Origin of the sequence: Paenibacillus thalictri (assembly GCF_004307995.1) — a bacterium.
In the GTDB taxonomy this organism is placed as follows: Bacteria; Bacillota; Bacilli; order Paenibacillales; family NBRC-103111; genus Paenibacillus_AF; species Paenibacillus_AF thalictri.
The window spans coordinates 1-115,343 of record NZ_SIRE01000014.1; the positions used below are offsets into that span (position 1 = coordinate 1).

68 protein-coding genes, 2 tRNA genes, 1 rRNA gene, 2 pseudogenes and 1 riboswitch (1 of these 74 running past the window's edge) are annotated in these 115,343 nt (G+C 50.1%); of the genes and pseudogenes, 54 read left to right on the forward strand and 19 right to left on the reverse strand.

From position 1 onward, the window contains the following. The 3 genes from EYB31_RS19730 to EYB31_RS19740 all read left to right on the forward strand — a co-directional run. A 23S ribosomal RNA gene (locus EYB31_RS19730) occupies positions 1 to 228 on the forward strand; the annotation flags it as partial. Positions 229 to 290: 62 nt separating this feature from the next. After that, positions 291 to 372 (forward strand) — tRNA-Leu (locus tag EYB31_RS19735). Between the two features lie 13 nt (positions 373 to 385). Then, positions 386 to 469: transfer RNA gene (locus EYB31_RS19740), tRNA-Leu, on the forward strand. Between the two features lie 367 nt (positions 470 to 836). On the opposite strand, the gene EYB31_RS19745 is transcribed toward EYB31_RS19740, so the two are convergent. Continuing rightward, entirely contained in the window at positions 837 to 3,386 is a 2,550-nt protein-coding gene (locus EYB31_RS19745) for a winged helix-turn-helix domain-containing protein (RefSeq protein ID WP_131015142.1), read from the reverse strand. Positions 3,387 to 3,653: 267 nt separating this feature from the next. Here EYB31_RS19745 and EYB31_RS19750 point away from each other — a divergent pair, with 267 nt between their 5' ends. Together EYB31_RS19750 and EYB31_RS19755 are read left to right on the forward strand one after the other, a co-directional pair. Beyond that, positions 3,654 to 8,816 carry a X2-like carbohydrate binding domain-containing protein gene (locus tag EYB31_RS19750; protein WP_131015143.1) on the forward strand — a complete coding sequence of 1,721 codons (5,163 nt, stop codon included), beginning with the start codon at positions 3,654 to 3,656 and terminating at the stop codon, positions 8,814 to 8,816. A gap of 252 nt (positions 8,817 to 9,068) precedes the next feature. Continuing rightward, positions 9,069 to 11,045: an AraC family transcriptional regulator gene (locus EYB31_RS19755; RefSeq protein WP_131015144.1), complete on the forward strand. Its 1,977-nt coding sequence runs from the start codon at positions 9,069 to 9,071 to the stop codon at positions 11,043 to 11,045. A 164-nt stretch (positions 11,046 to 11,209) separates the two neighbouring features. Here the strand turns inward: EYB31_RS19755 and EYB31_RS19760 are convergent, their stop codons facing one another. The 4 genes from EYB31_RS19760 to EYB31_RS19775 form a co-directional block, all read right to left on the reverse strand. Then, positions 11,210 to 13,210, reverse strand: a complete 2,001-nt coding sequence (locus tag EYB31_RS19760) for a rhamnogalacturonan lyase family protein (RefSeq protein ID WP_131015145.1) — start codon at positions 13,208 to 13,210, stop codon at positions 11,210 to 11,212. A gap of 323 nt (positions 13,211 to 13,533) precedes the next feature. Then, positions 13,534 to 14,919, reverse strand: coding sequence for a polysaccharide lyase 11 (locus EYB31_RS19765; protein WP_131015146.1), 1,386 nt, complete (start codon positions 14,917 to 14,919; stop codon positions 13,534 to 13,536). A 92-nt stretch (positions 14,920 to 15,011) separates the two neighbouring features. Next, on the reverse strand, positions 15,012 to 16,547 hold the full coding sequence (locus EYB31_RS19770) for an extracellular solute-binding protein (protein ID WP_131015147.1): 1,536 nt from the start codon (positions 16,545 to 16,547) through the stop codon (positions 15,012 to 15,014). Between the two features lie 173 nt (positions 16,548 to 16,720). Beyond that, the gene (locus EYB31_RS19775) at positions 16,721 to 18,865 is read right to left on the reverse strand and encodes a helix-turn-helix domain-containing protein (protein ID WP_131015148.1); all 2,145 of its coding nucleotides are present in this window, start codon (positions 18,863 to 18,865) and stop codon (positions 16,721 to 16,723) included. 220 nt (positions 18,866 to 19,085) lie between these two features. Here EYB31_RS19775 and EYB31_RS19780 point away from each other — a divergent pair, with 220 nt between their 5' ends. The 9 genes from EYB31_RS19780 to EYB31_RS19815 all read left to right on the forward strand — a co-directional run bounded on the left by EYB31_RS19780 (position 19,086) and on the right by EYB31_RS19815 (position 32,617). Next, entirely contained in the window at positions 19,086 to 20,048 is a 963-nt protein-coding gene (locus EYB31_RS19780; protein ID WP_131015149.1) for an ABC transporter permease, read from the forward strand. Positions 20,049 to 20,070: 22 nt separating this feature from the next. Beyond that, complete coding sequence (locus tag EYB31_RS19785) at positions 20,071 to 20,940, forward strand: carbohydrate ABC transporter permease (protein ID WP_240762621.1); 870 nt, start codon at positions 20,071 to 20,073, stop codon at positions 20,938 to 20,940. 284 nt (positions 20,941 to 21,224) lie between these two features. Continuing rightward, positions 21,225 to 21,944 (forward strand): hypothetical protein, encoded by a 720-nt coding sequence (locus EYB31_RS19790; RefSeq protein WP_240762623.1) that lies wholly within the window; start codon positions 21,225 to 21,227, stop codon positions 21,942 to 21,944. Between the two features lie 51 nt (positions 21,945 to 21,995). Further along, entirely contained in the window at positions 21,996 to 22,736 is a 741-nt protein-coding gene (locus tag EYB31_RS19795; protein ID WP_131015150.1) for a hypothetical protein, read from the forward strand. Positions 22,737 to 22,802: 66 nt separating this feature from the next. Then, complete coding sequence (locus EYB31_RS40275; protein WP_165452500.1) at positions 22,803 to 22,964, forward strand: hypothetical protein; 162 nt, start codon at positions 22,803 to 22,805, stop codon at positions 22,962 to 22,964. Positions 22,965 to 22,992: 28 nt separating this feature from the next. Beyond that, complete coding sequence (locus EYB31_RS19800) at positions 22,993 to 23,460, forward strand: hypothetical protein (RefSeq protein ID WP_131015151.1); 468 nt, start codon at positions 22,993 to 22,995, stop codon at positions 23,458 to 23,460. Positions 23,461 to 23,487: 27 nt separating this feature from the next. Then, positions 23,488 to 28,773: a phage tail tape measure protein gene (locus EYB31_RS19805; RefSeq protein WP_131015152.1), complete on the forward strand. Its 5,286-nt coding sequence runs from the start codon at positions 23,488 to 23,490 to the stop codon at positions 28,771 to 28,773. A gap of 18 nt (positions 28,774 to 28,791) precedes the next feature. Next, positions 28,792 to 29,568 (forward strand): phage distal tail protein, encoded by a 777-nt coding sequence (locus tag EYB31_RS19810; protein WP_131015153.1) that lies wholly within the window; start codon positions 28,792 to 28,794, stop codon positions 29,566 to 29,568. A gap of 19 nt (positions 29,569 to 29,587) precedes the next feature. Then, complete coding sequence (locus EYB31_RS19815; RefSeq protein ID WP_131015154.1) at positions 29,588 to 32,617, forward strand: phage tail spike protein; 3,030 nt, start codon at positions 29,588 to 29,590, stop codon at positions 32,615 to 32,617. A 16-nt stretch (positions 32,618 to 32,633) separates the two neighbouring features. On the opposite strand, the gene EYB31_RS19820 is transcribed toward EYB31_RS19815, so the two are convergent. Next, on the reverse strand, positions 32,634 to 33,290 hold the full coding sequence (locus tag EYB31_RS19820) for a stalk domain-containing protein (RefSeq protein WP_165452501.1): 657 nt from the start codon (positions 33,288 to 33,290) through the stop codon (positions 32,634 to 32,636). A 140-nt stretch (positions 33,291 to 33,430) separates the two neighbouring features. Between EYB31_RS19820 and EYB31_RS19825 the strand changes: the two genes are divergently transcribed. The 3 genes from EYB31_RS19825 to EYB31_RS19835 all read left to right on the forward strand — a co-directional run bounded on the left by EYB31_RS19825 (position 33,431) and on the right by EYB31_RS19835 (position 40,632). Continuing rightward, positions 33,431 to 38,389 carry a peptidase G2 autoproteolytic cleavage domain-containing protein gene (locus tag EYB31_RS19825; RefSeq protein ID WP_131015156.1) on the forward strand — a complete coding sequence of 1,653 codons (4,959 nt, stop codon included), beginning with the start codon at positions 33,431 to 33,433 and terminating at the stop codon, positions 38,387 to 38,389. Positions 38,390 to 38,452: 63 nt separating this feature from the next. Beyond that, positions 38,453 to 38,986, forward strand: coding sequence for a hypothetical protein (locus EYB31_RS19830; RefSeq protein WP_131015157.1), 534 nt, complete (start codon positions 38,453 to 38,455; stop codon positions 38,984 to 38,986). Between the two features lie 23 nt (positions 38,987 to 39,009). Continuing rightward, positions 39,010 to 40,632, forward strand: coding sequence for a fibronectin type III domain-containing protein (locus EYB31_RS19835; RefSeq protein WP_131015158.1), 1,623 nt, complete (start codon positions 39,010 to 39,012; stop codon positions 40,630 to 40,632). Between the two features lie 242 nt (positions 40,633 to 40,874). On the opposite strand, the pseudogene tnpC reads toward EYB31_RS19835, so the two are convergent. Beyond that, positions 40,875 to 41,576, reverse strand: a pseudogene (gene tnpC / locus EYB31_RS19840) (IS66 family transposase); the annotation flags it as partial. 179 nt (positions 41,577 to 41,755) lie between these two features. Between tnpC and EYB31_RS19845 the strand changes: the two are divergent. From EYB31_RS19845 to EYB31_RS19870, 6 genes are all read left to right on the forward strand, one after another. Continuing rightward, positions 41,756 to 42,025 (forward strand): hypothetical protein, encoded by a 270-nt coding sequence (locus tag EYB31_RS19845; RefSeq protein WP_131015160.1) that lies wholly within the window; start codon positions 41,756 to 41,758, stop codon positions 42,023 to 42,025. A gap of 71 nt (positions 42,026 to 42,096) precedes the next feature. Then, the gene (locus tag EYB31_RS19850) at positions 42,097 to 44,130 is read left to right on the forward strand and encodes a C1 family peptidase (RefSeq protein WP_131015161.1); all 2,034 of its coding nucleotides are present in this window, start codon (positions 42,097 to 42,099) and stop codon (positions 44,128 to 44,130) included. A 79-nt stretch (positions 44,131 to 44,209) separates the two neighbouring features. Further along, positions 44,210 to 44,407, forward strand: coding sequence for a hypothetical protein (locus EYB31_RS19855; protein WP_131015162.1), 198 nt, complete (start codon positions 44,210 to 44,212; stop codon positions 44,405 to 44,407). A gap of 28 nt (positions 44,408 to 44,435) precedes the next feature. Next, positions 44,436 to 44,699, forward strand: a complete 264-nt coding sequence (locus EYB31_RS19860; protein ID WP_131015163.1) for a hypothetical protein — start codon at positions 44,436 to 44,438, stop codon at positions 44,697 to 44,699. 25 nt (positions 44,700 to 44,724) lie between these two features. Continuing rightward, on the forward strand, positions 44,725 to 45,237 hold the full coding sequence (locus tag EYB31_RS19865) for a COG3415 family protein (protein ID WP_240762625.1): 513 nt from the start codon (positions 44,725 to 44,727) through the stop codon (positions 45,235 to 45,237). Positions 45,238 to 45,249: 12 nt separating this feature from the next. Further along, complete coding sequence (locus EYB31_RS19870; protein WP_206105472.1) at positions 45,250 to 45,900, forward strand: transposase; 651 nt, start codon at positions 45,250 to 45,252, stop codon at positions 45,898 to 45,900. Between the two features lie 36 nt (positions 45,901 to 45,936). Here EYB31_RS19870 and EYB31_RS19875 read toward each other — a convergent pair whose 3' ends face one another. Beyond that, positions 45,937 to 46,395: a Mu transposase domain-containing protein gene (locus tag EYB31_RS19875; RefSeq protein ID WP_131015164.1), complete on the reverse strand. Its 459-nt coding sequence runs from the start codon at positions 46,393 to 46,395 to the stop codon at positions 45,937 to 45,939. 338 nt (positions 46,396 to 46,733) lie between these two features. Between EYB31_RS19875 and EYB31_RS19880 the strand changes: the two are divergent. From EYB31_RS19880 to EYB31_RS19895, 3 genes and pseudogenes are all read left to right on the forward strand, one after another. Further along, positions 46,734 to 48,018: pseudogene (locus EYB31_RS19880) on the forward strand (cbb3-type cytochrome c oxidase subunit I); the annotation flags it as partial. A 126-nt stretch (positions 48,019 to 48,144) separates the two neighbouring features. Next, positions 48,145 to 49,092, forward strand: a complete 948-nt coding sequence (locus EYB31_RS41700) for a globin domain-containing protein (protein WP_338119958.1) — start codon at positions 48,145 to 48,147, stop codon at positions 49,090 to 49,092. 28 nt (positions 49,093 to 49,120) lie between these two features. Further along, positions 49,121 to 49,441 (forward strand): cupin domain-containing protein, encoded by a 321-nt coding sequence (locus EYB31_RS19895; RefSeq protein ID WP_131015165.1) that lies wholly within the window; start codon positions 49,121 to 49,123, stop codon positions 49,439 to 49,441. 71 nt (positions 49,442 to 49,512) lie between these two features. On the opposite strand, the gene EYB31_RS19900 is transcribed toward EYB31_RS19895, so the two are convergent. The 6 genes from EYB31_RS19900 to EYB31_RS19925 form a co-directional block, all read right to left on the reverse strand. After that, complete coding sequence (locus EYB31_RS19900; protein WP_131015166.1) at positions 49,513 to 50,205, reverse strand: Crp/Fnr family transcriptional regulator; 693 nt, start codon at positions 50,203 to 50,205, stop codon at positions 49,513 to 49,515. A gap of 210 nt (positions 50,206 to 50,415) precedes the next feature. Beyond that, the gene (locus EYB31_RS19905) at positions 50,416 to 52,689 is read right to left on the reverse strand and encodes a golvesin C-terminal-like domain-containing protein (RefSeq protein WP_131015167.1); all 2,274 of its coding nucleotides are present in this window, start codon (positions 52,687 to 52,689) and stop codon (positions 50,416 to 50,418) included. Between the two features lie 82 nt (positions 52,690 to 52,771). Continuing rightward, positions 52,772 to 54,151 (reverse strand): FAD-dependent oxidoreductase, encoded by a 1,380-nt coding sequence (locus tag EYB31_RS19910; RefSeq protein ID WP_131015168.1) that lies wholly within the window; start codon positions 54,149 to 54,151, stop codon positions 52,772 to 52,774. 111 nt (positions 54,152 to 54,262) lie between these two features. Next, positions 54,263 to 55,081 (reverse strand): carbohydrate ABC transporter permease, encoded by an 819-nt coding sequence (locus EYB31_RS19915; protein ID WP_131015169.1) that lies wholly within the window; start codon positions 55,079 to 55,081, stop codon positions 54,263 to 54,265. A 12-nt stretch (positions 55,082 to 55,093) separates the two neighbouring features. Then, positions 55,094 to 56,038, reverse strand: a complete 945-nt coding sequence (locus tag EYB31_RS19920; RefSeq protein ID WP_131015170.1) for a carbohydrate ABC transporter permease — start codon at positions 56,036 to 56,038, stop codon at positions 55,094 to 55,096. 36 nt (positions 56,039 to 56,074) lie between these two features. Further along, positions 56,075 to 57,487, reverse strand: coding sequence for an ABC transporter substrate-binding protein (locus EYB31_RS19925; protein WP_131015171.1), 1,413 nt, complete (start codon positions 57,485 to 57,487; stop codon positions 56,075 to 56,077). Between the two features lie 151 nt (positions 57,488 to 57,638). On the opposite strand from EYB31_RS19925, the gene EYB31_RS19930 reads away from it, so the two are divergent. The 3 genes from EYB31_RS19930 (at position 57,639) to EYB31_RS19940 (ending at position 61,379) form a co-directional block, all read left to right on the forward strand. Then, a complete protein-coding gene (locus EYB31_RS19930) occupies positions 57,639 to 59,459 on the forward strand; it encodes a cache domain-containing sensor histidine kinase (protein ID WP_131015172.1) in 1,821 nt (606 codons plus the stop codon). Beyond that, positions 59,440 to 60,222 (forward strand): response regulator transcription factor, encoded by a 783-nt coding sequence (locus tag EYB31_RS19935; RefSeq protein WP_131015173.1) that lies wholly within the window; start codon positions 59,440 to 59,442, stop codon positions 60,220 to 60,222. The genes EYB31_RS19930 and EYB31_RS19935 overlap by 20 nt, the downstream gene beginning before the upstream one ends. Positions 60,223 to 60,302: 80 nt before the next feature. After that, on the forward strand, positions 60,303 to 61,379 hold the full coding sequence (locus EYB31_RS19940) for a metallophosphoesterase family protein (protein WP_240762627.1): 1,077 nt from the start codon (positions 60,303 to 60,305) through the stop codon (positions 61,377 to 61,379). 206 nt (positions 61,380 to 61,585) lie between these two features. Here EYB31_RS19940 and EYB31_RS19945 read toward each other — a convergent pair whose 3' ends face one another. Further along, positions 61,586 to 62,455, reverse strand: a complete 870-nt coding sequence (locus EYB31_RS19945) for a metal-dependent hydrolase (RefSeq protein WP_131015174.1) — start codon at positions 62,453 to 62,455, stop codon at positions 61,586 to 61,588. Between the two features lie 269 nt (positions 62,456 to 62,724). Between EYB31_RS19945 and EYB31_RS19950 the strand changes: the two genes are divergently transcribed. From EYB31_RS19950 to EYB31_RS19985, 8 genes are all read left to right on the forward strand, one after another. Then, the gene (locus tag EYB31_RS19950; RefSeq protein WP_131015175.1) at positions 62,725 to 64,296 is read left to right on the forward strand and encodes a peptide chain release factor 3; all 1,572 of its coding nucleotides are present in this window, start codon (positions 62,725 to 62,727) and stop codon (positions 64,294 to 64,296) included. A 297-nt stretch (positions 64,297 to 64,593) separates the two neighbouring features. Further along, on the forward strand, positions 64,594 to 65,721 hold the full coding sequence (locus EYB31_RS19955) for a response regulator (RefSeq protein ID WP_131015176.1): 1,128 nt from the start codon (positions 64,594 to 64,596) through the stop codon (positions 65,719 to 65,721). Between the two features lie 10 nt (positions 65,722 to 65,731). Next, positions 65,732 to 68,773, forward strand: coding sequence for a hybrid sensor histidine kinase/response regulator (locus EYB31_RS19960; protein WP_131015177.1), 3,042 nt, complete (start codon positions 65,732 to 65,734; stop codon positions 68,771 to 68,773). 293 nt (positions 68,774 to 69,066) lie between these two features. Next, a complete protein-coding gene (locus EYB31_RS19965) occupies positions 69,067 to 74,658 on the forward strand; it encodes a hypothetical protein (protein ID WP_131015178.1) in 5,592 nt (1,863 codons plus the stop codon). 114 nt (positions 74,659 to 74,772) lie between these two features. Beyond that, positions 74,773 to 82,401 (forward strand): S-layer homology domain-containing protein, encoded by a 7,629-nt coding sequence (locus tag EYB31_RS19970; RefSeq protein ID WP_165452502.1) that lies wholly within the window; start codon positions 74,773 to 74,775, stop codon positions 82,399 to 82,401. A gap of 142 nt (positions 82,402 to 82,543) precedes the next feature. Next, a complete protein-coding gene (locus EYB31_RS19975) occupies positions 82,544 to 91,666 on the forward strand; it encodes a chitobiase/beta-hexosaminidase C-terminal domain-containing protein (RefSeq protein ID WP_131015180.1) in 9,123 nt (3,040 codons plus the stop codon). 46 nt (positions 91,667 to 91,712) lie between these two features. Then, positions 91,713 to 92,408 carry a S1C family serine protease gene (locus tag EYB31_RS19980; protein WP_165452503.1) on the forward strand — a complete coding sequence of 232 codons (696 nt, stop codon included), beginning with the start codon at positions 91,713 to 91,715 and terminating at the stop codon, positions 92,406 to 92,408. Between the two features lie 205 nt (positions 92,409 to 92,613). Then, the gene (locus EYB31_RS19985) at positions 92,614 to 93,408 is read left to right on the forward strand and encodes a YheC/YheD family protein (protein WP_131015182.1); all 795 of its coding nucleotides are present in this window, start codon (positions 92,614 to 92,616) and stop codon (positions 93,406 to 93,408) included. 106 nt (positions 93,409 to 93,514) lie between these two features. Here EYB31_RS19985 and EYB31_RS19990 read toward each other — a convergent pair whose 3' ends face one another. Then, entirely contained in the window at positions 93,515 to 94,987 is a 1,473-nt protein-coding gene (locus EYB31_RS19990) for a sensor histidine kinase (protein ID WP_240762629.1), read from the reverse strand. An 8-nt stretch (positions 94,988 to 94,995) separates the two neighbouring features. Next, complete coding sequence (locus EYB31_RS19995) at positions 94,996 to 95,712, reverse strand: response regulator transcription factor (protein ID WP_131015184.1); 717 nt, start codon at positions 95,710 to 95,712, stop codon at positions 94,996 to 94,998. A 506-nt stretch (positions 95,713 to 96,218) separates the two neighbouring features. Here EYB31_RS19995 and EYB31_RS20000 point away from each other — a divergent pair. The 15 genes from EYB31_RS20000 to EYB31_RS20070 all read left to right on the forward strand — a co-directional run bounded on the left by EYB31_RS20000 (position 96,219) and on the right by EYB31_RS20070 (position 113,186). After that, the gene (locus tag EYB31_RS20000) at positions 96,219 to 97,283 is read left to right on the forward strand and encodes a serine hydrolase domain-containing protein (RefSeq protein ID WP_131015185.1); all 1,065 of its coding nucleotides are present in this window, start codon (positions 96,219 to 96,221) and stop codon (positions 97,281 to 97,283) included. An 88-nt stretch (positions 97,284 to 97,371) separates the two neighbouring features. Beyond that, entirely contained in the window at positions 97,372 to 98,058 is a 687-nt protein-coding gene (locus tag EYB31_RS20005) for a response regulator transcription factor (protein WP_131015186.1), read from the forward strand. Further along, positions 98,051 to 99,286, forward strand: a complete 1,236-nt coding sequence (locus EYB31_RS20010; RefSeq protein WP_131015187.1) for a sensor histidine kinase — start codon at positions 98,051 to 98,053, stop codon at positions 99,284 to 99,286. Before EYB31_RS20005 ends, EYB31_RS20010 begins: the two co-directional genes overlap by 8 nt. Positions 99,287 to 99,587: 301 nt before the next feature. Further along, positions 99,588 to 101,267, forward strand: a complete 1,680-nt coding sequence (locus EYB31_RS20015; RefSeq protein ID WP_240762631.1) for an efflux RND transporter periplasmic adaptor subunit — start codon at positions 99,588 to 99,590, stop codon at positions 101,265 to 101,267. A gap of 35 nt (positions 101,268 to 101,302) precedes the next feature. Continuing rightward, positions 101,303 to 102,019: an ABC transporter ATP-binding protein gene (locus EYB31_RS20020; RefSeq protein WP_131015301.1), complete on the forward strand. Its 717-nt coding sequence runs from the start codon at positions 101,303 to 101,305 to the stop codon at positions 102,017 to 102,019. Continuing rightward, a complete protein-coding gene (locus tag EYB31_RS20025) occupies positions 102,016 to 103,191 on the forward strand; it encodes an ABC transporter permease (protein WP_131015189.1) in 1,176 nt (391 codons plus the stop codon). Before EYB31_RS20020 ends, EYB31_RS20025 begins: the two co-directional genes overlap by 4 nt. Before the next feature lie 89 nt (positions 103,192 to 103,280). Continuing rightward, positions 103,281 to 105,659: a hypothetical protein gene (locus EYB31_RS20030; protein WP_131015190.1), complete on the forward strand. Its 2,379-nt coding sequence runs from the start codon at positions 103,281 to 103,283 to the stop codon at positions 105,657 to 105,659. 263 nt (positions 105,660 to 105,922) lie between these two features. Then, a complete protein-coding gene (locus tag EYB31_RS20035) occupies positions 105,923 to 106,471 on the forward strand; it encodes a class I SAM-dependent methyltransferase (RefSeq protein ID WP_420819459.1) in 549 nt (182 codons plus the stop codon). After that, positions 106,468 to 107,067, forward strand: coding sequence for a DedA family protein (locus tag EYB31_RS20040; RefSeq protein ID WP_131015192.1), 600 nt, complete (start codon positions 106,468 to 106,470; stop codon positions 107,065 to 107,067). Before EYB31_RS20035 ends, EYB31_RS20040 begins: the two co-directional genes overlap by 4 nt. Continuing rightward, positions 107,064 to 107,747, forward strand: a complete 684-nt coding sequence (locus EYB31_RS20045) for a response regulator transcription factor (RefSeq protein ID WP_131015193.1) — start codon at positions 107,064 to 107,066, stop codon at positions 107,745 to 107,747. The genes EYB31_RS20040 and EYB31_RS20045 overlap by 4 nt, the downstream gene beginning before the upstream one ends. A 37-nt stretch (positions 107,748 to 107,784) precedes the next feature. After that, positions 107,785 to 108,822 (forward strand): sensor histidine kinase, encoded by a 1,038-nt coding sequence (locus EYB31_RS20050; RefSeq protein WP_131015194.1) that lies wholly within the window; start codon positions 107,785 to 107,787, stop codon positions 108,820 to 108,822. A 153-nt stretch (positions 108,823 to 108,975) separates the two neighbouring features. Further along, the gene (locus EYB31_RS20055) at positions 108,976 to 109,983 is read left to right on the forward strand and encodes a LacI family DNA-binding transcriptional regulator (protein WP_131015195.1); all 1,008 of its coding nucleotides are present in this window, start codon (positions 108,976 to 108,978) and stop codon (positions 109,981 to 109,983) included. A 32-nt stretch (positions 109,984 to 110,015) separates the two neighbouring features. Then, positions 110,016 to 111,176: a Gfo/Idh/MocA family protein gene (locus EYB31_RS20060; RefSeq protein WP_131015196.1), complete on the forward strand. Its 1,161-nt coding sequence runs from the start codon at positions 110,016 to 110,018 to the stop codon at positions 111,174 to 111,176. A 144-nt stretch (positions 111,177 to 111,320) separates the two neighbouring features. Beyond that, positions 111,321 to 112,055 carry a ThuA domain-containing protein gene (locus EYB31_RS20065; RefSeq protein ID WP_131015197.1) on the forward strand — a complete coding sequence of 245 codons (735 nt, stop codon included), beginning with the start codon at positions 111,321 to 111,323 and terminating at the stop codon, positions 112,053 to 112,055. Between the two features lie 27 nt (positions 112,056 to 112,082). Next, positions 112,083 to 113,186, forward strand: a complete 1,104-nt coding sequence (locus tag EYB31_RS20070) for a Gfo/Idh/MocA family protein (protein WP_131015198.1) — start codon at positions 112,083 to 112,085, stop codon at positions 113,184 to 113,186. A 173-nt stretch (positions 113,187 to 113,359) separates the two neighbouring features. Here EYB31_RS20070 and EYB31_RS20075 read toward each other — a convergent pair whose 3' ends face one another. Then, positions 113,360 to 113,689 (reverse strand): hypothetical protein, encoded by a 330-nt coding sequence (locus tag EYB31_RS20075; RefSeq protein WP_131015199.1) that lies wholly within the window; start codon positions 113,687 to 113,689, stop codon positions 113,360 to 113,362. Between the two features lie 121 nt (positions 113,690 to 113,810). Next, positions 113,811 to 113,946, reverse strand: a riboswitch (cyclic di-AMP (ydaO/yuaA leader). A gap of 187 nt (positions 113,947 to 114,133) precedes the next feature. Here EYB31_RS20075 and EYB31_RS20080 point away from each other — a divergent pair. Beyond that, entirely contained in the window at positions 114,134 to 114,850 is a 717-nt protein-coding gene (locus tag EYB31_RS20080; RefSeq protein WP_131015200.1) for an MtnX-like HAD-IB family phosphatase, read from the forward strand. Between the two features lie 59 nt (positions 114,851 to 114,909). Here EYB31_RS20080 and sspI read toward each other — a convergent pair whose 3' ends face one another. Further along, on the reverse strand, positions 114,910 to 115,182 hold the full coding sequence (gene sspI, locus EYB31_RS20085; protein WP_420819457.1) for a small acid-soluble spore protein SspI: 273 nt from the start codon (positions 115,180 to 115,182) through the stop codon (positions 114,910 to 114,912). Positions 115,183 to 115,298: 116 nt separating this feature from the next. On the opposite strand from sspI, the gene EYB31_RS20090 reads away from it, so the two are divergent. Continuing rightward, a protein-coding gene (locus tag EYB31_RS20090) for a potassium channel family protein (RefSeq protein ID WP_131015303.1) crosses the window boundary here: on the forward strand, positions 115,299 to 115,343 show its beginning. Its footprint extends 615 nt past the window's final position; 45 of the gene's 660 nt are visible here — the first part of the coding sequence; its start codon is at positions 115,299 to 115,301; its stop codon lies off the right edge, out of view.

Below are 115,343 nucleotides of genomic sequence, written 5' to 3' on the forward strand. Positions count from 1 at the left end.
GACCGGGATGGACGTACCGCTGGTGTACCAGTTGTCTCGCCAGAGGCACGGCTGGATAGCCAAGTACGGAAGGGATAAGCGCTGAAAGCATCTAAGCGTGAAGCCCCCCTCAAGATGAGATTTCCCAATTAGTAAGACCCCTTGTAGACGACGAGGTAGATAGGTTCGGGGTGGAAGCGCGGCAACGTGTGCAGCTGACGAATACTAATCGGTCGAGGGCTTAACCAATATTATGCTGAAGTTGATTCGCATCCGGTTTTCAGGGAACAACCATCCCTCGATTTCTTTATGCGGTTGTGGTGGAATGGCAGACACGCCATCTTGAGGGGGTGGTGGGCTTCGCCCGTGGAGGTTCGAGTCCTCTCAACCGCATCATTTATAATTTGCGTTCGTGGCGGAATTGGCAGACGCGCTAGATTCAGGTTCTAGTGGGGTAACAGCCGTGGAGGTTCGAGTCCTCTCGAGCGCATCAATAAAATCAAGGGTTTCATCCTTCGGGTTGAAGCCCTTGATTTATTTTTTGGACTGTTTTGCTAACATTTTACTAACATCGCATGAAAATTGGCGTATGAATTGATTTTTCGGTACTCTCAGGGTTGGATTATGACTAGCATGGGAGCAGATGGGATGTAGTCACGAAGGTGTTGCAACGAACATGCAAGTTGCGACAGTTCATCCGTATGCTGCGGCAACCTGGTATGATCGACTAAGACAACATATACTACCTATTTAAGTCAAGCCCACCGGTTCAACGGGCGGACTTGATTTAATCGTAGTACGTTTTCCAAAAACTGCTCTTCAAGGTGATTTCGTCGAAGCTTAATTGCAAATGGATTTTATTCCATAAGTCCAAGCTCTCGTGCTTTCAGCACGGCGTCCATGGAATTATTCACATCCAGTTTGCCGTAGGCAGCGGAGGCATGGGATTTGACCGTATGTATAGTAAGCCCGGTATACTCCACAATTTCTTTGTATTTATACCCCTTTGCAAGCAAACCCAGAATATGTTTTTGCTGCTTGGATAATCTCACTGCTTTTGGATTCAATTGGATAGCAAGTCCTTTTTTTCGTTTGGATTGTTCGTAAGCGGCAAAGGTGACCTCATGTATATATTTTGCTTTCAGCGTTCCTGTGTAGCTTTTCTTCTCTACTTTGAGGGATATTTTGCGAAGAATAGGCAAGACTGCCGCACCTTCCTCCGCAAATATCCGCACATAACCGTATTCTTGGGCGGCGGAAAGTGCAAACTCCAGCGTATGCTGCGCTTCCTGGCGTTTGCCCAGTGCCCATTCAAGGATTGCCTTCAAAACGTCGGCTTCTGCGATATCAAGCGGCCGTTGAAAATCTTCGCCCAGTTTTTTCAGCCTGATAATATAGCGCATGGCTTCGTCTGATTTTGCAAGCACCATATAGGCTCTGGCCGTCGTGAAATGCTGGGTGATTTTATACAGCTCCAAATCTTTGACGGGGGTCACAAAATACTGTTCGAACCATTCGGAGGCCGCATGCTTATCTCCGTCAGACAGGCGTACTCTGGTTTCATACGCCTTGAAATTCGGCAGCAGGTGGCTGTTGTTTTGCTCTAGAACCCCCGCTTGAACCTCAGCGAGCTTCTCCTCTGCCTCCGCCTTTTGGCCAAGAGCGGACAAAATAATTGCCTGCGTAAGGGCTGCGCTGAAGCTGGGCTCGCCCACAAACTCTCGCGGCAATATGGATACCGCAAGGTCACAGCAGGCTTTTGCCTCCTTCAACATATTCCTTTCATAATAAAGCATGGCGCGCAGCGCATGAGCCATGTACGTGTTGAGCCTACCGAGCAGGACGGTAAATACCGGCTCCGCTTTGCGCGTTTTTTCTTCAATGTCCGATGCAAAGTCCGAGTAATCCCGGTGACAGCGGTGAATAAAAGGCAGCGCATTCATCAGAGTGGTCGCTCTGGAGGTGCTTCGGACGACGACATCAATAATTTCGGAGGTTAGCAGATCGGACACACTGAAGATCGGGCGGCGAAAATCGATGGATCTCATAAACAGTCCATATCTGATGAATGTCTTATGTTGTTCCATGATTTCGGGCAGCTTGGCGTATAACTGATCCAGATAGGTGCAAAACCGCTGTGCATCGCCAAGCAGATAATAGTACCAGCACTGGCTAATTAAAAGATAAGATTCATTCTCCGTAAAATTCTCTGGAATGCTGTCTCCCAAAAGATGAAGGTCCTGCATGGCAACGCGGGCGGATACCGCACCGCCTTGGGTGCTGTATTCGGACATTTCCAGCATGTCGATGGTAAGGGCTTCGAAATCTTTCGCTTTCACCGCAAAACGTATGCTGCTGTAATACTCCCCTCTTTCCCGATAGTAGGCAGCGGTGGAGCTATAAAGCTCGTCCTTATCCAAGCTCGTATCTTCTTCCAGCACATTCCTCAAAAATTGTAAAAAGATATGGTAGTAACGATAGTGCTGCCCCCCATCTGTACGACTGACAAAGGAGTTGGCGGCACAGAGCCTGTCCAGATGAGCTTCGCTGTCCTCTCTGCCGGTCAGACGATTTGCAAGCGCTGCGGTCATTTCATCTACTACACAGGTCATCAGCATGAACTGCTGCAAGTCCCTGTCAAATGGATCCCAGATATGACGTCTCATATATGGGTATAAAGAATGATCAAGTTTTCCCCCTGGCTCCAACTGTCCGTTCCTGGCGACTACGTGCACGCCGATAGCCCAGCCGCCGGTGACGTCTTTGACTGCAAGGGCTTCCTCCGGTGTAATGTAATGGCCGTAGGCTTTGAAATATTTCTGTATTTCAAGCTCGGAGAAGATCAGCTCCCCGGAGGTAATCCGGGCGGCCCTTCCTTCGCTGATCGGGGACTCCATGTACTCGGTATGCTCCTCACGGGTCAGAAGCAATGTGACCAAGGAAAGGGGCAGACGTTTTAGGATATAAGGAAGGGATTTACGGATCTCCCTGTCCGTAATCAGGTGTGTGCCGTCAAGCACCAATGCGTAAGATGCGGAGCCAAAATCAAGGTGCGATAAAAAGTTGATGGTATGCTCTACCGGCGAGACGGTGAAGTCCGGATTTCTAAGCAGCTCCGCTATAACCTTGTTGTCAGGGGAAGCGGACAGCAGCCCGGTGCAAAGCAGCTTGTAGAAAACAATCGGAGAATTATCATATTCATCCAGACTGATCCAAATGCTTTTTCTTCCTGAAGCCGCAAGCCAAAGAAGGGTGGACACCGTTTTACCAAAACCGGCGGGTGCGGACACCAGGATGACTCTTTTTTGAGCATATTGATGGAATGTATTCAGAAGTGCAGGCCTTGGCACGCAAATATCAGGTAGTTTTTCCGGTATGAATTTTTCGTTTAACAAATGGCTGTTCATAACCCCCTCCTCCTACTCAGGATAATATATTTTTCTATAGATCATACGAAAGATTTAATTCTTGTATGAAGAAATTCAAATGAAAATCAGTATTCTTAAATGAATAGTATCATACTTATCGAGAAAATAAGCATTTTTATAAAAAGTTTTTTTGAAAAAGCTCATACAAGGCTGATTGTTGTTTTGGCTGATATAGCTATAATGAGAAACGTATTTTGGGATTTGCCAAACGCTTAAACATAGGTGGGAAAGCTGGAGGAAAAGGATATGAATCCATACAAACGAATTCCGCGATTGCTGGCGGCGCTCTTGTCCGTTGTCACGGTGCTGGGATGGATGTCGACTGCGGAGACGGCAAGAGCGGCAACGACTACGGTTAAAGTGACTCAGATCGCAGCGGCTCAGAATAATTCCATCGCCTTGAAGTCGGACGGCACCGTCATCGCATGGGGAGACCAGGTCGCCGGTTGGGCCAAGCCGCCCGAGGGGCTAACAGACGTGGTAGAGATTTACGCCAAAGACACCACCTTTCTGGCTCGCAAATCGAACGGCACGGTTGTTGCTTGGGGAAGTAATAACTTAGGCGAGACGAATATACCTAATGGCCTGAACAATGTCATCTCCATGGCAGCAGCAGGCAGCCACACCTTGATGGTATCGAAATCAAGCGTTATCAGCGGTACCGGTACGGTAATCGGATGGGGGCTCAACGGGGATGGACAATCGGCCGTGCCGACTGATGCGCAGGCTGCGGTCACCAAGGTGGCGGCAGGCACTTATTATTCGATGGCTTTAAAATTTAACGGCACGGTCGTCGATTGGGGGTCGAACGGGGGCGGCGCGACAAGCAAGCCCGCAAATTTGTCTAATGTGGTCGCTATTGATGCCGGATACATGTATGCACTGGCATTAAAGTCGGATGGTACGGTTGCTGCCTGGGGGCAAGAATATAACGGGAACGGTATCCTGGGTGTGTCGGGCCTGACGGGTATCACAGCCATATCGGCCAATAGTACGCACGCATTGGCGTTGAAGAATGATGGCACGGTTGTCGGCTGGGGGAATAATACGAATGGGAAAGCAACCCCGCCAGCCGGACTTACGGATGTTGTAGCGATAGCAGCGGGTGTCAACCACTCCCTGGCATTGAAACGTGATGGCACCGTCGTCAGTTGGGGATCGCAAACATCGGTGCCAGGTAACAATGAGTTGAGTAGTTTGACGATTACGGAGGGTGCCCCTTCCCCCGCGTTCTCTCCCTCCGGCACTTCGTATCAGTATGACATCGCCCCGGGGGCAACAAGCGTCCATATCAACGCAGTTTTGAAGGACTCTGCCTATTCCGCGCTGTATATCAATGATCAACCGCAAACAAGCGGCTCCACGGTCGCCGTGTCGGTTCCGGCTACCGGAGCTGTGATCAAGGTTCGAGTAGAACCTTATATGAAGGCACCCAAAACCTATATGCTAACGGTGTCGCGCGATCGGGTTCCTCCGTCTGTAACCTTCTCTCCCAATGGTAGTGGCAGTACAACACCATTAAGAACGATTACGACCGTCGTCCAGGTCACAGATGCGACGAGTGGTATTGATGGGTCTACATTGGAATATGCTTGGACACAAACGGCTTCTGCTCCCGCCAGCGGGTGGGCCAGCTTCTCTCTCCTTCCCTATACACAACTCGCGCAATTCACGTACGTCGGTGCAGATGGGAGCTGGTATTTGCACATCCGGGCTAAGGATTATGCAGGGAATGGGGTGAACGTGACGTCGGAACCGTTCTTGATTGATAACACGGCTCCGGTGTTAAGCGTGACGATGCAGAAGGAGACGGAGGGCGGGGATGACTATCTGGAAGATACCTGGTCAAACAAGGATGTCGTCATAACCGCCGCAGCGATTGATGCGCTAAGCGCTACTGTAACAGTTAAGTATACACTTGACGGCGGTAAGACATGGACGAATTATTCAGGTCCTATCACGATATCTGATCCGGGGATTCACACGGTTATCCTTCAGGCAAGCGATGCGATAGGCAATGTGCAAACCGTCAGTCGCACCGTAAAAATCTCCAAGAGTGATTTAAAGCTGACGATAACAAAGGTGAAGGTGACTGGCGGCGGCGATTATTCAAGCGGGGAATGGACGAACAGCTCTGTCCGGGTAACCGCTACGGCAGAAACCAAAGCAGGCGAGACGATTGCCTCCTTTACTTGGTCGTTGAACGGAGAAGATCAAGGGAATTATACTGCTGGGACTCTAATATTTTTCTTCACTGACGGTATGAACTCTGGCGAGTTTAAAGTGACCGATTCTCTTGGGAATAGCTTGATCGCTCCATATACGGTTAATATTGATAGGACGGCGCCAACGGTTTCCTTCAGTCCGAATGGCAACGAATCATCGGCACGGGAGGCTTCGGTAACGGCAACGGTTGCCGACAGCGGCGGCAGCGGGCTGGTAGACTCCACGCTGGAATATGTGTGGACGCAAAGTAAAACTACTAGACCAACAGAAGGCTGGCAACGGTTGAGTAATAGCCGTACATTGACGAAAGCAGGCGTAGATGGGGATTGGTACTTGCACGTTCAAGGAAAGGATACGGCAGGCAATGGGGTATACGCGGTATCCAACCGCTTCGTACTGGATAATTCAGCGCTGAACAGCACGATCAGCCCGAATACAGGCAGCTTCGATAAGAAGGTGTCTGCGCAAGCCGATGTAGACACGACGCTGATGCTGAACGGCAACACGTTGGAAGGAATCAGCAATGAAACGCACGAGCTCATATCCGGAACGGATTACGTGATTACGGGCAACACGGTGATTATCCAGATGAGCTATCTAGCCACACAGCCGGAAGGAACCGCAAGCCTGACGTTCGCGTTCAGCGGCGGAGCGGCTCAGACGCTGACGATTACGATCGACGACACAACACCGTCGAACAGCACGATCAGCCCGGATATAGTCAGCTTCGATAAGAAGACTTCCGCGCAGTCGGATGTGGTGACGACGCTGTCGCTAAACGGTAACACGTTGGCTGGTATCAGCAACGGAGGCACTGCGCTTGTGTCCAGCACCGACTACACGGTGACGGGCGCGGGCGATACAGTGACGATTCTGAAGAGTTATCTGGCTGCGCAGCTGCTAGGAATAACAAGCTTGACATTCACGTTTAGCGCGGGGGCGAATCAGACGTTGATCTTTATGATCAGCGACACGACACCGGGAGTGGAGGCTACGCCGACGATTGCGATCGATTACGTTAATGAAGAGCTTACAGGCTTCGAAGACGGCGGTGGCTACACGATCGGCGGTACTCCGGTATCTCCTGTCGGGGGCAAGCTGGATGTTGCGAGTTACCTTGGAGCGGCCATCGCTATCGTGAAGAAGGGCGACGGAACGACCACGGTCGATAGCGCCGCCCAAAACCTTGCCGTCCCTGCAAGACCGGCAACTCCGACTGCAACCGGCGTGAACCCGACAACCGTTGGCGGCACAGGTGAGCTTACAGGCGTTACAACCGCGATGGAATATAAGTCGGCAAGCGGTACATGGACAGATATAACGGGTACGGAAGTTACTGGCCTTTCGGCAGGCACCTATCAGATTCGCGTCAAAGCAACGGCATCCAGCTTCAAGAGTGCCGAGCAGATCGTTACGCTCACAGCACCGGGTGAGTACACCGTTACGATTGGGAACGGCGGGATCGGCTCAAACGGCAGCGGAAGTTACACAAGTGGCGTGACCGTCACCGTCTATGCCGGAAGCCGAAGCGGCTACAGCTTCACCGGCTGGACTTCGACAGACGGCGTAACCTTCACTAATGCAAGCAGCGCGACAACCAGCTTTATCATGCCAGGCCGAAACGTGACCGTCACAGCTATATTCGAGCCGATCCCCGTAACCGCCTACAACCTGACGGTAAGCGGCAGTTATGCGGAGATCCCCGGGGCTGGCAGTTATACGGAAGGTGTGACAGTCTCCGTCTATGCCGGGAGCCGAAGCGGCTATATCTTCACCGGTTGGACTACGACAGACGGCGTAACTTTCGCTAATGCAGGCAACGCGACAACCAGCTTTATTATGCCAGGCCGAAACGTGACCGTCACAGCCAACTGGAGCTATAACGGAGGCTCGTCTTCTGGTGGCGGTTCGAGAGCAAATAGTTCTTCGTCCGAAGCCGTACCAAGCATCACCATCGACAAAAGTCCCGGTCAGCCCACTGTGGTATCCGTAAACCTGACCGCAACGGCGGATCAGATCGGCGTTGCTTCTGTCATCATTAGGGAGGCGCAGATAAAAACATGGATTGATGCGGCAAAAAAAGAAGCGCAGAACAAAGGAAATATGGCTGACGGCATCGCTATTGTCTGTTATATCCAGTTCGGTGCGAACGGGAACAGCTTCAGCGTGAAGCTGGAGCAAGGTACCGTTGCTCTGCTGGAAAAGGAAGGTGTGAAACGTTTTGCTGTGAACACCTCGCTTGTCAGCTTTTCCTTTGACCCAGTAGTCATTCAGGAAATGAAGTCTCAAGCATCGGGCGATGTCACGATCGCAGCCAGTCCAGTCACTAAGCTGTCCAAAGCGGCAGGCGCGCTGATCGGCGTCCGCCCGGTGTACGAGCTCACCGTCAGCTATCAGAAGGACGGCCAGACTGCGTATGTAACCAAATTCGGAAAAGGCTCAGTTACATTGGGTATCTCTTACAAGGCTGCTTCGGGTGAAAGGACCGGCGACATCTATCCCGTCTATGTAAACAAAGACGGTAAGCCGCAGCTTTTGATCCGTTCCCGTTATGACAATGGCAAGCTGGTATTTAACAGGAGCAGCTTGTCCATTTACGGAGTGGGCGTTCTGGAACCGGCTCCGGCGTTTAACGATACGGCGGAGCATTGGGCGAAGGAAAAGATTGATTTTGTCGTCAGCCGGGGGCTAATTGCTGGCACAAGTGCGGCAAACTTCTCGCCGGGCACGGCGATCACTCGAGCGGACTTCCTTATGGCGTTGGGTAAACTCTCCGGTGGCGACATAAGTGACTACAAGCAAAGCAGCTTCACGGATGTTTCAAGCACTAACCCTGCCATGCCCTATATCGAATGGGCGGTGCAGAACAAGATCGTACAGGGCGTGGGCAATAACCGGTTCAGTCCCGACAGTCCGATTACGCGTGAACAGATGGCTGTGATGATGGCGGGATTCGCCCAAACTACCGGCTACAAGCTGCCTGTTTACCGGCAGGCCGTCACCTTTGCCGATGGTGCCGAAATCAGTTCATGGGCACAAGATGCGGTAAGAGCCATCCAGCAAACCGGTGTTGTGGAAGGAAAAGATAACAATCGGTTTGATCCTGCCGAAAACGCGACCCGCGCGGAAGCTTCAACTATCCTGCAACGATTCGTGGAGTATGTCATTGACGAGGGCAGGTAGCATGCCGACCTGAATCGGCTGACTGATTATCGTGTTGCCGCGCGTGGTTCCCCGACAGGAGACTGCGCGGTAACAGCCGTAGAGGTTCGAGTCCTCTCGAGCGCATCAGCAAAAACCTTTAATACCATCCGATAAAGATGGCGTTAAAGGTTTTTTTATGTTCAAATTACTCTCTTTGGTTGTTGTTGAGAATAGTTATCATTTATAATGGTTGTTATGTTATTGTTCTTCGGAAGGGAATGGAGTACAGCAATGAACCTCGATGACCATATCATGTTGTGGAATCATACTTTTATCAAATTAATGGATGTTCGTCATATGGTCATGGATCATAAGGGGGGGCTGTATTCCTACAGGCTGCCGGCCAGTGCGTTCATCTATGTTGCAAAAGGCCGGGGCATATTGCGGCTCGACGGTTCCGAATGCCAAGTCGAGAGGCATTATATCGCACATGGCGGCAAGGGGTTATATCTGGAGATTTGGCCGGATGAACATTTGGAATATTTCATCGTCATGTACAAGGCCACGTTGCCCGTGCCGCGGCGAAAGGATCTATTAAAGCTGATGGAAAGGCATGATCCGTTTCAAATGCAATACGGCTTTATACCACATACTCCTAGTCTTTTATACGATAGAATGGGAATGATGTACCAGAGTTGGCGTCAGCCCGATATGCTCGACAAACTGCAGGTTAAAGCGATATTTTATCAATTTGTATACGAACTGATGCGACAGATGCATGAACAAACCATTTCGGTCACCAAACCGGATCCTGTGGAGCAGGCTATTCGTTATATGCATGAACGATATAAAGATCCTGTCACTCTCGAATCTTTGGCGGAAATGCTGGATTGCAGCACACGGCAGCTGCTGCGAATGTTTAAAAACCGGGTGAGCGCAAGTCCAATCGATTATTTGATTCAGTTTCGAATGGATAAAGCCAAGGAGCGCTTATTACATACGGATCTTACTTTAAAGGAAATTGCCGATAGTGTCGGTTATGCCGACAGCTATTATTTCAGTCGTATTTTTAAAAAATACACAGGTTTTGCCCCCAAGGACTTTAAGTTATGGGCGCACCATATGGGTGTCGGTCGGAATAATCCATCCGTCTTGTCGATATATCCTATTGTTTCAAGAAAGCTCCGAAGGTATATTGATGACTATGAGAATCGTTATCAGTATATCGGAAAAGGAGACGTTACTATGTACGGTAAAACCGCAACATCTATGGCGGCCGTATTATTTATTTGTTTGACATTGCTGCTAAGCGCATGTTCCGGCAGTTCGGCTTCAATTCATACACCTACAAAAGAAGCGGCTGCGGCAAACAGCAAGGAGATGACAGCGGCATCGCCAACCGGACTATCTGCGGGAATCGACGCTCCTCGGCTCGTCAAACACGCAATGGGGGAGCAGACGATAATCGGTACCCCGAAACGTATTGTCGTTTTGACCAATGAAGGAACCGAAGCGCTGCTTGCTGTAGGCGTCAAGCCAATCGGTGCCGTACAATCCTGGATCGGAGATCCATGGTACAACCATATAAAGGCGGAGATGAACGATGTCACGGTTCTCGGCAATGAACTGCAGCCGAATATGGAACTCATCGCCACTTTGAAGCCGGATTTGATCATAGGCAATAAAGTGAGACAGGAAAAAATGTATGAGCAGTTAAAAAGAATTGCGCCAACTGTGTTTTCGGAGGACCTGGGAGAAGACTGGAAGACCAATTTCAAACTGTATATGGAAGCGATCAATAAAAAAGAGGAAGGCGACAAAGCGCTGGCCGCCTTTGAACAACGTGTTGCCGACGTCAAAGCTAAGCTGGGAAGCAAAACGTCAGCCCGCATCTCGGTTGTCCGATTCTCCGCTTCGCAGGTGCGTATTTATCAGAAGCTGACCTTTTCGGGTGCTTTGTTGAGCCAGCTGGGATTCGCCCGGCCGGCCGCTCAAGATAAAGACGGCAACATCGAAGTCGTTACCAAGGAAAGAATTCCCGATATGGACGGGGATGTGATGTTCTGTTTTGTTACGGAAACTCCGGGTAAAACCGATGCCTCCGACGTTGTCCAGCAGTGGATGAACGATCCGCTGTTCAAGGAGTTAAACGTGTATAAGACACAAAAAATAAAGCAGGTCGACGAAGCGATATGGAATTCGGCAGGGGGATATAAAGCGGCCAATTTGCTTTTGGATGAGCTTAGCGCATATTTTGAGGTGAAGTAATGAACGGTGATGCCTTAGTTTCGTTTCTCAAGGCATAATATCCCCTACACGAAGGCAGGTCCGTTAATGGACCTGCCTTCATAGCAGGAGGCATATCACAATCTGGCTGCCTATATGGCATTGTTTAACGATGGAACAATACGCTGTTGTTAGATGTTGGTTTCCTATTCCGTTTGTTTCAGAAGGAGATTCGGGTAATTAAACTCCCCGCGGTAATTCGAAGCATTGCAATGCGCGTATTTATCCGGCACAACGACAGGATTTGCGTCAGCGGGGCGGTCCTGCGTATAAATGTACATACATTGCGGGTCCCACAGTACGATTTCGTCGCGGCCGTCTCCGGTCAAATTAAGTACCTCCGCACACAATTCGGGATGTCCATCATCGGGGAACGTGACGACACGCCGCCCGCGTCCGTCGATCAGGCCGCCGTGCCGGACGCTGCCGTTCAGCAGCACCAAGTCGCGCCCGTCGCCGGTCCAGTTAACCGGCGTGATCAAGTTGCCGTTGCAGGTTGGTTCGAATTGATGGAGCAGCCGGCCGGAGCCGTCAAAGAAATAGACGATGCCTTGCTCGCCCCAGAAGGTAGATACGCATAGTTCCAAGCCGCCCAGATCGGGACGGTAGTTGCCTGCGCTGACGCGTTGGGCATGGCCGATCATGTGTTTATGGACCAGCTTGCCATTCATATCGGCGATCATAAATCCCTCCTCGCCGGAAGCGATGGCGATCAGCGGATCCGGGCGCTGCGGGTCCCAATGGCCGATCAATATTTCATCGGTGTGATCGGTCTCGACAGGCAGCGTCCAGAGCAGCTTGCCGTCATGATCGACTAAATGGTAGCCGATGAACATCTCCTCTTTGCCGTCCCCGTCGACATCCGCCGTATAAGGAAAATGCCCGGTAATTCCTTCATGAAACGACCAGAGCGGCTGCAGCTCGCTGTTGTATACCCAGACGCGGCTGTAACGGTCTTTGATCAAAATGTCTGTCGGCGACGTCTTGCCGGAGAAGTTCGCAATACGGATCGCGTCGACGTTGATCCGGTCGAACGCATACTCGCGATACGGCACGCTGTACAGTGGACTGGATGTTGAGGAGGAAAGCGGCGTCGGTGTAGATTTTTTGACCTTGCCGGTGCGGCCGTCCAGAATCATTAACTTAAAGTTGCGCGCGACGATCACTTCATCGAAACCGTCGCCGTCAATATCGCATACTTGGAACGGCAGATCGGCTGAGAGTAAGGCGTGGTCATCGATTGTACTCGGTTCGCCAAGCTGCCACAGCACTTCGCCTTCCAGCGTAATGGCGGTTAGACAGCTGATGTGAGCGTAAGCATCCTTGTGGCCGCGCTTTTGATGTTGAGCCAGCACGATGTGCAGTTTGCTGCCGCCTGTCAGATGGCCGAAGCGGATTTGCCTTGCCGTGCCGAAGTTTTTGAAATCGATCGTCTTCCACAAGCGGGGCTGCGGATATTCGCTGCGAAGCTGTGCCAGCTCCAAGGAAGCGGCGCGTACCGCATCGATCCACTGCCTATGGTGTTCATCCTCCATGGCGACGTGAATGTCAGCGTATTGGGCGGGCATACGCGAGGACAGCCCGATTTTGCCGTGCGTGTAGGAGGTGTCTTCAATGCGCAACAGCTCGTTGCCATCTACAGAGGCAATGAGGGCGGAGCCGGAGCAGACAACCTGCAGCCTGTAAAAGCTGTCGCAATCATAAGCGAACGGCAAGGACGCCAATTCGGCGATTTCGGCTTGATCTCGTTTCAGCAGCACGAGTTTCCTATCCTCAAAACCCAGAAAGTAGTAACGCCGGCCATGCTGGTACCGAAACAGAATGCCGGTGTGCGAACGTGTCGAGAGCGGCCGAACTGTCGCTTCCAGTGTGTAGTCCCGCCAGCTGTCTTCACCTTTGACAAGCAGCGGCCAATGCGCGGTAATCGCCGCTTGCGGGCGCGTTTGCTCCATGTATTTCACGCCGTCGTCTTCCGTAACAATCCAGGTCGGACCGGTCCAGCCGTAATAGACGACAGGGTCGTGCCAACCGCCGTGGTTGCCCTCCGACGGATAATAGTGATATTCCCCAATGGCGGAATGTTTCGGATCGTAGGGAAAAGGCCCGATGGCAAATTGACTGAAGTTATCCTGCAAAACGGTGATCATAGGTGTTATCCTCCAAACATTGGTGATTTAAATGCGTGATAAGCTTTACGGTAGCGACGCCCCCGTAAGAAGCCCCGCCAACACCGCAACGCGCGCCAGTAGGGCGCGCGTCGGGTAAGCGATCAGCTGCGTAATGAGATGTGAACCGTTACAGCCCGGCCACGCAGGGGCTCCGAGCGAACCGTTAACCAGCCGCATAGGGGATGTGAATTCAACAGCCCGGCACGCACAGGCTATGAGCAAATAACAGACCCTTCAGCATGGACGATCCGTTCTATGCGGCGGGTATGGTTATCGGTTATTTGACGGCCTCGCTACAGCCGTTACAATCCGGCCACGATGTACAAGTTATAGCCGATCGCGTACAGCCGTTGGCACGCTTTATAATACGGGTGGCTGTAGCGGGCTTGCGCCTCCGGCGAGTCGACGGCATTTTTGTCGGCCCACATCATTACCGTGCCGTCGAGGCGGAAGGAGAGGATTTGCTCGCCCGGCAGGTCGAGAAACTTCGAAGCCATGGCCACCGTACCGCCGACGTTGCCGAAGCTGACTCCATGCCGGTCGAACACCTCGCCGTCGCCAGCCGGCATTCCCCTCACGAGCTCGTGGTAGCCGTCGCCGTTCAGGTCGACCGGGATCGTCCGGTATACGCTGAACGGCAGCGTATACGGGGTTCCCGTTGCCGCGTCATAGACAAATTCGTCCATGTTTTGATGGAAGCGGCCGTCGGGGCCGCAAGTCTTGGCGCCGATGCGAATGGCCATCATCACATGACTGCGGTCGTCCTGCAGCCGCGCCGCCCAGCCGATATCCATATGCCCGTGGTCGACGTCGCCCCATAGACGTTCGCCCTGGTCGTCGAACATCACGACCCGCGGCGTGGCGTCAGGATCCGATTCGCGGACCGTGAATACCGACCATTTGCCGGTCCGGTTGTCGAGCACCGGCTGAATGACGTCCGAGTGTCCGCGGTACACGTCGCGGTCTGCGCAAAACAGCTCTTTGCCTGTATCCAGGGAGATGCAGCGTTCACCCCACAGCAGCTCATCGACACCGTCGCCGTTCAAATCGATGACCGGCGTAATATGACTGCCCCGCGCGCCGGGATCGTCTTTGCCGATGTAATGCTCCCAGCGGAGCGTCATATCCGGCTTCCAGCCTTGAAGCCGCAAGTTCTGATACGTCCCTTGCGCGGTCACAAGCACCGGTTCGCCATGGGCGTAACCGCCGACGATAAAATGACGGAACGAGCAGCTGAGCGGCTCCGCTTTACCGCCATCGTTAGGCCACTCCCATTGGCCGGTCGTTAGTCCCGTTTGCGCGTCAAGCCGCTCCAGCCGATAAAACGGCAAAGCAAACGGATGCTGTTCATTGAGGTTGTTGACGTACCAGATTTCGTCAACGCCGTCTCCATCGAGATCAAAAGCATACACCGGGCAAAACCAGATGCCGGGTACGACCGTTTTGCCAAGCTCGCGTTTCCAGAGGATTTCTCCGGAGGCGTTAAATAAAGCCATTTTCAGCGTATCGGTTGGATAAAAAAACATGTTCACCGACGGGTCGACATCAAAATCGGCGGCGTACACGGCAAGAAACGTAGGTTCTGATCTTCCGGCACGAACGGGAATCGCTCTGAGCTGCCCAAGCTGCTGTTCGAGCGAAAACTCTAACACCTTCTCCAATTGAATTGATTGAACCGAATTTGTCATAAAAACAGCTCCTCTTGTACATGAAAGTTATAAAGCGGAGGCCGCCGCAATCCGCATTCAGACGGGACTACATAGCCTCGGAACGTTGTGACTCACTTCACGATATTTTTGCCTTCCGTGTTATACCAGTTGCTCCAGAACTGGATGGCCTTCTCTCCGCCTGCGGACATAAAGCGGCTTACGTAGTCGTCCCACGTTTTATCCACGTCGGCGTTGCCGAGAATTGCTTTGGTTGTATATTCGCTTGTAATTTTGCTCAGATTGAATCCGGCCAGCTCGGGATAATACGGCAGCGCCGCGCGCAGCATGTCGGGTTTGCCGATTTTCACGGCCAGATCGAGATTGTCGACGGCTTCCTTCGGATAGACGACGCCGATATATTTTTTGACATCGTCGGTGAGCTGCCCCGTTCTGACAAGGGAGAACGACCAGTGGATCGGCGCCAGCTGCTGAGCCAGCTCGATTTTGCCGCCCGTCTCCTTGTAATTGAAATCCGGTACGCCGAGGAACGAATATTTCATGCCCTCAGGAGATACAGCCCAGTCCATAAACTTCATCAGCTGATCGATGTTTTTGGTTGTTTTCGGGATCGCGATATAATGCCGGTTCAGGCTCGGGTACGAGAAATAAGAAGGTTTGCCGTCCTGCTGCACCGGAAGCTGCAAGGCAATGTATTGGCTCATCACTTCTTTGGGAATTTCCAGCCCCGACGGGTAATGCCAGAAGCCGGAGATGACGCCGTATTTGAGCGATTTGAACTTTTGCTGAAAAATCGGTGTGGTGACGGTAGGAAACTCGGGATCGAGAATTTTTTCGTTCACCAGCTTGTTCATAAATTTCAAAAAGGTTTTGTACTCCGGGGTGATTTCCGGCGGAGTCACTTTGCCGTCACGGATCGAATAAGCCTCCGCATTAAACGCCGCTTTAAAAATACGCGCACCGTTATCGACATTGTTGGAAGTCAGCAGGCCAAACGTGTCATTTTTGCCGTTGCCGTCAGGATCGTCCAAGGTGAACGCTTTCATCACATTGTAAAAATCGTCGATTGTTTTCGGAATGGGCAGCTTCAGCTTGTCGAGCCATACCTTGTTGATGTACACCACTTGGCTGAGACCGTCCGGGCGGCTGTACGGGAAGGCAAACACTTTGCCTTTTTCCGTTACCGGCAGCCATGAGTCGGCAGGCATCACCTTTTTGATGTTAGGGTACTTGGCCGTGTCGTTAATGTAAGGGGTGAGATCGGCCAGCAGATCGTCCTTTGCATATTTCATGATCAGGTCGCGGTCGCCTACGGCAAAAGCATCAGGATAGCTGCCCGACGCCATCAGCACGTTCAGCTTGTCGGTGTATCCTGCCGTACCGGGGGAATCCAGCACAACTTCCACCCCGGTTTTCTCCTTCAAATAGCGGATGTACTCATTGTCCGTGAGCGACATTCCCTTCGGGTCCACATTGTAATCGAACATAACCTTGAATTTGAACGGACCGGCGTTTTTGGCCGGACTGTCCGCGGCCGCGCCGGTTCCGCCGGCTTGCGGTTTTTCGCCGCCGCTGCAGCCGGCTATAACGGTGACCGCACCAACCGCAACAACAGCGAATGTCTTCAGCTTGCGAGAGCCCCTTTTCATGCGATGTTCCTCCTCTTGGGAAAAATGGCTTGATCCGAACGCCGAACGTAAACTTTCACACAATCAAGCGAACGGTTAGGTCCATTGTGGCTTCGGGAACCCCATCTGACAATTTATAAAATTTCTGTTTGTGTAAATTCTTTTCGAAAATGGCATGTTCATTTTTTTGTACATTACCGTTTGGCGAGTATTTTACTGCGGTATTCGCTGGGAGTGAACAAATGCAGCTTCTTGAAGTTGCGGATGAACGAGTGGACCGTATCGTAGCCGCACATCTCGGAAACCGTCTTGATCGCCAAATTCGGATTTTCCAGAAGTTCCAGCGCTTTCTTGATGCGCAGCTGGTTTAAATGCTCGACAAAACCGTGTCCAAGCTCCTGTTTCATCAGCGTGCTGATATAGGAAGAATTTATGCCAAGCGTTTCGGAGATCGTCGTCAGCGAGATCGGCTCGTCGAAATGGGCGTCGATATAATCGAGCACAAGCCGGACCGTTTTATTATGGGAACTGCGAGTTGTCATAATATGCGTGGATACGGCGCTTGCAGTCCGGATCACATATTCGGTTTTGTCCTGAACAAATTCATGGCTGTACATCTTCATAAAGACGTCCTCATGCAAAATGTCGGCAAGCTCGAGACGGTGCTCCAGCGTAACCTTGACGATGCCGTACAACACATTGGAGAAAAAGGCGTTGACCCGGTCGATCGAGAACCGTTCCTCTCTCAGCAGCCCTTGCAGCATGGAGCGGAGATTGGCTTCGAATTCGATGTGTTTGCCTTCCTTGAGCGGGCTGCACAACTTGTCGATATCGGCGCTCTGAGGCGTGATTTCGTCGGTTTTGCCGGCAGCGGCGACGTCGACGTAACGGATGATGCTTCGTTTGCCGTAAATGGCCTTAAACGACACGGCCTTAAGGGCCTCATGGTAGGCGGTATGCGCGTGATTCAAGCTTTCGTGAACGCGGCTGATGCCGGCGCATACGGTCAAGCTGCAATTGTCTTCGATTTCTTTCTGCAGGTAACAAATCGTTTGTTCCAGCTTTTGCAGCATGGTGCTTTCATCCGTGCCTTCGGGCACCGAAATGAGGATGGACACTTTTTCGAGTTCAGTTTTGGCCGGATAGCTGGAATAAGTGGTCATAAACGTCCACTTGATTGCGTTGTAGATCGTTTTATCCATGAAAAACCGGTCGTCCTGCTTCATGCTGAGCAAGTAATTGTAGAAGTTGTCGATTTGGAATAAGACGACGATCCAGCGGTCGGAAGGAAAACGGAAGGAAAGCTCCGCCAGCTTGTCGCGAATGTCAGATTCCTTGAGTTTGCCAGTGAGCACGTTTAATGTAAAGTGGTGTTTCAAATCCTCGAGGTTCTTATTATAATGCGTCTCCAATTTGCGGATAGGCTGAAAATAAATCCGCCTCGCCAATGCGTAAATCCATACGGCCAGACCGGCAAGCAGGGCGGAGGCGCAGACAAGCTCGATTTGGCGCTGCTTCCACGCTGGAGAAAGCTTGATTTGCGGGGTAACGGAGATGAAAGTCCATTCTCCGCTTGTATGGTCGGAAACGAGCACATATTGGTTGGCAGCTTCGATAGGCTGGTTTGACGAATCTTTTGCATCCAACAGGCGTTCTGGCTGGAGCGTGTCCATATTCACCTCCGCTCCCTCACGGGTTGTCAGCACGCCGCCGTTCTTGCCCACCAGCATCATGCCGTAGCTGGCGTCGGGTGTTGCGGCAAACAGCTTGCGTTCGTCGACATTGATTGCGACAAGGCCGTTGTCGCCCAGCGGGGCGACAAATGTGAGAATATCCTTCGGATTGCCGTAGCCGGCTTTCTCCGGTCGTTTGCCGATCCAGTGGCCGTTTTTTTCATTAAATTGGGTAAATAGCTCTTTGTCCGGGAACTGTTCAAGCGATGTGAATTCATGGTTGGTGGCCAGCACGGTCGAGCTGCCTTTGCTGTAAATATAAACGGAAAGCACAAGCGGGTTGCTGCTGATGATTTTCAGCGAGTTGTTCTGGATTTCTCCGAGCATCGCCATGTTGGAAATGGTGGGCTTCGGCTGAACAAGCCACTCCTTGAGCGTATAATCCAAGGTCAGCTGGTAATACACGGTGTTGATCTGGTTCTCGAGCATCATCGAGACCGATACCAGATTGTCATGCGTTTGGCGAAACGATTCAATAAACCGTTCTTCCGCAGCGGACTGGTTTTTCAGCAGACTCACGGCAAATGCCAGCACCGCGATAAATAAAAAAATGAGCAGCATCAGCACGAGGTTACCGATCGAAAACCTGGTTTTGGCGAAATTCAATCTTATCTCCCCCCGGCAGCGTCATCGCTACTTCTATAGTAAGCGCTATCAAAGCAATTATAAACATTTTATACATGCCGGTTAAAGGTATATTTCTTTGGCACTAAAAATGGAAAGCCGGCGTCCAAAAATTTATACACGATCCGGGATAATGTAAATTTCCGGCGGCGCATGCCTCTTCTATAATGAGAGTCAACATTCGTGAGGGAGGCGAGCAAAAATGAAAGCGTTGACGGAATCGCAAGGCGAAGTATGGCAGCGGGCGCACCGAAAGCCTCTCGCGGCAGCATGGTCTGCGATCAATAAGCACAAATATTTGTATGTGTTGTTATTGCCGGGAGTGCTGTGGTATCTGATCTTCCGTTATTTGCCGATGTACGGCGTCATTATTGCTTTTAAGGATTACAATTTTTCGAAAGGGATTTGGGGGAGTCCATGGGTCGGACTGAAGCATTTTGAGTTTTTGCTGCATAACCGCGATTTTTACCAGATTGTCCGCAATACACTTGTTATTAACGTGTACGAGCTGATTTTCGCTTTTCCCGTGCCGGTCATTTTGGCGCTGCTGCTCAATGAAATGAGGAGCGTGCTGTTCAAGCGCTCGATTCAAACCGTCGTTTATTTCCCGCACTTTTTATCGTGGGTTGTGTTCGGGGGCATTATTATTCAACTGCTGTCGCCCAATGAGGGCCTTGTCAATAATTTGCTGCGTCATCTTGGGCTGGAACCGGTGTTTTTCATGAGCAAGTCCGAGTATTTCCGGCCGATCGTCGTTTTTTCTTCGATTCTGAAGGAGTCGGGTTGGGGGGCGATTATTTATTTGGCGGCGCTTAGCTCGATTGATCCGGAGCAATATGAGGCGGCGACCATCGACGGCGCGAACCGTTGGCAGAAGCTGGCTTACATTACGCTGCCGGGTATCCGCAATACGGTGATCATCATGCTGATTTTAAAAGTGGGCTATTTGCTGGACGTCGGTTTCGAGCAAATTTATATCCTGTACAATGCGTCCGTCTATGACGTTGGGGATGTGCTCAGCACGTACATCTACCGGATTGGGCTGCAGAGCGCGCAGTTCAGCGTGACCGCAGCGATCGGGCTGTTCCAGTCTATTATTGGCTTCTTCCTGATCTGGAGCACCAATCGGCTGGCCCGTAAATTCAGTGAGGTTTCGTTATGGTAGCATCTAGAGAGGAGCGATGGTTGTGTCTGTAAAATCGATGCGGTTTTCCGCCAACTTGTGGATCGGCGCGGTGCTGCTGGCGTTTGCCCTGCTGACTTTCCTGCCGTTTTATTACGTGATGCTTGCTTCTGTCAGCGATTCGAACCTGATCAAGGAAGGCGAGCTGATGTTGTGGCCGAAAGGGTTTAACCTGAAGGCGTACGGGCTTATTTTCGATAATGCGCTGTTTCTGCACTCATTTATGGTCACGGTATTGCGGACTGTGCTCGGACTTGCGGTCAATCTGCTGCTGCAGCTGACGATCGCTTATGCGCTTTCCCGCAGTTATTTGCCTGGCCGCAAAATGTTCATGCTCTACATCATCATTACGATGATGTTTAACGGCGGTATCGTGCCCACATTTCTGATCGTAAAAGCGACAGGGCTGATCGACACGATCTGGGCGCTGGTCATCCCGTCGGCGATCAGTACGTGGAACGTCATTTTGCTGCGTACCTTTTTTGAAAATGTGCCGGTCAGCCTCGAGGAATCGGCCAAGATGGACGGAGCCAACGACATCTACATTTTCGCCAAAATTTATTTGCCGCTGTCGCTGCCTGCGATTATGACGATTGGGCTGTTTATCGCCGTACACCATTGGAACGCCTTTATGGACGCGGTCATTTATACGAATTCGGCGGATCTTAAGGTGCTGCAGCTGTTTCTGCGGGATATGGTGATCCAGATGGAAATGGCTGCGCTAATGGGCGATATGACGGCGATGAGCGAGGTATCTTCGTTATCGATCCGTACGGCGTCGATTTTCCTCGCTTCGCTGCCGATTATCGCGGTGTATCCGTTTATTCAGCGGTTTTTCGTGAAAGGCGTTATGGTTGGGGCTGTGAAGGGGTAGGAGTGTGAAGTAACCATCAGCGATGCCTTGGACTGATCCGGGGTGTCGCTTTACTTATTTTGTGGGGAACGAGAGTATCATATGGATTGACAAATTGGACAATATGGAAATAAAATACATAAATTGTTAGAACATATGTTCTTATTTTATAATCAAGTCAGAAACAAACGTTACCTACTGCAGAGGTAATCGATCAATGAGCAGCCGGACAGGCGCTTATTTTGTTTCTGCAAGATTGGCGAGGATCGGTCTCCCCGCCTAGATTGAGGCGGCAAGGAGGGCCGATGATGCAATCCCTAAAGTTCATTTTTGCTAGACCGGAATGGGTGGCTGGCGCGGGCGATGTATACCCGATAAAACTAAAGGATTATGACAGCTTTCTAGAATGCAATCAAATCCTTTATTTTTCCAAAGCTCATTTCGGTGAACATTTTCAATCGTTCGCATTGCTGGATCTGCTTATGTATGCAATACCTGACGACGAATTGGCAGTAACGATGGTCAAGTTATTATCTTTGGTTTTCAGAAAAGAGGTCATATTTCAGTCTCAAGAAAATGAATATTACTTTCGCATCGACGAAAAAGGCAGGGTCGACCATTCCAACTATGAACAGGTTAGAATGGTGATCATGCAGCAAAACCTCATGTTTGAGCAAAAGATTTTTAAAAATAAGCTGGCTCAAGAATGGGCCGGCAAAGTGCTGGAGGCTAAGTCCAAGGGCGGAGTGAAAATTACGTTGGAAGACATGATTACCACTGTTTCCGCCTTGACGGGCAAAACCTATGAACAGTTAGCCGAACAAAGCATCTACCAATTAAGCGCCGATTTCAAAAGAATCGTTAAAGATAAAGACTATCATACCAATATTGCTCAAATTTGCGCAGGTGCATCAGGCGTAACGATCCGGCATTTTGCCGAACAAATTGACATGTTTGAAAATCCATATGACAGCTTGTTTGTGGATAAGAATAAGCTGACGAATTTAAACAAAGCGCTGCAGTAACGGCGTACTTGAAAAACACTGCTTAATTAAACTATTTGGAGGTCATGTTAAATGGCATTGATTGCAGACGTATATGAGGTATTGCTCAAAGATTCGGAAGGTAATGTTTTTGCTACAACGACTTTGCAGGACGCGAAAATCGATGTAAAAGTAAAGGAAACCGATGTGCGCGGCGGCCGCGGCAACCAATTGATCGGCGTGCTGCACAGCGACCGGGATATTGCGATTACGTTGACGGATGTCGACTTTAAATATGACTGGCTGGCTGCACAACTCGGTCAGGACATTGTAACGGGCGCGGGCGTTGCTTATGCTATGCCGAAGTTCTATGAAGCGGCCGGCACGACAACGGTGAAAGTGACCTTAGACCAGACGCCGCTTAGCGTTGACACGCTGGCCATTTATGATCAGAACGGCGTCAAGCTGGAAGCATCAAGCTACGCGCTTTTGGGCAAGGAACTGACTTTTTCCAGCGGTGTAGAAGCCGGCGATACGGTTGAAGTGAGAACCTATCAATATGCCACAAATGCAAAGACTGAAACTATTACAATCGATAATGCCGTGTTTGCCAAAGGCGTCATTGCCGTAATGGAAACGATCGAAATCGATAATCAGGAAAACCCGATTAACCGCATTCAATATCAGTTTGACAACACCCTGCCGACCGGCGCTTTTACAATTGAAGCGAAATCGGATCGTTCGGCTAATACAAGCCAGTTTAATCTCCGCGTCATTAAGCCGAAGCAATCGACATCTGTCGGCAAAGTGCTTCGTTTCCCCATCAATCAATAGTCGTTTCAAGGGATAGGCGTAGCGCCTATCCCTTTCATTTTATTAAACGAAGAAGGATGAGTAAGTATGGCTAAATATGAACTTCCCGATCAGATGGTAAAAAATCTGATCATCTTTTTAAATAGGGTTGAGTTAAAAGGCATTCAGGAAGCAGAGGCGTTAGTCCATATTACCCAATTGTTATCCACACCTCTGCTAGAAGAAACTATCGAACGGATTGATAATTGATTGTCATAATAAATCGGAGGCAAAAATCATGTCCAAGCCAAAACCATTAACAATTCCGAGCGTTCGCCAAACCCATGCCAAGCAGTTCGGGGACCGGGAAAAAGTAGAGCTGAAATCAGGTCACTATTTATTTGTTCAGAAAAGCTTCGCCAAAACAAACATTCAACGTTTCTTAGCCGAATATATAGAAATTCTGGAGCAGTTGAAGAAGAATCATGTTGATTCAAGCGTGATGCAAAATATCACGTTTGTCTATTACATGCTGCTGCTTCGGCATTTTACGAGTTTGACCGCTATTCCGTCAAAGGTAGAGGAGATGATTGAAGTTTGCGGCAAGCTGATTGATCTTGATATTTTGGAGCAGGTGCTTAATGCTTTTGATCCTAAGGAATTGGAAAAAATGAATGCATACATCCGAAAGATCGAAGAAAATAGCCGTCAGATCGGTCAGCAAGTAGGTGAACTGCTGAACAGCGCGGCCGCTGCAGAACAATAATTTTTATAAAAGGGGGTGAAGCAGCTTATGGCCGACGATTTACGTGTTGTCATTACTGGAAGCTTAAATTCCGCTAAAACGATTGAAAATATTAATGCGGCAATTGCAAGTCTGGCATCTAAGATCAACGCTATGAAGATTACAGTGGATATTCCAAAGCAAATCTTTCAAAAAATAATAGAGTCGCACACGGCTTCCATTGAAAAATTAAAAAATATGTACAAGGAATATATTAAGCAGGCAGAAGCAGTAAAAACGATCGGGCAAAATCTTGAAGAGATGACGAAAGCGGCCGCAGAGCAGTCGGCGGTCATCGCGCAATTAGCGGAGAACTTGGCAAATTATGCTGGCACACAGCTTGATGATACGACAAATTCATTTTTTATCGATGGGATTCAATACGTAAATGAATTATATAAAGCTTTGTCTGAAATATCCGTTATCACAGGAAAAACCGTGCAAGAAGTCAATCAGTTGGGAGCCGAATACCAAAAACTCGGGGAAACGTTAAGGGTCTCTTCTCTCGAGCTGACTCAAAATGCGGCTGTGCTGTTTAAGCAAGGGTTATCTGAAGCCGAGGTCCGAACCAGATTAGAGACGGTGACAAAGTTTTCAAAGATTGCTTCGGCTGATTTTAAGCAATCTGCTGATTCCATTGATGCGACAGCAAGCCTCATGAATGTAAGCGCTGAAAAAGCCAGCGACACGCTTGTTTTTTTGAGCGGTGCTACGAAAACGGCTGCGGAAGATTTAGCGGCAGGATTTCAAAAGATGGGTTCCTCCGCATCGGCGATTAAACTGCCGTTCGAGTTTGCGGCTTCGATGCTGGGAGCTTTAACGGACAAAACACATGAAAACACAGGCTTGCTTGCGGAAGCGCTTAATAAAATGTTTACCCGTTTTCAAATGCTTGAACAGACGGGGACAACGCAAGACGGACAAAGCGTCTTTGATATTAACAAGGCTTTGCAGTCCGCAAATGTCAACTTATTGGATCAGCAAGGCGGTCTACGAGAATACAAGGAAATATTGACCGACTTAGGCCAATCTTGGGGTACGCTGTCTGGCAGTCAGCAAGCTTATATCGCTATCGCTTTAGGCGGGGCAGATCAACAGCTTCGGTTTCAGCAGGTGATGCAGACGATGCCGGAGACGATTCGCGCTTATGACGGCTCGCTCAAGGCGGCCGGGGAGACTAATCAAAAGTACGCCTTATATACCGATTCTACTCATGCGCATATGGAAAGGTTTAAAAATGCAATGGAGGGGATGTGGCAGCAAGCTTTTGATTCCGAATCCATCCGCATCATGATTGATGCCTTCACCGGTTTGATGCGTGTATTGGACGGTCTAGCTACCGTCACTCCCACCTTTCTCATAACGCTTGCAGCCATAGGAACAGCCGGGGCTTTGCTAGTTACTGATCTCAAAACGCTGACTGTAGCGGTTTTGACCTTGGGGAGAGGATTAACTGCACTTGGGGTAGAAGCGGATGCGGCAAAGCTGGCCTTAAGAGGACTGGCGATTTCTACGGTATTTGGTGCTGCTTTGGCAATAGTCGGCCTTGTGGTTGAAAAAATTGTCGAAGCTTTCTCTTCCGCAAAAGATGCCCAGGAGCAATATGCTAACAAATTAAACGAATCTATCGCGACTACCGAACAAAATATATCGGCTTTGGAGAAGTTGAATAAGCAGTATCGAGACTCGTCGAATACTCAGGAACAGTTAATTAAGATCAGGGAACAAATGGCTGGAATGATGCCGGAAATTATCGATCATTTTGATTCAGAAGGCAAGGCCGTGTATAAGAACTCGCAACAGATCGAAGAACTCATTAAACAAGAAAAGGAGCTGAATCGGCAGAGAAAAGAAGTTGCCGCGAACACTGTTGCGGAGGGATTATCGAATTCCGCACAGTCGATCGATGCTAGCGAAAAGAAAATCGCAAAGTTGGAGCCCGAACTAAATTATAACAAGACCAGACTAGAAGCTTTAAAGTTTGCTGAAAAGTATATGAATGACAACAAATTAGGTACTTCCGCCGCGCAGAATTCTCCGGATTATTCGGAAAAAATGATGGACTTGAATGCCCAAGTCAAGGCAATATTTAAAGCTAACAAAATCGATATTGGCGAAACATTTTTGGCTTCCGAATTAATAGATTCTGGTGTGACTAACGCTGTTGAAAAAGCCCGACTTCAACTTGGAAAGCTGTCTGGTACCATAAAAGAAGAAAAGGAGAATATCAACAGTAACCTCAGTAAATTTTTTAGCGGCTTTCAAACGATTAATGATAACTTTATCGAGCAATCCGGAAGTACGGATAAAAACTTGAAAGCCTTTTTGGATAAGTTCTCCAACGCTTTTCTTCAATCAAGTGATATCAATGGGAAGAATTATCAGGAAGTAATCGGTAATTACCGAAATTTATCCGAGCAAATCGGAAAAGCAATGCTGGAGAAAAAAATCGATCTTGGAAAAATGATTGAAACGAGGGATTTCAGTCAATTACAGCAAGTATTTCAGGATAACGGCATATCCGTAGGACTGTTAAATACAGTCCTTCAGGACTATAAAAGCAATATCAACAGCAGCGCTTTAGAAACGGAGAAGGCTCAGGAGAAATTCAGAAACCTTAATACGGCAATTTCTGGTACGGAAAAGTCGATGGGTTCGCTTAAATCTGCATATCAAACTTTGCAAAATGGAGAGCAGCTTTCGATTGAGACAACGGTGAAACTTGCTGATGAATTTCCTGAAATTCGCAAATATTTACTGGAGCATAACGGATTAATCGAGGATAAGGGCGCCAAATTGCAAGAAGTAGCCAATATTGAACGTAGTAACCGTTTGAAAGAAGCCAAAGATCTTTTGGATAGTGTTACGGACACATATAATTCATTGGAAAATAAGAGAAATCTGTATAAACAGTTTTATGAGAAAATTAATCCGAAGTCGCTTAATCCATTGTTATTTTCACCAAGTTTTACTTCAAAGTTTGGAAAGCTGGATTCGAAGGCGAGCCTTTCCCCAGAAGAGGAGAAGCAAAGCCAAGCTCTGAAAAAAGAGATGGAAGATCTGCAGTTGCGCATTAAACTGCTTTCCGAGCCAATCGATTTATCATCCAAAAGTAAATCGGGTACATCTTCGTCTGCAGCAGATGCGCTTAAAGAAGCGCTGGAATACCAGGATGTTACCAAAGAGCAAATTGATCAGTACAACGAAGAATATGAGATCAGAAGCAAGAATCTTGGCCTCGCTAAAGAGGAAATAGACGTCCTGGATAAAAAGAAGGACTATAATAAGGCTTTAAGCAAAACGGTTGAGCTTCTGCAAAAGCAATTAGAGACGCAAAACATATTGTCGAAAGCAAGAGAAGATATAGAAGCGGCTATGCAAACGGCCAAGAGCAAAAGTAATCTGTCCGATCTGGATACCGACTCGTGGTTTTATGATAATGGTGAAGCTTCACTTGCCTATAAGGATTATCTGAATTCATTTGCTGAACGTTCTCAAGCGGTACACGATAATAAAGCTCTCTCCATAAAAGACCGAAATGAAGAAATAGAGTCGATTAAGCAGGAGCAAAAAGCAATTGAAGCTTTGTTTGGAGTTTTATCGCAATACCAAAAAGCTTTAAATGATAACAGTCAAAAATCCAAAGCGCTGCAAACAGCGATGGACAGCTCTGGCGAAACGATAAGCAAGTATAATATGCAGCAGGTCGACGATAAATTTAGTGTATCCAAAAATTGGATAGATAATGAGCGATCCAGTGGCACCCTTTCATTGGTGGAGCAAATCGAAGCATGGCGCAGGGTGGTCGCCAATCATAACGAGCAAAGCGAATTTACGCAAAATATGATTATCTCTATAAAGACGGCCTATGCGGATAATCCGGAGGAGGCCGAACGCCAAATTCAGGCGATACGCGATGCCAACGTGAAGAAACAAAAAGAAGCGCTGGGTGAAATTGATAAACTTCATAAAGAAGTCATTGAAGGGGGAGCACAGCGGGAAAAAGACCAGTTGGAAAAGCGCAAGCAAGCAGCCAAGGACATTGTTGACGCCTATAAAAAATCGCTGGAAACCCAGCGCGACGCCGAGCTTAAGGGGTATGAAACCAGCATTAAAGCCGAAGAAAAACGTCATCAAAAAGCGATTCAAAATCTCGACGATGAAATGAGCCGCTTTGAACAAAACGTAAATGACCAATTAAGATTGCTGGATCGTCAGAATGAAACGGCAGATTATCAGGACAGTCTGAAGACCAAGCAAGATGAGTCGCAAAAAATCCAGTCCCAAATCAATGTGCTGAAGCTTGACGATTCCATCGAAGCAGCGGCCAGACGGAAGGAACTGGAGGAGCAGCTTAACGCGAATTTGCTGGAAATCGAGAAGATGAAGGAGAACCGCTCGCGTACGGTACAGAAAGAAGCGCTTCAGGATACGCTGGATAACAAGAAGCGGGAAGTCGATGCGAGCAAAAAGTCGGAGGATCAAATATACGACACCACAACCAATTCGCTGAATTCGTTAAAGGAGATTAGACAACAGTATTGGGATAACGTTCTGAACAACGATTTGCATTATACACAAATGCAAGAAGATATTGTGAATGGGCATTACGGCACTTTGCTTGAAGACTTGAACAAATTTAAGAATGAACTTCCGAATATCACAACTGCGCTTGGCAATACAATCGCCGACGGATATATTTCGCAGCTTCAGAGAGCCATTGATATGACGAAAATGCTGACTAACGGTCAAATTCCGAACACAACGGCGACGTCGATAGATTCTCCGGGTTCCCTTGAGCGCAAAAATGCAGACTTTAAGACATATTTACAAAATAAACTGAAATGGCAATGGATTTACGATGCCACAGGCGAGACGAATTCGGCAGAGCAGCTAAAGTTAAGTTCCGCGAATAATGATTTCAGAAAAACGTGGAGCTTCCCTGATCTCAGCTACGAAGAGGCATTGAATTACTATGAAACCGGAGTACATTTTGCCACCGGCGGTATGACTCCGTCTTTCGGTTCCAGGCCAAAGCTTGCATGGTTGGATGAAAAGGAGCTTGTTTTAAACCAAAGCGATACGTTTAATTTGTTAAAAGTGGTTGACTTTACCCGCAATTTGATCAGCAAAATCACCGTTCCGAGCTTCTCCCAGCTATTGCCGCGAGCCGCCGCTGCCGGAGATGTATCGTACAACCTTACATTGCACATCGACTCTGTGGTAGGGGATAAAACGGGGGGACAGACGGTATTTAATGAAATCGTCAAAGGATTGCAAAAAATGGGCAAATAGCGAAGGGGGTGTTACAGCTTGACGATTGCAGAAAGTCTTTATTTTGTTTACGCCGGAATGGACAGCAGAAACATGGGTTTAATGAGCGTTACTATGAACGAAGGATTAATCGACGAAACTTATTTGCCGGAGCGTGAGGTGAAGGCAATATCCGTTCGTGGAAGATCGAAGCCGTATTTTCAGGAGGTAACGTACAGACCAAGACAAATCCCGTTGAAGTTTGCTTTTGAACGCGGCTGGACGGACAAGTCGATCCAGGATGTGGCCCGGTGGTTATGCCAGGATTATTATAAACCGCTGTATTTCAGCAGCCATCCTGAGCGCATTTATTACGCCATGTACAAGGACAGCCCGAAGCTGCTGCACAATGGCTTAAATCAGGGATATATCGATATTGTATTTGAAAACATAGATGCATATTGTTATTCCCCGGTGTACGAGCATATTTACGATCTCTCGGAAAACACGGCTTTAGGTGCTAATATTGTCATCGCTAATCTCGGCGATGCGATTTGTCAGCCGATTTACGATATCCAGATCGTCAGTGGAACAGACTTTTCGATAACGAATGATTCTAACGGAGGAGTAACTCTCGCCTTTACAGGCCTTCAAGTGAATGAAACGCTGCATATCGACTGCGAGACGGGAGAAATCTCCACAGATATTCCGCTAACCTATCGGTACGGCAATCTGGTCGGCGGGAGCAAATGGACCAAGCTTGTTTATGGCAGCAATCGGTTGAATGTGAAAGGGAACATTAAGCTGAAGATGCAATTGCAGTATAAAATGCTTTAAGTCAGAGGAGGTGAGTATTGTGCTGGTTGGAGCTCCCGCTTTGGGGCAAGAATTGTTGAAGCCGGAACTATATTTGTGCCGGAACGACTTGAATAAGACGGTTATTGCCCGATTAAAGGAAGCTTTTGCGATCCGCCGCAAGGTTTCCGTAGGAAATTTGTCTGAATTGAACTTTTCGCTTCCTTATGATAAGGATGAACGGGGCGAATTGCGGAGGAACCGCAACGCCGATTTGATCAAGGAACGTTATCTGATCAAGCTGGATTACGGCAAGGTCAGCGAATATTATTTGATTCACAAAATTTCCGATACGATGGCTGACGACCAAGATGTCAAAAACATCGAATGTATGCTGCTCCCTTATGAGCTCAGATTCAAACTGATCAAAAATTACAAAGTAACTTCGTATACGATCAGGCAAGTTTTAAACGAGTTGTTGGCGGAAACAATCTGGACTCTTGATTACATCGATGCGGATTTTGAAGTGAAATACAGATCCTTCGAGATGACTGCAACGGTTTTGGAAGCGATCCAGCAAGTAGCGGAAGCATTTGACGCAGTTATAGAATACAATTCGGTAAACAGAAAATTGTCTTTCAAGAAGCTTGAAAATATCGGAACCAATAAAGGCCTGCATGTGAAATACGGCAATTTGCTTAAAGATTTGACGTATGAAAGCGACAGTTCGGACTTTTGCACGCGACTCAAAGCATTCGGTAAAGACAGCTTGTCGATTCAGCAATTAAACCTGACCGGATCTAACTATATCGAAGATTACAGCAGCATATTGTACCCGTTTGAACGGGACGAGCAGCGGAATGTATTGTCCCATTCGGATTATATCAGCGACGGATTGTGCCATGCGATTTTGGATTACCAGTTGCTTGTTCAGTCCCAGCAGGGTCAGTTCAGTGCTTTATTGCTTCAGCTTGAAACACTGCAGCAAAACAAAACGTCAGAGGAGAACGTGCTTGCCGGACTTAAAGAAGAGTTTGTCGTCATTGACAATAACATAAGTTTGGCTAATGCGAATAAGATGGAAACGACGTCGCTGGTTGCTGCAAAAAATGAAAAGCAGCAGCAAATCGACAGCCAAAACGAAGTTATTGCCGGAATACAAGCTCAAATCGATGGTATTGAACAGCAGATCAACTCCATCCGGGACACGCTCAAGCTCGATAAAAATTTTACAAACGATCAGCTCATTGAATGGAACCCGCATATCGTTGTGCAGGAATGGACTAACGATAATTATACCGATCCCAAGGAATTGTACGCGGCGGCTATAGAGGAATTCAACAAGCGAAGAGAACCCAAATTGGTCGTTAGCATCTCGATTGTCAACTTTCTTGAGATTTTGGAAGAACAGCATCATTGGGAAAAGCTGAATTTGGGCGATACGATCACCATTCAGCATGATAAGCTTGGGGTTTACGTGGAAGCCAAGATGATGGAGATGGATTTCGATTATGAAAATGGAGACATAAAGCTGACCATCAGCAATGTGCGCGAGCTTCTTAGCGACCAAGATAAGTTTATTAAAAGCTTGTACAAAACGATTTCCTCTTCCACAAGTTACAACAACAACAGATATAAAATTGACGACGCATTTCTCAAATCAAGCGAAGTGTACCAGGATATCCAAAACGATTTTAATGCCGCCAAAAGGACAATTCTGGCCAGCAACAACGAAAGTGTCGAGATCAGCCGCAAAGGGATCATTACCAGGGACTTGACCGATCCTAGCAAATATGTGGTCATCCAGCACGGGCAAATCGCCCTGACGCAGGACGACGGCAACACATGGGGAGCTGTCATTACGCCCGATCGGGTGGTGGCGGAGCGGGTCAAGGGGATTCTTGGCGAATTTGTCACCCTATACGCTGATCGGGTTGCCGTGAATCCAAACACCGGAGCTAAGATTTCGGATCATGTCATCTCTTCCGCACCCTATTGGAACAATGTTGAGAACGCGACAAAGACCTATTCGGACAACCAGTCCTCCGCTGCGTTGAACGCGGCCAAGACCTATTCGGATGCTCAGTTAATTACGGCCACCACGTACTCGAACAATATTAATACAGCCATCAGAAACGATTTAAGGCTTCAAGCACCATTGCCTACAAGTATTACGCTTGATGCAAGTGGGATTACAGCCTCAACATCAGATGATACAAAATTTGCGAGATTGGATTATCGTGGTTTGTATGTGCAGAATGGTGCGATACAGATTACCTCAACGGATGGAACGACGATTATTGATGGAACTGGCGTAACTGCGTCAACGATTAAGGCAGGAACGATGACAGGCGTTAACTTGACTATTGGCTCAGGGAATTCGGTTTTTAATGCGAATTCGAATGGGATTAGTTTGGGTAACGCTAGTTTTGGGTCGGCTCCATTTAGGGTGGATATGAGTGGGAATGTAACGGCCAACGCATTGACCGCTAATTCAGCCACAATTAACAACTCTGCTTATAATAATGGATCAATTACAGGTTCCAGTATTAATATTGGGAATGGTGCGTTTACCGTAAATACAGCCGGAGCGGTAACATGTTCCAATATTAAAATTACAGGTGGGAGCATTAGTTGGTCTAGTTTAAACTCTGATCCATCCATAGCTGCAGCTCAAAGTACAGCTAGTAACGCTCAGAGTGCTGCGAATAATGCTTATGGCGCTGCACAAGCAATTGCAGCAGGAACTTACACGGGTGGAACATTTATTAATAAAAACTTGATTTATGGCCCAGAAATTATAGGTGGAAAGATAAAATCAAACACAACTATTGAGGTCGAAACAGATGCTGTTATTGGTAATAATATTTACTTTAAGCCGAGCGATACTACCTCTTCTCAATCTCTTTTTTTTGGTGGAAGAGGAAGCATAGAATTTAGGACTAATGGAGTTACTTTGGCTGCAAATCAAAATTTAATCTTAAGTAGTGGTTCACTTAATATTACTGCCATTAATGGAGTATTTCTTAATAATAAACCGATGGCAACACAAGAGTGGGTGCAAGCCAATGCAGTTGCTAAGTTTGGCTAGTAAAGTAATACCTATCTTAATTAATAGGTGTAACTATTTTTGTGTTGAAATCGATTTTGTATTTTTGGAATTCTTTAAGTTGGTCATCTGTCAGGTAATGCAAAAAATAATCCCGTGACCAGTATGTAGCATTAGTTTCAGGAACGTAAAATGCGTCTTTTTCACTCATTATTTTTTGCTGGTCAATCTCTATGCCGTTTTGCATAATCCATATAGTATGACCATTTTCAAGGTTTTTTAACTTTACTGGAAGATATCTAGCATTTACATCGGAAGCATTATAGTAAATAATTCCTTCACCAATATTTTTTTTAGAGTTCACACTTGTTTGCGGTTGCGTCTCCTGTCCTTGTGTTTGTCCCTGACTCACCTGAGCAGATCCATTAAACTCAATCGTCCTACTATCTGCCTTATATGTCACATCATAACCTAGCATATTAGCAATGGATCTCACAGGTAAGTAGCTATTCCCATCGATGACTACCGGACTCTCAGACGGAACTTTATCGACTCCGTTTACTTTAAAATTGAACGCGGCTGCTACTGCTTTGAAGAATGGAGCATTGCTTATAGCTCCAGCAACAGGAGCTTCTTCAGCAAATATCTGAGCGGAGAACATTAGGGATGCACCCAAAATAGTACCGATGGATATGTATTTGATTTGTTGTTTCATATATTTAAGCATCCTTTCTATTCTGTGGTAAATACTTACATTAGTTTACCATGGATTGGATGGGGATGTGAATACATTTGAAGAATTAAGAATGAGCGAGAAAACAGGAGAGAATATTACTTTATAGTGGGAGGTATTTTATGTCTTCATTTGATTACACAGAAAGCATTATCACAGTAAGGCGGAAAGGGGATAGCAGCGACCCCTATATCCCCATTTCCATCAATAAAACAATTAAAAATGGATTAGTGCAACTCCCTGAGATTCCCGATATTTTTCAATGTGTTGCTATAGCTGGAAACGGGGAAACATGGTTTGAAATTCAAAATGGTACACCTGTATCAACACAATACAAAGTATCTTATTTACACGGTTATGTAGAGTTCGATCCGGCTAATGAAGGAAAGACGCTAAACTTCTCATTCTTAGGAACCGGCAATGTATTCATCAGCTCGGAGCGAGTTTGGGTTGAATCAGATGGAAATAATGTCACAAAAACATTGGCCGACGTAATCGCTGCCAGCGCAACCGCAATTGAGATACTTGAACCGGCGCTGGAAGTCATTGATGATGCCAAAAATGCTACAAGTGCTGCCAACACTTCAGCAGTAAGTGCCAATACAGCGGCGAATACGGCAAATGCTGCTGCTACGAATGCAGATCAAAAGGCTATGCTGGCAAATGCAGCAGCAGATAATGCAAATAGTAAAGCGGATCTTGCAGATCAAAAGGCGAATCTGGCCGCCGAAAAAGCAGCATTAGCAAATACAGCCGCTGATTTGGCTACTTCAAAAGCGACTTTGGCCGACCAATCTGCAATAAATGCCAATATTGCCGCTGCCGCTGCTGTTACAGCCAAAGAAAATACAGATGTTGCGACACAATCCGCTATTGATGCAACAAATAGCGCCAATAACACAAACGATGATATCCAAGCTGCTGAAGTTGTCAGAGTTAGTCAAGAAAATACTCGTCAATCCAATGAGTCCGCAAGAACCGTTGAAGAATCTGCAAGACAATTAGCGGAAACAAGTAGGGCGAATGCCGAAGTTGCTCGAACAACCGAAGAAAGCAATCGGGTATCGGCTGAAATTGTGCGTCAGAATCATGAATCTGATCGTCAATCAGCGGAAATAGCTAGAGCAGATGCTGAATCAATTAGGGTTGCTAATGAAAACAGTCATATATCGGAGGAAACAGCGCGAACAAATGCCGAATCTTCCAGAGCAACAGCTGAAAATGAAAGAGTAGATAATGAAACGGCGAGACAATCTGGTGAAACTAACAGGGAAACCGCTGAATCCAATCGAGCTATCGCAGAGACTAACCGTGTAGATGCAGAAAGCAGTCGACTTTTATCAGAATCAGATCGAGTATCAGTTGAGAATCAACGTGTTATTGCAGAGAATACGCGGATAAGTGCGGAGACTGATCGTGAGACAGCAGAGGCAGATAGAGCGAATGCAGAGAACACTAGGGTATCCAACGAAACATCAAGACAACAGAATGAAACTACTCGACAAAATGGGTATGTGGCATTTTCTCTTATTGAACCGTATAATTCGGAACATCCTTACGTTCCGCTAAACAAAGTTATTTTTAACGGCAGTACTTACCAGTGTATCGCAAGTTCTCTAGGAAACGCACCTACGGATACAAACTATTGGATCTTAATCGCTCAAAAAGGTGTGGATGGAACAGGCAGCGGCACAGTCACAAGCGTAAGTTCTGCTAACGGAGACATTATCGTTTCGAATCCAACTGATACCCCTACTCTAACGGTTAATTCCGGTACAGGGGCTAACCAACTTTTGAAAATTGGTTCTGACGGAAAAGTTTCAGCTGACTTATTGAAGGATGGATCAATCAATATAGCTGTTAAAGCATCGGATAAATCTAATTGGGATGCCAAACAGGATATACTAGGTTTCACGCCTGAGAATCCAGCAAATAAAGCGCAACCTGGAGGTTATGCTTCGCTTGATGTTGACGGAAAGATCCCAATGGAACAAATTCCAGATGACGTAATCACGAATTTAGACTGGGACAATATTACTAACAAACCAACTTCAACTGTGGGAGAAATCGACGTGGCTGTTTCCAAAACTGTTGATATCGGTGATCTTCAAAACCTGTATACGTCTTCCAAGAGTAATTTAGTTGCAGCTATCAATGAAGCGTATATGTCATCTGGTAGCAAGCTAGTCATGCTCAGGAATACGGTGGATGTATCTGCCTCTTCTTCAAGTGCGAGCATTGGGATTAGTGATTTTAATAAAGATAATGACACGTTGATGGTATACGTAAACTCCGTTTATATTGAACAGAATGTGGATTATACCGTTTCCAATGATAGTTTACAGATTTTTAAAGTTACAGGTAATTGGGATGTTGGAACGCATATTAATTTTGTTGTATTAAAAAATGTTGCGACAACAGTAACAATGATTGACCCAAGTCAAATCCAAGATGGTAGCATTCAGGATTCAAAATTACATGCAAATAACAAAATTGGGCAATTATCTAATCTTACCACAACTGCTAAGTCAAATGTAGTAAGTGCGATTAATGAACTGCGATCTGATCTAAATGCTAAACAAGATGATTTAGGTTTTATTCCAGAAGATGCAGCAAATAAAGCGCAACCTGGTGGTTATGCTTCGCTCGGCGTTGACGGAAAGATACCAATGCGTCAAATTCCAGACGAAATAGCGACTAACATTACACCAGAATCAATTGGCGCAGAAACGCCTAACGGCGCACAAGCTAAAGCTACACAAGCAAAAGATGATGCTTTTGCCTATGCTAATCAATTTGATGAACGTGGCACTGGTACAAATTCACATGCAGAGGGTGATGGTACGATTGCAAGTGGTGAAAGCTCCCACTCTGAAGGCATTAATACTATTGCATCTGGAAAGGCTACACATGCAGAGGGTTGGAGTTCAAATGCAAGCGGTAATTATTCACACGCAGAGGGCAGAGCTACAAAATCGATTGGACTATATTCCCATGCTGAAGGAAGTTTCGCACAATCTATTGGAACCAACTCACACGCAGAAGGAGAAGGCACCAAAGCTGTTAGTAGAAATAGTCATGCAGAAGGGTATTCGACTAAAGCTGCATATGGAGCACTACCTATTTCTATCAATGGTTTTAATGTAACTTTTCCATCTAATCACCAATTTCAAGTTGGAGACAAGGTAGGATACAATGATACTGTATCTCATATAATTTTTGATACTGTAAATGTAACCGCTGTTTCTGGCGCAGTTGTAACATTGGATATGGTTGACTCATTAACTACGAATATTCCAGTTTATATTTTTAGTAGAGATGTAGGTAATTTTGGAGCTAACGCACATGCCGAAGGAAGTAATACAATTTCTGGCGGCAATTCTTCACATGCAGAGGGAATAAACACGATTGCACTTGGAGATTATTCACATGCAGAAGGACTTGGCACAACATCATCTGGTACAAAATCACATGCTGAGGGTGATAGTACATCAGCAAGCGGTGAGTCATCACACGCTGAAGGTAGTAATACAATAGCATCTGGCAAGTATTCTCATTCTGAGGGGTATTATACAAAGGCGACAAATGAATCAGCTCATGCTGAAGGTAATTCAGTAGAAGCATCTGGGAAACACTCCCACGCTGAGGGTGGCAATACACGTGCATTTAGCGACTATTCACATGTGGAGGGCAATGCTTCTATCACTCATTTTGCTACTTTAGCAACCAAATGTACTGCTCTTGGTGGCACATATGATGGTGGAATGAACTCTATACAAGTTGAAAGTACTGGTGGTTTTGCCGCTAATAGTCCAATTACTTTAATTGCTCCTGATAATACTGCTATTTACAACAGAGCAGTATATTTAGTGAACTCATCAACTGAATTGGTATTAATGATGTCAGATGGGACAATTCCAGTATCTGGAATTTTCCCAGTTTCATTTGTTGGATATACAGTTTTAAAAGCAACAGGCACCGCATCTGGTTCACATGCTGAGGGGAATGCTACTTTATCATCAGGTGACGGCACACATTCAGAAGGTGTTAGCACTAAAGCAATTGGTATTGCCGCCCATGCCGAAGGTTATGGAAGCCAAGCTAGTGGAAATTACTCTCACGCAGAAGGTTATCAGACGTACGCAGGTCAAGTAGCCGCACATGCTGAGGGCTACAACACAGTAGCAAGATCAGCGTATTCACATGCAGAAGGCTACAACACGGTTGCAACTTCACCAGCTTCACACGCAGAGGGATACAATACTTTAGTAAGTGGATACTATGCTCATGCAAAGGGATATTTTACAAATGCAAATGTATTTGCTTCTCATGTTATGGGACAATATAATAAACAACTTAGTGGCAATCCAGTTGCATATTCTTCAAGTGGTGATGCATTTGTCATTGGCTGTGGAACCAGTGATACTAATGTGGGCAATGCATTCAGAGTAACTTATACTGGCAAAGTATATGGCTCAGGTACTTTCGGAACTTCTGGTGCCGATTATGCAGAATATTTTGAGTGGTCTGATGGAAACGAAAATGCAGAAGATCGTGTTGGTACATTTGTTACCTTAGATGAAGATAAGATTAGAATTGCTAACTCCAATGATAGTTATATCTTAGGTGTAGTATCTGTTAATCCTTCTGTTGCTGGTGACACTTATGAAGATGACTGGTGTGGCAAATATCTTACTGATGAATGGGGAAGATTCCAATATCAAGAAGTCGAAATGCCCGCAGAATATAATTTGTTTAAGCATAATGCATTTCTTGACGAAGAAGGCAATATTTTAAGAGAAGCTTATGAAGAACAAATTGAGATTAGACCAGAAAGAACGGAAATTCATCAAGTCTTAAATCCTGAATGGGATGGAAGTAAGCCATACATTCCACGAAGCGAAAGAAAAGAGTGGAGCGTAGTTGGTATGATGGGTAAACTCCTTGTGCGTGATGATGGAACATGTGTTGTTAACGGGTATTGCAAATCTAACGATGAAGGAATTGCAACAAATTCTGAAAATGGCCATCGAGTTATGAAGCGGATTACTGACAATATTGTTCAAATTTTAGTTAAATAGCAATTGATCTAGGAGATCATCCAACAGGACGGTCTCTTTTTATTATGGTTAAGGAGGTTTCGAATGTCAGGATACATTAAAAAAGAACAGTTACATCAAGAACTAAACAATATAATCGAAGGTAAACAAGACAACCTAAACTACATTCCCGAAAACTCTGAAAACAAAGGTATTGCGGGAGGATATGCAGGGTTAGATACCACAGCAAAAATTCCAACAAATCAATTACCTGATTCGATACTCGGTCAAGTTGAATATATAGGGACTTGGAATGCGACGACAAATACCCCAACTTTGCCAAGTGCTGATATTGCAAAAGGACAGTATTATGTTGTGGAGACAGAAGGAATATATCAGAGTATTGAATTTAAAGTAGGGGATTGGATAATTTCGAACGGCAGTGTGTGGCAAAAGGTAGATAACACCGATGCCGTTCCGACTGTTTTCGGCCGTACAGGAAACATTGTAGCTGCTCCGGGTGATTACACAGCTACCCAGGTAACCTTTAGCCCGGCTCCGGGGATGACAGCAACAAATGTGCAGGCAGGCATAGTGGAGGCTTTTCAACTAATTGCCCTAGCAAAATCGTATAGTTAATACTATGAGGGGAGGTGTTAAAAATGCCAGCAGCACCGACTGTTCCAGACCAACCTAACCTATTGGCGCCAACAAATGGGTCTTATTTTCGAGATGTGCCGATAACGTTTAGCTGGACATATTTTGATATTGGTGGATTGCCGCAAACGTCTTTCAGCATCGAAATATCTTATAACAACTTCTCAAGTTCAGTATTTAGTAGTGGGTGGATAAATAGTTCTGCAACGAGTTACACGTGGTCTGGTTATCCTTATGGCGGTGAAAGTCATTGGTTTGAGGGCGTCACCTATTGGCGTATAACTGTTATGAATTCAGCTTATGGAGCAAGTCCAGTCTCAGCCATCGGATACTTTACAGTGGATAGCCAAGCGCCTACAATTGGTAGTATAACGGTGGAACAGAGAACTAATCAACCAACGCAACGTATGTATATATACGGTGTAGCGGATACTGGCTCTGGGGTTGATGCTGTACACGCATATATTCTTAATCTAGCCGGGTCAGCATGGGCTGGCCCCTTCCTTGCAACAAGTGCAGGGAGCGGTATATGGTACTATGACTTCAATCTTGCGTATGAAGGAAATGGTACTCATATTGTTCGATTCTGGGTTTATGATAAAAGTGGAAACGGAATGTATATCGATTCCTCTATTGTCTACGACACCGTTCCACCATACACCTCTAATATTGTTGTAGACAGCATAACCGCAGGAACAATAAGTATACACTGGAATCCCTTTAATGACCCTGACCCAAGTTCAGGAGGATGGAAAAACGCCTATATTACTGTGACTGATTCAACAGGAACTGTACAGTTACAAGTAATCCCGATAGTTAGCAGTTCTACAACTTACACAGTCGCGGGGCTATCAGCTGGAACAACATACCGAATTGCAGTTCAGTATCAGGATAACGCTGGAAACGTGTCAGCAGCCAACTGGGCTGTAGTTACAACCAACTCCGTTCCGTTTGCGCCGGGATTTATTAATATTGTAAGCGGCGAAGGGTATTTTATCAACCAGCGCCCCCAAATCAAGGTCAGAGTCCTTGATCCAAATGGAGATACTTTGGTTAACACACATATTCAGATAAGCGATGTTAATACGTTCGCATCTACCATCGTAGACTCATATTCTGCTTCGAATCCTGGTTGGTCAAGCGCAACCGCTATGTCAAATACAGATATTGCGTACAATCCGCAGGTCGATTTGGGGACAGGTATTAGGTATGTCCGACTCCAATCTTATGATGGTAAAGATTGGGGAAATTGGTCATATACGTTTGCCTTTATCATCAAGGCTCCTGATTGGATAGACACGATATCAGATACGGCAACAGCGGTAAATAAAGCTTGGATTGATCAGTTACGAACTCACATAAATGGCATCCGCGCCGCTCGTGGGATTAGTCCTGCTGTATGGACAGATACTGCCATATCATCCAGCTCTGGTAATACTGCGGGAACGAGTATCAAGGCCATACATGTAAATGAACTCAGGAATGCGCTCAAAGACCTTGCTTATGTTACTGGGATAAGCGTGTCATTTACTGACGACCCAATTATCGCCACCAATGGAAATACTCCTGGGACAGCTAGGAAGGGTAAACATTGGAATGAATTACGGAACGCCGCTGTTCTTTTTTAACCCTCCATGGGAGAACGTTTCTGTCCGGTCGGTTTATTTATTGTAATCAACGGGATGGACAGGAGGGGAAAATATGAAGATCATACTGGGAAACTCATATTCACAGCTCGTGGATGCTGATGCGGCTGAGTTTTCCCTTAACGAGTATATTAAGCACGAATCGATATCTATCGTAAGCGTCTAATAATCAGGTGTATTGAAAAAGAAAAACCCATGGTTCATGAGGATCCACAGGCTTTGCGCTATGTACAATGTTGTTTAACTGCTGGACTCCATGGAAGGTATTCATCAAACAACTCCGGTTGCTGGCGAAATGCAACCGCTGGTAACTGTTGCAACAGATAGACTAGATATTTATACGGGTTCAATCCATTTGCCTTTGCTGTTTCTACGATGCTGTAGATCGTTGCACTTGCGGCTGCACCCCGCGGGCTTCCGCTGAACAACCAATTTTTTCGACCGACACTAAAGGGACGAATGCTGTTTTCTGCTAAATTGTTAGAGATCACACAGTTCCCATCTTGTAAGTAATTCATCAGTGCTTGTTTATGGTTACGCACATAATTCAGCGCTTCGCCTAGCTTGGATTTGGGAAGAACTTTACCTTTGGCCGTTTCTACCCATGACCAAAAAGCATCGAGTACAGGCTTTTCCTGTACCAGACGTTGTTCCTTTCGCTCTTTAGGGGCATGAGCTGCAAGCTTTGCCTCCAGCTCAAATAGCTTGTTACAATAGGCTACCCCTTCAGCGGCAAAAGCCCCTTCCGGATGTTTCGCCTCCGGTGGCAATGCCTCAACAAACTTACGCCGAAGATGTGCCCAGCACAGACAAGATATCGTCCCTGCTAGATTCACATATCCGGAGTAGGCATCGCTATGTAAGTATCCCTTGAACCCTTTCAGGAACGCTTGCGGGTACTTCGCTCCTCGCCCTGGTTGGTACTCAATATACGCTAGAAACCCGTCCGAAGTTTACATTTACTGTGATCGGTGTAAAAGTCAATGGAGATGAAGGCCAGGTATCAATTGCTTTTGTTGAAGACGGTCAAGATTTAATTCTAGCTGTAACTATAATCTGAATAATACGTAAATACAAGTAAATACTTGATAAGGGGTGAACGCGAATGAGTTATTCCGTAGCAACCATTGGTAAAGATTCGGAGGGGTTAATGAGGAAATCTAGAGCCAAATGTGAGTGTGGCAGTAGCGCAGAACTTCAATACAAAGCTAAACTTGGTCGGTTTGGTATACATAAAGTGACAGTATTTAATGTCCCTGTGTATTCTTGCAATGGTTGCGGGAATAGTTTCATGAACGGTTCTGACGCGAAAAAATTTGCAAAACGCATAGAAGATGCGGTTAAGTCGAATCTTATTGAAATTAATTTTGACTGAATTTAATGATCTGTACTTTCTAAAAGTCACCCACAATCGGGTGGCTTTTTTGATTTGGAGGGTAAGAACTATTGAGAACACCTGAACAAATAGAAAAAATAAAAGAAATGTGGGACAGGATTAGATCTGAGGGTAAAGATATACCGGGAGCTATGGCAACACCTGAACAAATAGCCCAACATGATGAACAACAACGATTAAGGAATCAAAATCAACGAGTTTTAAAAACAAAGCAAAGTGGTGCATTAGTTTCAAGTGAAGTTAGCTCTGAAGAGTTTTCACAGTCACCGGGGCCAATTGGTGGTGGTGGTGGTGGAACTACAACAGCAGGTATATTTCATCCTGCGCCAAGTTCAGATCAATACATTCCAACATATATTCCACAAATTGTAGATCAAGTCGTTGTAAATCCAGTTACTTGGGAAGTGCCCGGAGAAGCTGGATCTTGTGTAGCTTGTGCAATTGCAACTGCTCTAAATGTATTGAAGCATCGAGAGTATGGGGCTAAGTATACGAATTTTTCAATTTCATGGATATTTGGGAATAGAGCTGTTACCGATTTTCAAGGGGACGGTATGTTTACTTCTCAAGCTCTTTCTAGAGTCCAATCCATCGGTGCACTAAAATATGGAGATTCAATCAATCCTGACTTTGGCGATGCAGAGTGGTATCCCGATAATAGATACTATTTATCGTCTTCAGGAAGCACATGGTCTGCAAGGAGTATTGTCGACAATGAGTATTCTTCAGTTGTTTCAAAGGCGAATCTATACAAAATTGGATCATGGTGGAGTATTACAGATAACGATTCCCTGAAAAATGCCATTACAAATAACGGGGCAGCTCTGATTGACATGTTTTGCGGTGTCGACAGCACAAATTCAAACTGGCTTTGGGCTGCAGGGAATAACAATGGGATGTGCAATCAAACAAATTATACAACATCAACTGCACACACCATGTGTGTAATTGGATGGAAGAATATTAATAATGAAGGATTTTGGATATGTGCAAATGGATGGGGATATACGGGAGACAACGGTATTTATTATGTAGCCATGAGCCACCCAGCCATCTATGGAGCATACGGATTATCCAACACGTCTACTCCTTCACATGTTCCCGATGGAAGGCCGAATAATATCTCCTTCTCACGTGTTGGTTCATCTTCGACATACAATATTAATTTTTATGCACAATATACCACGGATTTTACTATGTTTGATGTTTATGCCAATAATAACATGGGTAGTGGAGATGTATATAAAGCGACAATTTATCCTACGAAAAGTGAATCGGATAGATATTTATATGATGCAATCTCAGGAACAATAGAATTAGATTCTGAAGGTGTAAATTATACAATAAAATTAATTTCTCGTAATGGCATAGGCTACTCATCCAAACATAGGGAAATCAATTTTAGATCGGGCGATTCCACCGCGCCAACCTGGTATAATATGTATGCGGAAAGTATAACTTCCCATGCTGCAAAAATAATTGGTCAGGCATACGGAGATGGAGAATCTGGATTAAAACAAGCTAACTTCTATCTCAATGGAAACTTTGTCACCTCAGTTCCATTTAATATAAATGCTGGGGAAGAGCGTACATATATTATATATAGTATAGCCTGTAATCTATCGAATCTAGTAGAAGATACTGATTATATAGTTACTGCAAAAGTAGAAGATAAAGCTGGAAATATGTCTGGCAATACTACATTTCCATTTAGAACAAAAAATGTTACTCGTCCCGATTTTTTCAGTTGGACATATCCCAAAAATTACAATCAAACGTTCAATCTGACGGCCTCAGAATGGAATAGTCTTCAAGATAATATTAATGACGTTCGAGTAAACTATAAAGCTTTGCCAAGTTTTCCATTTACAAGAGCAAGTCAAGGAGCGACATTCACAGCAGATATGCTTTTACAAACAATAATAGCTATTTCAGGAGGCCCTTACGGTGTTCAGGGAACATCACCAACATATTATCTAGGAGTTACTCCGAGTATAGCACCACCAGCATCTAAAAATAAGGGTGATGTAATAACAGCAGATACATTGAACGGACTTGTAAGTTCAATAAATTCAGTATTATGAACAAGGACATTTATATTTCTTCAAGGGACTAGAGAGTGTCTTTTTAAATTAATTACAAAGAAAGGATGAATATTAATACATGGCAGATTCAGTTTGGATTCGAAAATATCTCACCGATAATGGATTGGATAATAACAAAATTGACTATGACCAAAATAGAGGAGTTGTAACCTATGGAGGTAAGGACTTTATTACTCCAACATCGGTAACAGATGGGATGTCATATGCCTCTACTGATGATTTAAACAAGGCTTTAGCAAATTACAATATATCGTAGAGTCAAAACAAGATAAATACTGCAATGGATGAAATCTATAAAAAAGCTTCTAATTCTACAAGCTCCAAAATCATTTACACCAACAGTTCAAGCTCCTACGATTCAGCAGTTTTCATATAACGCTGACAGCGATCCACAGTATCAAGCAGCATTGAGGAATGCACAACGTAATGCTCAGGTTGCTGGTCAGGCAGCACAAGAGGAACTTAATTCAAGAGGCATCCTTAACTCAACGGTTACATCTGATCGACTAGTACTTAATTTCGCAAATGATCCAACAATAAAAGGTTGATCTTACCAGCGGTATGTTACACTTGATGAACAGAGTAAAGTTCATAGAGGTGATTCCGATGGCAAGAGGACCTAAGGCTGCTGAAATCCTGGTAAGTGAAAAACAACGCGAAATACTGGAACAACTGATTCGGCGGCGAAATACACCGCAAGCGTTGGCGAAACGGGCGCGCGTGGTCTTGGAGTCGGTCAAAGGCGTCAACAACACAGCCATTAGCGAGCTCTTGTCATTCGATCGCCCTCAGGTTGTCCTTTGGCGCGGGCGTTGGATCGCGCACTACTTGGAGTTTTGCCGAATCGAACAGGAACATCAGGAAGAGTTGGAAGCCGCTATTGTACAACTGCTTCAGGATCAGCCTCGCCCCGGAACGCCGGCGACCTTTACCGAGCAGCAAGTGCTGCAAATCATGGCGATCACCTGCGAAGATCCGACGCTCAGCGGACGATCAGCCATTGGACGCCGCGCGAAGTGCGTGATGAAGCGATCAACCAGGGCATTGTCTCGTCCATTTCGATTACACAAGTTTGGCGTTTTTTAAAATGAAGCCGACTTGCATCCACACCGATTTAAAGGCTGGATGAACGCCAAACCGCAAGACCCTGCCGAGTTTGCCGAGAAAACACGGGAAATTAGTCGGCACTATCGATTGGTTCCGCTGCTGCATACGCTTGGCGTGCACGTCGTGTCGATCGACGAAATGACGGGAAAACAGACATTGGAACGACTTCATCCCCTCTTGCCCATGAAACCGGGATGGGTGGAACGGCGAGAGTTCGAATACCTCCGTCATGGCACGCTCAGTCTGATTTCCGGCTTGGCGGTGGCCATGGGCAAAATCGTTTCATCCACCATGGCTCCGACACGTAACGAAAACGATTTTGCCGCTTATATCGAGCAACTGATCGATACCGATCCACAAGCCGAGTGGGCATTTATCGTCGATGGACTGAACACCCATCAGTCGGAGAGTCTGGTTCGACTGGTTGCGCAGCACAGCGCATTGGACGATGCACTGGGGAAGAAAGGCAAGTCGGGCGTGTTGGCTAGACTGGCCAGCCCCGCTATATTTTTGGCCGATCCGTCACATCGCATCCGATTCGTTTATACGCCCAAGCACTGTTCCTGGTTAAACATGATCAATTATGGTTCAGTATTCTGGTTCGTCGTTTGCTCAAGCGTGGAGATTTTACCAGCACATTGAACTTACAGCAACAAATCTTTCAGTTTATCGATTATTTCAATGCAACGATGGCGAAACCGTGAGCTTCACAGCCCCCATACAGGTCTTGTATCCCTGCTGCTCCGCGCGATGTCCGGCTAGGATGGCGCGGATGACAGTAGCAGTGGATGGACCGACTTGCTCCGCCCATTTGATAAACCGCTCGGCATTCCACTGAATGTATTGCTTATGTTTGTCTGGCATATGATCGGCAAGCGTATGATATTGTCCGGGCCGACCATAGAGATGAGGATGCGAGCAGATGCGGTGATGGTTGTAGAAGACCTCGATTACGCCTCTGGTGACGCGAACATCCACTTTGTGCTTGATATATTTATAGGGCACGCTGTAATGCATCTTGTCGACCGCTATGTGATAATTGAACTGTACGGTGGCAACTCTCCAGGAGGGGCATTCGTACGCGGAAAGCGGCAACGGCAAGAGAGCGTGTTTCTCCTCGTCGAGAAACGCGCTCAACCTGCTACCCGGCCTTTTCTGAAACGGTCGTTTATTTAAATGCTGTCAGTCATGCCAATCTATTCACTGTTGCACGGTTTAACACCTCGGGAACGGTGTTTCGCGAGCATTGACAACTAGAGGCAATGCTCCGCTGGCTGAGCCCCATGCTACTCAGCCGTAAGATATCTCGATACTTCATTCGGTGGTTATGATTTTGCGCTCCAATTATTGGACACGCATTCCTCCCATTCTAGCGAAGGAACTCAGCGGTGGCTCTCACGATTAACAATGTGGCTCTATTTTATTAACAGGATGGCTCTCACTCATTAACTCAATGGCTCTATGGCACCGAAATATTCAACGCTCCGCCGAAGGCTGATCCGCTGTTTTACATCGGCATGGCTTTGGTCATTGTCGGCAGTTAGGTTAGCGGTTATGCGATATTTGCGGCATACGGCAAATGGAGGCGTGCGCATAAACGCCAGCCGTCCCCGTTATTCGCCTACATGGCGGTGGCAACGATGGTGCTTTGGCAAATATGAACGGTCGGCGTTGCCGCAGAAGTCGTATTTCAACTGATCCCGTGGTCGCTCGGCTGGGTAGACCGCATTAATGTGGAGCTTAGCCGGACGTTGTTCTGGTACTTCGGCCATCCGCTTGTGTATTTCTGGCTGCTGCCGGCTTATATATACTGGTATGTCAACGTGCCGAAACTGATCGGCGGCAAAATTTTTCAGCGATTCTTTGCCGCGGTTGACCTTTGTGCTGTTTATTCTTTATTCGATTCCGGTCGGGTTTCACCATCAGCTGACCGAGCCGGGAATCTCGTCGTTCTGGAAGTTTCTTCAAGTGGCGCTGACGATGATTGTGGTGATCCCGTCTCTGATGACGGCATTTTCGCTGATGGCGACCTTTGAACTGGCAGGAAGGGAAAAAGGAGCCACAGGGTTGTTTGGTTTTTTTCGCAAACTTCCGTATCATGACGCCCGGTTTTTTGCCGCTTTTGTCGGCATGGTTATTTTTATACCGGCAGGAGCGGGAGGCATTATCAATGCCAGCTACCAGTTGGACCAGGTGGTGCATAACACGTTATGGATCACGGGGCATTTTCACTTAACCGTCGCTTCGACTGTGACGTTAACGTTTTTCGCCATCACCTACACGCTGCTGCCGGCTTTGACCGGCCGTCAAGTAACCCGTTTTGCCAATCGTCTTGGGATTGTACATACGGTGATATGGGCACTAGGGATGGCGTTGATGTCGATTCCTATGCACATCGTCGGATTGTTCGGCGAACCGCGAAGAACGGCCTTTACGACGTATATGGATCACCCGGTGGTCGCGACCTGGGTTCCGTACCGGAAGCTTATCGGCCTGGGGAGCGGGCTGCTGTTCGTGGGTGTGCTGCTGTTTCTTTTTATCGCGTTGTATTTATGGTTTTTTGCGCCTAAGACCGAACAAAACGTTGATTTCCCGCTTGGGGAAGTGCACGATACGGGACATAGACCACCTGCTATTTTGGAGCGGTGGAGTGTATGGGTCGGGCTGACGATTGCGCTGACGCTGATCGCTTACACGATCCCGGTTATGGATATGATTCGCCACGCGCCGCCGGGATCGACAGGATTCAGAACGTGGTAGAACCGCGGAAACAGTTAAAAGAGTGTAAAAAGAATCGCAAAAGCCGGATTTGTGACTGCCATCACAATGTATCCCGCCGCGCCTTGTTAGAATAAGGTTATCCTAAGTTAATGGGAGGGACCCTAAATGACATATACGCAGGGAACTTACAGAAACGAAAACAATGCAGCCGGCATCATATCGTTGTATGAACAGATCGGAGGAGCGGAAACGATCGACAGGCTTGTTCATGCCTTCTACCCGAAGGTATACGAGCATCCCGAGCTCAGGCCGCTTTTTCCCGACGGGGTGGATGAAATACGGGCGAAGCAGTATTTGTTCTTAACGCAGTTTACCGGCGGGCCTGCGCTCTACACGGATCAGTTTGGCTTTGGCAACATGCGCAGCATTCACGCCCGGTTTCCCATTACCCCGGCAAGGGCTGAAGCTTGGCTGTCGTGTATGCGTGAAGCGATGGACGAAATTGGACTAAACGGTCACCCGAGGCAACTGATGTTTCAGATGTTGACCAATGCGGCCAACCGCTTCGTCAATACGCAGCCTCATCACCAATGCGGCGGCATGCAGGCAGGCGGAGCCCCGGTCGAGCTGTGCGAACCGCTGGCAAGATTAAAAAGCGAGCATGGACCGTTAAGGGAACAAATGGACGCATATGCCCGCGAAGCAGCGGAGATTGGCACGAATCCGAATAAAACGGATTGGAGCGGGGATATTGCTTCATTGCAAATAAAGGTGGAAACATTTGTACGTGAGCTTGACCCTCATTCAGAACGGGAAGAGGAGATTCTGTTTCCTCTTATGGCCAAACATGTAGGCAGACAGATGGGGCCCATTGCCGTAATGGAGCACGAACATGAGCTGGCCAAACAAAACTTGGCGAAATTCACCGAAAACGCCCGGAATTTACCGGGAAATGTGGATGCTGATCTGGCAAAAGAGATCGTTTCTTATGCTCTTCAAGCCCATGCCGTATTAACCGAGCATTTTATGAAAGAAGAAAACGTATTGTTTCCGATGGCGGAACATATGTTGAATGCGGAGGAGAAGGAGCAGCTTGCACGCGCCTGGGAGTAACGCAATTCCATTTCAGGAGGTGATCGGCATGAATCCATACAAGCTGTCGTTTGAAGAAACGTTCATTCAGCCTGTGCTGGACAACGGCGTTTCCAAGGTCGTGAAATTTTCGTTTCCGAAAGGGAAAGTTTTGCAGAAACATAAGACGACTAGCGATATTCTTGTTTTTGTTCTTGATGGGAAAATTCGCTTTACCGCAGGCGAAGATGTGGAACTGCAGACAGCGGATATGATCAGTTTGGCTAAACAGGTCGAACACTCCATCGAAGCTTTGGAAGACAGCTTGGTCGTGCTTGTGCTGACGCCGAGTCCAAACGCACATTCGATATTTAAGCCCGACGGCGATTAAGACGTTTATGAAGGGCAACGTAGGCAAGGGAGCGAGGCTTCGTCATGTATAGTTTGTTATCCTGCAGGTAGCTACAGCTCCCTTTTTTGCTTGAGTCCTTCCAAATCCAAAATCACGATACGATTGCGATGGATTTCCAACAGCTGTTCCTTATTGAACTGATTAAGCAGCCGATTTACGGTCTCTCTTGTCGTACCCACAGCATTGGCAAATTCCTGGTGTGTCATTGGCACGTTGATCGTAAATTGGTTGTGTTTGGTATCCCCATGTTGTTCCGCTAGCAGCAGCAGGAACGATAAAACCCTATGTTTGACATCTTGCCCCGACAGCACCTGCAGCTTTTCTTGCAGCTCCCGGATTTTGTCGCCCATAACACGCATCATTTTGATGGCAATCGAAGGGGTGCTCATCATCAAACTCTCGAACAACCGGACCGGAATCGCCAGCAGCTCCGTGTCAACGATGGCTTCCGCCGTGGCGGGATACGGATTTTGATTAAAAAAGCCGGTATGGGGAAACATGTCGCCGCTTTTCAAAAACGAGACGATCTGCTCGTTGCCGTTTTCATCGGTTTTAAATGTTTTTACAAGCCCCTTTTGGATAAAATAGACGGCTTCTTTTTCGCTACCTTCGGTAAAAATGGTTGATTTCTTCGGTGCGGAACGAGAATTGGCGATTGCCTCCATACGCTCCAGCTCTTGTTCGCTCAAATCGTGGAACAGTGGCGTCTGCTTAAGAAAAGCTGCCGCTTTTTCTCGTTTCATCGCTGTCCCTCCTTCTTTCCTTGATATAGAAACCGATTTAATTTGAATTATACCCGATAGGTTCTCATTCGACCAAGCGATAAATGTCCGGAACTCATGGACTTAAGTGAATAGTCCCCAACGATGCGGAAAAACGCCTCCAAACCGCTGTACAAGCGGGATGAAGGCGTTTTGCTTACATTATGCCGAGAATGAATCAATGCGCTGGGGTCAATATGGCCAAGCAGGATTGGATGTGAACCAGGTGGATGGCAACTTCACATAATAGCTGCCTCCAAACGGGTTCCCGCGATAGTAGGTCAAATGAGCATCGCTGCCATCCCATAAAATGGACGGATAATGGTACCAGTCGCTGCCGCCCGTATATTCGATCTGCTTGTAATTGCTCCATGTTCGTCCGCCGTCCGTACTGATTTGCGAGGATAAAATGAGCCGGGCTCCGTCGGAAAATCCGTCCCCGGGAACGTAATTCGTGCCGCAGCCGATGAGGATCAGCGTATCGGTCCCGGGAAGGCGGGACAGCTTCGGCGGCGAAATGCTGTAGCGGATCTGCGTCTGCGCCGGAGTCGACCATGTATCCCCGTTGTCGGCGGAACGGGATTCGTAAAGCCAACCGGTGCGTGTGCGCGCATACAGTAGCAGCTCGTTACCGCCAACGTCGACGATATCCGCCTCCCACATTTCGCCTCCGCTCGCCGAAAGCGGTGACGGCGTCTTGTTGCTCCATGTCAGGCCGTTATCGTCGGAGACGTAGACGAGTGTCCGCAGCGGGCTGTTTTTGTGCGCAGGCATGACCAGACGTCCGCTTGCCAGCCGGATGATACGGTCGTTTGTTGTTGCGACATAGTTGTATGTATTGTCCGAGATCGCAATTTCCGCGGACCAGGTTGCCCCTTCGTCCGTTGAGGTGCGAAACACACGTTTGGCGTCCGTCGAACCGGTGAATGTCGTATAAGCAACGCCCAATTGACCGTTTGCGAGACGAACAAGCGAAGGCTGGATCAGCCCTCTGGACGGATTGGAAAATAAAATCGATTCCGCGGACCAGGTGAGACCGCCGTCTGAGGAAGTTCGTTTGGCAATTTTCGTGCCGACATCCAAATCGGCGGTGCTCGGGAATTTATCGTACAGGAACAGCAGAGAACCGTCGTTCAGCTTGATCATGCCGCCTTCGCCGTTGCGCGGATTGCCCGCCGATACAGGAGCAACGGAGATGCCCCGCGTTGCGCCGGAAAGCGTCAAGGTCGCGGTATTCGGAAAAGCGACCGTATGGCTTACGCCGTCGGAACGAAAAGCGGTGATCCGGTGTTCATAGGTCGTGCCGGCAAGCAGTCCGACGCTTTGATACGATGTCGTATTTGCCGGCAGCAAGCCAAGCGTAAGCCAGCTTGAATCTCCTAACTTGCGGCGTTCGATGCGATAGCCTTGTTCATTCGAAGCGTTATCCGTCCAGCTTAAATTCAGATGGGAAGGGGAGCCTGTTGAAGCGGACAAAGCCGTCGGATCGGCTACCGGACTGGTTGTACCCGCATATTCCAGCTTTACCGCATCGGCGATCGTATAGCCGGCGTCGGTCGCCAGCAGCTTGATATACGAGGCGCTGCCAACGGCAAACGGGTAAGTGCCCACAAGTACCCATTGCCCGCCATATACCTGCTGGTTGACGGTTCGGCTGCTATCGGTTCCGCCGTCGTATACGATTTCGACCGGAGCGGCGTCGGGACGGTTCGTATCGGCCGTCCACCGCATGTACACGTGATAGTAACCGGACACGGAGATAAACGGCGTCCACTTCGCCCATTTATTCGCATCATCGGCGCCGATCGTGCCGTCGCTTGTATAATTTGCGCCGTAATAGCCGCTCAGTATCGTGCTTGCGCCCCAGGTGCCGTTTGCCGTAAATCCGCTGTCCGTATTATCCACGATAATATCAGAAACTTCGGCGGGCACAAATTTCACCGCGTCGGCGATGGTGTATCCCGAATCCGTCGCCAGCAGCTTCACATAATGGGTGCTGCCTGCTGACAAAGCGTAACGGCCGATAAGCACCCACGTACCGTGGTTTTGCGTCTGATTCACTGTTTTTGATGTATCGACGCCGCCATTGTACGAAATTTCAAGAGGAGCCGCGTCAGGGCGGTTAGTGTCCGCCGTCCAGCGCATATAAATGTCGTAAAAGCCGGCGTCCGTAATGAGCGGCGTCCACTTTGCCCATTTGCTTGAAGCATCCGCTCCGGAAGTGCCGTCGCTGACATAATTCGGCCCATAGTATCCTGCAAGAATCGTACTTGCCGACCATGTGCCGCCGGTCGTAAACCCGGCATCGGAATTGTCAACGATGACCTCGCCGGCCGCTTGGGCGGTTTGGGGGGCGATGCAGCCGACAGCAGATGCAATACATATGGCGAGTAAAACTGCGCCAAAGCTATTTTTCCAAGTGTTGTTCCAAGATGCGATCCAATGACTCCATTTCAAGCGCATCATGAAGTGTTCCTCGCTTTCAATATATTGGACTGCCGGCAAAAAGCTGCCGGTTAGCGGCCTGTTGTTTGTATCTTCCTTCCTATTAAAAAGTCCTTCGCCCGATGCCTTGTCCGAGCTCCGCGCCTTGGGCGATCAGCTTGCGCTGCAGCTCGAGAATAGGCACTTCCCGGAGCGGGATGTTCCGTTCGGCGCTGATCGCTGCGGCAACGCCGGCCGCTTCGGCTTGAGCCATCTGAATCGGGATCACACGAGTCGAAGACATCGCTTCGTGTGTGGCGGAAATCGGCCTGCCGGCAACAAGCAGACGTTCCAGTCCTTTGGGCAGCAAGCAGGAAAACGGAATTTCATACGTGCTGACTTTCGTGGAGACGATGCCGCCATGATCGGGAGTGTGGATATCCAGATGATACCCGCCGAGACAGATCACATCGTCAAAATGTTTGCTGGTGATCAGGTCTTCGCCGGTTAGCAAGTAATCCCCGACGATGTGTCGCGATTCCCGGATCCCGAGCTGGTGGGCCGTATCGATCAGATGAATGTTCTCGAAGCCGGGTGCGTACCGTTTCAAGAAATCGAAGATTTCCTTCATCTGCAGCAGTCCGTTTACTTCACCGGACGAATAGCTGCGGTTGTTGTTCGGATCGACGCCTTCCAGGCGGCTGGACACAACGATCATCTGATTGAACTTCGGCACAACAACGCCGACCAGATTTGCCCGCGGATATTGGATACCTTCCTGCACCGCCTGCTGGATATACTGCTGGAGCCCGCCAAGCACAAACACCTCTGCGCCCTCCATCTGATCGATCAGCGCTTGCACGGTTTCATCGGTCATCGCAAACGGGCGAATTTGCGTCGGATTCGCGCGGAAGTAACGGATCAGCGGTTTGACGTCGATATCCCCGACCCTGAATACCAGTGTCGACACTTGCGCTTTGTGATCCGAGCTTCTTCCGTACACGAAGTCCGCACCGGCGCGCACGGCGGCATCGCCGTCACCGCTGCAATCGATGACTGCTTTGGCCGAAAGCAACTGCTGGCCCTCCTTATTGTGCACGATAACGCCTTTCACTTCGCCGTTTTCAACGACCGTATCGGACAACAGGCAATGCAGGAAGAAATCGACGCCGTCATCGGCCAGCATTTTGGTCACCGTGTATTTAAACCAATGCGGGTCAACGCCAAGCACATCGCTTGTAATCGGGTCCATATAAAATTCGGTCGCGGCTCCCATGCTTTGCAAGTTACGGGCAATTTCGTAGGCGATCCCTTTGACAATCAGCTCGCCTGCGTTATTGTGGTAGCCAAGCAGCGGCAGTCCCGGGATCACGTTGCCTCCGACAAACCCGTTATATTCGACCAAAGCCGTTTTGGCTCCGTTGCGTGCGGCCGACATGGCCGCCACAATACCGGTAGCTCCTCCGCCGACAACAACCACGTCATAGCTGTATTGTTTTAACATTGGTGTTCCTCCTCGTTTGTAGTAGATGCATATTCCTGCATGCGGCCGAAACGGGCCGGCAGTCTGAATTTGGACCCGTTCTATCTGCCGCAATGCCGTAGCCTCCTCCGATTATCCCTTCATAGCCCCCATCGTAATGCCCCGCGTAAAAAAGCGCTGAAAGCACAGGAACAAAATCATAATCGGCAGCGACGCGACGGCGGCTCCGGCCATCATCATCCCGTAATCGGTAAGCCCGGCCATCGATGTGAAACCCGCCACGCCAAGCGGCATCGTTTTCATCTCTTCGGACTGCGTCACGACAAGCTGCCACATAAAATCGTTCCAGACGCGAACGACTGAGAAAATGGCCAACGCCGCCAATGCCGGTTTTACCAGCGGTACGATCATTTGGAAGAAAATACGCAGCTCTGAAGCCCCGTCCATTCGTGTGGCTTCGATCATTTCCGTCGGAATCGATTGGATGAACTGCCGCATCATAAACACGCCAAAGGCGTAACCAAGCTCGGGAAAAATAAGCGCGGAATACGTATTGAACCAGCCGAGATCGCGGATCAGCTTGAACAGCGGCACCAGCAGCACGTATTTGGGCAGCATCATCGTTGATATCATCAAAAAGAAAATCAGATTCGAGCCCTGAAAGCGGATTTTGGCGAAAGCATAACCGGCCAGCGCGCTGAGCAGGCAAATGAGCAGCGTGGCGCTGAGCGATACATAGACGCTGTTGAGAAACCAGCGAACGGCCGGAGTATTGCGAAACAGGAGCACATAATTATCCCATGTCAGAGGGGCGATCCATTTATTGACGTTAAACGAATGTTTGAACGAACCGAGCATCATCCAGACGAAGGGAAGCAGAAAGAACAACCCGAAGGGCAGCATGACCAGCAGCTTCCAGAAGGCGGTTCGCGGTGCGGTTAAGCGATTCAAAGAACATCCTCCTTAATATTCGACCTTTGATGTCATCGAACGAAATTGAAATATCGCCACAAGGCCGACGATCAGGAAAAGCACGATGCCCATAGCCGAAGCCGTACCGAACTTGTTCGTATTAAACGCCTCCACATACAGCTCGTAAATGATCGAAGTTGTCGTATGGTCAGGTCCGCCGGAAGTGAGCAGATGGATGAAAATAAACGTCTGAAACGCATTGATCGTTGTAATGACAACGCTATAAAGCGTTGTAGGCATCAGGAGCGGCATCGTAATGCGGGTGAATTGCTGCAGACGGCTTGCCCCGTCCACCTTGGCCGCCTCATAGTAATCGTTAGAGATGCTGCCCATCGCAGCCGTATATAGCACAATCGGCTGGCCAACCGACACCGTCAAGATGATAAAAACGATCAGATACAAAGCCATGTGCGGATCGACGAACCAAATTTGCGCTTGTTGATGAAACAACACAAGCAGTCGGTTGGCCAGCGCCTCTTCGCCCGGGTTAAAAATCCAGCCCCATACCAGCGAAATCGCAACGGCAGAGGTGACGGTGGGCAAATAAAATACCGCGCGGAAAAAGCCGGTCCACCGCTCGCTCATCGAATAAATAAACGACGAGACCGCAAGGGAGAAGACGATCGTGCAGGGAACGATATACAGCACGTACAGGAACGTGTTTCCAAGCGCTCTAACAAACCGCTCTTCGCCGAAGATGTCCTTGTAGTTTTGCAGACCGACAAATACGTCGCCCGAGCGGCGGAAATCGAAAAAGCTCATCCGCACCGCTTCCAGCGCGGGATACAACGTAAAGACGATAAAAAAGACGGTGATCGGCAGCACGAATAAATAACCGTTCAGCTGCCGGCGGATGGCGAGGGCAGGAGCGCGTTTGCGTTTAACCGGAGACGGAACGTCCGCCGCCGATAATCCGGTGGGTTGTCTTGAAGCCATAAATTCCTCCCCTTTATTTCTGAGCCGGGCAGCCGGTTATTTCCGCTGCTCCTGAATAATTTTCGTATACTTCTCAAGCAGTTGATTGCCTTCCGTCTCCATTTTTTGCAATGCATCCTCCGGCGTCTCGCTGCCAAGAATCAGCTTCTGCAGATGGGCCATGTTGTTTTTGCGGATTTCATTGTAGCCCGGAGCGGCGAATCCTTCATTGACGGCATAAGGCAGCAGCTTGGCGGCAAATTCCATATTGCTGTCTTTCTCGCTGGCAAACAACGTCTTGTTAATGTCCGCGTATGCGCTGAACGAACTGGAAGCCTTAACGGCTGCCGCATTTTCTCTGCTTCCGAGGAACTTGGCGAATTCCACTGCGTATTTCAGCTTGTTTTGGTCTTTGTTTTTGAACACCGCCATGCCAAATGTGCCAAGCACCGTTGCCGATTTCTGCTTGCCGGGGAACGTCGGATAAGAGGTCATGATCATCTCGTAAGGCGCGGATTTTTTGTCGCGGATCGCCGCAAGTCCCCGGGAGTAATGCACCGGAGCGGCCGACATCGAGACAAGCTTCTGGTCGTAGAACAAATTGTACGCATCGGTCGCTTTCAGCGCCGCCGCTCCGTCGTTAATCAACTTTTCGTCGGCCAGCCGTTTCATAAATTGCAGACCGCTCAGCCCGGCCGGATTGTTCAGAGCGATTTTTGTAAATTTGTCGTTATACGTCGTTGCGCCGGCCGCCCAGATGTAGTTGAACATGAAGGCATCGCCCGATTCGCTTCCCGCAAATAACCCCGTGCCTTTGACGCCGGTTTTTTGCTGTACCTCTTTAATAAAGCTGATGAATTGATCCGTCGTCCATGTGCGCTCTTCGTCTTTAGGCAGCTTATCGGCCAGGCCGGCCTTGTCGACCAGCGTTTTGTTGATCAGCATCACATTCGGAGACGTGCCCCACGGAATGTAATAATGTTTGCCGTCACCGATCGTTGTCTGATCCCACAATGTAGAGATGAACGCGCCGGTATAATCCTTGCCCAGATGCTCGTCGAGCGGTTCGAGGTATCCCTGCTGGGCGTAGCCAAGAAACCGCACCGGGCCGTCCATCAACACATCGGGCGCCTCGTTGGCGGCCAACGCGACATTGACCTTTTGCGGGCCGTTGTTGAAGTCGAGCACCTCAACCTTCACATTTACGTTCGGATGCTGCGCCATAAACCGTTTGGCGGCATCCCGCTCGTAATCGCCGAGTTGTCCGCCTTGCTCCGTGCCATTAATGCCGCTCCATTTCGGATAGGTCCAAAATGTAATGTCTACCTTCGGTTCCGCTTTGCTTTCCTCTTTGGCAGCGGGTTTTGGTTCATTGGCCGGACCGGTTGTCGCGTTCCCGCCCCCGCCTCCACCGCAGCCGGCAATCAGCATCAAGGCCGCCGTGGCCAGCGCTATCGCTTTTGTTCGCATCGTGATCAACCCTTCCTTTTTGTCGTGAGCTTAAGTATTTCAGCAACGCATGCGTTTACGTAACTACTGTACCTTTTTTGCAAAGGCTCAGGTATAATACAAAATACAGATTTTCGTACATTTCACAGCTCGGTTGAAGGGAGAGCGTCAGGTGCAACGTGTACGCCGGTATTGGCAGAAGCTCAGCTTCTGGAAAACAAGCCTCGTCTGGAGTGTGACGATGGGCTACTTGCTAATGACGGCTCTTCCGTTTGCGGCTTCTTATTTCATTACGGCCACTTACTGGTGGAGTACGTCCAAGGAAGCGTCGATCCGCCATTCAGAGCAAATTTTACGGTTTACGAAAGATATGTTTGATGCCCAATTGCAGCAGATGGAGAAGCTTTCCGGTCTGTTATACTCCAACAATTCGCTGCTTTCCGCTTTGGAGCTTAATCCCCAGCTGCTGATGGAACAGCAAACGATCGAAATCAATCAAGCGTTCGACAAGCTGTTTTACGATATGTCGTATTCGCGCTCCGATGTGCTGAACTTCTACTACTTTAACCTTGACGGCAGCCTCCGATACCGGAACGGCGATCCGATCAATTACTTCAAATACCAAGTCCCAAATTCGCAATTTGACGAATGGTTTGAGCATACGCGAGCGGCTGACGGCAAGACGGTGCTAATCAGCAAGCCGCTGCCGTTTCACGATGAAAGCAAACCGGTGTTCTCCATTGCCAGGCTGATTAAGTTGGCTCCTTCTCCGATTGGCATTGTGCTGATCGATTTTAATTTTCAAGTGCTGCAGAGCATCATCGGCAAATCGGCCGTAGAGAAAAGCAGATTTATCGTCAGCGATTTCGACGGCCACATCATTACGCAAAATACGGACAAGACAGCCGTGTCCGACATGCTGGAGCCGGAAGTGCAATATTACGTCGCCGGCAACTTGGCAGGCTCGCGTACGATGGACATCAACGGCCGTTCCTACCTGGTCATCTATGACACGTTCGAACGGTATTCGATCAAGCTGATTCATCTCATCCCGACCGACTCGCTGATTTCTCAGAATATGGCTTACATGCTGCGGATGAATTCGATTATTGCCGCTGCAATGTGTGTGTTCATCGGTTTGTCGATTTATTATTTTCGCCGAAGGGTACAGCCTCTCCGCGAGCTTGCGCGCGTCATGCCGGGGAGCATCCGGGAGCCGTTCGACGAACGCGTGCAGGTGCTGCGGCAGGACGAAATCGGTCAGCTCGGCCGCAGCTTTAACCGGATGATGGAGCGGCTTCAGGAGCTGTTCCAGCTGGATTTTAAACATAAGCTCGACAAAGCGAAAGCGGAGAAAGCGCTGCTTGAAGCGCAAATCAATCCCCATTTTTTGTACAATACGTTGGATACGATCCGGTTCAAAGCGCTGGAGCAGGGCAACGGCGAAGTCGCCGATATGCTGTATGCGCTGTCGATTAATTTGCGCTATACGATCGCCAATACAAACACGAAGGTGACGGTGCGGGAAGAGGTCGAATGGCTGGAGAGATACTTGTATTTGCAAAAGCTGCGGTTTGGCAGCCGGTTTGAAGTGTTTTTTCAAATCGACGTCAGTGTGTACGAGATGAAAATATACCGGCTTATTCTCCAGCCTTTTATTGAAAATGCGATTTTGCACGGTTTCCAGAAAACCCGCCGGGGTGGGCTGCTGCATATCAATGGATACTGGGACAAAAGCGCCCAGCGCCTGACGTTCGAAATTGTCGATAACGGCTGCGGTTTCGATTATTTGATCGACGAATATGTCGACGATGAATCGGTGAAGCGGCTGAGCCGCGACCGGATCGGGATGCATAATGCGCTGAGACGATTGTTTTTGTATTACGGCTCGCAATGTCAAGCTTATATCCACAGCGTACCCGGCAAACGAACGGCGATTAAGATGATGATTGATATCGACGAGGTGACAGACGATGCGTTTACTGCTCATTGATGATGAAGAGATGATCCGCAAAGGTACCGCCTTATTGCTGCAGCAGTTGGAGATGGATATCCAAATTGTCGGCGAAGCGGAGGACGGCGAGGAAGGACTGGACAAGCTGCGGCTACTGGCGCCGGATGTCGCGCTGATCGATATTCGCATGCCGATGAAAAACGGGCTGGAGCTGATGAAGGAGGTGTACGAGCAGCGCTTGTCGCCCGCAACCAAATATGTGATTCTGACTGCCCACTCCGAGTTTGAGTATGCGCAAACGGCGATGCGTTACGGCGCCTGCGATTTTCTGCTCAAACCCTTGAGTGTCGGCGCGCTGCAAGAGCTGTTCGCACGGATCGCGCCTGCCGCGGAGGAGAACAAGGCAGTGCCGGCCAACATCGGGGTCACGCGCAGCCGCGAGTTTTTGGAAAGCAAGCAGATCAAACACGAGTTGGTCAGCCAGTTAATCCAATATATCGGGATGAATTACATGAAGGACATCCAACTGAACGATGTGGCCGACCACTTCAATGTGTCTCCCGTTTATGCCAGCAATGTGTTCAAAAAAGTGACGGGCACGACGTTTATCTCGTATTTGCAGCAATTCCGCGTAGAGCTGGCCAAGGCGCTGCTCGCTTCGGGCGAATACAAAATCAGCGAGGTCGCGTATATGGTTGGTTACGGCAACCTGACTTATTTCAGCCGTGTGTTTAAATCGGTTGAAGGTGTCACTCCGGGAGATTTTTTGCGCAGCCAGCACGATCAGAAAAGGCTTAAATAGCGGTGAACCGCGATTCCATAGCCCGTTCCCGCAAAACATAGTATAATTGTTAACAAAATATTAAACTGGAGGGGTAAGAGTTGACTAGACGGGCATTTATACGCTGGCTGCTGGCGTTGGGCGCTGTTGTTGCCGCGGTGGCGCTGGATTTGCCGAAGCTGATGCTGAAGCGGGAGAAAGAGGAAACGCTTCCAAGCGGGGCCGGAGAATCCGGCAAGCCGGCCAAAGCGGAACCTGCGCCGCAAGAAGCCAAACCGGCTGCGGCTGAAGTCAATACGGAACCGCTGTTGTCATATATCATCCTCAGCGATCTTCATGTGTCGATCTACGATCCGAATACGATTAAACACTTGAAGGAAGCGCTTGACGATATTACGCATTTCGAATCCAAGGTGGAAGCGGTTATCATCACCGGCGATATTACCGAATACGGGATAGAGAGCGACTACAAGGAATTTGAAAAAATCATCAAGGGCTACAAGCTTCCGCCGGTTTACGTCAATATGGGCAATCACGATTATTACCATGTGTGGATCGACAAAGACGGCGGCTTCAACAAAGACACGTTCCCGAACGGCAAGACGGATGCGCAGTCCCGCGATCGGTTCATGAAGTTTTTCGGTTTGCAGAAACCGTTTACGGACGCCAAGCTTGGCAATTACCAGTTTCTGATGATGTCGCAGGAGACGTATTCGCAGGAGAAACCGGAGGTTGGCGAAGGCGCGTGGTATTCCGACGAGCAGATGAATTGGCTGAAGACGAAGATCGGCGAGAACAAGGACGGCAAGCCGGTTTTTGTGATGATCCACCAACCGCTGCCCCCTGCAGGCAAGGATGGCGGCACTCATCAGCTGATCCGGGCCAAACAATTTCGCGAGACGCTCAAAGCGCATCCTAACGTATTTGTATTTTGCGGCCACCGCCACCAGGACTTCCAGAACGGCGTGCCGCATTATGAGAAAGAGACGTTTCACCTGTTCCACAATTCATCGGTTGGCCGTGTGTTGAACCGCCAGTACGAAAATGCCTCCAAAGAGAAAGCGCAAGGGCTGTATGTGCAGGTGTATCAGGATAAAGTGACAATCCGCGGCAGAGAGTTTCCGAAAAAAGCTTGGTTAAAAGAAGCCGACTGGACGATTCCGCTGACGAAGGTTTGACCGTGTGGCGCAGCGGGCTGGTCGGACTGCCGGGAAACCGGTGTGCTCCGGCGGGAATGGCCGCTGCAAGATAGCGGCGGCACGTTCAGAGCTCGTGTTTGCTGCAATACATGCAACAAAGCCCGGAACGGGGGACAGGCAGTTTTTACGCTGCGTATCCTTCGCTTCGGGTTTTGTTGGTTATAGGCGCGCCTTGGCAAACTGCTTTACTTTTTGATCGATTCATGCAAAAACGAACTGCCGTTCTTATAAAAGCGGGGGTCATATATGCCGAGTTCCTTGTCGTTGTTTACGACAACGACAAACGGTGACCACGTGTACAAAGTCAGCGCGCGCGGATTTTGTTTGAATAAAGGCTTCAGGTCGGCCGTATCGTCGGAGGCGAGCGATTCCCGCAAGCGGGGCTGGCTCCAGACATTGGCGTCCATAATATCGACTCTGCCATTCAGCAGCCCGAACACTTGAAACTGTCCGGGAACAAATCCCGCCGACACTTCGAGCCGGATGTATTCGCCCATGGCGCGGCTGTAAATCGTCGCCACCTGAATGAGCTGCAGCGCTGCATAGATGGCCATCACGGTCCAGGCTGCACGCAGAATGGAGTGGGACTTAAACCTTCTGACCAGCCAAACCCCAAGCCAGCCGAACGCGATCACAGCCCACAGCACTACGTCGACGATCGGAAGCGCTCCGAAGCTGACGCGGTAATGGCTGATCGGTTCGAAAAAACCGGTGCCCCACGTGTTCAGCATGTCGCTTGTATCGTGGATCAGCACACTGGTCACGCCAAGCCAGAAGATGCGCCTGTCCTTGCGCTTCCATAATGCGAAGCATACGAGTGAAAGCAAAAGCGCCCATACCGGGACCATAAACACCGAATGGGTAATGCCGCGGTGCCACATCTGCTGCATGATTTTGCCGGTTTCCGTAAACCCGGCAACAACGTCGATATCGGGAATGTTGCTGCCGATCACCGCGGTAAGAAACAGGCTTTTTTTGAGCGCGGGCGACAAGCCCGTTTTATTCAAAGCACCGTATAAAGTCAGCCCGAATAACGTGTGTGTGACCGTATCCATTATTTATTCTCCCCATGTATAAGTCGAAAACCTCTCCATTATCCATCGTAACACGGGCCAAAAGGCTACAGCAAGCGTCATTGCAATCACATGAGGGGAGGAGGACATTTGAGTCTGGAAAAGCGAAGTAAATGGCCCCGAAACATTCCATTCTTGCGACTCCGTTACTCATGCGATTGCCCTACAGCAAGCGCGGGCCTGTGGATTTATAACCATCGTCAGTGTATAATTGCTGTTAGCGAAAGATAGATGAAGGGACTTTTACGAAAATGACAAACGGTTTGGAACTAGAAGTATCAAAACGGCGCACGTTCGCCATCATTTCCCACCCTGACGCTGGGAAAACAACGCTGACCGAAAAGCTGCTGCTGTTCGGAGGCGCGATTCGTTTGGCCGGTACGGTAAAGGGCCGCAAAGCGAACAAACATGCGACGTCGGACTGGATGGAAATTGAGAAGCAAAGAGGAATCTCGGTTACTTCATCCGTGATGCAGTTTGATTATGAAGGACACCGGGTTAACATTTTGGATACGCCGGGTCACCAGGACTTCTCCGAAGATACGTACCGGACGCTCACCGCGGCGGACAGCGCCGTCATGCTGATCGACTCGGCGAAGGGTGTCGAGGCGCAGACAAAAAAGCTGTTTCAAGTATGCCGCATGCGGGGAATCCCGATTTTTACATTTATCAACAAGCTGGACCGCGAGGGCCGCAATCCGTTTGAGCTGCTGGAAGAGCTGGAGAACCTGCTTGGCATCCGCTCTTATCCGATGAATTGGCCGATCGGCTCGGGCAAGCAGTTCTGCGGCGTATATGACCGGCAAAAAACGCAAGTGGAGCTGTTTCAAGGCGACGACCATAAGCAAATCACTGTGCGCAAAGTGGAAGGTTATACCGATCCGCTGGTGCAGGAAATCGCCGGCAATTTCTTCTATGACCAATTGGCGCAGGATTTGGAACTGCTGGACGTTGCTGGAGATCCGTTTGATATGGAGAAAGTGCTGAGCGGCGAACTGACACCGGTATTTTTCGGCAGTGCGATCAACAACTTCGGCGTGCAAACATTTCTGGAAAACTTCCTGCAGCTCGCGCCATCGCCGGAGCCGCGCAACAGCAGCCAAGGCAAGATCGAACCGCTGGATAACAATTTCTCCGGTTATGTCTTCAAAATTCAAGCCAACATGAACCCGGCGCACCGCGACCGGATCGCTTTCCTGCGTATCGTATCGGGCAAGTTCGAACGCGGCATGACGGTGAAGCACGTGCGCGAAGGTAAAAATATTAAGCTGGCGCAGCCGCAGCAGTTTCTGGCGCAGGACCGGGATATCGTCGAAGATGCATTCCCCGGCGATATTATCGGTCTGTTCGACCCAGGCATTTTCCGGATCGGCGATTCGCTCAGCCAGAAAGGCGACATCGTGTTCGAGGAGCTGCCGACGTTCTCGCCGGAGCTGTTCTGCAAAGTGTCCGTGAAAAATGCGCTTAAATACAAGCAGTACCAGAAAGGGATCGATCAGCTGACCGAAGAAGGCATGATTCAGCTGTTCACGACGATCGGCTTCGAAGATACGATTATCGGCGTTGTCGGCCAACTGCAGTTCGAGGTATTCGAGTACCGGATGAAAAACGAATATGGCGTTGATGTCCAGCTTCACCGCACGAATTTCCAGTTTGCGCGCTGGATCACCGGCGATAAAGTCGATCCTGCTAAATTCCGCATTAATTCGCAGCTGGTTAAGGATAAGAAGGGCAACTTCGTAGCCTTGTTCGAGAATGAATACGCGATGCGTACGGCGATGGAAAAAATGCCGGACGCGAAGTTTTTGGAAACCGCGCCGTGACCGGAGAGCGGGTAAGTAAGTCGGGCAACCGTGCTTCTCTTCATGAGCAGCACGGTTTTTTTATAACATCGGAATTTAAGTTTTCACCGGAGCTGAACAAATGCTAAGATAGTTTAATTATTTAAAGCGGTGAAGCGAGATTCGAGGAAGCAAATGTTTGACAGATTTGTACGGATAACCTCATAATGACTCTGTAAATCTATCATTTTATTCGCGCAGTTTTAGCATATCTTCAAAAATATGAAATGTATTGTTTTTGTCATTTATAGACACAGCTTTTCTTAAGGAGTGAGTATTATGCTGCGTGTTATGCTGGTGGATGACGAGGAGCATGCACTTGCAATTCTGGAAATTTTTCTGCGTGAGTTTGAACATGTAGATATTGTAGGCAGCTTTACGGACCCGTTTCAGGCGCTTGAGCAGCTTGAGACATTGAGGCCGGATGTCGTATTTTTGGATATTCAAATGCCGCGCCTGATGGGAATTGAGGCGGCCGAGCGGATCAAAGGCCTTCTGCCTGAAATTCAGTTCGTATTTACGACCGCCTACTCCGAATATGCGGTGCGAGCTTTCGAGATTCAATCCGTAGATTATTTATTGAAGCCGTTTACAAAGGAAAGGCTGCGGAATACGATTTCACGCTTCAAAAAAGCCGGGCCAAGCAGCAAAGCCAATCTGGCCGCGGATATGATGCCGGAGATTTACATTCAATGCTTCGGAGGTTTTCATATCCATACCGCAAGCGGGATCATGTCGTGGAAAACAAACAAGGAAAAGGAGCTTTGCGCCTTTTTGGTCCACCATAGGGGGAAGCAAGTCGATGCCGCAACGATTATTGAATCGCTTTGGCGGGAATTGGAATTAAACAAAGCGAAGACATACTTATATACTTGCATGTCCTTTTTGCGCAAAAGTTTTTTGGCAAACGGCATCAATGACAAAGTCGATAAGGCCGGCAGAGGTTACGTGATCGAATTGGCCGGGATCGAAAGCGATGTGGCCGCATTTTTGACGATTGTTGACCAGGCGGCTGCGGAAGAGGCAATGGACGAAAAGCGGTACGAGAAGTTGAACGTTTTAATGAAAGGCGACTATATGCAAGGCTGCGATTACGATTGGGCGATATGGAAGCGGGAAGAGCTGAAGAACAAATATGTGCAGACGCTCAGAATCGCCGCCAAGCATTTTTTGAGAAAAGGGAACATTCCTTTGGCCGCGGACAGTTTGCAGCGTATATTAACGATTTCGCCCGACTCCGAGAAAGACGGCAGGGATTTGATTCGGCTGTGCATCAATACGGACAAACGCAACGAAGCCTTAAAAGTGTACCGACAACTGGAGCAGGCGGTTCGCGGCAATCTGGGTGTCGAACTGGAAGAAGAGACGGTGCGGTTATATAAAAGCGTCACTCTTTTTAACTATTAAGGAGAACGACATGAGAAAAAAACTGGTCGCCGCGGGGTTGACTTTTTTGTTAATCGTGGTCACTTACTCCGTTATGTTTTATTTTTTTATCGTCGACGAGAGGGATCGACCGATGGCGCAAGCCGGGCGCATGGACCTGTCAAGCTGGAATTTTGCACAGGAAGGTTATGTGCAGCTTGACGGGCAGTGGGAATTTTATCCCGACCGGTTGCTTGAATCTTTGGATGGATTGCCCGCTCCGGCCGCCGCTCCCCCCAAGCTGATCAACGTGCCCGGTTCATGGGGGCACGAGATGAATACGCTCGGGAAAGCGACCTACCGGTTGCTGATCAAAGTGGATGACGTCCCCAAAATCTACGGGCTGAAAACAATGTCGATCCAGATGGCCAACCGCATTGTGATCAACGGCAAAGCAGTCAGCGCTGCGGGAGAAGTGGCGGACACCTCGTACGCTGCGAACAATAAGCCGTATGTCAGCTATTTTACGTTAAAGCCGGGCTGGAACGAAATACTTGTGCAAGTGGCTAATTACGAATACGCGGCCAGCAGCGGCATCATGAACTCCATCGTTTTGGGATATTCCGATCAGATCTCCGCGCTGAGGGATCGAGCGATTTCACACGACTTGATGTCCAACTGCAGCTTTTTGATCATGGGATTGTATTTTACCGGCCTGTATACCCAGCGGAAGAACGATTATTCGCTGATCACGTTTGGGCTTCTGTGTATATTCATTACGTTGTTTTTAGCGACGCATGGCGAAAGATTGCTTGTCATTCTGTTCGACCATATCCCGTTTTGGTTTCTTATTCGAGTGCAGAATATATCGGTATATGCCGTAGGAATTTTCAATTTTTTGTATGTTTATACCGCTTTGCGCCCGTTTTGCTCCAAAAAGCTCATTTATTCCGGGGTTGCTTTTGGCATAGGCATGACGGTGTTTGCTTTATTCGGCTTTGGATACGGCAAGACACTCCTGTCGCTGACGACGATATACGGCACGTTGCCGTTTTTTTATGCCACGTATGTGTATATCCTGGCCGCTTTTCATCGCGTGGAAGGCAGCAAATATTTGGTTTTCGCCGCGATTGCCCTGAATCATCACGTCATGTTTCAAAATCTGAGCATCTATTCAAGCACGCCGATTTACACGGCCGTTCCTGTAGAGGTGATTCTAGTTCTTCTGATGCTGGCGTTGCTGATGTCGCTGCGTTTCTCGAACGCCTTCAAGAAGATCGAGCAGCTTTCCTTGCAACTGCTTAATATGGATAAGCTGAAGGATGATTTTCTTTCGAAAACGTCGCACGAATTTAAGACACCTCTGCAGAGCATCATTACGATCTCCCAATCTATGGCCGACGATCCGCGTCACCCGCTGCCGGCGGAGCAGCAGGAGAAGCTGGATCTGGTGCTCAGCATCAGCAGGAAGCTGTCTCAGCTCGTCTTTGACATTTTGGATTTGTCGAGGCTGAAGCAGGGCGATTTGACCGTGCGGCCCGTTCCGGTCGACGTGCGGTCGACGGTTGATATCGTGCTGAGAATATTTACGTTTCTGACAGCAGGGAAAAATATTAAATTGATAAACAACGTCCCGGACAATTTGCCTCATGCGCTGGCTGACGAAAACCGGTTCCGGCAAATTTTGAACAACCTGATCGATAATGCGGTCAAGCATACGGAAGCGGGAAACATCGAGGTGTCGGCGGAGGTAAGGCATGGCAGCATTGCCATTTCGGTTAAAGATACGGGAGCAGGAATTGACCGTCATGCTATCGACCTCATTTTTGAACCGTTTAAATCTTTCGAATCCCCGGGAAGCCAAAGCTTCGGATTAGGTTTGTCCATCGTCAAGCAGCTTATCGAGCTGCAGAACGGTGAAATCTCGGTTTCTTCGGTAAAAGGCGAGGGTACGGTGTTTACATTCAGTCTCCCTTTGGCTGGAACAACCGCAGCAGCAAGATTGGAAGACGGACATACGGCTGAATCTGCGGGATCGGAAGCGGAATATTCGTTCCCGACTCCTTTTTACTCGAAGGGTGCGGGCAAACATACGGTGCTCATCGTAGACGACCACTTTGCCAACCTGAAAATATTGATCGATGCGTTAAAGCCGATGGATTGCGAAGTGATTGCCGTCAAAAACGGCTTTGAAGCCGTCGAGCAAATTGACAATCCGAACGCGGTTGATCTCGTTATTTTGGATCTGATGATGCCCGGGATGTCGGGGTTTGAAGTATGCCAGACGATCCGCAAAAAATATACGTTGCTGGAGATGCCCGTATTGATGGTGACGACGGCGGCGCAACCTCAAGATAAGCTTGCCGCTTTTGAAGCGGGAGCCAACGACTTCTTGCCGAAGCCGTTTGACACGATGGAGCTGAAAGCGAGAATCAAGGGACTGCTGTTGATGAAGGACTCGCTGGCCAAAGCGATTGATTTGGAAGTGGCGTTTCTCCAGTCGCAGATCAAACCGCATTTTCTGTACAACGTGCTGAATACGATTATCGCTTTAAGTTATAGCGACGAGGAAAAATCGCGTAAGCTGACCACCGATCTGGCCGACTATTTGCGCGGCAGCTTCCGATTCAGCAATGTCCAGAAACGAACGTCTTTCGGACAAGAACTGAATTTGATCCGTTCTTATATAGAAATTGAACGAGCCAGATTCAAGGACCGCCTGCATATCGAATACGACATCGCGGAAGTGATGTACGGCGTCAGCATCCCTCCGCTGCTGATCCAGCCGCTTGTTGAAAATGCGATTCGGCACGGTATCGGAGGTAGAACTGAAGGCGGCACCGTGAAAATTACCGCTTATGAAACGCCTGGCCACTATTGCATCCAGGTCGAGGACAACGGGGTAGGCATGGAGGGTGACCTGATCAATCAGCTGTTTGGACAGGAGACGACGGCTCTTCAAGGAGTCGGGCTTAAAAATATAATGAAGCGTCTCAAGTATGAATACAGTTCTGAATTGCGGATTGACAGCTCTCCGATGAGCGGCACAAAGGTGACGGTGATGATTCCGGTTGAAGTCAGCGTGCCGGCGTGAGCGCAAGGATAATGAAATTAGCGAACTTTTCCAAAGGAATTTTGGAGAAGTTTCGCTATTTTTTTTGATAAATTCCCTTTTTATACGCTTATGTTACAAAACTCACAATTTTATGAGTCTATTGACCTATGGTTTTAAGGTTTTTTTAAGGTTGATTGTCGTATGATGTATCAAGATATGTGAGCTTCCATCTGTCTCCCAAATATAAATTGCGGGGGAGAGGGAGTCTGGGTCCATATACATACGACAAGAGGTTTAAGTGACAAGCAAGAATACATAAGGAGGTCCGTTACATGTTTACGAGCAAGCTGGCAAGAAAATGGAGCGCGGTTGTGCTGATATTATGCATGATCTTTTCACTGGCTCCGCCATGGGAAGTTCCGAAGGCGTATGCGGCGTCGGATTGCGCCGGTATTCATGAGGGGGATGTAGAAACAACCTTCGGGGCTCAGCACGTCAAGTTCGGCAATTGTACTTACGAAGCAGATAACGCGCTGGCCAATTTTTACAATAACATAACCCCCGGATTTAGTTATAACGATTCGGGCAAGACACATAATCTTTTTGACGGCGATGTGTTCGTTAACGCTGGAGATACGGTTACCTTTAATCTTAACGTAGCGGATAATGACGACTTGAAAAATTTGGCGAAGAGCGGGCACGCTACTGTACAAATCGGGTGGAAAAGTCTGAATTGGAATGAAACAAGCGGCGGATGCGGCTTTCTGAGTCTTGAAAACTGTTTCCAAGGCACCAATGCAAAGGTTTGGTTGGATGGCGATTTGCTCCATGAAGCCGAGCATTATGATGGGGGCGACGGCGGTCCGAACGGCGGAGGCGTGTGGAATTCAGAGCTTACACCGCTCAACGCCAACACTACGATTAAAATACAAGTGCACGGAATAAGGGATGATATAGACCCGCCTACAGGCGCCAGAGGATTATACGTGAAGTTTCGGGATGAGGGGCGTCCGGAGGTGAAGGACTACACATTCGACGGGGATGGAGTAAAGAGAACCAACAAGAACAGTAACGAAGAAGTGTATGCCAAAAAGGGTGAATCTTTCAGCCTGGCCTATAACTTCTCCGAACCTGTAAGACCGACATTGGAAAGTTTGTCGGCAGCGGCTATCAGAGATCCTTTTCTCAAGCACCCGTTCTTTATCAACTTGCCGGGCACATTGTTGCCAGGGGCCGGACAGCAGCAATATTTGGAGAACGAGAGTTATAAAAATGCGAACTTCTCCAACTTGATGAATTCGCCGCTGCAGTTGCTCAATAGCATAAAGTTCAAATATACCGCAGTCAAGTACCATCAGAGCGGCTTGATCCCGCTGGCCCCGGCCATTGTCAGGACGGATACGGAGAAGGCGAATACATCATCGACTAAAGATGATTTTACGATCGATTCGTCTTTGGAGCAGAAGCTCCGGGGGGCCCGACTTGCCGATGCGGCGGGCAACGTGGTGCGGGATTACTCCAAATTTACTACAGTAAGTGGCGTAGACAATAAAGACAATAATTATTTAAGAGGGAAGCAAGAGGAGAATCCTTCGATTCAAATGCAAGGCCCGTTTGATTACGATCACGGAGGATTCCGAGGGTTCGTGGACGCGGTGCGGCCCAAATATACCAAGACAGGCAACGGGATTCAACCGGAAATCTTAACCGGCTCTACCTTGAACACCAACGACGGGTTTGATTTTACGGTGCAGTTAACGGAAGAAGCCATCGTGAAAACCGGCTGGGATGTGACCAAAACGTTCCTGCTGCTGAATAACGGGATGAGAGCTTATTATGTTTCCGGCGATCAAACGGATAAATGGACGTTCCATCTGAGCATTCCCGATGTTAAAGGTTTGAACGTGGAAACACCGCTGCTGAAAGCCATCGCCTTGACCAATGACGCCAATGTCAACGATCCGGCCACCGGCAATTCGAAGGATACAAACGTGCTGCAGGATTACGCAGGAAATATGCTCGTGCAGCCGTCCAATTATGAAGGCGAGTTTGTTGTCCCGGAGGATATACCTGAGTATCCGGGCTGCAATCGCAGCGATCCAAATTCTCAATGCCCGGAATCATCCCTGGTGAACTCGAAAATCGACTGGGCCCAGCTTGCGATCGACAACACGAAGCCGATCATCAGCTATCGGTACGAGACGGGTGGAGCAACGGATGCGGTTTACAAGCAGAGCGGGAAAATAACGATCGACGCCAACGACCCGACGATTACTGTGCCGTCGCTTGATCCGCTTGTGCCGGGAGAGGTAAAGCCAAGCAGGGGGATTTACCGGCCGTCAAATATGACAGGTTCTTCCTCGCCGGCGGTTGGGCTCGTTTATTATATGTGGAGCCAGAGCCAGAACGATCCGTTTGCAAGCAACAGTCAGGATCAGTTTGCCGCGGTGAAAAGATATTCGCTGACCGGCAAGCAGCCGCGAGAGGATTTATATCCTACAGGGTTTGAGAAGATTAATCTCAGCGTAGCTAACAACAAAACTAACTTGATTGTGCTGCCGACGGAAGCGCTCGAAGAAGGTAAAAGCGGAGAATGGTATTTGCATACATGGACCTCCGATATGACTTGGGATACGGCGCGCGAGCTGATGCAGTACGCCAAGAAGAAGGCGTATGTAGAAGATAACCAGGCTCAATACGAAGCATGGAAAGCGGAAGCCCCGGGATCCGAAGCCGACAAAATTTTCTACGCCGACAATAAAGCTTTGGCGGAGGTGGGCAAATACGAGCTTTGGCCGCTGGGTGATTTCAAACATGACGATTCCAACTGGGTTCATAGCGTGGGGACGATCAAGGTGGATAACAAGGCGCCGACGGTAACTGCAGCGGAGCCGATTGGCAACAATACTTCCGCGGTGCAACTCCCGGTAACGATCACGGACGAGCATAGCGGCGTGCAAGACAGCCAATATCAATGGGTCAAAGTGGGAACCGAACCGCAGGGCATGTGGCAGCCGGTAACGCTTGTGGGCAACAGCGCCACGTTGACCACGCAAAATGAGGTTGTCGAAGACGGAAATTATGTGCTGATGATCAAAACAACGGACGTCGCGGGCAACGTGCGAAACTTCCAAAGCAATTCGGTCACGGTCAACTCTTCTTCGTTGGTCAACGGAGCTTTCTTGACAGCGACCAGCGTCGACAGCAGCAACAATCCCGTTTATGTAAAAAGCAGCGATGTCGAATTCAAGCTGGTGGGCGTTGACAGCATAACACCTATGGGGCTGATGTCCGTGACGCAATCGACCTATTCGCCGACAGTGACACAGTCGACTTACACGCAGTCGGTCACACAGTCGACTTATGGCGGAATGATGCTGATGAGCTTGACCGATCCCGATTCGGTTTATGTCGGTTATGTGTTGAGCGGCAGCGCGTTGCGTCCGGCGGATGCGGCTTTCCAAAGCTTCACGGATTACACGTTAAAGGACGGAGGGCGGGTATATGTCGTTCCGGCCGACGTGAGCAAAAACGGCACATTATACGTTCATATCGTGGCGAAAGTGACCGAAGGCGGCTTTACGAAGCAATATTTCTTCTCGAAAGCTTATTATTTCGACAACCAGCCGCCGACGGTGACGTTCAGTAAAGACGGCGTCGCTTATCCGCAAGCTTCGCAATCGGTCACCGTCACGGTTGACGAACCTTACAGCCAATTGGGGCTGCAAAAGAAATATCAATGGGTCGTTGACGGGCAGTCCGATCCAAATGAAGCATCCGCAGGCTGGGTCGACTTGCCGGAGGACGGGAAAACGGCCATCAACGGGGAAACGCTGCTACAGCCTGGAGAGCAAAAGAACTTCTGGTTGTACGTGTGGGCCAAGGACGGCGCAGGGAATAACGTCATTGTGAAAACAAAGAGCTTTTTCGCCCTCTCAAGGTCCGAAGATGCCGGCAATCCGCCGGCCGAAGTGACATCCGACCTGATTTATTTGTACGGCGACACGGAGGACGGCTACACGGCCATCGTGCAGTTGGGGCTTGCGCAGGATTCAGTGGATAAGGGCGGCTACGATTTTTCATTGTCTCCCGACAACGGCGTTAACTGGGTGAGATGGCGTCCGTATACGAATTTTGTGGCGCTTAAGGTACCGACCAACAAACCTTCCGAGCTGCAGGTGCAAGTGAAATACAGGACGCTAAGCGGCGTTGTCGGCGCGGCGAAAGGGCTCAGTGCGGCGAATATATCCAAAGACGAGCCGATTTACGCATTGGCTTCCATAAGTAACGAAAGGCCGGTTAATCCAAGCGTGGGAGCAGACATCGACGTTACGGTTCCGTTAGGCATGAAAGTGACGCCTGCTGCCGTGAATCCGTCAACGCCAACCCGTTCGGGCAACCGATTTAATGTGAAGCAAAACGGATTATACGCTTTTGACGTGACGGATACCGCCGACGCCAACAGAAAAGCAACGTTGTATGCCGTGGTCAAAAATGTAGACGACACAAAACCAATCGGATCGATTGAGTATTTGACGACAGGCAAAACCAACGGGAACGTAACTGTCCAATTAAGCGATCTTTCCGAGCCGGTCACGGTGACCAATAATGAAGGACGCACCACCTACAAATTTACGCAGAACGGTTCGTTTACTTTCGAAATAAAAGATGAAGCGGGAAATGCCAATTCGATAACGGCAAACGTCAATAACATCGACAAAGCAGCGCCGCAGGTCAAGATTGTTCGTTCTTACGCTTACGGCGAAAACAACAGCCAAACGTTCGGCACGATCAAGGATGGCAGCGATCATGTGCTGCTCTCCGGCGGCGTCACTCTGATGGTGGAGAAAGCCGATGTGAATGCCAAGGACTTCACCGTAGCGGATGGACAAACAAGCATCCTGCTGCTGGAGAACGGCACAGCCTCCTTTATGGTTTCCGATCTGTTCGGCAATACGGCCGTCGTGAAGGAAACGGTGGACAACATCGTCTCCACGCTGCCGCAAGTGTCATCGATCACCTACAGCTTTGTGGACGATGACGGAAACCCGCTGCCAGACAGCAAGATTGTGACGGTTAATGGTCAGAAATACGCCCAAGGCAAAATGAAAGTGACGCTTAGCGGTCAGATTCAGACGCCCAACATGGTATTTGCGGGAACGACTCCGACCAAGGATAAGGACACCGGCCAGTATACGAACCAAATCAGCGGTTTGGACGGCTCGTTCACCTATTCGCGGATGTATTCAGCTGATGGTTCTACGCTCATCGCTTTGACCGACTTGCTCGGAAATACGAACAAAGTGGCTGTGGCTATCAAAGGGCTGGACAATACGCCACCAGACATCAAGTTGAACCTGTCTTCGGTCGGTATCTCCCAAAACAAAGCGGACTTTAACTTCCGCACGGATCTGGGAGGATATTCCGTAAGCGACAACGTGTCTAACACCGACCAGATCGCCGTGGCAATCAGCGGACTGGATCTGAGCAAGCTCGGCCGGCAGCGGGTCACTTATACGGCAACGGACCAGGTTGGCAATACGGCAGTAGCTTATCAGGACGTGACGGTAGTCGCCAGCGACGGCATGCTTATTTTTGCCGACAATGTGCTTATCTCCGGTTCCAGCAACGAATCCGCTTTGTTCAACAGCAACACGCTGACCTTTAGCATCACGAAATACAATGTCATGGAGGTTGGCGGGCAAAATCGAATCAACGAATGGGGCACTTACGATCTGCTGTATCAGCCGGGGTTGTACCGCGAAGGGCAGATGAAATATATCGCCACGAAACTTTCTTACAGCGACCTGGTGAACGGCAAGTTCAAGATCACCTTCCCGGACACGGGCTGGTATACGATTATTGTCAGAAATCAGGAGCGGGAGCGCGAGTATTCGACGTTCTTTATCGGTAAAAAGGATTAGATTGACCGGGCACGGGATCAAAGGCTCCTGTACATCGATGGATATACGGGAGCTCCCTTTCGGGGGATGTTGCATGTGCGGGGATTACGGTTTTGGGGACAGGAGGCAGTTCATTTGAAGCTGGTCAGGAAAACACTTGTGCTTTTGCTGGCACTTATCGTGATAACAAGCGCGAATATCCAGGTGGCGTCCGTGTTTGCGGAGACGCTTACCGCGCCTAAAGTAACGGTGCTGCAAAACGATTTTATTAAAATTACCGTCGATAACGCTACCGGACGCTACGGCATAAGAACGGTGGAAGGGCAACCGGTCCGCAAAAAGGACCAGAATGTCGACATGTTGTTTCGCGGCGACGATCCCGAAACATCGTTTACAACGTTTCGGATTGACGGAACCGACTATATTTTCGGTAATCCTTACAAGTTTACCGCCAATTTTTTCTCGGAGATCACCCCGCCCCGGATTGTCGCAAATGCGAACGGGACCAGACAGATCGAAACGGTATGGACGATCAAAGGCGTTGAAATCAAGCAAATTTTGATGTTGTATGCCGATGCGTCCAATAAGCAAAATGCGGGCAACGTCAACATCCGTTACGAGGTGGTCAACCGCAGCGGTGCGCAGGTGCAGATGGGCTCCCGTATCTTGCTGGACACGATGGTTGGAAGCAATGACGGGCCGGAGTTCCAGATCGGGACCGGCTATAAGGTTCCGTTGTCGGTTGAGAGAAAATTTGTCCACGAGCCGGATTCCAGCATCCCTGAAGAGGATCGGGCTTATTACAAGCTGCCGCCTTATTGGGTAATGAGAGATAAGCTCGACTTGTCGAATCCGCAGGCAACCAACGTGATTGCTTACGGTTTTAACAACTTTGCTGAGCAAAATATCAATATTCTTGATGAAATGATCGTAGGTCATTGGAACGCTCTGGCGAACACAAAGTGGGATTATACGCCAAATCCGAATCTCGATTTTACGAGAGATACCAATGATTACGGTACGGCGGATTCGGCGGTGGCGTTGTATTGGCAGCCGAAGCCGCTGGCCAACCAGACGATGCAGTCGTTTGAAACGGTGTACGGCCTCGGCGAAATCATCGCCCCGGATAAAGTGTTTTCCATCCGGTTTATGGATACGCCGCAGCAGCTTGCCACGTTAAGCGACAACAGCGATTATGCCGATGAAGGCATATTTGATATGAACGCCGAGGTGGAAAATCTCGCTTCGTTTAATATGGAGCAGTCTTACATCGATACCGAGCTGACGCTGGATAGCGGTCTTAATTTCGTCAAGCTCGACGATCAGGGGAAAATAGTACGCGATGCGAAGGGCAAGGCGCTTACGGAATCGTACCGCAGCAAAGTGCTGAGGTTTCAGAAGCCGGCGACGCCGGCCGAAGCGGAACAAGGCATCGTTCCGAAGTTCAAGCCGGGAGATACGATTACCACGTCGTTTAAGGTGCAAGCGAAGGGCAAACCTTGGCCAACCACCAAGCAATATATGATGACGGTGCGAAGTCCTGAAACGGAGGCCAGCCTCCAAGGAGAAACGGACGAAGGGATCAAAGCCCAATACGAGTCCAACAAATCCAACTTCATTCTGTTGCCGGCGATCGGCAATGCGGTGCCGACATACGTATTCGGAATGTCGCCGAAAGAAGTGTACAATGCCGACGTCAAATATTTGACGGTCAACATTTCGAATATCGAAGCTTACAATCCGGGCAACGAGACAACCGAACCGAATTTTGACCTGTTCCTTAAGGAGAAAGTAACAGGCAAACGCTACAAAGTGCCGATCAAAAGTTCGGTTATTATGCAGCCTACCGATGACGGGTTCTCGGGAGATATGCGGATTACATACCGGGGCGGCTATCTGGTCGACAGCAAAGGTACGGTCATTCAGGCCGGACTCGGGCCGGAGCTGCCGCTTGGCCAATACCAGGTTGAAATCAATTATAAAGGCGATACCGGCGGCGACGCGGAAATTGCCTCAATGTACAGCATCACGACAAGCCAAACCTTCACCGTGAGCGATGACGACAAAAATCGGATTCGCGAAGCAAAAGTGATGGCTGTCTACAAGCAAACCTTCGACCTGATGAACGCTCCCAACTCGCTGGGAGGAGAACTGCTGAAGGAACTGAACAGCGCTTTTCCTAACGCTCCGTTTCAAGCGGGAATGAATTTGGCTGACGCCGTCGGAGTTTTTAAGAAAGCCAAGTTGTTTGTAAGTATGGCCAGCAAAGCGCTGGACCCGAAATTCGATAGCGACGCCTATAACGATATATTGACGTTGAAGAAAGTACCTGCATACAATTACCTTCTGTTTGATTCCGAGCAGGCCATGGATGAGTTTTTTGAAGACAAAAGCCGGGAGAAACTTGTCGAAATCCGCGGCATGATCAAACAGGCGGGCAGTGGAAACGATCAGACGGTGGTCGTAGATACAAAAACCGAACCGGCGATCATTAACGACGCCGTCGCCTACAAGGGCAAAGATATGGTATTTACCCGCGGCAAGCTGGACGTTTTTGGCGTCAAGCAAAATGTGACCGGCTATGACACAATGCCTTTCTTCGACACGTTGTTTGTGAAGGGGGACGGTACTTTAAGCGTAGCCAGCAGCGGTTTTGTGTTCCACAAGGGAGAATGGACGCTTGATTTCTTCAACGGGTTTAATAAAACGCTGGGCAACGGCTACACCGTTTTGCAGACGGAATATCCGGAGCCGAAGGACAACAGCGAAGACAACAGCTTAAACGGCAGTCTGAAATGGGCTACCGGCGCGCTTGGCGACAGGTTGAATCCGTTCAAGCAGTTGATGGTTGAGTTTGTCTATTTCAACAAGCACACCTTGTTTTCCGCGCCGAGCTTTATGTTCTCCGGCTTCGGCATTTCCTTTAACGATTTTATATTAAGACAAGGCGGAGTCTCCTTCGGCGGCACCATTTCGCTGAAAATATTAGAGGCCGAAGTGAAAAACGTTGTCTTTAACGAGAAAGGTTTTGTCGGCATCGATGCGGCGCTCAAGTTCGACTTAAATCAAGAATTAGGTTTGATCGGGCCGAGCAAGAAGGTAGGGGACGCCAAAAAAGACGACCCCAAAGCGCCAAGCGGCGAAATCAATATCACTCATTACGTGCAGCCGGTAACAGGCGTGTCCAACAGGTACGGCTTGAAATTCGCCGCCGAATTGAAAAGCATGGCGGGGATCGGCGCGGAAATTTCGTTCAAAAAGGTGGCGGACGGCAGAATTTTGCCGGATGTGCTGGCCTTTAAAGCATCGCTGCCCAGTCCCGGCATTCCCATTACCGGCGCCACTTATTTAACGGGCGTACGCGGCGCGCTGCGCGAACTGGCCGACACAATCGCCGGGGGTACCAAGGATGATCCGTTCCCGCTGGTAATTCAAGCCGGGATCAGCACGAGATTTGGCGTTGCGCCTGCCTATCATTTTGGCGATATCGATCTGACGTTGAAGCGGACGGGCATCAAGCTGGAAGGCAAGCTCAGCTTTTCGACCAAAGCGGATGCAACTAAGGACGATTTAATCCCGATGCTGACCTTGGCGCTCATCGAAGCGCAATGGGTAACTCCGTGGTTTGTGCGCCTGCAGGCGGAGGTCGATATCGGCGGCTGGAACGTCATTGTCGGCCGTGTGGGGATTTTTGTTGGGGAGAACCTGGAGAAACACCGTACCGATTTTGAAGGTTATATCGGCGCCAAGGTGCAGATCCCGGACGCCGTTCCGGTTGTCGGCGGCATACCGCTGGCCAGCGTATTTTTCGGATTAAACAACGATAAAATTTGGGGAAGCGTCGGCATCCTGTTTATATCTGTCGGCATCACTTATTATTGGGGCGGCGGGGTCGAATTTGGCACCTCCGGCGAAGAGCTTCCCGAAGGGTTTACCCATCTGCTCGTCAACGACCCGGAACGCGGTCAGCGTTTGCTTGTCATCGGGCAAGGGATGAAGACGGTAGCTACGTCATGGGTGGAAGCGGAGAAGCAGACACATGAGATCATATATCGCGATATTGCGCCCGGCATGCAAATTTTGGACAACGGCGCAATGAACATCGGGGTTGGCGGCATCGTCGTGAAAAACAGCGGACGCCAGCATGAAATTCCGACAAGCGGCATATCCGGCAATGCGATCATTGAAGTGGAGTACACCGATCAGGACGTGCCGAATCTGGCGCTGAAAAATGCGAGCGGCAAACAATATCCGATCATATTCGACAGCAGCAACACGAACCCGGCCGCGACGGCATTTACGCAATATATTCCTGCTAAGCAATCGAGCGATCAGGTGGATCACCGCAAAGCGTTTATCGTTGTTCCGCAAGAGCAAATCAAAGACAGCGGCGTGTGGACGCTTACGTCATCATCAGCCGTGCAAACCAGACTGCTTAACGTGCCGACGCTGCCGCAACTGACTAGCGTCAGCTTGACGAAAGACAGCGGAGATGCGAATAAATTTACGGCAAGCTGGAATGTACACAACGCCAAAGCGGGAGATACGATCAATCTGTACTTGACCAAAGATGCCGTATCGGGAAATATGACAAAGCTGGAAAACGGCAAAGAAGTGCTGGATCCGGGAGATCCGGGTATGCTGATTGCCAAAGACATTCCGGTTGCCGAAGGCAGCAAGGCGATCGACGTCACGAAGATCAATACGATGGGCCAAGACGAGGATATTCGCGGATTGCTGCAGCAAGGCAGCTATTATTTACGAGCCGAGCTGAAGTCCGATGCCGCGTTTGGCACCAAAACATCGGCGGAGAAATTTGACATTGTCGACCCTCTGGCTCCACAGGAAGTCAGCGACGTTGTCATCGAACCTGCGGGCAACGGGTACTTCGAGTTGAGCTTCCGACCGGCGGCGAAAAAGCCGGCATTGGCCAACTTCGAGCATAGCTACATGATTAACGCCATGCAGGAGCAAAACGGCAAGCTGGTTTCTTATCCGAACTTCGGCGAGCTGATGTTTACCGAAGCGGAGCTGGAAGGCCATTGGAACGCGGCCACCGGCAAATATGAAGGCATCCATCTCGGCGGCTGGACGGCGACGACGACTTCCGACGACGTTGATCCGAATAGTCTGAACGGCGAGGTTCTGGACCCGAGCAAGGTGAAATATACCGGTTTGCAGGTCGGACAGGAGTACGTCGTAGGTGTTTCATCGGTCGTCAAACCTGCCAAGGAAGCCGACAAAAATGAAAATTATCATTATGCGGCAAGAACGGACAGCGTGAAGAAGCTGCTGCCTGTGCCGGCGAAACCGGTGCTGGAGACTTCCAAAGAGCAACTTGGCGCACCGCAGCCGAAAATCGACAAGTTGACGGGCAATATCGTTCAGCAAAACATCGAGTTGTTCTCCGATCAGCAGGATGTTATGGTGGAAGCTTTCTATGACGGCCAGCCGATCGGCAAGACGACATTGCAGAACGAAGCAGCCGGCAGCCACGGCACGCTGCAACTGACTTCGTTTACGACGGACGGTACGTACGCGATTGAGCTGCTTGCCACCAATACCAAAACGCAGGACTACAAGGTGAAAATGCTGTACCTGACCGTAGATACGATCGCCCCTGTGCTGTATTTGAACGAACCGTTAACGGGAGCGAGAACAAGCGGCGGGAACATCCGTTTTGCTGGAAAAACTTCCAACGACGCCGTGCTCAAGGTGATCGAGAACAAAAAAGAGACGACGTTAAACGTAGCAGATGACGGAACGTTCTCCGGGGAAGTCGCTGTGGAATCAGCCGACCCGACCGTGCAGTTGACCGTGCAGGTGCGCGACGGCGCAGGCAATGAAAATACGGCCATTGTGTCGGTGACAAACGACAAGTTTAATGTTCCGGCAGGACTTGTCATCAAGCAGATGCCAACGATGAAGCCGGGAGACAATGTGAAGCTGGAAGCCAGCTTGCGGATCTCCGACGGTAAAGATGTGCAGGGCAAACCGAAATTCAAGGAAATTCCGGTTTCTGCGGACAAGGTCAGCTATTCGTTATTGTCCGGGGACGCGGCGCGTTTAAGCGACGACGGTAAAACGCTCACCGCGCTTTCCAGGGGCGCGAGCCTCGTTCAAGGGGAATATCAGGTTTCCGAAGGCGTCACGCTGCAAGCTTTTGCCGCGGCTAACGTAGATATTCCTGCGCCAACGCAGCTTGAATCCATTCAGGCGAATACTTCGGCAATCGCGAACGATAACTCTCATACAAAGGTGAATGTAACCAATGCAGGGGAAACGCTTGGATTCCAGCTTGTGTATAAAGTGTTCTCCAAAGGCGCGGGCGCAGCGCCGCCTGCCTTAAATCAAGATATTAGCTCGTGGAGCTTCTTGCCTGCGAATGGAGTCGTATACGCAGGTGCGAGCGACAGCGTTGTGGTGGCGAAGCGGATTTCTTCAAGCAAGCTGGCCGTAGCTTCGACGGACAAGCTGTCCGCCAGCATATGGCAAGCGCCTAGCGGACCTAGCACCGGCGGTTTCCTGAACGATTCTTCCGGAGGCGGCTCTGGAGGCGGCGGCGGTGGTGGAGGCGGCCCTGTTGGAAACGGATCGGCTGTACCGTCTGAAATCATGATCAATCAGCAGCGTGTGAACGTGGAGAAAAAAGACGATGTGGTCGCAGCCGACATTACAGTCAAACATGTAGACGCCGCGGGAGCCGGGGACATCGTGATTGCTTCCCGCGACAATACGGCCAAAGGCTACAAGTTCCGTCTGGATAAAGAAATCGCTCAGCAAGCGATCGCCAAGCGGAAAAATATCGTGATCGAGGTGCCATTAGCCAAACTAACTTTGACGCCTAATATGTTGGCCGGAATGAAAGAAAATCTGGATATTCAAATTTTCAGAAACTTGAGTTATGAACTGGACGAGCTTGGAAGTCTGGCGGCAAGCTTAGATTCGACCTTGCTTGCCGGGGGACAAGGCGTGTCGGTCAAAACGAATATTCCCGCAGCAAGCTGGGGCAATTACGCGATCGCCCGCATTCCGCTGCCGGATTCGCTGCAGCCGGGCGATATTACCGCGGTTGTGTTGAAAGGATCGGACGGTTCATGGACGCCGGTACCGTGGAAGCTGGATGCGACAAGCGAAGTTGCGGCCGTCAATGTGCAATTGAGCGGTGAAGGCAATCTCGTCTTTATTCGAAACGCTAAAACGTTCGGCGACGTGCAGGACAGCTTCTGGGGGAAAGACAGCATCGCTCAGGCGGCAGCCAAGCTGTTCGTGCTCGGCAAGGCGGACGATAGCTTTGAGCCGGAAAGCCGGATTACGCGAGCAGAATATCCGACGATGCTGCTGCGGGTCGCAGGGATGATGAACAAGCGGGCCGATGCCGAATTTACGGATATCGCCGCCGACGATTGGTTTAACCGCAGTGTGGGAGTCGCCGCTCAAATGGGTGTGATCGAAGGCCTTGCGGACGGAAGTTTTGCTCCTCAAGCGACCGTATCAAGAATGGAAGCGATGACGATGGCGGGCAGGTTGCTTAAAGCCTTGGGCCGTTCTGATGAGATGTCCGCGGCGGAGGCGGAGCAAGTGCTTGACTCTTTTGCGGACGGCGCATCCGTTCCCGAGTGGGCCAAAATTCCGGTAGCAATCTGCATCAAAAACGGAATTATCGAAGGGGACGACAACCACGTGAATCCGTCGAGCGAACTGACAAGGGCGCAGGCGGCAGCGATCGCCATCAGGCTTGATGCATGGCTTGCCAGTCATTGATTTCCTGAATATACCAATTCCTAAAGCTGCTTATTTCCAGAGGGTACCGACATAAGTCTTTACGGCTTGTGCCGGTATCCCTTCTGTCTTCTGCAAGTGGCTGTTCATCAGACGATTTTTACCAAATTGAGGCGGTGTAAAAATGGCATTAAAGCAAAAATCAATCTATGCGATTGTATTTGCTGGTATATGTATCGCATTGCTGGCAGGCTTAACGGCTTATCAGGCAAACGCAAGCACGGGACGCTGGACGGACGGCAGCAATCCGGACACAAGTTGGTTTGACGTCGATCCAACTTTTGGTACTTTTACGATTAATACGCCGGCTAAGCTGGCGGGCGTCGCCAAGCTGGTCAACGACGGGGTCAACAGAAACGGCGTCCCCGTCAACGGTCTCAGCGGCAAAAGACTGGAAGTCAATCAGGATCTGGACTTATCCGCTTATTATTGGATGCCGATCGGCACCGATGCCAACCCGTTTAAAGGGACGCTGATCACGGCCGACGGGCTCATCAAAGAAATTCGCGGCATGAAGGTGGCCGACGATCTGGCGTACGGAGGCTTGATCGGATACATGGACGGGGCGACGGTAGGCGGCTTCAAGTTTACCAGCACGGGAAACATCAACATGCCTTCCGTCACGCGGGACGTGTACGTCGGAGCGGCTGTCGGCAAGATGGTCAACAACAGCTATTTGTACGATATAACCAATGATATGACCGTTACGGTCAATTCCGGTTCCCAGGTTGCTCATGCGGGGGGCATCATTGGTCAAAGCGAAGGCAATATATCCAACCTCGTCAACAACGGAGCGGTTACCGTATCCGGGGGGACGGTATACGCCGGCGGAGTCACCGGCAGCGTATACGGCAGCGGATTAAATGCCGTTAAATTGTGGAATTACAAGGCGCTTAACGCGACTGGCCAACCGGGCAAAGACGTGTATGCCGGCGGCATTGCAGGTTATTCGCCCGTATCGATCAAGATGAGCGATTACAACACGGCGATTTCCAACTCCGGCAACGTAACCGTTTCGGGAGGGGCGAACCTTTATGCCGGAGGCATATTAGGCAAAGCGAGCGGGTTAGCGGTCTTTTCTCCGAGCACGACCAACAGCGGCGCGGTAACGGTTACGGCAGCTTCGGCAACCTCTTCGTATGCCGGGGCGTTGGCCGGTTCGCTTGGCACCACGCAGGCGGCGGATCTTGTTTTTGCCAACACGGGGATTGTCACGAATAACGGCGGCAGCAACGCATATACGGGAGGTCTGGCCGGTTATGCCGAGGGCGCGCTAACTTATGTCCAGAACTATACGAACAGCATAGCTATCACGGTAACCGGCAAGGATCATCTTTACACCGGCGGTTTGGTCGGTTATGCGTCGGGGAATCTGATATTTAAAGGTGCGACGAAAAATACGGCGGTAATTCAAGTTTCCGGGGGAGGGCAGCCGAATCAGCCGGATGAAGCCTATACCGGCGGTTTAGTCGGTTATGGCGCGGCGCGGGTGCTTTTTGATAACACGGCGGCAGCTGCTTTTCAAAATAGCGGTGCGCTTACCGTAACAGGCGGCACCGGCCTTTACACAGGCGGCATTGTCGGCAATGGAGCTTACGCGAGAACAAGCGGCGACCCAAGCGACAATGTAACAAGTATCGCAGACATCCGGGTCACCGGTGTAAAGAAGCTTTACACGGGCGGTTTTATCGGTATCGTTCCGCAGGAAAGCGTCGATAAAGCGATTGCCGGGGCAACGTTTGCAAACGACATCACGGTGACGGCCATGGCTTCCGGCCCGGACAACACCGTCAGCACCGGCGGCATCGTCGGCTATTATGTGAATGGCAGCGGCAACGGAAGCATCAGCGGGGCAACCTGGAAACGAACGCAAACCGGCGTGGACGGCAACAATGATCCGACATACAGCGGCGGCACGCTGAAATCGACAGGCGGCGGCGCGTATACCTATACGGGCGGTATTGCTGGCTACGTTAAAGGCGGCCAAATATCCGGCGCAGCCGCAGGCAACACGGCGGTCAGCTACGCGACCATTACGGCCGACGGCTTTATCGGCGGAATTGCCGGGTATTTGAATGGCACGATAAATACGGCGACCGTCAAATATTTGGACGCAACGGTTCAGACCGCGGACGGTTACGCCGGCGGAATTGCCGGAACCGCGCAAGGCGCAATCAGCGGAGCGACCGTAGGCGATGCCGCGGCGGCGGGCAGCGACAGCGTGAAATTGGCTGCGCCTGCCGGTATCGACCGTTTGACGGCTGGTGGTCTTGTCGGGCAAAGCGAAGGGCCGCTGACGGCCACGGGCAGCTTGGTCACACGCATCGCCTTGCTTAACGAAGCGGGCAAAAGCGGCTACAATCTGGGCGGCATGGCCGGCATATTGGCCGCGGGCGCGCAAATCGGCGCTGCCGGGTCACCGGTGGAAGTCAAGCAGCTTAATATGACCGCCAATGCGGTCGATAGCAATGTGGGAGGCGCGATCGGCATCAACCGCTCCGAGGCCATTACGCGGCTGCAAATCGAAAATGTCGCGATCCAAGTGCCGGTTTCCGGGAGCAGGATCGGCGGCGCGATCGGCCTTCAGGAAGCCGTAATGATTGTGCCAAGCAGCGGTTTTGCGATCACGGCGCAAGATATTTCCATCGTATCGCCGGGCAGCAACAACCAGATCGGCGGCATCGCCGGCAAAAACACCGGGGTCACCAACATGGTGAAAACGCAAAATCATTTGCTTGAAGTTAGCGGCGACAATGTTCAGCTCGGCGGCATCGCCGGCCGTTCCGAGGCGCCCGATAACAGCGCGTCGCTGGCCGGCATCGCCGGCGCATGGGTGCGGGCCGGCGAGCAACTGCTGCTGAAGGCGACGGGAGCCAACGCGATGGTCGGCGGCATTGCCGGATCTGCGCGGAACACTGAAATCAAAGATCCGGTGATCGATGCCGAGCTTCCCGATACTGCAACGATTTCCGTTACGGGAGCGAACGCTAAAGCGGGCGGTATTGCCGGCAACATCGAAAACAGCAAAATCGTCGGCGATGCGGTGAAGGTGAACGTGGACAACCTGTTTATTACAAGCGCGGTTTCTGCGACGGCACCGTATATCGGCGGCATTGCCGGATACAACGACAAGACGCGGGTGGAAAAAATGGCGTCGGGCAACGTCAACCTCATCGTTGCCAGCCCGAACGCGGTTGTTGGCGGCATGACCGGTTATAACCTGAGCGGCGACACCGCCGCGGTTATCGTCAACAATCATACGGATGCGCTGAGCATCAAGGTAAATCCGACCGCTACCCCGTCTACAGTCGGCGGCATCGTTGGCGTCAATGACCGCCGCGTGACAGATCCGAGCGTGAATCCGGGAACGGCGGTCAGCACGATCCAAAACAGCCGGATTGTCGGAACGATCCAGGTGACCGCGGACGCTGCGATCACCGGCGGCATGGTCGGCGAAAATCGCAGCCTGATCGCCAACAACAGCATCTCCGATAAAATTTCGGTGATTTCCAGAGGGAAATCCGCCATTGTCGGCGGTTTGGCCGGTGTAAATACGGAGCTAGGCACGTTGTATTACACGTATTCCAATGCCAACTTGACGGTCGAAGGCGAAAATACGCTGCTCGGCGGTTTGGTCGGCGAAAACCGCGGCCAGGTGATCGCTTCTTATGTAGACATCGACATTAGCGGCAGCGCCAATGGCACGGACGGCAATCCCGTTTATTTGGGCGGCGTGATCGGCCGCAACAGCGGGACGATCGACAAATCGTATTCGGTGTCCAAAGTAACGGCCAAAGGCAGCTACACGATGGTCGGGGGCCTGGTTGGCGAGCACGCCGCCGGCAGCATCACAAACTCGTATGCGGCCAAAGAAGTTATTGCCAGCAGCGATCATTCGTTTGCCGGGGGATTGCTCGGCCGCATTGTGGGCGGCACCGTGACGACCGCTTATTCGGCGGGCAAAGTAACGGCGTCCGGAGAGGGCTCGCTGGCCGGCGGATTTGCCGGACATTACGACAATACAAGCAAGGAATTGCTGTTTAAAACATATTACGTCAAAGATGTAGACAACAATATCAACGAAGATTTACCGGATTTCGCCGAAGGCACCATGTTATGGCTGAACGTGCAGGCGCGGCTCAGCACGATTTTGGCGGAAACGCTGAGAAACAGAGATAACTTCCCTTCATTGTCCGGCTGGGATTTTGTTGCAACATGGAGGTACGGCTCGCTGGATGCGGTATATAAATATCCCGAGTTGATCCGCGTGGCCAACAGCGGCGGAGAAACCGGCAACGGGGATGATGTCAACGCCAATATCAACTGGTATATGCGCGATCCCAACGCATTCAGCTTTGAATTGAAAACCGAAGCGGAGCTTGCGGGGCTAGCCGCGATCGTCAACGGGTCGCTGCCCGGCGTCACCAAATTCTCCTTTGAAGGCAAAACGATCAAGGTGGCAAACCCGATCCATATCCAATCGAAGCAGTGGACGCCGATCGGCATCGGCGAAGACAGCCCGTTCGAGGGCAGCTTTAACGGGAACAATCAGTTGATCGACGGACTGACGTTAACGCCGGTAGTTTCGTATTCCGGGCTGTTTGGCGTAATCGGTCAGCAGGGCAAGGTCGAGAATATCCGCATCGAACCTTTGGCGGTGGCCGGCCAGCAGTTTACCGGCGTGCTGGCGGGAGTTAACAAAGGCGCTGTAGCCAACATCAACATCAAGCTGCTGAACGGGGCAAAAGTCAGCGGCGGCACCGTAGGCAGCGTGCTCGGCAAAAACACGGGCACCGTGTCGGCGCTTGCGATCACTCTGGAAGGCGGCAGCCGCATCGAAGCGACGGGCGCCAATGCGGTGGCCGGCGGGCTGATCGGCGACAACGCGTTTGCGCTGAACCCGGGATGGTTTACGTTCCAACCGACGGATGCCAGCATCGGCAGCGCGGCAACCCATGCTACGGTCGGCGGATTGATCGGCAGACAAACCGGCGACGTAAGCGGAATGAACATAAATATTGCGACGAATTATCGCATTTCGACGACAGGCGCAAACAACATCTTGGGCGGACTGATCGGCCAGCACGTATCCGGTAAAGCGGATCGCATTACCGTGACTTTCACCGACAGTACGCTGCAAGCGCTTGGCGCGGGATCGACGCTCGGCGGCATCATCGGCCAATCCGATTCCGGCAGCACGATCAGCAACGCGACGCTGAAAGCGGCGCAAAGCGGGCAGCATATGACCGTCAACGGCATCGTCGGCGGGATCGTGGGAACCAAGGAAGGCCGCGGCACCAACGCTTTTGACCTCGAAGCAGTGAAGGTCGACAACGTGACGATGGCTACTTTGGACGGAAGCGCTCAGGCCGTTCTTGGCGGGATCGCCGGCAAATTAAGCAACACCGCGCTGAAGCAAGCGGAAGTCAGCGGCGCGCTGCAAGCGGCCGGAGAGCAAGTGATTGCGGGCGGGATCGCCGGACAAGCCGACAATTCCATTTTATATATGGTAAAAGTAACCTCGGACATCGAAGCGACAGCCAAAACGGGAGTGTCCTCCATCGGAGGCGTAGCGGGCATCATCTCGTCAAGCAACGTCAATCTGGCTTTCGATTTCGGCAAGCTGGCTCCGTTCTACAGAGGCATCTACAATGCTTCCGTCACGAATAAAACGATAAAAGCGACGGGAAGCGACAGCGCGGCGGATATGTATGTCGGCGGCATCGCCGGTAAAAATACGGCGGCATCGATTTACCATGCCGAATCGCTCCCGGCGATCTCGGTTAGCGGCGGGAAAACCGTAGTTGTCGGCGGCATCGCCGGCTACAGCAGCGGGGTGATCGTCAGCTCCGCGGCGCACAGCGGCATCACGGCCGATACAAGCCGCATGTACCATGTCGGCGGGGCAGTCGGCCAAGCCGGAGGCGGCGAAATTCATTACGTCACGGTGACTTCGACGGATGGCGGTAAAATCGCCGTAAGCAGCACCGTGACGAAACCGGGCATGACGCCGGCCGCTTATGTCGGCGGTTTTGCGGGAACGGCCGACAATACGCTGTTTGCCGATTCTTTTACCGGCCTGCCTGTGCAGGTGGTATCCGACAATCAGGATGACACCTTATACGCCGGCGGTTTTGCCGGTTTGCTGGGGGATGCCGACCCGTCCGGCTCGGGTTCCATCCAACGGGCTTACGCCACAGGAAACGTCGAAGTTCAAGGCATCACAGGCGCTTATGCAGGCGGGTTTGCCGGCTCGGCGGACCGCTACGCCATCACCGAAGCTTATACGACAGGAAATGTCGCAAATACGGGCTTCGATACGCGCACCGGCGGATTCGCCGGGGTGGTCGAACGCTCGGCCAGCGTGAAAAAAGCTTATGCGGTGCAGGAGAAAGTGACCACGACCGGGATCAATCATGCGACCAGGTCGTATACCGGCGGGTTTGCGGGGTATAACGACGGAACGATCGAAAACGCCTTTGCCGGCACTCCCGCGGTTTCGATGAATGTAACCGGCGCGAATGCGTTTAACGGCGCGTTTGTCGGTTACAACTTCAGAAACGGCAAAGTGACGTCGTCTTCTTACCTAGGCACGCTTGATCCGATCGGCCGCAATTTGGGCAGCGGGCAGCCGGCTTCGGCGGCAAGTGACGTGTCCGCTTCTTACGGCTTCGGGGGCTGGAGTTTTGACGTTGACGCATCTTATTTGAGTGTATACGACGCTTCCGATATTGCGATTCAAAATGCAAAGCAATTTACCGGCGTCGTCACGCTTTACAACGATCCTAGCATCGATTTCTACAAATTGTTTAACCGGACTGCCGCGGCGAAACCCGATCTGAGCCGGTTTTCCTTGGGAACCGACGTTGACATGAGCGGCGTTGCCTGGATTCCGTTTGGCTCGTTCCGCGGCGAATTTGACGGTAAGGGCAAAACGATCAAAGCACTCAAGGGCTCGGCGCCGACGGCTTCAGCATACGGCTTCGCGGCGGAGAATTACGGAAAAATCGCCAACATCGCTTTTGTCGACGCAGACATCGCGGCGGGCGCGAACACGGGCATAGTCGCCGGAATCAACCATACCGGGGCGACAATCAGCGGCATCACGCTAAACGGCGGCAAGGTGCAAGGCGCCGATTACACCGGCGGCGCGATCGGGCTCAACAGCGGCACGGCTGACGGCATCGCCGTCAACGCTGCGGTTAGTTCCCCGAGCGGGACAATCGGCGGCATTGCCGGCGCCAATGAAGGCAAGATCAGCAAATCGTATTCCCGTGGCACCGTCCGCAATACAAATGCGGCAGGTGCGGCGGTAACGGCGGGTGGTATTACCGGGGAGAACACAGCTGCCGGTGAAATCGCTGAATCGTTCTCGTTTGCGAACATCGCGATCGGCGCCGATCAGGCGAATGTCGGCGGTATTGCCGGGGTAAACAGCGGCAAGATCGGCAACACGTATTTCTCGGGACGTTTGAGCGCGGAAGGGACAACAAAAGTCCGCGCCGGCGGCATCGCCGGTTATGCGGCGGCGGGGACGATCGGCGACGCCTTAAATGTCGGCGAAGTCACCGCTTCGAGCGGAGGAAAGATCGTCAAAGGCCAAACATTCTTCGGCGGCATCGCCGGCCAGAAGGAAGACGCGGCAATGATTGCGGGTACTGCGTTTAATAAGCAGATGCTCAAAGCGGATACAGCTTATTACAATGCCGCTGGCAAACGGATTGCCGGAACGGAGGGTGAAGCGGCCGCGTTAATGGCCAAGGACATGGTTAAGGCGACGCCGCCAATCGCTTTGAACGGCTCCTTGTGGCAAAGTACGCAAGGCTATTACCCGCAGCTTGCCGCTTTCAGCGGCAAGACGGCTTCGAAGCTGAGCGCCGCGGCGGTCGTTTTTGGCGATAAAGATTCGATCTACAGCGTCAAAGCGGATTTCACGCTGACCGGCAACGGCGAGCTTGTCTGGAGTGCTGCGACCGATACGGCTGCAATTGAGAGCGGAACCGCAGGTTCATATAAAGGCACGTTAAAAACGGCGGGAAGCGCCGATCTGACGGCCGCGGTTGGCGGGGATACAAGAACGTTGACGGTCAATGCTCCGGCCCCTGCATTTTCCGAGACGGCCCAGAAGCCTAGAATTGTTTCCGGCGACAATCCGTTTAGCGGGCGTACATCCGTTGTGCTCGCGACGGACGAAGCCGGCGGCAAGATCGTGTATACGCTGGACGGCAGCCAACCGGACGCATGGTCTACGGTATACGCCGGCCCGATTGCAATTAGCGGCCCGACGACGATCAAGGCGATGACGATGGCTGAGGACAAAGAGAACAGCGAGGTGCTTCCGACCACTTGGATGCTGCGGACGTACGATTCCCCGGGCGGTGGAGGCGGAGGTGGGGGAGCATATCAGCCGCCCGTCACCGAACCGGCCATCACCGCAAACATCGGCTCCAAAACGGTCGCGACTGATAATCAAACCACGGTATCCGTCGCTCATAACAGTAAGCTGACGTTAACGGCGCCGGAAGGCCAGACGATTTATTATACGACCGACGGCAGCACGCCGACGAAGGACAGTCCGCGTTATACCGGGGAAATTTTGATTACGGGCAATATGACGATCAAAATGATTACCGATAAAAACGATCAGGTTGTGGTCATCAACTACCGGGTTGAAAACGCCAAATACAATCTGAAGGACGATGCCAAGGAGACCAAGTACATTTCAGGTTATGAGAACAACGAATTTAAGCCGGATAACGCGCTGAGCCGGTACGAAATTGCTTATATGCTGAATCCGCTTCTGAATAAGGAGGACGTCACTGTCGGCAATGTGCTGAAGGGCGTTGACAGCGACAAAGAAAATCTTGTGGCGTTTTTTACGTCGGCGGGCATTATCGAGGGCTATCCGGATAACACCTTCGGCGGCGATAAAGGCTTGACGAGAGCGGAGTTTGTCGTTGTGATGTCGAGAGTGTTGAAGCTGGATATTTCTGAAGCGGGAGAGCCGCTTTTATCGGATATCCAAGGACATTGGTCGGAAAAATACATCAATGCCTTTACAAAAGCGGGCTATGTACAGGGTTTCCCGGACGGCACCTTCAAGCCGGACAGCCCAATTACGCGGGCGGAGGCCGTTGTGCTGATCAACCGCATTACCGGCATGGAGAAGCAGGATGCTCCGGCGAAGTTTACCGATCTGCCGCCTTCTCACTGGGCTTATCAGGACATCATGGCTGCGGCGAAGTAAGCGGGTGCGTCCCGGAAAGGCGGTAAGCGCGTTGATTAGAAAACTTATGAGATTATGGATGGTTCTTATCTTATTAACCGGGACAAGCTTGTTGGCCCATGCTCTAGCGAATGCCGCCGGCGCGGATGCCGATAAAGCCGTCTACAATGCAGAGGAAACGTATGAGCGCACGGAGGGCGCGGTGTTCTATATCCGCGCCTTGAACGGCGACGATACATTAAAAGCGGCGGGGACCGGGGTCATGATATCCCCGGACGGCATCGCGGCGACGGCTTTCCATGTCATTGCGGACGCCGAGCGGATTGAAGCCGTTTTTAATGATGGACGTATAGTTTCACGGGTTGAGGTGCTGGGCAGCGATGAGCTGACGGATGCGGCGGTTTTGAAGTTTCCCGCCTCGAATACGCGGGAAGATGAAGCGGCGGTTTCTTACGCAAATGTGATTTCACTTAGAGAAACAGCGGTAAAACACGGAGAAAAAGTATTTGCCATCGGATATCCGATGAAAGATACGCCAATCATTACAGAAGGCATCGTCAATACCCCAAAGGCTGAAATTAACGGGAGGGAGCGTATTCTGACCTCGGCCCAGATTGTCAGCGGCATGTCCGGAGGACCGGTTATCGACCGGTACGGGCGTCTGGCCGGAATCGTGTCGGGGTCCATGCGGACGATGAACAACGTCCATCTCGTCATTCCGCTCGATCAGCTGCGAAGCTTGCTGCCGGAATCCGTGAAATAACGGATAAAACAAAACAAACCGCATACCAACCCGCTTACCCGCCGGCTTGCCGGAAGGAGTCAGCGGGTTATTTTTTTGCAAGCTTCTTGATTCCCGGCGGGTGCCTAGGGCAAACGGGCGGATCTATACATAAAATATCGTGTTTACGTATGATCACCTCCAAAAATGATCCGCACATACATTTGAACCGGTAGGAAGTGAACTGATGAAGAAGCGATCCATCGCGGCTATCTCCAGCAACATTCGATATAGACGCTTCATTGTAAGTAAAATGCTGAAAACAAAAGTGCTGTTGGCAAGCAGCGAAACGCGGGGCGTCATACCCGAGACGCAAAGATTAAGCCGCGAAAGCCTGAGGTCGATGCTTGGTTCGATGAGAATGGTGTACGTCAAGCCGGATATCGGGACTTACGGCAATGGCGTTATTCGGGTGGAGTGGACCGACGATAAGGATAAGCCGTATCGGTTCCAGAAGGGCGTTAACGTGAGAAGTTTTGCGGCTTTTGATTCGATGTACGATTCATTGCAGCGTTTTACAAGCAGAAGGAAATATCTAGTACAAAAAGGGATCCACCTGCTGAAGCACAGAAACCGGCGGTTCGATCTTCGCATCATGGTTCAGCAAACGCCCAAAAAGCGCTGGGAGACAACCGGCATCATCGGCAGGGTGGCTGCGCCGCGCAAAATTGTAACAAATTTCCATAACGGCGGCACGCTGACCCCGGTGGAGAAGCTGCTCAAACCGTATTTAACTGCGGCGGAAAGCCAGAGGTACATCGGAAGCCTGCGGTCGCTTGGCGTGAAGCTGGCCAGCCAACTTCACGGCACCTATAGAGGCATTAAAGAAATCGGAGCCGATGTGGGGCTGGATAAAGATTTGAAGCCTTGGGTGCTTGAAGTGAACACTTGTCCGGATCCGTTTATATTCCGCAAACTGAAGGATAAAAGGATCTTCGGCAAAGTCATGAGATATGCCCGGGCATACGGGAAATATAAATAAAAATAGCCGGATATCTGCGTAGGCAATAGGCAGGTCATCCGGCTTTCTTTTTATCCAGCATGGCGTGGCTTAAATAGGAAGCCGCCGCTTCTAGCGCAAGCAGTGTCTATGCCGAGGATTGGGGTAATGCCGGCGTCTCTGCTTCGCCTTTTGGCAGGATGATTGTAAACACGGTGCCGATACCGGGTGCGCTGTCCACCGCAATCGTGCCTTGATGTGCTTCCACCAGCTGCTTAACGATGGAAAGTCCGAGTCCGGTTTCGCTTTTGTTTTTGTTGCGGGAAGGATCTGCTTTGTAGAAGCGTTCCCAGATCAGCTGCTGTTCTTCTTTGCTGATCCCTTTGCCCGTATCGGAAATCTCGATGCAGGTGGACCGCTCGGTTTCCGCGGCTTTTAGCTTGATCGTTCCGTAATCGGTAAATTGAATGCTGTTTTTGACCAGATTGATCAGGATCTGGGTCAGCCTGTCGTAATCCCCGTAGATCAGCACCTGCGGTTCGCATTCGATCACGATGTGCAGCTTTTTCTCTTCAATCAGCACCTCAAGCGATTCGGCGACTATCTCCATTAATTCCTTCAGGGAATATTGCTGCTTGTTTAGCGAAATCATGCCGCTTTCGATTTTTTCCACATCCAGCAGCTCATTGATGAGCCGGATCAGCCGGAACGTTTCTTTTTCGATAATCGTGTAATATTTATACCGCTCTTCCGGCTGCGTGACGAAGTTGTTTTTCAAGCCTTCGATAATGCCGCGTATGGACGTGAGTGGTGTGCGCAGCTCGTGTGTCGCATCCATAATGAAGTGGCGGCGTCTTGCGTCGTACTGCTGAAGCTTATGTGAAGCTTCTTCAAGCCGGTCGGCCATCGTATTAAAATCGTTCGAGAGATCGCCCAGTTCGTCGGAGCGGCGGACCGGGGAACGCGCCGACAAATTGCCTTGGGCGATTTGCCGGGTAGCCTGCTGAATGGAGCGGATGCTGCGGCTTAAGCTGCGGGAAAACATAATGCTGACGATAACGGCAAGCAGTCCGACAATACCCGCTGTATAAAGCAGCGGTTCTTTCAGCAGGGGCCATATGCTGGCGAGTCCGCGGTGGGAGGTCAGGACAAACAAATAAATTTCCCGTCCCGCTTTGAGCTTGATTTGCCTGGGCACTACGATGATCTGCTCATTGTTGGTACTTTTCGCTATAAAGCTCTGATTGTCTTTCATTGTGAAAATATGGCTGCGAAGCTGATCCAGAAATGCTTTGGTACGGAAAGCGAAGTCCATTTTCGAATCGCGGTACAGCAGTTCGCCGGACTTGTCCAGCATAATAAATGAAATTTTCCGCTCCGCCAGCAGCGTGCGATAGGCATTAACAGCGAGATCCGGTTCTTCGGTTTCCCGCTGCATCAGTTTGGCAACCGCGCGGCCGGCGCTGACCAATTCCTCCGTCTCCGATTTGTATACCTGTTTCTGGAAATAGTAGACAAACCCTCCGCTCAACAAAGCGAGAATCAGGACGGCGATCAACAGATGGCTTAATACTTGTCTTTGAAAAAAAGTGAACCGGTATCGGATTCGCAGCTTCTTCACGTTACGCCTCATTCCTCCAGCTTGTACCCTACGCCCCAGACGGTAACAATCAGTTGGCGCTCGGGGCGCGACACTTTGTTGCGCAGCCGTTTGATATGCACGTCAACCGTGCGTTCTTCGCCGAAATAGTCGTAACCCCAGACGCTTTCGAGCAGCTGCTCGCGGGTAAATACTTTTTTCGGATGCTTGACGAACAAGCGAAACAACTCGAATTCCTTGGGGGTCAAGCTGCTGACAGGCTGGCCGTCGATCGTTATGCTGCGCGCGGCAATATTGATGGCAATGCGGTTGTACTGCAGCAGATCATCTTTGCTGAATTCTTCCTCTTGCACGCCGACGCCGGCAGCGGATGCAGATGCAGGATGCAAATGATAACGCCGCAGCACCGCTTTCATACGGGCGATCAGCTCCATCGGGCTGAACGGTTTCGTAACGTAGTCGTCGGCTCCGAGTTCGAGCCCGAGAATGCGGTCGTTCTCTTGATCTTTAGCGGTCAGGAGAATGACGGGCGTTTGCTTGGTCTGGCGTACCTCGCGGCATAAGGCAATGCCGTCTTTTCCCGGGAGCATCCAATCGAGGATGATGAAATCCCAATCGGAATCGCGGATATAATGCTGTGCGGTCAGACCGTTATGTATAAAGGTGGCGTCATACTGCTCCTTCTCGAAAAAAAGCCGCAGCATTTCGCAAACAGACGGGTCGTCTTCAACGACAAGCAGCTTCATGTTAACAACTCCTAAGAGCTTTCCGCAGGAAAGCTGGCTACGAAAGGACTACTGAGCTTTCCGAAGGAAAGCTAGCTTCGAAAGGATTACTGAGCTTTCCGAAGGAAAGCTGGCTATGAAAACCATATAAGTTGAACCAAAAACTTCCAGGAAGGGCAGGGTGCAGTGGAGGAAGGGAATTGTCTTGCCAGCGAGTTATGGCTTTGAATTCCTACGAGCCGCAGGCCCATTCCATGAAAGGAATTCAAAACAAGATGTTTGAAGAGGGCAAGATAATCCCTTTCGGAATGGAACGGACCTCCATACGATAGGTTCAACTTATATAGATCTGAAAGGACTTACTTAAGCTTAAGCATATTCCGATATGCGGAGGTTGACAAGTGCGCGAAGCCCGATATTTGCATAGTTAAAAAAATCATCACTTTTCCCCGGAGAAAGGGATAAGGCTGGACGCTAAAGAATGTATAAGCAAAACCATTTCAAACCGCTGAAAGGCGTGAGGACTCATGTTTCCAACAAGCATAAATGAAAATTTCAACGATGTGATGGCTTATGTCGAAAAGATCAACCGCTTAAATCACGGCACTTCCTGCGCCTTATACGTGATTCAAGGCGACCGGGTCATCGCCGAGCATTACGCGGGCCGGCATGGCACGCCAGAGGAAGCGCGCCGGACGTCGGCCGCTTCGCAATACAACGTGGCATCTGTGCGCAAAAGCTATATCGGCTTTGCCGCGGCTTGGGCGCAGCATGCCGGTGCTATCGCTTTTGACGACGAGGTGCTGCGTTACGTATCGCCGGACAAAGAGGAACGTGCGGTTTTGGACAAGGTGACCGTCCGGCACCTTCTGACGCATACGCACGGTTTGATCAGAGGTGCGGACGGCCAGCTCCAGCGCCGTTTTGCACCAGGTACCGATTGGCAATACAACAACGTGGGGATCGGCTTGCTAACCCAATTGCTCCCGGAAACATTAGGTTGCTCGATTGCCGAGCTGTTGCGGAAGCATGTATTTGACCCGCTCGGATTTACGGAGACCGGCTGGCGAAGCGCACCATCCGAACTGCTTGTGCCGGTTATCGACAAAGGAAACAATAACGAATCCAGGTTATATCTCGACGGCTGCACAGACGGCAGCGAAGGCAATATGTTTGTATCGGCCCGCGAGCTGGCCTGGTGGGGGTATTTGCATTTGAAGTTTGGCCGAATGAAAGGCACTTCGCTGATACCGGAAGCTGTGATCCGCAGCGCGACAACCGTCCAGTCACCCGCCGGGCTGCCGGCAAATCTTCCGCACAACGGCTGCTTATGGCTGGTCAAAAGCGGCGAATCCCCGCAATGCTTGATTGGCCCAAACGTGCCGCAGCACGCCTTCGAAATCGTCGGCTTATACGGGCCGCTGGTACTGGTTGTTCCCGAACTCGATTTGGTTGTCGTCAGAATGGCCAATACATGCGGAAACTATGAGGACGAGCATGGCTCTTACGTGCATTACCTCAAGCAATTCGCCGACCGGGCCGTCGCCGCGGCGAGAAAGCCGTACAGTGTTGCTCCCCCTAGCGGGCTTTAGTATACTTTAAGAGGCTGTTCAAAAAGTCAGCTTTTGAACTGGACTTTAGCCAGATACGTTCATTTTGATCGAAAAGAAGGGATCGTATATGCGGGTATTGGTAGTGGAAGACGATCATAACCTGCGTGAGGCCATCGCTTCCGTGCTGGAAGACGAGCAATATGAGGTCGATGCGGCGGATAACGGTCATGACGGCTTGCTGAGCGCCGAGCATGGCATCTACGACCTGTTGATATTGGATATTATGCTGCCGGGTATCGACGGCATCACGCTGATTCGCACGCTCAGGCGAAAAGGAATTTTCACGCCGGCGTTATGTTTGACGGCCAGAGATACGGTTGAAGCCCGCGTGCAGGGATTGGATGCGGGGGCGGACGATTATCTGGTGAAGCCGTTTGCCATTAATGAGCTGCTCGCGCGCATTCGCGCGTTGCTCCGCAGGAGCAAAGGATTCGGCGTTGGCGGTGAGCTGGCATACGGGGCCATCACCTTGGCGGTGAGTGAATATGAGGCCGTCTGCAACGGCCAAACCGTGAAGCTGACCTCCAAGGAATATGAGCTGCTCTCCTATCTGGTGCAGAATAAGGAGCAGATTTTGAAGCGGGATCAAATTTTTAACCGCGTGTGGGGGCTGGACTCCGATGCGAACGAAACGGCAGTCGATCTGTACATTCATTATATACGCAAAAAGCTGATGCCCTCCGGATGCGACCATTACATTCATACCGTACGGGGCGTCGGTTACATGCTGAAAGCCGGCGACGACCATGTTTAATAAAACCCGGCTGCAGCTCGTCACTTTGTATTCTATTGTGTTTTTTGTGCTGCTGAACTGTTTTGGCGCCATGCTGTACTTTTCCACGCAGCAGCGGTTATACGCCCAGGTGGACAGCTCGCTGCAGAAAGAATTAAATACGTTCGCCACGCTGATGAACCGCCAAGCTCGAAGAGACAACCGGGAAGTGCCGTACCGTCCGGTCCGGCTCATGAGTTATTTGTTCTGGGACGAGAGCGGCAAGCTTGTGTTTCAGACGCCGCGCGATCTGCTGGATGACAGCGCGATCGAAGCGCTTCGCGCGGAAAGCGAGGAGCTGGGCGTGCACAGCGTGACGCTGGAAGACAATGTGTACCGCACGGTCGGCAAGCAAACGGCAAGCGGCGGCTACATTCAGATCGCTTACAACATGGAGCCCGAGCGCAGCGTGCTTGGCAACCTGCTGATTTTTATCGGGGCCGGAGGACTGGTCAGCGTTATTATCGCCGTATTGGCGGGGTATTTTCTAGCGAGCCGGGCCTTTGTGCCGATTCAAAAAGCGTGGGAGCAGCAGCAGCAATTCGTCTCGGACGCTTCCCACGAGCTGAGAACGCCGCTTTCCGTGCTGCGCATTCATTTGGAGCAGATGTTTCGCCATCCCGAACGCACGGTCGAACAGGAGAGCCGTAAAATATCGGTTATGCTTGATGAAACGCAGCGGCTCGGCAAGCTGGTGGACGATCTGCTGACTTTGGCGCGCAAAGATTCGAGCCAGATGGAGCTGCTGAAGACACGGGTGAATTTGCACGATATTTTACAAAGTGTGGTGCACGGATTTCAGGACATGGCCCGCCTGAAAGGGATTGAGCTGACAGCGGATTTGGAGCCGCATGCCGAAATCCAAGGCGACGCCGACCGGCTTCATCAGCTTTTCGTCATCGTCATGGACAATGCTTTAAAATATACAAAGCAAGGCGAGATCAAGGTTTGGCTGAAAACGGACGGGGCGGCGGCGCAAATCGAAATTGCCGACACCGGCATCGGTATAGCGGAGGAAGATCTTCCTCGTATATTTGACCGCTTTTTTCGTGCGGACAAGGTGAGAAACCGCAAGGAAGGCGGCAGCGGGCTGGGACTGTCCATCGCCAAATGGATTATCGAAGCCCACGAAGGTTCGGTTTATGTGGAAAGCGTTCCGGAGCGGGGTACGGTGTTCAGAATCAGTTTGCCGGGCGGCAAAACGCCTTAAGCGGCCCGGTCTTATATTCCCCGCGTCGGGTACAAGCCGGTGCGCGGCTTTGCTTGGCACATATTGCGCTCTTTGGACCGGAAGGGTACCAAAGCGGCGCGATTTTTTTGAAGCGAGGACGGTTTGGAAAAATGAAAGCGCTGCCGATACACTTCACTTTTTTATTAGTTTCGAAAAAATGGGGGGGCATTTTCATATTTTATTAAGCTTTCAAATCGAATTCCAATAAACATTTGATTTAATGAAGGTAATTTCAAGTAACATGTACTTCGAATCAGGAACTTGCAGGAGGTTGAGCCGCTTGCGGACGAAAAAAGTAGTACTTATTTCCACAATAGCCATACTTCTATGCGCAGGGGGCACTTATGTTTATTTTGACCGCTTCAAACCGGCGAATAAAAATACGGCCGCCCAGCAGGAAGCGACCTATACGGTCAAAAAAGGCAATTTGCGTTCGGTCATTTCCGGGACAGCCCAACTGGAGCCGCAGGAATTGCAAAGCATCGTGCCTCCCAAAGAAGGCATGATTAAATCCATCAACCTAAGCCGCAATCAGCCGGTGAAAAAAGGAGATTTGCTGCTGGAGTTGTCCGATTCGGCGCTGGATGAGAAGCTGGACCAAGCGACGGTGACGCTGAGCCAGCTGCAGTCCGATATGGACGACCTGCTTCAGCAGCAAGCCTCGCTCAAGACGGTCGCTTCAACAAGCGGCAAGCTGATTTTGGCCAGCAATATAACCGAAGGCGCCGGTGTTTCCAAAACGACCAAAATCGGCACCATCGCCGATACAAGCGTGTTGACCGTGACGCTGCCTTTCTTGCAGGAGGATGCGGCACAGTTGAAAGCGGGAGATCAAGTGCAGCTGACTATCGACGGGTTTATGCTGACCAAATCAGGCACTATTGACTCGCTCGCCGCAGGCACGAAATCGGATACCAAAGGCAATCGCCTGGTCGATGTGAAGGTTCGGGTAGAAAACGACGGTTCATTGGATGCAGGACTAAACGTCAAGGGCTCGGTGACGATCGGCGGGCAAGCGGTCGACGCCAAAGCGTTGGCTGCGCTGCAATATAAAACGACCAAAACGGTGCTCGCCGGCGTTAACGGCACGATCAGCCATATGGAAATTACCGGAGACCAGCTGGTAGAAGCCGGGGAGCTGATCTGCACGATCGAAAGCGATACGCTGGACCGCGACATGACACAGAAACGGCTGCAAATCAACCAGCAGCAAAAAAGCATCGACGATGTGAAAACGCAGCTGGAGAAGCTGAAAGTGTTTGCGCCATTTGACGGCATCTTCTCCACCGACTTCGCCGATCAGAAGAAAAATGTGCTGACTTCTTACCCGGTGGGCACGACCATCGAAAGCGGCGTACAGCTTGGAGCCGTTGCCAATCTGGATACGCTGCAGCTGCCGATCAAAGTCGACGAGCTTGATCTTCCCAAGATTAAGCAAGGACAAAAAGCGGAGGTGCATGTTGACGCAGTTCCCGGAAAAGTATTCCAGGCGGATGTGACGCAGGTGTCGACGGTTGGTACGGTGACCAACGGGGTCACCTTCTTTACGGCCGTATTGTCGATCAAAAATTCGTCGGAGCTGAAAAACGGGATGACGGCTACGGCCGACATCATTATCGAAGACAGACGGAACGTGCCTTTAATGCCGATTGAAGCGCTGCACCAGCGGGCCGGCAAAAAATACGTCGCTGTGAAAAATCCGGACGGTACGATCGATCAAGAACATGAAGTGAAGACGGGAGCGAACAACAGCACGCAGATCGAAATTACGGAAGGCCTGAAGGAAGGCGACGTCATTATACTGCAGCAGGCCAGACAACAGCGCAAACTGTCCCAGCAGGAAATCGACCAGATGCGCCAGCAGTTCCAGCAAGGCGCTCGTCCCGGCGGTGCTGCAGGCGGTGGGAACAACGCCCGCCAAGGCGGCGGCGGTGGGTTTCCAGGCGGAGGAGGCCGGTAATCCGGCCGTTTAAAGGGCGGTGATGAGATGTGAGTATGATAGAGCTGAAAAATATTAAAAAAACATATTTTCGCGGCAGCGAGGAGCTGCCGATTCTAAAAGATATTTCGCTTTCGGTCGATATCGGCGAATTCGTGGCGATCGTAGGGCCCAGCGGCTCCGGCAAATCAACGCTGATGAATACGATCGGTCTGCTGGACGTGCCGACCTCCGGTTCTTATACGCTGGACGGCGTGGTGACGCAGAAAATGAAAGATGACCAGCTCGCCGAGCTGCGTAACCAAAAGATCGGGTTCATCTTCCAGCAGTTTAATTTACTGCCCCGGCTGACCGCGCTTGAAAATGTGGAGTTGCCGATGATCTATGCCGGCATCGGACGTAAGGAAAGACGGGATCGGGCGATGGAAATGCTGACCATGCTTGGCATGGGCACCCGCGGCGGGCATCGGCCCAGCGAATTGTCGGGCGGCCAGCAGCAGCGGGTTGCGATTGCCCGTGCACTTGCCATCGGCCCCTCGCTCCTGCTCGCGGACGAACCGACCGGCGCGCTCGATTCCAAAACCGGGCGCGAGGTGCTGGAGCTGATGCTGCAGCTGAATGAAGCGGGCAATACGATCGTGCTGATTACGCATGATCTGCATATTGCCGAGCACGCCAAACGGATCGTCACCATTCGCGACGGCATGATTATTAGCGATGTGGCTAATGTCCCTCTCGTTCCGGTCGAGCCTCCCGTGGAGGTAACGTCATGAAGCTGACCGAACTGATTTTCATGGCGCTGAAGACGGTGAGCAGCAACTGGCTGAGAACGATGCTGACTATGCTTGGCGTCATTATCGGCGTCAGCTCCGTGGTGACGCTGGTAGCGATCGGTCAAGGTACGGCAAGGCAAATCGAGCTGCAATATGAGAGCCTTGGCACCAACCTGCTTGTTGTCAACGTCAACGGTCAAGGCCGGGCGACCCAGTTGAATTACGACGAGATTATGCAATTCGAAGGATTTCCGGAGTTTCAGTCGATTGCGCCAACCGTCAGCAGCAGCATTAATGTAAAGTACGACCGCAATCAGGATTCTTTTGCGGTGCTGGGTTCCAACGACCGGTATCTTCCCATTGTCAAATCGGAGCTGGCGACCGGGAGATACATCTCCGAGGCCGATCAAGATTTCCGCACGAACGTTGCGGTGCTCGGAACCAATGTGGTCAAAACGCTGTATGGAACAGCGAATCCACTCGGCACGCAAATTAATATCAACGGTTTGTCGTTTACCGTCATCGGTACCTTAAAGACCAAAGGCTCCAGCATCGGCGGCTCGTCGGTCGACGACAACGTGATCGTACCGCTCAGCACGGCGCAGCGTCAGCTCAACATGGGCAGCATCCGCACGACGTACATTGAAGCCGCGAGCAAAGACGATATTTACCGGGCGCAAGATACGATCACTCAATTTTTGACTTATAAATTTAAGAATACCAACGGCTTCCGGCTCATGAATCAAGATCAGTTGCTGACGGCGAGAACGGAAGCGTCAAGCTCCCTGACGAGCCAGCTCGTTAGCGTGGCCTGCATCTCGTTATTGGTTGGCGGTATCGGCATCATGAACATTATGCTGGTTACTGTCAGCGAACGGACGCGGGAAATCGGCATCCGCAAATCCATCGGAGCCAAGCGGCGGAATATATTGTTCCAGTTTCTGGTGGAGGCTGTGGTCATCAGCGGTTTGGGCGGTTTGATCGGGCTGCTGCTGGGCATCGGGCTGTCGCTGGCTTGGCCTCACATTAATCCGAAACAGACGACGGTCATCTCGCTGAACATCAGCATGTACGCTTTCCTGTTCTCCGTGGCGGTCGGCGTTATTTTCGGCTTGTATCCGGCCAACAAAGCATCCAAGCTGCGGCCTATCGACGCATTGCGTTCGGACTGACGGTTGTGCAGCGGGGACAAGGGGCCATATTTTTTGCGGAACGTGATGACAAGCGTCTCGCTTGTAAAATGAATAGGAGGAAAAAACATATGCAGGGCATTCATCCCAACAACATGCTCAAATCCTTGCGTCTGCTGCTGATGTTCGCGCTTGTCGGGTGTCTGGCCTGGTCGGGAATGGCTCCGCGGCCTGCGGCGGCCGGCAAAGAGGGCGTTTTTATCGGCGACGGCGTTTATTTCACGTTGGAAGCTGCCGAGCTGTCGAAGGAAACGGACAGCCAGACGATGCGCTTTACGGTTAGGTTGAACAATGATGGGGAAAGTTCCGTCGATTTCAACCGGTACGGAGTAAAAGTGACTGCGGAGGGCGGGGGCAGCTACTCCGCGCAGCTTAGCCAAAAGGCGGCGGGGACCGTCGCTCCGGCTTCCGCCGTCGATTACATGTATGTCTCCAAGATCGCGGCAGGTTTGCCGGCCGATCAATTAAAAGTGACGATTTTCGACCGCAGCGGCGGCGGAATCAGCGATATCGGTTCTTTGACGGTAGCGAATGCGGACACTTTGCGCCAGACGGACAGCCAGCTCGTGCTGAATTTATCCGACGTGGACAGTTCTGCCGCTAACGATTCTATACTTACGCTGCGCGCGCAGCAAGCTTTCGTTCAGCCGAAAGACGGCAAATGGCTGCTGTCGGCCGATATCGCGGCGGAATACAGCGGGACCGGTTCAACCGCGCTCCCATCCGGGCTGAAGTGGACCGTACGCGATAAATCCGGCAAAACATACGCAGCGGCCGTCAAAATGGCGGATGGCAGTGCTTTGAGCGCAGGACAGACGTTTCATATCCTGCTTACCGCAAACAGCGATAAACGTCCCGATGCAGCTAATCTTGTGTTGGAGCTTTCCCGCAACGATGCCGGTTCTTCCGTACTCGGCAAGCTGAACATCGGTCCGCGCTTTGCGGTTGTGCAGGCCGGGCAGAAGGCCCCGTATTTGCTGCAAAGCGCGGACGGATTGACGATGGAGTTGGGACAAGCCCAAGTATCCAAACGTTCCGAGGACAGGCAAATACTGGCCGACGTTATGTTTCACAACGGCAGCGATCATACCGTTCAAGTTCCCGAGCTCACAGGTTCGTTTGTTTCCGTGGAGAACGGTTTGACTTTGGATGCTTCGCTTGTGATCGCGGCGGATACGTACGTCGCCTCGGGACAATCGACCTCCTATCGGCTGGCAGCCGCTTTGCCGGACGGCGTGAGCCCCGATACGCTGCAATTGCTTGTGTTTGAACAGAAGACCGCTAGCGGTAAAACATCGTCGGGCAGCTCCAATGACAAAAGCGGCAGCACCAATACGAATAACAGCACTAGCAACAATAGCGACACCACAAACTCCAATAGCAGCACCAGCAGCACAAACTCGTCGACGTCGGGCAGCTCCGGCAGCGGCAAAAATGGCTCGTCTGCGAGCGGATCCGGAAATACAGCGAACACCGGCAGTTCGGGTTCAGCGGCGAACAGCAGCGGGAACTCGGGAGCTAGCGGCTCGACATCGAGCAGCGGCGGCAGCGGAAACAACGGGAGCACAAATAACGACGCATCCGGTTCTGCGTCCATCCCTGTGATGGCCGTCAGCTTAAACGGCGCATCTTCCCCGGCTGCGATGGTCAACGCACCTTTTTATACACTAGGCGACCGCATGGCGCTTAACGCATCAAACAGCTTGATCGATAAAAACCTGGATGTCTCCATCGTTGAGCTGAACGCTCATACGAATGACGAGAACGGCTTCCAGACAGTCGTAGCCAAGTTTAAATTTACGAACAAAAGCAGCGATACCCTTTCACTACCTTCATTTGCGACGGAACTGCTGAATAGCGATGGCGTATCGTTCCCCGGTTCGCGTCAAACGACAACGCTGCAGCAGCTTATCCCGAATACGTCTTATGTGGTGAGTTATTCATACATGCTGCCGCCGAAGTCAACCGGGTTCTACACCTTGCAAATACTGGATGCGACCAACGCGGCCAAATACAAGGTGCCGGTCGGAGCCTACCAGGTCGCTATCAAGCAAACCGGCGACGAAAATCCGAATTTTGCGCAAAAAGAACTGTCGTTTTATCCGTTTAACGTATCGATCGACGATTGGAGAATGAGCACGTTGTATACCGGCGGCGCTTATACTTACAAGCTGAACCTGATTGTCGGCGTGAAGAAAATAGACGATGTCATTGTCGACAATTCATTCTCTACAATGGAGTTCGACCTGTACGATACGCAAAATCGTCTGCTTGGCTCGACATCGGTGCCATTCCAAGGAACAGGCAAGCTGATTAGCGGCAATCAAACGATCACTTTCACCGATTTGAAAACGGAGCAGTTTGAATTCCCGCTGACGATCCGTGTATACGAAACGATTCAAACCGCAACCGGCGCGGCCAAACGTCTGGTCGCCACATTGCAGCAGTAAATATTCGCCGAGCATTGAAAAAGTTCGCCGAGCTTGAAAAATCCTCCGATGGTTGAACCGTCGGAGGATTTTTTTGGCCGCGCGGCTGGTTGGGGGAACTGTATTCCTTCAGATTTTCTTTAGAAATATCCCCGCAGGTTCTTCAGATTTATCAGATACTATAGGTTTGTAGCAAAGCCAGCGGTATTTCGCATGAACCGGTCTATAAATGAAGAAAATAAACAAATTGGGAGGGGAGTCCATTGACTTCAAATCAACATGTCATGTTCTTGCAGCGATTTATTAAGAATCCCCAGCGAGTTGGGAGTGTTATGCCAAGCTCGAGATTTCTGGCAAGTAAAATGGTTCAGTCTGTGCCTTGGGATGAGGTAACCGCAATGGCCGAGCTCGGTTCCGGCACAGGAGCGGTCACGCGCTTAATCGGGCGGCAGGCAACACCATCTGCGAAGGTGTTATTGTTTGAATTGGACGATAAGATGAGATGCGATTTGCAAACAACCTACCCTCATTTCTCCTGCCATTCCAACGCATGCCATTTAATTGAAACAATGAAACAGAAGGGCATTCGTCAGTTGGACTGCTTAATTAGCGGATTACCCTTCTTCAATTTCGATAGCGGACTGCGAGAACATTTAATCGATCAAATTGCCGAAGCTTTAAAGCCTGGGGGTTATTTCATCGCCTTTCAGTACTCTCTGCAGATGAAGAAACATTTATCCGAAAAATTCATGATTGAGAAAATCGATTTTGTACCCCTTAATTTTCCTCCGGCTTTTGTCTATACATGCCGCAAAAAGGGGGGATTCAGGTGAATTACGACACGCTGCTTCATTCGATTGCACAGTTCGGTTACGCTGCTTTGTTCTTTGCGTTATGGCTCGGGATTGTAGGGATGCCGATTCCCGATGAAGTTGTCGTGATGACCGGCGGCGCTGTAAGCAGAGCGGGATTGCTCCAACCAATTCCAGCCTTTATTCTCACTTATTTAGGGGTTATTTCGGGGTTATCTCTGGGATATATTCTAGGCCGATATTTGGGTTCGCCTGTGTTGGATAAGCTTCGCCGCAAAAAGAATGTCCACAAGCATATTCAGACGTCCGAATACTTGTTAAATAAATATGGCAGTGTTGCGCTGAGCTTCAGTTACTTTATTCCGGTAGTCAGACATATAGTTCCCTATTTAGTCGGGATTAATAAAATGTCATTTCGTCGCTATGTCCTTTTTTCTTATACCGCAGGGCTTGTGTGGACGTTTGCTTTCTTTACGTTGGGTCAATTTGCAGGCGGCCATGTGGAAATGATCGGGACCTTGATTTATCATTATAGTATTTATGCGGGATTTGCTCTTCTTATAGGCATTTTGATATTCATGATCCTGAAAAATCGGAAAAGGAGAAGGGCGTTATGAATACGGTGCTTGTCGTAGATGACGATTCGGAAATTCGCGATGTCATTCAAGTATATTTACGTAACGAAGGATATCGGGTTTTAGAAGCCGCCAACGGTGTGGAGGCATTGGATGTTTTGCAGTCGAACGCTGTCCAACTGATTATTTTGGATGTGATGATGCCCCGCCTGGATGGTATTAAGGCTTGCCTTAAAATCAGGGAAACTTCAACTGTGCCCATTATCATGCTCTCTGCCAAGGGAGAAGATATTGACAAGATTGCCGGTCTCACTACCGGAGCGGATGATTATTTAACCAAGCCCTTTAATCCGCTAGAATTGCTCGCCCGAGTAAAAGCTCAGCTGCGACGGCAGTTATTCAAGGCCACAGAAGTAAGTGATGCTCTGATTCGAATTGGTGACCTTATGATCGAAAAGACCAAGCATTTGGTAACTCTGAAGGGAAACGACATCTCGCTGACACCGCTGGAGTTTGCCATTCTGGAGCTGCTGGCCGCTCACCCCGGGCAAGTGTTCAGTGCTGATAAAATATACGAAAGCGTATGGAAGGAGCCATCCGGGTATTCAGAAAATACGGTTATGGTTCATATTCGTAATTTGCGTGAAAAAATAGAGGATACTCCAAGAGAGCCGCGATATATTAAAACGATCTGGGGGGTGGGCTATAAAATTGAAAAATAAGCTATTTGCCATAATAAAAAGAAAAAAAAGCATCCAGATGGATATGTTGTGGAGTTTTGGTTTGAGTCTGCTGATTGCCTTTATTTTTATATTGTTTTTCGCCAGTTTTATTAATCGATACGGATATGATTTTTATGTGCCGTATCTCAACCCCGCGGCATACGTCGCGGCCTTTATCTTATCTTTTTTTTTGTTGACGCGGCGCTTAGTCAAGGACCTTATCACATTGGAGGAAGGGCTTCAAATCATTTCTGAAGGCAATTTACATTATCGCGTCATTATGCATCGGGAGGACGAAATAGGGCGGGTAGCAAGCGGCATCAACTTAATGACCGAAAAATTAGAGCGGCAAATTAACAAAGAGCGTGAATTGGAAAAATCGAAAATCGATCTGATCACAGGAGTATCGCACGATTTGCGAACACCGCTCACGAGCATCATTGGTTACTTGGATTTATTGAGAACCAATTCTTTTCAGAATCGGAATGAGTACGAGCGGTTTGTGCAAAACACGTACAATAAGGCAATCCATCTAAAAAAGCTCATTGACGATTTGTTTGAATATACCCGTTTGACAAGCCGCGGTATTCAATTAAACTTGCAGCCAATCGATTTATGCGAGCTTATTAAGCAATTAACTTTTGAATTTGAACCGATTGCTAAGGATAACAAAGCAACCATTGTCACAGATTTTACTCCACACCAGGTTATTCAGCACATTGATAGCGATAAAATCGCTAGAGCAGTCGATCAATTGTTGATCAACGCTCTTAAATATAGTATAAAGCCAGGCTTAATACGAATTTCCACGAAAACAGACGAACGCAGCTTCTACATCTCCGTTGAAAATGAAGGGATTTCTATAACAAAAGAACAAGAGGAGAAAATTTTTGATCGGTTCTATAAAGTGGATGACTCTCGGCAAAGCGGGGGGATTCAAACGGGCACCGGCCTAGGTCTTTCGATAACCAAAAATATTATTGAACTTCATGGCGGAACGGTAGCGCTTTGTCATAAAGACGGTATTTTCAATTTTCAAATTAGGCTGCCTTTAAACAGCAAGAAACGACATTAATAGAACCATTGCTGCACCAGACGCGGATCGTGCGGTCACGGCAAGCGGCGGAGAGTTAAAAAACGGGTTGACAAAAAGAGGAACCAATGAGAAAATGTACGCGCGTACATAAATTCGAGACAAGATGGAATCTGCAAAAAGGAGGAGCTTGATATCGTAACCCGAAAAGAAGTGGCGGCCTTGGCCGGAGTGTCTGAAGCAACGGTTTCCCGCGTCTTAAACGGCGTCGGGCCGATGAAGGAGGAAACCCGGCAGCGGGTGCTGGAAGCGGCGGAACAGCTTAATTATCATCCGAACGCGATCGCGCAAAGCTTTGCCCGCGGGCGCAGCGGCAACCTTGGCGTCGTATTGCCTTATGTGCCCAAGGTGCACCTGTTCTCGACCTATTATTTCGCGGAAACGCTCAGCGGCATCGGCGCAAAGGCGGCGGAGAAGGGATACGACCTGCTGCTGAAATTCCGCTCGCCGGAGACGGAAAGCGACTACACAACATTGTTTCAACGCCAGAAGGTCGATGCCTGCATCATCCTGGGGGCGAGAAATACGCCGGAGGAACGGGAGTCGCTGCTGCGGCTTAAGGAAGGAGGGCTGCCCTTCTGTCTGGTGAACCAGCACTTTGAGGATGCGGAGCTCTGCGAAGTGGATGCCGACCATGTGACGGGCAGTTACAGCGCGGTTTCACACCTGCTTGCCCGGGGACACCGAAAAATCGCCTTTCTCAACGGTTCACCAGAATATTCCAACAGTGCGGACCGTCTGCTGGGATATCGTCAAGCGCTCCAAGAAGCAGGCCGGCAGCTAGAGCCGGAACTGCTGTTTGAAGGAAATTACAGCCGCTCCAGCGGCTACCGCATCGCGGAGGAGATCGTCAAGGCACAGCCGGATGCCGTATTTGCGGCCAACGACCGGATGGCCGTAGGTCTCATGCAAAGGATGCGGGAGCTGGGTATTCAGCCTGGCAAGGATATCGCCATTGCCGGTTACGACAACTCGGATGCCGCCAAAATAGCGGATCCTCCCTTGACCAGCGTAGCGGTGCCTTTTTTTGAAATGGGAGCGCTTGCGGCGGAGAAGGTGCTGTCTATGGTTCATGAGGATGGCACAGGGCTTGTTATTCGCGAAAAGTTACAGACACAACTTGTGGTTAGGCAATCTTGTTAGCTTAAGTTGATGATCCGGGAGGAGAAACTCTTATGAAGCAAGTGAATGTGGGAATGGTCGGTTATAAATTTATGGGTAAGGCGCACAGCCATGCTTACCGCGATTTGCATATGTTTTTTCCGCAGGCGGTTCGCCCGGTCATGAAGCTGATCTGCGGCCGCGATGCCGAAGGCGTAGCGCAGGCAGCGGAGCAGTTCGGCTGGGAGGGGCATGTTACCGATTGGCGCGAGATGGTCGCTCGTGACGATATCGACCTGATCGATATCAATGCACCCAGCGACGCGCACAAAGAAATCGCTTTGGCCGCGGCTAAGGCGGGCAAGCACATTTTCTGCGAGAAACCGCTTGCGCTGACGCTGCCCGACGCCCGTGAAATGCTGCAAGCTGCCGAGCAGGCCGGGATCAAGCATATGGTCGGTTTCAACTACCGGTTTGCACCGGCGGTTATGCTGGCTAAGAAGCTGATTGAAGAAGGCCGGCTTGGGCAAATTTATCATTTCCGCGCCTGGTTCCTGCAGGATTGGATTATCGATCCCGATTTCCCGCTGGTATGGCGGCTGCAGAAAGAGATCGCCGGATCGGGCTCGCATGGCGACCTGGGGGCGCATCTGATCGATCTGGCGCATTATCTGATTGGCGGCATGGACGAGGTTATCGGCATGAGCGATACGTTCATCAAGGAACGTCCGCTGCCGACAACAATGACGGGTCTCAGCGCGAAGGGCAGTAAAGACGCTCCGCGCGGGCCGGTGACGGTAGACGACGCAACGCTCTTTTTGGCGCGTTTCCAGAATGGCGCGCTGGGCAGCTTCGAGGCGACACGGTTTGCCGCAGGGCACCGCTGCACGAATTCGTTTGAAATTAACGGCAGCAAAGGCAGCGTGAAATTTGATTTTGAGAGGCTAAACGAACTTCAAGTGTACTTTACCGACGATGCGGGAGACGTGCAAGGTTTCCGCCGCGTGCTCGCCACCGATCCCGCTCATGCTTACTCCGAAGCGTGGTGGCCGCCGGGTCATACGATCGGCTACGAGCATACGTTTATCCACGAGGTTGTCGAGCTGATGCAAGCTGTGGAGCAGAACCGCCAGCCGGTGCCGAACTTCGTCGACGGCGTTCGCTGCCAAGAGGTGTTGGAGGCGGTGGATCGTTCGATCGAGCAGCGGAGTTGGGTTCGCATCGCCGGTGTGTAACGGGAGCCGGATCGTATTACGGCAAGCGGAGTCAACCACGGATTCCATCTCCGTGCCGCAACGGGCGTCTAGGCCGGCAAGATAAGCGCCGGCAGGTGAAATTGCAATCATACCAAGTACATTCATACATGGGAGCGGTGAATTATGAAAAAAGCATTGATCGTATGGGGCGGCTGGCTTGGACATCAGCCGGAGGAAGTGGCCGATATTTTTCGCGGCATTTTAGAAGAAGAACAGTTTTCCGTTCAGGTTTCGGATACGCTTGACGTATTTGCCGACGGCGACATGCTGAAATCGCTTGACCTGATTGTGCCGGTATGGACGATGGGACAAATTGAAAAACAGCTGGCGGCGAACGTTTCCGCGGCGGTACAAAGCGGTGTCGGGCTGGCCGGCTGCCACGGCGGCATGTGCGACTCCTTCCGCAACAACGTGGATTGGCAGTTTATGACCGGAGGACAGTGGGTGGCGCATCCGGGCAACGACGGGGTTGAGCATGTGATTAACATCAAGCAAAGCTCAAGCCCGCTGCTGGAGGGAATTGAAGATTTCACGGTGAGTACGGAGCAGTATTATCTGCATGTCGATCCGGCGGTCGAGGTACTGGCGACAACCCGCTTTCCGGTAGTGGAAGGGCCGCATTCGCTGAATAAAGCGGTCGATATGCCGGTCGTCTGGACCAAACGGTGGGGAGTCGGCCGGGTGTATTATTGCTCGCTGGGGCATCAAGCCAATATCGTTGAATTGCCGCAGGTCAAGCTGATGATGCGCCGCGGGGTGCTGTGGGCGGCCGAAGGCAAGAAGCGGGCAACGGAAGCCGAGACGGCGAAAGCGGCTGCGGCCGGCACAAAATACACCGGAATGGGCGACAGCAACTAATCGCCGTTTTCGAGGGGGAGAAAACCGATGAGCAAAATTAAGGTTGGCATTGTGGGCTGCGGTAAAATCAGCAGCATCTATTTTCAAAACTGCAGTAAGTTTAAGATTATGGAGGTTGTCGCCTGCGCCGATTTGGATTTGAGCCGGGCTCAAGCACAAGCGGCCGAATTTGGCATCGCCAAAGCCTATACGGTTGCCGAGCTGATGGCCGATCCGGAAATCGATCTGGTCATTAATCTGACCATCCCCGCGGCGCACGCCGAAGTGTGTCTGCAAGCGTTGGAGTCGGGTAAGCATGTTTACGTTGAGAAACCTCTTGCCGTAACAAGGGAGGAAGGCCGCCGTATTCTTGACCGCGCCGCTAGCAGCGGACGTCTTGTCGGCAGCGCCCCCGATACGTTCCTCGGCGGCGGCATTCAAACGTGCGTCAAGTTGATCCAAGACGGCTGGATCGGGACGCCGGTCGCTGCAACCGCTTTTATGTTGGGCAAGGGTCATGAGCACTGGCATCCGGACCCTGAATTTTATTACGCGCCGGGCGGCGGTCCCATGTTCGATATGGGCCCGTATTACTTGACGGCGCTGGTTGCTATGCTTGGTCCGATTCAGCGGGTGACGGGCTCGACGAAAATTACGTTCCCGGAGCGGACGATTACCAGCGAGAAAAAATACGGCCAATCGATCAAGGTCGAGACTCCGACTCATGTCGCCGGGGTGCTTGATTTCCACAATGGCGCAGTTGGCACGATCATCACCAGCTTTGACGTGTTTGGCGGCCACAATTTGCCGCGCATCGAAATTTACGGCAGCGAAGGTACCTTGAGCGTACCGGATCCAAATACGTTCGGCGGTCCGGTCATGATCCGGCGTCATAACGCGACGGAATTTTCGCCGATTCCGCTAACTCACGGTTATGCCGAAAACAGCCGCGGCGTCGGCGTGCTGGATATGGCTTACGCGCTGCAAGGCGGCCGTCCGCACCGCGCCAGCGGCGAGCTGGCGTATCATGTGCTGGAAGCGATGCACGGTTTCCATGATGCTTCCGCCGAAGGCAAACATTATGTTATGCAATCCACCTGTGCGCAGCCGGCTCCGGTGCCAATCGGGCTGATGCCGGGAACGATGGATTAAAGCGGACTAAACCTTATTGGCTGACATAAACAAGAGAGAGGTTCGGTAGCCGAACCTCTCTCTTGTTTTATAAGTGGTCATATGTGAACGACAACAATATATCTGAAGCGGCACGATCATCTTTTTGCAATGGGAACGGACTTCATCCAACATTTGTTTCATGTTATATCGTTTTACAATTTGGACATGGTTGCTTCCCACAGCGCATTGCACAACTCGGGATTTTGCATGACGCTTTTGCTTAATGTAACTTGCCATTCTCCGGATTCGAATTGCATGCTGAACATCTTGTCGTGATGCGTTAAATAACTGATCATTTGCCCGATCGTCAGCAAAGGCAGCGATTTATGCTTTTCGACTCCGTTCAAATAATAAATCATTTCTTCTTGATATTCGTTGAAGAGGATGTATTCCCCTTCTTGGGGGTTCCACAACGAACGCAAAGTTTCTTTCTGTGTGTCGCTGAGCTGCTGCAGATGATCTGCCGAAATTCGCTGATTCATAACTGATTCCTCCTTTTGAGTACGGATTGCGACTTCAAACTGTACTTGAGGAGTGGGTTTTACGGAAAAACGCAAAAAGACCCATATCTACGGGTCAATCGATGCATTCTCGAATTGTGCGTATTTGACCCATCCCATGCTGACGAGGTTAGCTGACGGGCTCGGGAAAGATGGTTCCCTACATAACAATCATGATTCGCCCCAAAATTGGTTCCCCCGCTTTCCGGCCTATGCCGAAAATTAAGCGTATATTCATCATATACCAATCACCGTAAATTCGTCAAACTGGCTGGAATTTAAATGGCATACCGGTTCCAGGAAAGACTTCAACAGAAGTTTTTTTATTTTTTGCCTATTCACACCCGCTAAAACGTTTTATGATTAGAACTGAACTAAACGGATACCTCAAAGCCATACAGGAAGCCAAAAGGAGTGGACTTTAAGATGAAGCTTGCCGTCGTGACGGATTTTGACGGAACGCTGATGCACCAGGACGTCGGCGATTATTTAATGGAGGAATTGGGCGTCACCGACTTGCCGGAAGTAAGGCAAATGAGCCGGCTTGTCCGTGAGAAGAAAATCGGATCGATGGAATGGATTAAAGTGGCTTATGCCAAGCTTGACGGTCAGAAGCAAACGGTTGATCAGCTCCTTGGCCAGGTCCATCTGCGTTCGGGAGCCGAATCGTTTCTCGATTTTTGCCAAGACCGCGACATTCCGGTTACTATTTTAAGTGACGGTATGGAATACTATGTACATTCCATCGTAAATCAACTTCAATTAAACATACAAGACATTATCGTGAATCCGATTCGTTACCGAGAGGACGGCAGTTATGAGCTAGGCTTGCAAAATGCCAACGAGGCTTGCCGCTGGTGCGGCTGCTGCAAATCCGAAGCGGTTCGCAAAATCAAGTCCGACGACTACCGGATCATTTATATAGGTGACGGCAGCAGCGATTATTTTGGCTCCAGCTTTGCCGATTGGATCTTCGCCAGGGGAAGTCTGGCGCATTATTTGGAGCAGGATGGAACGCCTTTTTATCCATTTGAGACATTTCACGATATTATGGCAGTGCTTGCGCCGGAGATTGAAAGCTTCGAACAAGGAATAGCCGACCGGAAAAGCGATAAAGCCCATCCGTTCTGCCGGTTCTCCTGAACAGTTCCACGAATAAAGAAGGAGGCCATGCGGCAATGCGTGGCCTCTTTTTGCACAGGTTAATTTACGTGGCTTTTTAATGTCGAAATCATTTCGGCGTGTAAGTTTTCCTGCGTATTTTTCCAAATGACTTCAAACAAAACACCTAATCCGGGAAGCGCGCGTTCATCTCCGTCCACCGAATCTTCAATGATTTCCGCCAATTCCTCATCCGATTTACCTTGAACGCGTTGTACGATCGCTTGCCGCAAATTTATATTCATAATGACTTTCCTCACTTCCCTTATCGTTTCGTTACTTACGTTAATATGCTCTTCTTTTGTGTCGTTCATGCTACAAATTCGGCGGATGCGGGATGGGGGCTTTTGAGAAAGTTGAGCGCCGTTATGGTATAATGTATTGAAAATGCACGCATACTTGGGCAGAAAGGCGGGAATGCAGCATGGGTATGAAAAAGCAGTTTGCCGTTATCGGCGTAGGGCGTTTCGGTTCA

Bases quoted from the DNA above. Each gene is read 5' to 3' on its own strand.
- EYB31_RS19860 (WP_131015163.1), top strand. From the start codon at position 44,436: ATGAAATCTATAAAAAAGCTTCTAATTCTACAAGCTCCAAAATCATTT.
- EYB31_RS19955 (WP_131015176.1), top strand. From the start codon at position 64,594: ATGCTGCGTGTTATGCTGGTGGATGACGAGGAGCATGCACTTGCAATT.
- EYB31_RS19895 (WP_131015165.1), top strand. From the start codon at position 49,121: ATGAATCCATACAAGCTGTCGTTTGAAGAAACGTTCATTCAGCCTGTG.
- EYB31_RS19770 (WP_131015147.1), bottom strand. From the start codon at position 16,547: ATGAAAAGGGGCTCTCGCAAGCTGAAGACATTCGCTGTTGTTGCGGTT.
- EYB31_RS19905 (WP_131015167.1), bottom strand. From the start codon at position 52,689: ATGATGCGCTTGAAATGGAGTCATTGGATCGCATCTTGGAACAACACT.
- EYB31_RS19965 (WP_131015178.1), top strand. From the start codon at position 69,067: ATGTTTACGAGCAAGCTGGCAAGAAAATGGAGCGCGGTTGTGCTGATA.
- EYB31_RS20070 (WP_131015198.1), top strand. From the start codon at position 112,083: ATGAGCAAAATTAAGGTTGGCATTGTGGGCTGCGGTAAAATCAGCAGC.
- EYB31_RS20025 (WP_131015189.1), top strand. From the start codon at position 102,016: ATGAAGCTGACCGAACTGATTTTCATGGCGCTGAAGACGGTGAGCAGC.
- EYB31_RS19765 (WP_131015146.1), bottom strand. From the start codon at position 14,919: ATGACAAATTCGGTTCAATCAATTCAATTGGAGAAGGTGTTAGAGTTT.
- EYB31_RS19745 (WP_131015142.1), bottom strand. From the start codon at position 3,386: ATGAACAGCCATTTGTTAAACGAAAAATTCATACCGGAAAAACTACCT.
- EYB31_RS19975 (WP_131015180.1), top strand. From the start codon at position 82,544: ATGGCATTAAAGCAAAAATCAATCTATGCGATTGTATTTGCTGGTATA.
- EYB31_RS19750 (WP_131015143.1), top strand. From the start codon at position 3,654: ATGAATCCATACAAACGAATTCCGCGATTGCTGGCGGCGCTCTTGTCC.
- EYB31_RS19755 (WP_131015144.1), top strand. From the start codon at position 9,069: ATGAACCTCGATGACCATATCATGTTGTGGAATCATACTTTTATCAAA.
- EYB31_RS20045 (WP_131015193.1), top strand. From the start codon at position 107,064: ATGAATACGGTGCTTGTCGTAGATGACGATTCGGAAATTCGCGATGTC.
- EYB31_RS20075 (WP_131015199.1), bottom strand. From the start codon at position 113,689: ATGAATCAGCGAATTTCGGCAGATCATCTGCAGCAGCTCAGCGACACA.
- EYB31_RS19950 (WP_131015175.1), top strand. From the start codon at position 62,725: ATGACAAACGGTTTGGAACTAGAAGTATCAAAACGGCGCACGTTCGCC.
- sspI (WP_420819457.1), bottom strand. From the start codon at position 115,182: ATGAACGACACAAAAGAAGAGCATATTAACGTAAGTAACGAAACGATA.
- EYB31_RS19835 (WP_131015158.1), top strand. From the start codon at position 39,010: ATGCCAGCAGCACCGACTGTTCCAGACCAACCTAACCTATTGGCGCCA.
- EYB31_RS20030 (WP_131015190.1), top strand. From the start codon at position 103,281: ATGCAGGGCATTCATCCCAACAACATGCTCAAATCCTTGCGTCTGCTG.
- EYB31_RS19910 (WP_131015168.1), bottom strand. From the start codon at position 54,151: ATGTTAAAACAATACAGCTATGACGTGGTTGTTGTCGGCGGAGGAGCT.
- EYB31_RS19830 (WP_131015157.1), top strand. From the start codon at position 38,453: ATGTCAGGATACATTAAAAAAGAACAGTTACATCAAGAACTAAACAAT.
- EYB31_RS19760 (WP_131015145.1), bottom strand. From the start codon at position 13,210: ATGATCACCGTTTTGCAGGATAACTTCAGTCAATTTGCCATCGGGCCT.
- EYB31_RS40275 (WP_165452500.1), top strand. From the start codon at position 22,803: ATGGCTAAATATGAACTTCCCGATCAGATGGTAAAAAATCTGATCATC.
- EYB31_RS19985 (WP_131015182.1), top strand. From the start codon at position 92,614: ATGAAGAAGCGATCCATCGCGGCTATCTCCAGCAACATTCGATATAGA.
- EYB31_RS20050 (WP_131015194.1), top strand. From the start codon at position 107,785: ATGGATATGTTGTGGAGTTTTGGTTTGAGTCTGCTGATTGCCTTTATT.
- EYB31_RS19920 (WP_131015170.1), bottom strand. From the start codon at position 56,038: ATGGCTTCAAGACAACCCACCGGATTATCGGCGGCGGACGTTCCGTCT.
- EYB31_RS19845 (WP_131015160.1), top strand. From the start codon at position 41,756: ATGAGTTATTCCGTAGCAACCATTGGTAAAGATTCGGAGGGGTTAATG.
- EYB31_RS20000 (WP_131015185.1), top strand. From the start codon at position 96,219: ATGTTTCCAACAAGCATAAATGAAAATTTCAACGATGTGATGGCTTAT.
- EYB31_RS19865 (WP_240762625.1), top strand. From the start codon at position 44,725: ATGAACAGAGTAAAGTTCATAGAGGTGATTCCGATGGCAAGAGGACCT.
- EYB31_RS19900 (WP_131015166.1), bottom strand. From the start codon at position 50,205: ATGAAACGAGAAAAAGCGGCAGCTTTTCTTAAGCAGACGCCACTGTTC.
- EYB31_RS19960 (WP_131015177.1), top strand. From the start codon at position 65,732: ATGAGAAAAAAACTGGTCGCCGCGGGGTTGACTTTTTTGTTAATCGTG.
- EYB31_RS19980 (WP_165452503.1), top strand. From the start codon at position 91,713: ATGAGATTATGGATGGTTCTTATCTTATTAACCGGGACAAGCTTGTTG.
- EYB31_RS19925 (WP_131015171.1), bottom strand. From the start codon at position 57,487: ATGCGAACAAAAGCGATAGCGCTGGCCACGGCGGCCTTGATGCTGATT.
- EYB31_RS20080 (WP_131015200.1), top strand. From the start codon at position 114,134: ATGAAGCTTGCCGTCGTGACGGATTTTGACGGAACGCTGATGCACCAG.
- EYB31_RS19945 (WP_131015174.1), bottom strand. From the start codon at position 62,455: ATGGATACGGTCACACACACGTTATTCGGGCTGACTTTATACGGTGCT.
- EYB31_RS20010 (WP_131015187.1), top strand. From the start codon at position 98,051: ATGTTTAATAAAACCCGGCTGCAGCTCGTCACTTTGTATTCTATTGTG.
- EYB31_RS19855 (WP_131015162.1), top strand. From the start codon at position 44,210: ATGGCAGATTCAGTTTGGATTCGAAAATATCTCACCGATAATGGATTG.
- EYB31_RS20020 (WP_131015301.1), top strand. From the start codon at position 101,303: ATGATAGAGCTGAAAAATATTAAAAAAACATATTTTCGCGGCAGCGAG.
- EYB31_RS19790 (WP_240762623.1), top strand. From the start codon at position 21,225: ATGATGCAATCCCTAAAGTTCATTTTTGCTAGACCGGAATGGGTGGCT.
- EYB31_RS19825 (WP_131015156.1), top strand. From the start codon at position 33,431: ATGTCTTCATTTGATTACACAGAAAGCATTATCACAGTAAGGCGGAAA.
- EYB31_RS41700 (WP_338119958.1), top strand. From the start codon at position 48,145: ATGACATATACGCAGGGAACTTACAGAAACGAAAACAATGCAGCCGGC.
- EYB31_RS19795 (WP_131015150.1), top strand. From the start codon at position 21,996: ATGGCATTGATTGCAGACGTATATGAGGTATTGCTCAAAGATTCGGAA.
- EYB31_RS19935 (WP_131015173.1), top strand. From the start codon at position 59,440: ATGCGTTTACTGCTCATTGATGATGAAGAGATGATCCGCAAAGGTACC.
- EYB31_RS19820 (WP_165452501.1), bottom strand. From the start codon at position 33,290: ATGAAACAACAAATCAAATACATATCCATCGGTACTATTTTGGGTGCA.
- EYB31_RS19800 (WP_131015151.1), top strand. From the start codon at position 22,993: ATGTCCAAGCCAAAACCATTAACAATTCCGAGCGTTCGCCAAACCCAT.
- EYB31_RS20035 (WP_420819459.1), top strand. From the start codon at position 105,923: ATGTTCTTGCAGCGATTTATTAAGAATCCCCAGCGAGTTGGGAGTGTT.
- EYB31_RS20005 (WP_131015186.1), top strand. From the start codon at position 97,372: ATGCGGGTATTGGTAGTGGAAGACGATCATAACCTGCGTGAGGCCATC.
- EYB31_RS19805 (WP_131015152.1), top strand. From the start codon at position 23,488: ATGGCCGACGATTTACGTGTTGTCATTACTGGAAGCTTAAATTCCGCT.
- EYB31_RS19995 (WP_131015184.1), bottom strand. From the start codon at position 95,712: ATGAAGCTGCTTGTCGTTGAAGACGACCCGTCTGTTTGCGAAATGCTG.
- EYB31_RS19780 (WP_131015149.1), top strand. From the start codon at position 19,086: ATGAAAGCGTTGACGGAATCGCAAGGCGAAGTATGGCAGCGGGCGCAC.
- EYB31_RS20065 (WP_131015197.1), top strand. From the start codon at position 111,321: ATGAAAAAAGCATTGATCGTATGGGGCGGCTGGCTTGGACATCAGCCG.
- EYB31_RS20060 (WP_131015196.1), top strand. From the start codon at position 110,016: ATGAAGCAAGTGAATGTGGGAATGGTCGGTTATAAATTTATGGGTAAG.